Here is a 115343-nt window from a genome sequence, read left to right on the forward strand (position 1 = left end):
CCTTGCTGAGGTAACTCAGGTATTAGCCGGCGCGGCGGCCTGTGTTTCCGTTGATACCGGTTTATCCCATATGGCGGCAGCCCTTGATCGACCTAATGTGATCCTCTTTGGCCCTACCGACCCAGGGCTTGTTGGCGGCTATGGTAAAGATCAAATCTGCCTCGAAGCGTCTCAACAACAGCCGAGCGGTCGAGTGGTTGAACCCGCTGTGTTTGCCGATCTTACGCCTGATATTGTGTGGCAGACGCTGACCTCACACTGTTTTCACCCTGAGGATTAGCCTGTGTCCTGCTCTGTGTATTTCGTCTCTACTCTGTTGCATCTGTTTACCGCGACCGCCATTGCTGGAGAACGTAAACATGAAACAGCGGTTCTGGTGTTCATCGATCAGCCCGAAGGTGCAACGCCGCAAATTGTGACACTAGTTGAACAATGGAAACTCTCTCCTTTTGCCGAACAACACCTGTTTTTTGGCCGTTTGAAAGGGGGGCTGAATAAGCTTAAAAAACGACGTCGTCTTTTTCATAATCTTAAAGGGCTGATTGAACGTTTAGCGCCGGATCATATTTTTGTCGGGAACGATCGTCGTATTGAATTTCAGTACGCCATGCATATCGCCAGTTCAAACGCTAAGACGGTAACTGGTCATTATATGGATGAGGGGACCTTCACCTATGTTGGCCGAGAAGCCTCTAGTGGAGTGGGTGATGTGGTTGTGGATAACTTGCTGAAAAAGCTGTTCTACGGTGCTTGGTGGAAAAACCCTGCAACGGTAGGAGCTTCCGGTTGGATAAACGAGATCCATGTAGCGTTTCCGACGCTCATTGATGCGCGTTTGCGCGCTAAAACAGTTCATTGTCTTTCTGCGGCGAGTTTTCAATCGGCTTCCTTGAAGCAACTTTCGCAGATGATGTTGCAAGTGAATGGTGTTACTAAAGAACAGATTTATGGGCTCGATGTATTAATCACGCTTCCGCATGAGTCGCTGTTTGAAAAAAATCCTGACTATCGTGATAAAATCTTGGCATTGATCGCCGGATTAGAGGGGGCTGTTGCGGTTAAATATCACCCCCGCAATAGCGGTGAAGATGCGCTTAATCTGCAGCCTTTAGGCATCCAGCTGTTACCATCATCGATTAGTTATGAAGCGATTCTGCCTTTATTAAATAGTGATGTGACGGTGGTGGGTGATGTTTCCTCAACCCTGTTGTTAACTAGGTGGTTGAGGCCGGAGGTTAAGACTATTTCTTATCGAAACGGCACAGAAAACAAAAATTTCGAGCAACTGTTTAGTAATCTTGGTATTCAGGTGCTTTAATCCGCGAGGCGGTACTGAGGAAAAACGATGAAGCTGGCTATGAATTATCTTATCAAGAATGAGGCCGGTATTATTCTTGATAATATTAAAGTGCACTCGAAGCTGGGTGCTGATTGCTTTGTTATCATCGATAACGGCTCTACTGATAATACCCGTGAACTGTTAGATTCTGTTAAAGACCAATATGAAATGATAATTATTGACCGGCCATTGCTTGATTACCAGCAGAGTAATTGGAAAACAGAGATGGCTAAAACGGCGGCTAAGCAGCTAGGTGCTGATTGGAGTATTGCCAATGATGCTGATGAGTTCTGGATTCCGAAAGATGGTAATTTGAAAACAGAAATGACTAAAGGTGGGTCGATATTAGCCTGCCCTCGCCACAATATGCTTTATGATCGAGAAGCTTTTGATGCTGAAGCGCCTTACTATACCCAAACGAACCGCGTTCAGTATCCTATTGACTACCCAAAGGGTATTCAATGCTCAGAGCCTCACTTGTCGATAATGATGGGGCAGATCCATGGAAAAGTTGCTGTGCGATCTGCGGGTTTACTGAGAGTTAAAGGTGGAAATCACCGTGCTTGGCATGCCTGGGGGTGGTTGAATGAAAAACAGTCTGAAAATATTAGTGTGTACCATTACCCTATCCGCTCAAAGGCGAAATTCATTCAAAATATTGAAAATCGAAAAGCGTTACTCGAGGCCGGTATAACAAAAATGGGCGATCACTATCGCCGTTGGGTGGCGATAATGACTGATGGTGATTTTGACCAAGAGTTAGAAAGGTTAGTGCTTAATACCGATTATAAGAAGGTTTTGAAGAATATCGGTGTTATAACGGAAGATGTGAAAGCGTGCGAAGTAATTAGTCATATATTAAAAAATTAATATAAATTGAATTATTGTATTAGGATTAATAATGCGATTAGTCATGACCCTGTTAGTAAAAAATGAAGTTGATATTATTGAAAAAAATATCCGATTTCATCACAGCCAAGGTGTTGATGCCTTTTGCATCATGGATAATGGTTCGACTGACGGTACACAGGATATTATCGCTAAGCTGCAAAAGGAATTTGAGATTTTTCTTGAAATTAATCTTGAGAAATATAATCAGGGTCCATGGATGACTTATTTGGCTAAAAAGTCTCGTCAACTATTCAATGCTGATCTTATTATTAGTAATGATGCAGATGAATTCTGGGTTGCATCAACAGGTAATCTTAAAAATCATCTAAGTCCTAGTGACAGTATTGTTACGGTGCCACGGTATAATTTTTTACAATCTATTGACGATATGTCTAGCAAAGTATGCTTCAGCAAAAGTCTTTACAAGGTTGTAAGCCCTATTCTCTACTCTAAAGAGCAACAGGAGAGTAAGGCCGAATTGGCGCTGCTTCTTGCAAAAATAAGTCCTAAAGTGATTGTTAACCCGAACGGGCTTTTGAAAATAAAAGGTGGGAACCATCGTGCAAAGCATCTAAAGTTCTGGGGTCATAGAGAGTGTAATGATATAGAGGTTCATCATTATCCAATTAGAAACTACAGTCAGTTTGAAAACAATATAATTAACCGTAAAAAATTACTTGATAGTAGCTCAAATGTTCGCATGGGGTTTCATTACAAACGATGGGTAAGGTTGTATGAGTCTGGATTACTTGAAGATGAGTTTAAAAAAATGTCATTTGATCAGGCATCTATGTCATTCTTGATTGATCTTGGAGTTGTAGAGCTTGCTTCTGAGTCATTGTATTCTAAATTGCAAAGGATTTAGTTGATTTATGATTTTATTCTTTGTTAATAATCGTGCGTCTGAAAAATATTTTAGTATCTTAAAAGAACATTTGCTGTCAGAGAAAGAGTCGGCGGAGGTGTTTAGGGATAGTTTATTTCGGTGGCCGGACTTACATGCCTTACGTGAGATGCCTTTAAACTTAATAAAAGAAAAAATAAATATTGAGGTTGCGAAAGCACGTCGCTTGAAAACGATATATTTTTGGCTGCTTTTTGTTAAATCATGCTGGCTTTATTTATGCGATGTTCGCACAATTAAGCAGAAGAGCCCTTCGTCGGTTGTTGTTTGGAATGGACTTATGCTCAGAAGGGCTTTGTTTGTTATGGCTGCACAACGGTTTGATATAAAAACGATTTTTATTGAAAATGGGCTGTTACCAGAGACAACGGTTGTTGATGGTCAAGGGATTAACTTTAAGAACTCAGTCCCTCGATCAGTAAGTTTTTATAAAGAGTACCAAGAGAAAATTCCGACGGAGTTACCTAAAAAGCTTGTGCCTAGGGCCGCAAAAACACAAAAAACGGTGTCAGGTCGACCTCTTCCTGATCGTTACGTTTTTGTACCATTTCAGGTTGATACTGATTCGCAGATTCTGCTTTTTTCACCTTGGATTACTTCCATGGAACACCTTTTTAATGTGATTATGTCCATTGGGCGGACTGACGCTAATGTGAAATTTGTGTTCAAAGAACACCCCTCTAGCCCTGTTGATTATCGTTATTTGCATTCTGAAATTGATCCTGAAGTAGGTTTTTTTGCAAATGAATACAGCACTCAGGAATTAATTGAAAAGTCTGACGCTGTTATTACCATAAACTCAACGGTTGGAATTGAAAGTTTGTTATTGAATAAAAAAGTTATCTGTTTAGGAGATGCCTTTTATAATATAGAAGGTATTACCTTAAAGGCAGAATCAGCATCAGAACTTAAGCATATAATCAGTAGTATCGATAATATAGACTTAGATAGAGAAATTGTCTGCAATTTTCTTCGGTATTTAAAAGGAGAGTATCTAGTTAAAGGGAGTTGGAGATCGCCCTCACCGGAACATTTAGATCACATGATGTCAAGAATTCTACAAATTAAACGCAGTACTGACGTTAGTTAGGGGATGTTTGAGAAATTTTGATTTTTTCATCCGAATAAGAATGATTCTGTACCAGTTTTAGAGTTTTTCTTAGCTGCTTAAATTCTGTGCCAGATAAGTTCTAGCTCTATAGGTCTGTGTGCTTATTCAGTGATCATCAAAATGATTTTTTCACCTTCAATATTCATATTAATAATGGTGTGAATCGCTTTGCTGACATGCGGCTTTTAATTTTACTTAGTAATGGATAGTGTCGAGCTAGGCGATAGGATAAATAGCATCTAAATCGCACTTTCGCCAACCTTTAAACTAGAGTAATCGCTTATCCATTACAGGATTTGGTGCTATTGGAAAGAGTTATACCATATATATCTCTCGATCAAGTTTTGTGGGAGGTTAAAGAAATTGTACAGAGTTCTGAAAACTGCCAATTATAATTTTTAAGAATTTTTTTTGTTATTTATTATCGGTTGATATAATTCATCATAATATCTTTTTGATATCTTACTCCATGAGTTTTTTTCTGCAAGTTTTCGGCCATAGATAGATAGTTTATTTCGGAGAGCTGGATCGTTAATTATTTTTTCACACAGGTTGTGAAGGCTTTCCTTGTCTCCGTTATTGCTAATCAATGCTGTTTCATTATGAGTGAAAAGGTCTGGAACCATACCTACTGAACTTGTGACGAGAGGGATCCCGCTGGAAGGCGCTTCTAGAGCGGCTTTGGGGCCTCCTTCTATTCTAGAGGCGATGAGGTATAAATCTAATGCATTGTAGAAAGGGGCTACATCATCTGCATAATCTAAATATCCTGTATGATAAAATTTCACCTCAGATTTTAATAATCTATTTTTAACATATCCTCGGGCAGGGCCACTTAAAAGTACGAATATATTATAACTTTCATTAAGCTTTTCTATTACATCGCAGAAAATATCTGGTCCTTTTTCTAGTTTTGGTCTTTCTCCGTCATCCCATCCATAACTATCTTTTTGAAATGAACCAATAACAAAAGCATCATCAGGTATTCCGATTTTTTTACGGAATTTTACTTTTTCTTCATTAGGGATCGGTTTGAAAATATCTATATCAACACCTAAAGGTATTATGTGCATTTTGTCTTTTGATGCTCCATTTCTGATAAGAATTTCTGCAGTGGATGAACACGATGTATGCCAAAATGCTAAGCCTTTGTCTAGTTTTGGCACTAATGCGAGCCTTTTGTCGTTATCTAAAACATGAAACCAGGTAAGTCCACATTGTGCCTCTTTCGATGGCCAGCGAATTTTTTTTCTATATAGAGCATTAGTAACGCCTCCTATATGTAATATTCCATGTTTAATTCCATGATGGCTAGTTGTTATCTTTCCAATCTGGTTAGGCAAGAACTTCATTAAGCACTCTCCATCATGTCTTGTCGACCACACAGTATCATTTACAAGATAACGTACTTTTTTATCTGAAAGTTTGTTTGATTGACCTATTTTTATATCGCGGATGAAATTGTTATATCTATTGATCATGCGCTTTATGATTTTTTTCATTTATATGGCTCTAGTCAGATTTTATTGTGTGGGGAGGTATTAATTTTCATATAGTTTTTTTTGCCGCTTATTTGCGTCTTAAAGCGTTTATGGACCCACATATATTGAGAAGGTGCTTTACGAATCCCCTCTTCGATCGACTGGTTGACGAGAATCGCATCCTGTTCTTCCGATCCAGAGGGGAAACCTTCAACGTTATGACACTCTACAATATAGCCTGAGTTATCTGGTTTTCGTCTGCAATCGAATCTGATTAGCGGTGAATTATTCAAAGCATGCATTTTGGTTGTGGCAATAGTGGTAGCGGCTTGGTGACCAAAAAAGGGGACAAAAACCGCACCTTTACGGCCTAAATCCTGATCCGGGGCATACCAGATGCAGTGATTATTGCGCAAGGCGCGTAGTACTTGGCGGGTTTTTTTTCGTTCGATGGGAAAGCCGAATCGCTGTCTTCCACGGACAAAGAACCACTCCAGCATCGGGTTGTCATGCTTTCTATATAGCGTGCTGCAGGGCTTGCCGTGTAATGAAAATAGCAGACCTGCGAGATCTAAACAGGAGTAGTGCCAACCCAGCAAGATAATCCCATTGCCTTTGGCTAGTTGCTGATCTAACAGATCAAAATTTACAAACTCTGTGCGTTGGCGAAAAAAATTTTCGTCTTTCCAGTACGCCCAGCCGGTCTCGATAAGCCCTATCGCGTTGTTTTCGAAGACCTCTTTTACGCGCTGCTGTTGCTCTTGCGGCGATAGTTCTGGGAAGCAGAGCTGAATATTAACCGTGGTGATATGTCGACGTTGTTTCATTAAACGGTATAGAACTCGGCCTAGGTGCTTGCCGATCGATAAGCCCCAGCGGTAAGGAAGGGCAGAAATCAGGCGCAGTAGTGCGATACCAAGCCATATTGGCCAATATTTAGGTGCAATAAAATCTGCCCAGCATGCTTCTTTGTTGCCCACAATTAATCCAGATACTGTAAAATCCAGCAATTATAATATTCGTGCTCAAGGAACACTAGCATCAAGTCAGATCTACTTTGTTGGTTTGGGGGTTGATGGCTTTTGTTTCGGGGGTGGTAGTGAATCAATAAGAGTTTTCTTCTTTGTGAAAAAAGATAACAGCGTACAGGTTTATCTACGCCTGCTGCAGTATGTCAAAAAGTATTGGGCGCCCTTTCTACTCAGTGTGGTCGGTTTTGCTGTTTATGCTGGCTCTCAAACGGCTGCGGCAAAGTGGCTTGAGGCGTTTGTCGACACCGTTGGTTCAGGACAGTTGGATAACCGCGGAGTACTGGCGTTGGCGGTGTTAGGAATCTTCTTTATTCGGGGCTTAGGCACCTTCTTAGGCAACTATGGCCTGTCCTATGTCGCCCGGTTTGTGGTGCATGATTTACGCACCGATCTGTTCAAACATCTGTTGCTCTTACCCAGTAGTTATTTTCATCAGCACTCCAGCGGTGAGCTGTTGGCTAAGTTGACCTACAACGTTGAGCAGGTGACGGGGGCGGCAACCAATGCGCTTAAAGTGGCGATCCGTGAAGGGTTTACGGTGCTTGGCTTGTTTGGCTATATGCTCTACCTCAATTGGAAATTAACCCTATTGTTTTTGGTGATCGGGCCCGTGGTTGGGGTCGTGGTGGGTTTTGCTGCCCGCCGTATGCGTGGTATTAGCGGACATGTACAGAAGAGCGTGGGGGATATTACCTCGTCGGCGTCCGAAGCGATCAAAGGCTATCAGGTTGTACGGATCTTTGGTGCTACTGATCTCGAAATTGACCGTTTTACGAAAGTCAGTCAGCAGAATCGTCGCCAAGTGATGAAAATGGTGGTGACTCAGTCAGTCACTACGCCGGTAGTGCAGATGATGGTGGCGGGTGTCATTGCGCTAATGACCTTTTTGGCGATGGACCCTGAGTTGATCAAAGAGATGTCCACGGGGCAGTTTATTGCCTTTATCTCCGCGGCCGCATTGATGGCAAAACCGGTGCGTTCATTAACTGAGATCAGCAGTATGGTACAGCAAGGGTTGGCGGCATCTGAAAGTGTTTTTGAAGTCGTCGATACCCCGCCAGAAAAAGATACCGGATTACATGATCCTGATAGTGTTAAGGGTGCACTGGAAATAAGAGGTCTAGGGTTTAGTTACGAAGCCGATGGCCAGAAAGTACTGGACAATATCAACCTGAATATCCAACCGGGTGAAACCATTGCCTTGGTAGGCAAGTCGGGCAGTGGCAAGTCGACTCTGGCGGGTTTATTGCCGCGCTTTTATGATGTTACTGAGGGGGAAATCCTCCTCGATGGGCAAAATATACAAGAGTATAAATTGACCAGTTTACGGCGTCAGATCGCGCTAGTGAATCAGCAGGTGATTTTGTTTAATGGCACCATCGCCGAAAATATTGCTTATGGCAGCATGGCTGGCTGCTCCCGAGAGATGATCGAAGCGGCAGCAGAAGCGGCCCACGTGGCGGAGTTTGTGCAGCACCTGCCGGACGGCTTGGATACCATGGTCGGCGAGAACGGTGTGTTACTCTCCGGTGGTCAGCGACAGCGGATTGCGATTGCCCGAGCGATTCTTAAAGATGCGCCGATTTTAATTCTCGATGAAGCAACTTCAGCGCTGGATACCGAATCTGAACGTCATATTCAGGATGCCTTGGAAAATGTGATGCAGGGGCGGACCACCTTGATGATCGCTCACCGCTTGTCGACTATTGAGAATGCTGACCGTATTTTGGTGATGGAGGCAGGCCGGATTGTCGAGCAAGGCTCGCATGCCGAGTTATTGCAGCAACAAGGTATCTATGCCAATTTACACCGGTTACAGTTTTCTGAAGCCGCCGTTATCACCGATACAGATTTAGAACAATCTTCCGATCAGGAGCCCACACAATGAAACTGGTAATGCCCCCTTTAAATAAAGCACAGGTGTTGGTGGTGGGCGATCTGATGTTGGATCGCTATTGGCACGGGCCAACATCGCGTATCTCTCCAGAAGCGCCGGTCCCTGTGGTGAAAGTCGATCAACGGGAGGATCGTCCCGGTGGCGCGGCCAACGTGGCGTTGAATATCACCGCCCTCGGTGGTGGTGTGTCATTAGTAGGCATTGTGGGTGAGGATGAAGCTGGGCAGGCATTACAGCAGCAGCTAGAGTCGGCGCGGGTGAATTGCCAGTTCTGTCATAGCCAGCAAGAGCCTACGATCACTAAACTGCGGGTGCTGAGTCGCCATCAACAATTGATTCGGCTGGATTTTGAAGAGCGTTTTAGTGCCGATCATGGAGCGCTAGTACAGCAGCAGGTCGAGGCATTGTTAGGGAACGTCGGCGTGTTGGTATTATCCGATTACGATAAGGGCACACTCAGTGATCCTCAAAGCCTGATCCATGCCGCCCGCAAGGCCGGTGTGCCGGTGCTGGTCGATCCTAAGGGAACCGATTTTGAACGCTACCGTGGGGCGACATTGTTGACGCCGAATATGGGAGAGTTCGAAGCCGTGGTTGGTGCCTGTCAATCGGAGCAGGAATTGGTGGAAAAGGCTCAGTTGTTAGTACAACAGCTTGGGCTAGAGGCCATACTGGTGACGCGCAGTGAGAAAGGTATGACCCTGATTAAACCGGGCCAGAATGAAGTCCATTTTCCCGCCCATGCCCGTGAAGTGTTTGATGTTACCGGTGCGGGCGATACGGTGATCTCTACATTGGCGACCGCGCTGGCGGCCGGTGAAAGCCTTGAGATCGCTACCGGTTTGGCCAATATTGCCGCGGCTATTGTAGTGGGTAAGTTGGGAACGGCGGCGATCAGCGGGCCGGAACTGCGGCGGGCTGTAAATCAGGCGCAGGGCTCCGAACGGGGTGTGGTGACCGACGAACAACTATTAATCGCGTTGGAAGATGCCCGAGCGGCCGGTGAAAAGATCGTATTCACCAATGGTTGTTTTGATATCTTGCATGCTGGGCATGTAGGCTATCTTGAGCAGGCAAGGGCTCAGGGCGATCGGCTGGTATTAGCGATTAACGATGATGAGTCGGTGCGACGATTGAAGGGCGAAGGTCGGCCAATTAATCCGGTGGAGCGGCGCAAGGCCGTGTTAGCCGGGCTTGAAGCCGTGGATTGGGTGGTTAGTTTTGCTGAAGATACTCCCGAGCGTTTACTGGAGCAGGTTCGCCCAGAGATCCTGGTGAAGGGCGGCGACTATGGTCTTGATGGAGTGGTCGGTGGCGAGTTTGTGCGCAGCTATGGCGGTGAGGTGAAAGTATTGTCCTTCCTCGATAACTGTTCCACCACGGCGATCGTTGAGAAGATTCAAGGCCACTAAACTAACACTGTGCCCTGTCTTGTTTGCTTAAACTAAACGGTGTGGCGGGCTAGGCAGTCAGCCACGGCGCCGACATTAGCCCGCAGATGATCTGGATTGATAGTGCCGATAATGGCACTGCTTACGCCGGGGTGTCCTAGCACTAAATCAAAGCTGGCGCGCACTGGGTCTGTTGTTAGCCCTTGAGTGATATGCCCTGAGGCCAGTGCTTTTTTGATAAAAATCCCTTTTTGTTGTGCTAAGGCATAGTCGATAACCGGCAACTCTTCTTGCTGATTTAAGTTGTAAGTAATCATCGCGATATCCGACTGTTTTAGGGTTTCAATCCCTCCCTCGACGGTTTTGGTCGACATTCCCCCCGCGCGAATCTTGCCTTCAGCTTTGAGTTGTTCAAGCTGTTGCAGTACGCCGTCCTGCTGAATAAGTTTCAGATCGTTGCCGTCAGAATGCACTAACAGGATATCGATCACATCGGTGTTGAGTCGTTGTAGGCTACGCTCGACGCTGAAACGGATATGTTCGGGGCTAAAGTCAAAGTGTGACTGGCCTGTATGCGGGTCAAATTCCTCCCCCACCTTGCTGCAGATGAGCCAATCATGACGCTGATTTTTTAATAGTTTACCCAGCCGTATCTCGCTATTGCCGTAAGCCGGGGCAGTATCCAGCAGATTGATGCCCAGCGCTTTGCTGATATCCAGCAGATAACGTGCGGCAGTGTCATCGGGAATCGTAAACTGATCTGGATATTTAACGCCTTTATCACGCCCGAGCTTGACCGTGCCAAGGCCGATTGGGCTGACCTGTAAGTCGGTGCCGGCAATCTGTCTAAGGCTTAGCAAAATAGTGTCTCCCAGACCGGTTGTGCGATAGCGGGACGGGGTAGTTGAGCAAGTATGGCTGTATCGGCGCAGTACTGAGGGCTAATCTGTTGCTGGTTCAGCATGGCAAGAATCTGATCGGCAAGATCGGGGGCCAGAGCCAGCTTAGTGGGCCAGCTGATAATGCAGTTTTCTCTTGCTTGGGCAAAAGCAGAGTCGGGCCGAGTGAGGGATGACTGCTTGGGTTCCGCCCGGTTAATATGAAAACTAGCCCAGCGAGGGTTCTTCAACGCTATCCACGGGAGTAGTTCTGCGATCAGCTTCTCGGCTTTTTGAATCTGTTGTGCCGCTGGCAGGTTAACCCCGGTTTCCGCGAGATCTCCTCCGAGATACCATACCTGCTCACCATTGTTTGTCGGGTGTGTGGTGATAGTGACCACTGGCTTACTGCCGCTGCTGATGCAGTGGGCAAAGGTGGGCAGCGGGCTTTGATGACGTACCATCACCATGTGTAACGGTCGGCGCTGCATCTGCGGTTGGTCAAGCTGTAGTTGCTGCAGGAGCGCCTCGGTGCCCTCACCGGCGGTGGTGATATAGCGTTGGGCTTCGATACGTAGCTGTGGCAGTTGGAGTGCTTGGATGCCGCTATCTGTCGAGTCAAACTGAATATCCTCGGCCGCGACTTTGATAATACGTTGCAACAGTGGTTTTGCCAGCGCGTCGATGACCGATGGTACATCCAGCACAATTTCATTTAGCTTATAGAGGTTGCCGCGAAATTTAGGGTTATTGAAGACCAGCGGGCGTTTATCGGCGCTGATGGTTTCCACTCGACCTTTTAGAGCCTTGCTGGCAAAGAAGGTGGTCATTTTTGAACCTAAGGAAGCTTTAGACCACATATAATGGGCTTCGGAGAGAATTTTGGCAGCACTCAGATCCAGTTCTCCTTGTCCTTCAATGCAGGCGCGCCAACGGGAGGGCATATCGGCAATACTGCTGGAGGCTTGGGTCAGCACGCCATTGAGCGCATATTTTGTACCGCCATGAATAATACCTTGAGAGCGAACCGACTGGGCGCCGCCGAGGTCGCCGGTTTCTAGCAATAATGCGTCAAATCCCTGTTGCTGGGCGCGGTTGAGTAGCCACAGGCCAGCGATACCGCCCCCCAAAATGACCAGATCTGTCTTTATCGTTTGCATGAAGTATTCCGCCGGTTAACAGCGGTCATTATACCTTCGGTATCACGGGCTGATAATGCTAAACTGATCTTTTATGTTTGGAATTCGTTTATCTCCATGGCCCGATTGTTATATTCGCTATTATTTTACTGCCTGACGCCGCTTATCTTGCTGAAGCTGTGGCGGCGTGGACGTCAGAGTCCGGCTTATCGTCGTCGCTGGGGTGAACGGTTTGGCTTTGTGCCCCGTTGCATTGGTGAGCGGCCGATCTGGATCCATGCGGTGTCCTTTGGCGAAACCATGGCGATTATTCCGCTGGTTGAAAAACTGCTGGCGGAGAATCCACAGATACCGGTTTTTATCACCAGCATGACGCCCACCGGTAGGGAGTGTGTCACGACTCATTTCGGCGATCGGGTCGGCCATGCATATTGCCCCTATGATCTGCCCGGTGCGCTGAGTCGCTTTCATCGTCGCATCCAACCCCGCAGTTGCGTGATTGTCGAAACCGAACTCTGGCCCAATCTTATCCACAGCTGTGCAAAACGTCATGTGCCGGTGTTGGTGACCAATGCGCGCTTATCGGCGCGTTCGGCGGCGGGTTATCAGCGCTTTAAATGGCTAACTAAGCCGATGCTGCAAGAGGTCAGCGCGATTGCGGTGCAAAATCAGGCCGATAGTGCGCGTTTTATGGCACTGGGCGTTGCCGATAAGGCATTACAGGTGACCGGCAGTATTAAGTTTGATATCGCTGTGCCGGAGCATATGGATGAGGCGGAAACACTACGGGCTGCTTGGGGAGCTGATCGACCGGTAATCATTGGTGCTAGCACCCATGAGGATGAAGAGGCTCAGTTGCTCGAGGTTTTTGCCAACCTACAGTCCCGTTATCATAATCTGTTATTAATTTTGGTGCCCCGACATCCCGAGCGCTTTACGACGATCTATGATCAGAGTGTTAAGGCGGGTTTTCGCACCTGTCGGCGCAGCGTGTCGGCGCCTAGTGCGGATTGCGAGGTCTATTTGGGCGATACCATGGGCGAGTTAATGATGCTCTATAGTGCCGCCGATATCGTATTTGTCGGTGGTAGTTTGATCGAGCGAGGCGGCCATAATCCACTGGAACCTGCCGTGTTAGCTAAGCCGGTGCTGATGGGGCCGCATGTGTATAACTTCCAGCATATCGTTGCGACTATGGAGCAAGAGTTAGCGCTTCAGGTAGTTAACGACGCGCAAGGGTTGCAACAGGTGTTGGCCGAACTGCTGGATCACCCGGAACATGCCCGAGCGATGGGGGTGCGAGGGCGCAACTATATTGATGCTAATCGTGGGGCACTGGATCAGCAATTGGCCTTGCTTAAGCAACAAGCGGGGATTCAGTGAGCGGCCACGTTTAAATCATAGTCCGCTTTCTGCTAGGCTTCGTTTAAGCAGCTTTCGTTTGGCTATGTTGAGCTGATGTCGTGTCAACAAGCTCAGCCTAATCGGTACTGAGTAGTCTATCCATCTCTTCACAGAGCCAGTGGCCGACAAAGATATGGGCTTCCTGAATTCTTGCCGTTTCGCTGCTAGGCGCTTTGATTAGATGATCCGCAATGGTGTCTAATTGGCCACCACTCTCGCCGGTCCAAGCCCAGCAAGTGGCACCGATTTTTTGTGCCGCTTCGATAGCGTTGATCACATTCGCGCTATTGCCGGAGGTGGACAGGCCAATGACCAAGTCCTTGGGTTGACAGAGGGCTTCGATCTGCCGAGTAAACACCGAATCGAAACTGTAGTCATTTGAATGGGCGGTCAGTATTGAACTATCGACCGTGAGCGCGATAGCGGGCAGCGCGCGCCGTTCCGCTTTATAGCGCACCACAAACTCGGCCGCTAGATGCTGACTGTCGGCGGCACTGCCACCGTTACCCATAAACAGTAGTTTACCGCCCGCGGTGAAGGTTGCCGCGACTTGATCAGCGAGGGTTTGCATATCGGCTTGGATTTCCGGCATGCGGTTAAACGTTTGCATATGACGTTGCAGCGCGCTTTCAAATGACATGATTTAGATCCTTACAGGTCGAAGCTGAATTGTTCGCCAGCTTGTTCTGAGAAAATAGCGGTGAGCACATCATTCAGCAGTGCGCCGTCACTGTCGCGGGCCCAGGTTTCACCATTGAAGTCGAAGTGGAAACCACCGCTGCGGGCGGCCAGCCAGAGCTGTTTAACCGGGGTTTGGCGGGTGAAAATGACTTGGGTTTTGTTTTCACAGACAACCGTGAGCACGCCGCCGTTATTCATAAAATCGATATCGGTTTCCGCCGTATCTAAAACCTCTTCAATCTGTTCGAGGGTGTCATCAACTTTCTGGCTAAATTCAGATTCGTTCACAGTGTTGTACTCTTAGGCGAAATTTATCATTAGGACAGAGTATATAGCAGTTCGTTCAGGTACTCATCAAGGCAACAGCGCTGTATAATCGGACGATTAACTTATGATCAGGAATATACACCGTGAAAGCCTGTTGGATAGCCATTTTTTTCAGTGCCCTGTTAATTGCAGGTTGTGGTCAGAAAGGTGATCTTTATCTGCCTGATCAAGCGCCCAAACAGGCGCAACAGTAACGGCAATTACGTTACTTCAGTCACAGTCCCATCATCAGGGAGTTATGACTGCGGTTATAACGCTGTTAAAACAGGCTCAGCACTGCTGAGCAGTAACCCTATTTAATGCAGATAGTAGACAATGGATAATTTTCAATACCTGAACGGCCATCTATGTGCCGAAGAAGTCCTGGTAAGCCGCATTGCCGAACAGTATGGGACACCCACTTACATCTATTCTCGGGATGCGCTGGAACGTGCCTATTTGGATTATGCACAAGCGCTGGAAGGGCGCGATGCATTGGTCTGCTATGCGGTTAAGGCAAACGCGAATATTGGCGTACTCAATGTGCTGGCCCGCCTAGGTGCCGGCTTTGATATTGTTTCGCTCGGTGAATTAGAGCGGGTCATTAAAGCTGGTGGCGATCCTAAAAAAGTCGTTTTTTCGGGGGTCGCGAAACGTGAAGATGAAATGCGTCGTGCATTAGAGCTGGGTATCCACTGCTTTAACGTCGAGTCTGAAGCGGAGTTGGATCGGCTGAATAAGGTCGCTAGCGAGCTGGATAAAGTCGCTGCGATCTCGTTACGGGTTAATCCCGATGTGGATGCCGGTACGCACCCGTATATCTCCACAGGTCTGAAGGATAATAAATTTGGTGTGGCCATCGATGATGCCGCACGGATTTATGCCTATGCCCATAGCCTGAGCCATCTTGATGTGCAGGGTGTTGATTGCCATATCGGCTCACAGCTAACTGAAATTGCGCCGTTCCTCGACGCCTTAGACCGTTTACTGCTGTTGATTGATAACCTTGCCGAGCAAGGCATTACCATTAAACACCTCGATTTGGGTGGCGGCTTGGGTGTTTGCTACACCGATGAAGTGCCACCAACCCCTCAGGCTTATATTGCGGCGGTGATTGATAAGCTGGGTGACCGGCCCCTGAAGTTGATTTTTGAGCCGGGTCGTTCAATTGCGGCCAATGCAGGTATTCTGATCACCCGAGTCGAGTTTTTGAAATGCACCGAGCACAAAAACTTTGCCATTATCGATGGCGCGATGAATGATTTGATCCGCCCAGCGCTTTACAGCGCTTATATGGATATTATTCCCGTTGATGTGCGTGAGGAAGGCGAAGCCCGTCGGTTTGATCTGGTTGGACCGGTCTGCGAATCGGGGGATTTTCTGGGTAAAGATCGCGCCTTAAATATTGAAGCCGGTGATCTGCTGGCGGTTTGCTCCGCCGGTGCGTATGGTTTTGGTATGAGCTCAAACTACAACACCCGTAACCGGGCCGCCGAAGTGATGGTCGATGATAATCAGGTTCACCTGATTCGTAAGCGTGAAACGATTGCTGATCAGCTTCGCGGTGAAGCGGTTTTACCGGGCTAAGACTCAATCTCTTAACCCGCTAATGGGTGAGAGAAGCTGAGTAGCCCAACAGACGAGGCAAAGCACTGTCCGAACAGTGCGCCTGACGAGATGAATATGCTAGTTAGATTTACAAAAATGCATGGCCTGGGCAATGACTTTCTGGTGCTCGATACGGTAACCCAGAAAGTGAAGGTGAACTCAGCGATTGTGAGCCGTTTGGCTGACCGTAACTTTGGCGTGGGTTTTGATCAGCTATTGCTGGTCGAACCGCCCACTAATCCTGATATGGATTTTCGTTACCGCATATTCAATGCCGATGGCAGTGAAGTTGAACATTGCGGCAACGGCGCCCGCTGTTTCGCGAAGTTTGTTCGGGATAAGCGTTTGACGGCCAAAGCAACCGTGGCGGTAGAAACCCAGAAAGGGCCGATCTATCTCACCATTACCGACGATAAGCAGGTGGTTGTGGATATGGGCGTGCCAGTGCTTGAGCCCCAAGATATCCCGTTTAACGCAGATCAGCGGGCGGTAACCTACCCAATCGATGTCGACGGCCAAACCGTGCAGATCAGCGCTGTATCCATGGGCAACCCGCACGGTGTGCTGGTGGTCGATGCGGTGGATAAAGCGCCGGTTGAAGCCTGGGGGCCGTTACTGGAGTCAGATCCACACTTTCCTGCAAAAGCGAATATCGGTTTTATGGAAGTGATTAGCGGCGCCGAGATCCGTTTACGGGTTTATGAACGGGGTGCGGGTGAAACCAAAGCTTGCGGTACGGGTGCCTGTGCAGCGGTGGTTGCAGGCCGTTTGCGTGGTTTGTTAGATGATAAAGTGACCGTCCACCTGCCCGGTGGCACACTTCAGATTGAGTGGGCCGGTGAAGGTGAATCGTTAATGATGACCGGCCCCGCAACAACGGTATATGAAGGACAGATTTTCATATGAGCGACTCTAACTCTGTCGAGCCTAAGCTCGATCAAGCGACCGATGTTAATGCTCCGGCAATCACTGCCGAGCAGGTGGCTGACTACTTAAAGCAACACCCTGACTTTTTTAGCGGTAATGAATACCTGCTCGAAAAACTCTATGTGCCGCATCAACGAGGTACCACGGTGTCATTGGTTGAACGTCAGACCAGCCTGTTGCGGGAGAAAAATCGCGAGTTACACGATTATCTCGGTGATATGCTCGGCGTTGCTCGGGAAAACGATATTCAATTCAGTAAAACCAAAAAGATGATTTTGGCGCTGATGGATGCGGAAACCCTCGATGATGTCGCGGTGGCGATCGATGAAAGCCTCTGTCAGGATTTCAATAGTGATACCACGGCACTGGTGCTATTCAGCGAGCAACGGGAAGAGCAGAACAATTTGCGCCTACTGCCGCGCGCTGAAGCAGCGGCGATCGATGCCCTATTGGATCAATCACAGACCCGCTGTGGCAATCTGACCGAACTGCAAAACCAGTTTCTGTTTCGTGATCAGGCGTTCCGAGTGAAATCAGCGGCGGCGGTTCCTCTGGTGAAAGGTGAAACGCTAGGGATCTTAGCGATCGGTAGTTACGATGCCAGCTATTTCCAGAGTAATCAGGGCACCCTGTTTCTTGATTATATTGGTCAAGCGCTAAATCGTGTCGTCTCGCCGCTGTTGCAAGGACGAAAGGCCTGATCCATGAGTTCAGGTAACGCTGACTTAGATGGGTTTTATACCTATCTGAGCAGCGAGCGGCAGTATTCTCACCATACCCTCAGCAATTATCAGCGTGATTTAGCGCGTCTGCTGGATTACCTGCAACACAGCACCCTGTTTCCCGATGGCCGAGTCGATTGGGCCCGCATTGAAGCCAAACATATTCGCAACTTTGTCGCCTGGGTTCATCGCGAAGGGCTTGGCGGCAAAAGTATTCAGCGGCTACTTTCGGCGATTCGCAGTTTCTATAAATATCTTCATCGGGAAGGGATAGTGCAGCAAAATCCCGCGTTGGGCATCCAAGCCCCGAAAAGTCCGCGCCGATTACCGCAAACCCTGGATGTTGATCAACTGAATCACCTGCTCGAGAGCGATGCGGATCAAAACGATCCGCTGGAAAGTCGTGATCAGGCGATGCTTGAACTGATCTACTCATCGGGACTGCGGTTATCAGAGCTGGTCAGTTTAGACCTTCACAGTATCGATTGGCAGGATGCTAGCCTGCGAGTGCTGGGTAAAGGTGCAAAAGAGCGGATCTTGCCGATTGGAGGGAAAGCGATGCAAGCACTGGATCACTGGCTTGACCTGCGGGATAGCATGGCTCGGCCCGAAGAGATGGCGCTGTTTGTCAGCAAGCGAGGCACCCGTATCAGCACCCGCAGTGTGCAACTGCGTATCGACCGCAGAGCGAAGATGCAACATACTCAAGGTAAGGTTTATCCGCACCGTTTACGCCACTCTTTTGCCAGCCATATGCTGGAATCCAGTGGTGATCTTCGGGCCGTGCAGGAACTATTGGGGCACGCGGATATCTCAACCACACAGATTTACACCCATCTTGATTTTAGACACCTAATGGATGTTTACGATAAGGCCCATCCTCGGGCACATAAACAGTCCACAAAGAAGGCGCAACAAGACGATGATTAAATGCATAACCTTCGATCTGGATGACACCCTATGGGCGGTTGATCCGGTTATCGTGGAAGCCAATAAGACGCTATATCAGTGGTTGGCTGAACACGCCGAACTGTTCGTCAAATGCTACCAATTGAGCGATTTTGACCAGCTAAAACATCGGGCCTTAGCGGTGTTTCCCGACATCAGCCACAGTGTCACCCTGATACGGTTAAAACAGCTTGAGATTGGCTTAATCGAGGCCGGTTATAGCGCTGAACAAGCGGTGGCGCTATCCCATCAGGCCTTTGAAGTCTTTATCGAAGCGCGGAATCAGGTTGAGTTGTTTGAACATGCTCGCACGATGCTAGAGCAGTTAAAAACGAGTGGTTATCTCATCGGCGCACTGAGTAATGGTAATGCCGATGTTAATCGAGTGGGTCTCGGTGATATTTTTGATTTTGCCTTGAATGCCGATGGCGTTGGTAAAGAGAAGCCACACCCTTTAATGTTTGAACAGATGCTGCATCAACAGCAGCTGCGGCCGGAGCAGGTTATCCACATTGGCGATAATCCGCATCATGATATTGTCGGCGCGAAAAACGTGGGACTTTGGACGATCTGGGTTAACCTTAATCAGCGAGCTTGGCCTGAGGCCGATCCGGCGGATGGTGATGTCAGCTGTTTACGGGATATTCCGGAGCGTGTCGCCCAGATAGCGGCTAACGTCCATCATCGGGCAACCTTATAGGAGTCGATATGACCGAACCGAGTGCTTCTAACCCTGCACCGCAGAATCAGATCAATCTAAGCTATAACTCCGTTGAAGATCGGATTCTGATTCGAGCTTATGAAAGCGGTAAAGAGTATCGGGCTTGGTGGACCCGTCGGTTAGCGTTACGTATTTACAAGCTCTTCCACGAGCATACGTTTCCCACTGAAAATAGTGCCAGCCATCTACAACCGGAACAGTTGCAAAGTTTAGGTGACATCGAAAAGCATGGTGCGGTTCAGCAAGCGGACTTTTCCACGCCGTTCCAGTCGGATGCCGCCGATTACCCTCTCGGTGAAAACGGTATTTTGGTGCAGCGTATCGATATTAAAACGGTGGATAAACGGGTGATGTTAGTCATGTTACCGGCTGAAGGGGAGGGTATGACCCTCAGCCTGCCGCCTGGACAACGCTATTCATTCGAGCATATGTTGCAACGGGTCATGGTGGCGGCTGAATGGGTTCAAGCTAAGCCGGTAGATAGTGCGGGCCAGCCAGAAAAACCCATTCAGGCGCATTAATCGTCTGACATCATCGACGAGCGCGGCGATATCCGGCAATCAATGAGCCGATCACGATAGCTAAGCAGGACAGCACTAAGGTGATATCCGCTGGGGCCAGTCCAGCGAGCACTAATAATAGCGCCGAGATCAATGGCGCCGAATAGGCTAACACTCCGAGCAGCTGCAAGTTGCCATGTTTAATACCGTAATCCCACGTAAAGAACGCGATGCCTACCGGGCCGATACCTAGACCAATCACGCCGATCCATTGAGCCATCGAGTCAGGCCAAACAGTGGTTTCCCACAACCAGTGACAGAGCAGTGCCAACAGTGCGGTGGCCGCGCAAAACCAGCCCGCGGCATCGGTGGACACCTGTTTTACTAAGCGGCTGAGTACCGAGTAACCCGACCATATCAGGGCACAGGTGAGGGCCAGCAGATAGCCGCTAAGATACTGCGGGTTAAAGCCGTCAGCGCCCTGTCCGATGAGTAACCAACAGCCGAATAGCGCAATGACGGCACCGACCATATGCCGCTTGAGCAGGTTTTCACCGGGCAATAGCCCTGCCAGTAACACGATCAGTAACGGCCATAGGTAGGCGAGCAGACTCACACTTACCGCCGGTGCTTTGGTCATAGCGAGGAAATAACAAAAGTGATAACCAAAATAGCCGCCCACCCCTAAGATCCACGCCAATACGGGTTGTCGCAGGTGACGAAGCCCCGAATGACCTTGACGCCACCAGTTAACAGACATCAGCAGAAACGCGAGGGTAAAGGTCATCGCCATTAATTGAAAAGGTGGAATTCGGCCTTCGGTTAAACGGGTTAACAGAGCCAGGGTACCCCAGAGAAAGATGGAGATTGAGCCGATGAGGGTCGCGCGTATGGTTTTGTTTTGCATAAAAAATACTCGGAAAAGGATAACACCAGCATAGCGGTATCGTCGGCGAGAGACTTTCTCAAGATGGCGTTTTTATTTGCCGAAACGGCGGAAGTAGCTCGGCGGGATATCGAAATGCTTGCGAAACCGGTCGCTAAAGGCCGCGAGACTGCTATAGCCGGTGGCATCGGCGACCTGTTGGATACTGAGGTTTTGTTGTTCTAGCAGTTGCCAGGCCCGCTGCATCCGTTTTTCGATCAGATATTGCGTCGGCGTCATGCCCAATTGTTGTCGGAACAGTTGGCTTAACTGACGTGGACTAAGGTTCGCAATGCTCGCTAATTGGGCCAAACTGACGGCTTCACAATAGTGTTCATCTAGATAGTGGCGCGCCGTGTTGATGCGTCGGTCAAGATTGAGTGGTTCGTTCTGTTGCTCATGCAATAACTGTATCAATAGGAGCAACATCTGCCGTTGGCTGGTGGCGTTTGATTGCTGTAATTGCAGCTGCAGAAAACCGACATATTGGATTAACGCCGGTGTGAGGTGAATAAAAGCGGGTAAACGTTCCAGCTCAGGAGCCAAGGCCGCCGGAATATCCGCGACCACAAAGCAGTTATCATCCGAGGCGGCAAAGCCATGATCCTCTCCCGCTGCAATAATCGCAGCAGACTGGCACGAAACCTTGCCAGCCCGGTGACCAACGGTCATCTCCAACAACCCCGCAACCGGCAGCACCAACTGATGGTAATCATGCTGGTGGCGGTTAGTCTCGGCGCTGTAACTGCGTAGGTCCAGCGTAAGGTGTTTATTCGACGGTATCATGAGCGAATTGTAACAGCCTTACTGCTGAGCGGAACGCCTTAATTCAGTGGCTTGAGGTTAGCTCATATACTCGCCGCCATTGACCGAGAGGTTCGTCCCAGTGATATAGCCAGCTTCCTCAGCGGTTAAAAATGCTACCGCGCGGGAGATCTCTTCCGGTTGTCCAAGACGACCTACAGGGATGCCAGCGACAATCGACTCTAATACATTCGCCGGTATTTGGCGCACCATCGGGGTGTCGATAAAACCTGGGGAGACAGCATTAACGGTAACGCCTTTGCGGGCTCCCTCTTTGGCAATTGCCTTGGTGAAACCATAGATACCCGCTTTAGCGGCAGAATAGTTTGCTTGACCAAACTGACCCTGTTCACCGTTTAGCGAAGAGATGTTAACGATCCGGCCAAAGCCACGGTTGCACATGGCGTCAAACACCGGCTGACACATGTTGTACATGGAATCGAGATTGGTGCGCAGTACTGCCTGCCACTGCTCTGGCTGCATACGTTTGAGGGGAGCATCACGGGTGATACCGGCGTTGTTCACCAGAATGTCGATCGGTCCAAGTTCGCGTTCGACCTGCGCGACAAAGCTGCAGCAGCTATCGTAATCGGTGACATCCGCGGGATAGATCGTGATGTCATAGCCCGCTGTCTGCATCGCTTGTTGCCAAGCTTGGGCGTCACTATCGGTGCCCGGCAGGTAGCTTCCTACGACTTTATGGCCTTGATCGGACATCGCTTTACACATAGCTTCGCCTAAACCACCGTTGGCTCCGGTGACGACTGCTATACGTTGGGTCATGTTGTTCTCCTATCGATATTATATTTATTGGTTATGGCTGCGTATTGAGGTTATCGCTTGAGTCTTGATTTCAGGTTTTGGGCCAGTGCGATCGAACCTTGCTGGTTGTAATCCTGACTGCGCGATTCAATATGCGGTAATTGGTAGAGATAATTGACCATGATGCCGCCGGATTGCTGTAAGCCTTTTGCTGAGGAGTCAGCCAGCCAGTTCAACTGGGCGATCTGAGCACCATTGGTCAGATGGAAATGGGCCACAGGGTCAGCACTAAAGTGACCTCTTTTTTTGGCTTGGCTAAGGTAATAGCAGGCCAGATTCAATAAGGGCTCGCTGGCTTCAGTGGGTGGTTCATCAACGGTGATATCGAGATCGGTGCTGAGCTGTAGCCATTGTTTACCGCCGGGCAGCTGTTCGAGTTCAGCGCTATCCTGTTTAGCTAGCCAGCGACAGAAGCCGGGCATCGGTGAGAGGGTTGAAAACTGTGTTAACTGAGGATATTCCTGTTGCAGTCTGGCAACCACTCGCTTGATCAGAAAGTTGCCGAAACTGATACCGGCTAATCCCTGTTGAGCATTCGATATCGAATAGAAAATCGCGGTGTCGGCTTGCTGTATATCCTGTAAAGGTGCGCTTTCATCTAATAATGTTTGAATGTTATCGGCTAAGCCTTGCACCAGTGCGACCTCAACGAAGATCAGTGGCTCGTTGGGCATGTTGGGGTGAAAGAATGCAAAGCAGCGACGGTCGGAATCGAGTCGGTTTTTTAGGTCATCCCAGCTTTGAATTTCGTGTACCGCTTCATAGGCGATCAGTTTTTCCAGCCGTTCGGCACTGGATTGCCAAGTAATTTGTTCTAGTTGCAGTAAACCAATATCAAACCAGCCGATCAGTAAACGTTTTAGATCGCCTTCTAATTCGGCGAGCTGTGGATAAGTTCTTTTCAGCGTCAGAAGTTCAGCGCGCATATCCACGAGAAATTTTACCCCCTCAGGCAAGCCGTTAAATTGGGTCAGCAGACGCAATCGAGGTGGGTCTAGGGAGTCTCTTAATTGCTGCACCGCTTCGGCACGTTGTTCCTCCGGTGCGTTTTGCCACTGTTGGAAACAGGCTTCGACCTGTTCGTTGTTGATGCCGTAGTGCTCGGCGAGGAGCAGCAAAAAGCGGCTGCGGCCCTGTTGGTTCAGCCTTAGATAGCTGCGCCCAAGAATGACGGCACGGCTGCGGGCAGTGATCTCATTGCACTCTTGGCGTAGGCAGCTATCCATCCACTGAATGAGCTGTTCAGAGTCGCCTGGCTCTAATGCGGGGCTGAGTTGTAACTCATCGGCGAGGGCGTTGCTTGAGGAGGTTCGCCAAATACGTCGCAGGTGGCCAATAGTGCGTCCGAGTAATGAGGGTGCTTCCTCTGAGGTGAGCGTGGTCTGGGTCATTATCGTTTTCTCCCGGCGCTATTTTGTTAAGGGCGCTGTTTTTTAACGGTGCATCAGGGCAGGTTTCGAGTAAAAGTAGCAGGATTGAATAATAAAACCAAGGGTTTTTACTTGGTTTTATAGGTAAAAACCATTACTGTTGAGCCCAGAGAGCTATCTCATCGCCTGCATTAAGGGCCAGAATAACAATGATTGAGGATGAAACGATGGATGATTTACACGGGTTTTACTTGGAAGATTTAGTCGTAGGACAAACGGCGAGCTATGCCAAAACCGTGACGGAAGCGGATGTGGTGCTATTTGCGGGGGTGTCTGGCGATGATAACCCGGTGCACATTAACGCCGAATATGCTGCCCAAACGATGTTTGGTCAGCGTATTGTCCATGGTATGTTTAGTGCGGCGTTGATCTCTGCAGTACTGGGGACGCGCATGCCAGGGCCGGGTGCGATCTATGTGGATCAGCAGTTAACATTTAAAGCGCCGGTCTATATTGGTGATACGGTGACGGCCACGGCAACGGTAATAGAGATTAATGAGGCGCGTCGCCGAGTGGTTATGGAAACGGTCTGTAGCGTGAAAGGTAAGGTGGTTGCTGAAGGCGTGGCGACTAATATGGTCGATCGTCGTCCAGTTCAAAAAGGATAAACAAGATGCTGATTAATAAAGAAAAATGCGCTCTGCTAGTGATTGATGTTCAGGCTAAACTGTTGCCAGGCGTGCATCAGAGTGAAGCGTTAGTGAAAAACTGCCGTTGGTTAATGGAATTGGCGCAATTGGTTGATGTGCCGGTGTTGGGCACTGAGCAATATCCACGGGGTGTGGGGCCAACCACTGAAGAGTTGAAAGCACTGCTGCCAGCGGATGATTTTATCGCCAAGACTTTTTTCTCCTGTGTGGATTCACCGGAGTGCAGCGCTCGCATCGATGCGATGGATTGCGAAACATTTGTAATCTGCGGTATGGAAGCCCATGCCTGTGTGATGCAGAGCGCACTGCGCTTACGGGAGCTAGGTAAAACCGTCTATGTTGTCGCCGACGCAATCTCCGCCCGTAATCCTGTAGATACTGAATATGCGATTGCTCGGATGCGAGATGAGGGGGTTAAAATTGTCACGCGGGAGATGGTCGGTTTCGAGTGGATGAGACGCTCTGATGTGCCTGAGTTTAAGGATTTTAGCATGAAGTTCTTACGCTAATTCAGTGTATCTGGTATCGCTACTGGGTAAGCCCGAGAGGGTTTGCTCAAGTAGCGATTATATGCCCTAGCAACTATCGGAGCCTGTCGGGATGAAAACCACAGATCGTCATAAGCCTGCGCCGGAGGTCCTGATGTCGCCGGCGGAGGTCGAGCGGAACCGGCTTTTGGCCGAGATGGCCGAACAATCGACCGATATGATCTCGCGGCATAGCCCAGACGACTGGTGTTTTATCGATGTTTCCCCGGCGGTTACCCACTTGCTGGGTTACAGTGTCGATGAAATTGTCGGGATGTCGGCCTATGAGCTATATCACCCCGACGATGTTGAAAACTTTAAACGTCGCGCGCCCAGTGTGAGTTATGAGCGGGGCTTATATACCCATACCTACCGATTTCGCTGTAAAGATGGCCATTATACTTGGCTAGAAAGCACCAGCCGCACGATTCGTGACCCGCACACCGATGAGTTAAAAGAGATCTTAGTGGTCTCGCGGGATGTGAGTCAGCGTATTAATACCGAACAAGCGAACCGCCGTTTGGCGCGAGTGCTGGAACACAGCAGTGATTTAGTCGCCTTCGTGACGCCGGATCATCGGGTCAGCCAATTAAATGAGGCCGCCAGAGATGCTTTAGGATTAGAGGTCGATGGTTCTGATCTGCCCTTAAATCGACTCTTTACTCCCGATAGTTATGCGGTGTTACAGCAGCAAGCTTTGCCGCAAGCGCGGGATCAGGGCAGTTGGCGAGGTGAGGCGCAGATGTTTAGTCGGCGACAGCAGCGGGCGATTCCCGTCATGTTAGAGGTGCTGGCACATCGCACACTGGATAACCAACTGGAATATTTCTCTACCGTCGCGCGCGATATGACGGCAATTAAACAGGCCGAAGCCAAACAGCAGCAGTATCAGCAAGAGATCGATCATGCTGCACGACTGATTACCATGGGTGAGATGGCCACAGGACTGGCTCATGAGATAAACCAGCCCTTAACCGCGGTGGTTAATTACGTGCGCGGGATTCAGCGACGTTTGCAGACGGATCGAGAATCCGCCTTGGAGGCGATTGCACAACCACTGGAGAAAATCGCCAATACTGCGCTGAGGGCCGGTGAGATTGTCCGGCAGATGATGGACTTTACCCGCAAAAGCGAACCTGAGCGGGAGTTACTGTCGCTTACTACCTTAGTGAATGATCTGATTGGTTTTTGCGCCAGCGCGGCGAAACGGCACCATGTGCTGCTGGAAAATAACCTATCGGTGGTGCTCCCCGAGGTCTATGCCGATCGGATCCAGTTGGAACAGATACTGCTTAATCTGCTGCTCAATGGTATCGAAGCCTGCCACCGTGAAGATCATCAGTCACCGCTGAAGGTGTGGTTGGAGGCTTCAACGGATCAAGCGGGTCAGGTTATAATCTCGGTGCTGGATCAGGGGCCGGGTTTACCCGCCGATCCAGAACAGTTATTTGAGCAGTTTTTTACCACCAAAGCGGATGGGCTCGGTATGGGGCTAGCGATCAGCCGAACCCTGATCGAGCGTCATGGTGGCCAGCTACAAGCGGAAAACCGTCCGGCGGGTGGCGCTAAATTTAGTTTTACACTGCCTACCGCCGAGTAGAATCCCGTCACAATATGATTAATTGATGATAAGAGCAATATGGTTAAACAGACGGTATATGTAGTAGATGATGATGTCGATGTGCGAGATTCACTGCAATGGTTACTCGAATCTGTCGGGCTGACGGTCGCCGCGTTTGATAATGCCCAAGCGTTTTTAGATAGCTTTGTGCCCGGCACCAGTGGTTGTATTGTCATGGATGTGCGGATGCCGGGCTTGAGCGGTATCAGTGCGCAGAAGCAACTGCCTGATTATCAGGTCGATCTTCCCCTCATTATGATCTCGGGTCACGGCAGCGTGAATATGGCTGTTACCGCCATGACCCAAGGGGCCCGCACCTTTATCGAAAAACCCTTTAATGATCAGTTATTACTCGATCATGTGCAGCAAGCCTTGGCGCAGGATCTCGCCCAGCGCAGCAGCCAACAGAAACGCCAAGCGGTACAGCAGCATTATGCGGCGTTGACCAAGCGTGAGCGGCAGGTGTTCGAACAGGTCGCTCAAGGGTTGGGTAATCAGGATATTGCCGATGTGTTAGGTATTAGCCGTAAAACCGTTGAGGGTCATCGGGCAAACCTGATGAGTAAGATGGCAGCACAATCACTGTCGGAACTCATTCAGATGGCGATCAGTCTTGGTTTGATGAGTGGCTATGCCGATCAGTAACCCTTACCTCTAAAGTTTAGAACTAAAGGCTTAACGTTAGCGGCTGATGGTTAGGTCGCTACAATTAAACACGAGTTATTAAGGGCGAGGCATTTCGTCATCTTCTGACTCTCGCATCGCTTGAGCATATTCCCAGCCATGTATCGCTTGCTTACGTTCAGCTCCCCAGCGGTAGTGACCGCTTTCGCCACTTTCACGGATGACCCGATGGCAAGGGATGAGATAACCGATATTGTTTGCCCCCACCGCACTGCCAACGGCCCGTTGTGCTTTCGGCGATCCGGTCGCAGCAGCCAATTGCGAGTATGAATAAAACTGCCCGGAACGGGTATTTAATAATGCTTCCCATACCTTAATTTGAAAGTTAGTACCCCGTAACAGCAGATGCAGTTTTTGCGGTTGTGGGCGGGAGGGAAAGATCCTCTTTAATAGCGCTTCAGCGCCCGGGTTGTCCTGCAGCATAACGGCGTTGGGCCATTGTTGACAGAGCTCGGCATGGCGCTCGGTGTCATCATCGAGAAATGCTAGATAGCATAAGCCTCGCTGGGTCCAGCCGAGCAGTGCCAACCCAAAAGGCGAATGAGCCACACCGTAACGCAGCTCAACCCCGGCACCACCGGCTTTAATCTCACCGGGAGTTAGCGCTTCGCAGCTGATCATCAGGTCATGCAAGCGGCTACCGCCGGATAAGCCCGCGGCGTAAGCGGCGGTCAGGCTATCGGCGGAGTTTTTCAGTGATTGCAGGGCGTGCTCTTTGGTCAGGTATTGCAGAAAGCGTTTGGGGGAGATGCCCGCCCACGCACTGAACACCCGCTGTAGGTGATATTCGCTTAAGTCCACCGCTGCTGCGACCTCGGCCAATGATGGCTGATGCTTGGCATGCTGGCGGATATAGCGAATGGCCGCCGCAATGGTCTCATAGGTGTGGCTATTATCTGTAGACTCGGGATTAGACATCGGCAAGTCGCCTCTTGCGCAGTAGTGTCAGTGGATTAAAGTGAGTTACCAAGGCAACGCCACTGAGCACAATCATAGCCCCAATAATGGTGTGCCAACCGATCTGTTCATCGAGAAACAGGTGGCCCCACAAAACACCGAACACCGGCACTAGAAAGATAACGGTGATAGCCGACGATGCGCCGATATCGGTGATCAGCCTGAAGTACAACAGGTAAGCGCAGCCGGTGCAGAAAATCCCTAATAGTAACACCGAGCCGATAACCGTTGGATTATCGGTTGTTTGCGCCGGAAAAAAAGGTAACAGAGGGATTAAAAGCAAGCTGGCGGCCCACATACTGCCGTGAGCATTGGTAAAAGGCTCAACATGATCAGCCCCCTGTGCATAACAGCTAGCGATGCCATAACTCAACGCAGCAACCAGTCCGGCGATGACTGCTACGCCTGAGCCGGGTTGAAGCAGTATGGGATCGAAGCCTAACAAGATGGCGACGCCTATAATACCGGCGAGTAATCCGATCAGGGTTGTGAGCGTTATCGGTTTACGAAAGCGTAATGCGATCAATAGGTTGCCCCAGATTGGCGCGGTGGCGTTGAGTATCGACAATAACGAGGCCGACAGTGTTTGAGCGGCAAACCCGAGTAGCAGAAAAGGCATGGCGGTGTTAAACCAGCCAAGCATGGCAAAATGTTTCCAGTGTTGTCGTAATGGCAAACGGCGGCGTAATAATAAGGCAATGCCTAAGAGAAACAGCGCCGCCAGTAGCAACCGCAGTTCAATCATGATTGCTGGCCCGATCACCGGTGATGCAATCCGCATAAATAGAAAAGATCCGCCCCAGAGAGCAGCTAGCAGCAGAAGCTGTATTAGGTTTTTAAACTTCATCGGCTTTATCCATGTAAACCAATAACGGTGTTGATCGCTAGCAGCGTATGACGCTGAATGTGGCTGAAGTAGGTGTTTTATTAATGTCTTTATAGCCCGTTATGCCTGTAGCGATGAGCTTAGCCAGGACAGTGTCGGCGATTTATCTGTTTAACGCTACCCGATTGTTGCGATGAGTAGCTTGCTTTAGGTTGGCCGTTAGTCGTCGAGAAAAAGCTCAAGCAGATCATTCAAAAACAGCCGTCCTTGAGGAGAGGGCGCCAGCCGTTCCGTTTCGTTTAGTAGCAAGCTTCGCTGGTGTGCTTGTTGCAGCATGGGGGCGATGGTGTCCAGCGTTAGGCCGGTGCGCTGGTTAAACAGAGCGGTTTCAACGCCATCGGTTAGCCGTAACGCATTCATCATAAACTCGAAGGGCCGCTCTTCAAGGCTGATATCCTGCTCGCCGGAGAGCGGGTTCAAGGCATTCATATAAGCTTTCGGCTGGCGTTGCTTCCAACGGCGAGTAATGCGGTTTTGTGCCGACCAGCTGATTTTGCCATGGGCGCCAGCACCGATGCCGAGGTAATCACCAAATTGCCAGTAATTCATATTATGGCGCGACTGTCGGTTCGGCTGACTGTAAGCGGAGATCTCGTATTGGTGGTAACCGTGTAGCTGTAGCAGCGCTTGGCCCTGTTCCTGTATGGCCCAGAGGGCTTCATCTTCAGGCAGATTTGGTGGCTTGCTGAAAAACTCGGTATTGGGCTCGATCGTCAGTTGATACCAAGAGAGATGGGTTGGCTGTAGATCGATCGCCTGCTGTAGGTCGGCCAGTGCCGCTTCGGGTGTTTGCTGTGGCAAACCATGCATCAGATCGAGATTGAAATTATCAAAGCCGATCTCCCGAGCTTTGCTGGCGGCGAGAATGGCATCTTGGCTGTTATGGATGCGCCCTAGCTGTTGCAAGCGAGCGCTATCAAAGCTCTGTACACCGATGGATAAGCGGTTGACGCCAGCGGCTCGAAAGCCAGCAAAACGTTCCTGCTCGAAGGTGCCGGGGTTGGCTTCCATCGTGATTTCGGCATTGGCCGCGAGGGGCGTGCGTGCAGCAATGCCGCTAAGGATCTGTTGAATCCCAGCAGCATTAAATAGGCTGGGGGTGCCGCCGCCGATAAAGATGGTTTCGATCTCTCGCCCTTGCACACCAGGGAGTTCTTGATCGAGATCCCGCATCAATGCATCGATGTAGCGTTGCTGCGGGATTTCGCCGGTTACCGCGTGGGAGTTGAAGTCACAATAGGGACATTTGCGCACACACCAAGGAATATGGATGTAGAGCGATAGCGGCGGCAGGCTGAGCATCTTAAAGGTAGGCCGGGATTAACTGGATAAGCTGTTGTACGGCTTGTCCTCGGTGACTAATTTTATTTTTCTGCTCAGGGGGCAACTGAGCCGAAGCGATATCCAGCCCAGGGACTAAAAATAGAGGGTCGTAGCCGAAGCCATTATCACCCTGAGGCAGCGGCAGGATTTGCCCCTCCCAGCTTCCCTGGCAGATGAGCGGAGTGGGGTCTTCCGCATGGCGCATAAACACGAGGACACAGCGAAACCGGGCGCTACGCTGCTCGGGTGAAGTGCCCTCTAATAGCTGTAATAGCTTTTGATTATTCTTGGCATCGGTTGCGCCAGCACCGGCGAAGCGGGCGGAATAGATGCCCGGTGCGCCGTTTAATGCATCGACTTCGAGCCCCGAATCGTCAGCTAGTGCCGGTAGTCCGGTTAGCTGACAGGCGTGACGGGCTTTAATAATGGCGTTTTCAACAAAGCTGAGGCCGGTTTCGTCGGCATCCGGCACATTGAACTGTGACTGAGGGACGACTTCAACCCCCAGATCGCCCAATACCTGATTAAACTCTTTCAGTTTGCCTTTATTGCCACTGGCAAGAACGATTTGACGGGTCATGGAAAACCTTTTATTTAGACGCGTTAAGTGAGCCGACGGCTTAGTCGATATAAAAGCGTTGCTCAAATTTGATGCTGTAAGCGGGCAGATTAGGATCTGGCTGCACTTTCAGGTCAAATCGCAGTACCTGATCATCAGTAAAGACAAACTCACCGATATAGTACAGCGCGCCGGTTTCTTTGATCGTTTGAAAATTCAGTGTCTGCTTTTGTGAGGTCAGACTGATCACATCGCCAGCGACTACCGCTGTTACCGGCTTGGTGCTGCCATCCGCTTGTTTTTGCAGCACAGAGATATTCAATAAGCCCTTGGTTTTACTGCGCTGGATACCATAGGACGCAGCGACATCAGGCTGGATAAAGCTGCTGTTAAAGGCGTTATAGTGAATCATATAGTCGCCATGGGTGACCATCTGCTCGGCACTGGCGGTGCTGCTCATCGTGGTGCTTAATAGCGCCGCCATCATAATCAGAGCGGCTGATAGCTTGGTAAAAATTCTGTGATTGAAGCGTTGTTGCATTGTCATTCTCCCTAGCGGGTGATCCGGTAAATGGCGACTTCGCCCAGCATGTTGGGCCAGAGGCGGATCGACCAGTGATGTTTATGTTGATTATCCACAACGGTGCGGTCAAGGATATGGACGTTTCGTTCGACGCACAGTTGTTCAAAATCTTTAAAGGTACAGAAATGGATATTGGGCGTGTTGTACCAAGTATAGGGCAGGAACTTCGAAACCGGCATTCTGCCGCGAAATGCCAGATAGCCCCGGGCGCGCCAATGGCCAAAGTTAGGAAAGGTGACGATGCACTCTTTACCGATTCGGAGCATTTCATCGACAATCTGATCCGGACGGGTCATCACCTGTAGCGCTTGGGTCATAATGACGGTGTCAAAGCTATGGTCATCGATACTGGCAAGGCCGTCATCGATATTGATCTCGATAACATTGACCCCTTTTTCGAGGCAGGCGGTGATGTTGTCGTGGTCCACTTCCACGCCATAGCCGCGCGTTTGTTTCTGCTGGTGCAGATAGGACAGCAGTTCACCGTCACCACAGCCAAGATCGAGCACTTTACTGCCGGGTTTTACCCACTCTTGAATAATTTCCAGATCAGCGCGCATTAGTTGTTCTCCTTAGCGGTGCTGGGAATATCGTTTGCGACCTGTTTCATATAGGCGGCGTAAATATCCATATAGCGAGGGGTTGGAATCAAAAATGCATCGTGGCCGTGATCGGAGTCTACTTCGGCATAACTTACCTGTTTTTCGGCGGCTACCAGTGCATCGACAATTTCGCGCGAGCGTTGAGGAGCAAAGCGCCAGTCGGAGGTAAAGGCAATGAGCATAAATTTACACCGAGCGTTGTGGACGGCTGCGGCCAGATCATCACCATAATCAGCGGCGGGATCGAAGTAATCCAGCGCCTTAGTCATGAGCAGATAAGTATTAGCGTCAAACGCGGTGGAGAAACGCTCACCCTGATAATGCAGATAGGTTTCCACTTCAAACTGAGGGTTAAAATCGTAGCTGAGTTTACCCTCTCTCAGTTCCCGGCCAAATTTTTCTCGCATGCCATCATCGGACAGATAGGTGATGTGTCCGAGCATGCGCGCCAGCATTAGGCCGGTTTTAGGTACCTTGCCGTTTTCGTAGAAGTGCCCGTTATTAAAATCGGGATCACGGGTGATCGCTTGTCGGGCGACTTCATTAAAGGCGATATTCTGGGCGCTGAGCTTTGGTGCTGCGGCAATAATCAGGCAGTGGCGCAACCGTTCTGGGTAGTCGATTGCCCATTGGAGTGCCTGCATACCGCCGAGACTGCCGCCGACAACGGCGGCCCATTGCTGAATACCGAAGTGATTGGCGAGGCGCGCTTGGCTCTCGACCCAATCAGGAACCGTCATAATGGGAAAATCAGGGCCGAAGGGTTTGCCGGTTTCTGGGTTGATACTCTGTGGCCCAGTGGAGCCATGACAGCCGCCCAGGTTATTCAGGCCGATAACAAAAAAGGTGTTGGTATCGATCGGTTTGCCCGGTCCAATCGCCGAATCCCACCAGCCGGGCTTGGTTTCATCAGCACTGTTGTAACCGGCTAGATGTTGATTACCGGATAGCGCATGACAGACCAAAATAGCGTTGGAGGCATCCGCATTGAGGCTGCCGTAGGTTTCGATGATGAGTTCATAGCGGTCGAGTTGGCGACCACAGGCCAGTGGTAACGGTTGGTCAAAACAGATTGTTTGCGGTGTGACGATACCGACAGAATCTTCAGGAAATGATTGAGGCATAATGTTCTCTTAACGCAGATAACTGAAAAAATGTTGCTGACAGACCCGGTCGAGCTTCACATTTCGTATAACAGCGCCTTGCTATCTAAGATCAGATAGCCTGTCGGGCGGTCATTATGCAGAGATATCAGTATCACTTCAGTGGTGCTCAATCGTTAGTGTTTCAGGGAATTTTTTAGGTTGTTCGATCTTTACTCGTTTCTGCCGGCCCAGCTCACCTTTGAGGATGGTGACAGAACTCTTTGCCACGCCAAACTGTTTCGCGAGAAATTTTATCAGATGGGCATTGGCTTTGCCTTCTATCGGCGGTGCCGTGATGCGTATTTTAACACTATCATCGTGTAGGCCAACAATCGCATCATTGCTGGCTTTCGGTTGCAGGTGACAGCGAAGAATCAAGCTATCATCCTGCCAGCTATAAAAGTCTGCCATGACCAACCTCAGAGTAGGAAGTGGGTCAGGCTACTGAGCTGTGAACGGGCGATCTGGATCACGAAAAAGATCAAAATGGGTGATAGATCGAGGCCGCCCAGCGAGGGGATAACCCTACGGGCTAGGCCAAATACCGGCTCGGTCAGTTGGGTAATCAGTTGTGGTCCTGGATGGTAACTCCCCGGTGCAACCCAGCTGATAATCACGGAACCGATTACCGCATAAAAATAGATGGTTAAGATGGTGTCTAGCACGCCAACACCTGACAGCACCAACATAGCGGTGAAGTTATCGCCAATACTCTGGCCCTTAAATAGCAGGATAGCGACCCAAGTGGCAATGTTGATAACAAATGCCAGCACCAGCGGTGACATGTCGATATTCGCTGGGCGTGGCAAGATACGATGCAACGGCGCTAATGGCACTGCCGTAATTTTAACGACAGCCTGACAAATCGGGTTGTAATAGTCGGCTTTCGCGACCTGTAGTAAAAAGCGTAGCACTACAATAAACGCATATAGCTGGCCGAACAGCTGAATGATTGAACTGAGCGGATCGGATCCCATTGTCTCTGTTCCTGTTACCTGTATCTGGTTGAATTTTTATGGGCTCTGGGCCGTCATAAGACTGACCCAGAGTATAGAGCCTTTCCCGGTGACTATGAACCGAAGAAAGGCTTTTTATATCATCTGGTTATTTACCCAGCTCTTCAGCCATCGCTTGTGCTCTATTGCTACAGGCTTGCATGCCGTTATCGATGATCTCAGGCAGTCCTTGCGCGATGAAGGTTTTAATCGCTTGTTCGGTAGTACCGTTCGGCGAACAGACTCGGCGACGCAATTCGGCGGGTTCAACATCGCTTTGACGGGCCATCTCTGCGGCACCTAAGGCCGTCTGAATCGTTAGCTGTTGCGCTATTTCGTGGCTCAGTCCGAGTTTTTCACCGGCAGCGACCATCGCTTCCATGATTAAGAAGTAGTAAGCCGGGCCACTACCGGAAACTGCTGTCACGGCATCGAGTTGCGGTTCGTTATCAACCCATAGGGCCAGCCCAGTCGCTTGCATCACCTGTTCTGTCTGTTGACGCTGGGTATCTGAAACCTGTGGATTAGCATAAAGACCACAGGCGCCTTTTTGTACCAGCGACGGCGTATTTGGCATACAGCGTACCAGTGCAATATTGCCGCCGAGCCATTGTTCTAAGCTGTTGCAAAGTACGCCTGCGGCCACTGACACGATCAGCGGCTGATGTTGCTGTACCGCTTCGGCCATCGACTGAGCAACGGTTTTTAATATCTGCGGCTTAACGGCGAGAATGACAATGTCTGCGGCTGCGACGGCGGCGTTGTTATCGGTTGTGGTATGCATCCCTTGTTGCTTAAGGTCAGCCAGTTTTTCTAACTGAGTGCCGGTGGTCCAGATGTTAGCGGCTGGGTAGCCGTTGCTGAGCAGTCCGCCGATGATCGCCCGAGCCATGTTGCCGGCGCCGATAAATGCCAGTGTTGGTTGTGTACTCACGTTAAATTCCTGATCTTAAAATTATCTGTAAAGTTAACTCTGCTTTAAGGCTCAGAGAGTCTATTGACTATAATCCCGAGGGCCAAACAGTGCCGTACCGATGCGTACTATTGTTGCGCCTTCCAAAATAGCCGCTTCCATGTCACTCGACATACCCATTGAGAGTGTATCGAGCGGGGCGTTGGGCAACAACTGTTGTAGGGTTGTTAATAATTCACGCATCTGCGCAAAGGGCGCTCGCTGACGTTGCGGATCATTGCTGCTAGCAGGAATCGCCATTAGCCCACGTAATCGGATATTCTCTAAGGTGGCGACCTCGGTGGCCAGCGCGGTTAACTCAGCGGGAAGGACGCCGGACTTACTCGCTTCTTCGCTAATATTGACCTGAAGGCAGATATTTAATGGCGACATGCCTGCAGGGCGTTGATCATTGAGTCGTTGAGCGACCTTAAAACGGTCAACACTGTGTACCCAGCTAAAATTCTCAGCAATTGGCCGAGTTTTGTTGGACTGTATTGGGCCGATAAAGTGCCAGCAAATATCCAGATCGCTGAGGGCATCCATCTTGTCCAGCGCTTCTTGGAGATAGTTTTCACCAAAATCCCGTTGTCCATCGGACCACGCTTGACGTAACTCATCAGCCGGACGTGTTTTGCTGACCGCCAGCAGTTTTATACTCTGTGGTTGCCGTTGTGCTTGTGTTGCTGCGGCAGAGATTTGTGCGCGAAGCTGGTCGAGACGATCTGTTATCTGTGTCATATTGTAAAAACTAGCGATTGGCTATGATGAGTGATTCTGATAAAACGGACATACAGTACTTATATTATACGCTGCAACCCGTTAGGGTTAAGGCAGTATCATACCAGAGAACCCGAATTAACCCGTGAATATTTGCCGTTGGGTAAAGGGAGATTCGATAGATGCTAGGATGTTTTTCCACTGTTTACGGTAAATCATCCCTAAAGCTGACCCAAATAGGGGTTAAGGCCTTTATAAGCAGGGTGACTGCTTTTATTATGGGAAGGGTCATGCGCGATTTATTAATCCTTTTTGGTTAAGGCTGTGACGCTTACAGATAATCAACGGAGCTGCTGGTCGGCTCCCTAAACACCAGAGAAGCCATGGATATTACAGAACTTTTATCTTTTACCGTTCAGCAAGGAGCATCCGACCTCCATATCACCGCGGGCATGCCTCCGGTTATTCGGGTTGATGGTGAGGTCCGCAGGATTAAACTGCCTTCTCTGGAGCATAAGCAGGTTCATACGCTGATTTACGACATCATGAACGATCGGCAGCGTAAGGATTATGAAGAGCGGTTTGAAACCGACTTCTCATTCGAAGTGCCGGGCTTGGCACGTTTTCGTGTTAACGCATTTAACCAAAACCGCGGTGCTGCTGCTGTTTTCCGGACCATCCCTAGTCGTGTATTGACCATGGATGATCTAGGAATGGGACAAGTGTTTCGTAACCTAGCGGAAAACCCCAGAGGCTTGGTGCTGGTGACCGGCCCTACGGGTTCGGGTAAAAGTACCACGTTGGCGGCGATGGTGGATTACATCAACGATACCCGTAATGAGCATATTCTGACCATTGAAGATCCTATCGAATTTGTCCATCAGAGTAAGAAGTGCCTAGTTAACCAGCGTGAGGTTCACCGAGATACACTTGGGTTTGATGAAGCCCTCCGCTCGGCGTTACGTGAAGACCCGGATATCATCCTTGTAGGTGAGATGCGAGATCTTGAGACTATCCGTCTGGCGCTTACGGCAGCTGAAACCGGCCACTTGGTGTTTGGCACCTTGCACACCACCTCCGCGGCTAAAACCATTGACCGTATTATCGATGTATTCCCCGCTGCCGAGAAATCGATGGTGCGTTCTATGTTATCGGAGTCTCTGCAAGGGGTTATCTCTCAGACATTGTTGAAAAAACCGAAAGGTGGTCGAGTGGCGGCCCATGAGATTATGGTCGGCACACCGGCGATACGTAACCTGATTCGTGAAGATAAAGTGGCACAGATGTACTCAGCGATTCAAACCGGTGCCAGTTTCGGTATGGTTACGCTGGATCAGTCACTGGCTGATTTGGTGAAAAAAGGTGTCATTACCCGTGAAGCTGCACGTGCTAAAGCCATGAATTCTACGAATTTCTAATACGGAGCGGTGTTTGTGGATATTACCCAATTACTTAAAGTGATGGCGGACCGTGAGGCCTCGGATCTGTTTATAACCGCTGGCGCGCGTCCTAGTATTAAGGTCGACGGCACCATCAAGGCGTTAACCAAGGAATCATTGAAGCCGGCCCTAGCGCGTGAACTAACCTATAGTACGATGAATGATAAGCAGTTAGCGGAATTTGAAGGCACCCATGAGTGTAATTTCGCTATCAGTGCCCACGGAATCGGCCGTTTTCGTGTGAGTGCTTTCTTTCAACGTAACTCGCCTGGCATGGTGTTACGACGCATCAATACCTATATTCCAACGATGGAAGAGCTAAACCTACCCCCCGTTTTAAAAGATCTAGCAATGACCAAGCGAGGGTTGATACTGTTTGTCGGCGGTACCAGTACCGGTAAATCAACCTCGTTAGCTTCGATGATCGATTATCGGAATACGAATAGCGCGGGTCATATCATCACCATTGAAGATCCTATTGAGTATGTTCACGAACATAAGCAAAGCGTCATTACCCAACGGGAAGTCGGGTTGGATACCGAGTCATTTGAAATTGCCTTAAAGAATACGTTACGGCAGGCGCCTGATGTTATTTTGATGGGTGAGATTCGTAGTTCGGATACCATGGGGTACGGTTTAACCTTCGCCGAGACCGGCCATCTATGTATGGCAACGCTGCACGCGAATAATGCTAACCAAGCGTTAGATCGTATTATTAGTTTCTTCCCGCCGGCACATCATGCACAGATCTGGATGGACCTTTCTCTGAACCTTAAGGCGATTGTGGCGCAGCAACTACTGCCAACCAAAGATGGTAAGGGGCGTCGGGCGGTGGTTGAAGTGATGATTAATACGCCACTGATGCAAGACCTGATTCGTAAAGGTGAGGTGCATGAGCTGAAAGAGGTGATGAGCAAATCCACTAACCTAGGCATGCAGACTTTTGATCAGGCACTCTTTCAAGAGTATAAAGATGGCACTATTAGTTATGATGTAGCGCTGGCACATGCGGATTCACCGAATGATCTGCGCTTGATGATTAAGTTAAATGCATCGACTAATCCTAGTCTTGATGGAGGCACTGAGGATGCAGGCTTCTTCCTGCAGGATGATGCCGATTTCTTGCAGAATGATGGCGTTATCGATGTTAAAGGGATGTAGTTGGGCGCTATAGCCACGCTATCTCGGGCTTTATCTTCTGAAACCCCGCCACGATGGCGGGGTTTGTCGTTAGGGTTGCGTCATTAGTTGTTCATTACCTCATTAGCCCGCGAGTTAGCTTAGGCATCTAATTGAGCCTTCCAGATGCGTATCACTTCTTGGCGGTACTCTTCTAGTTCATTGGCACTAACGCTGTTAGTGCGCCCTTGTAGTACCTGTCGATGTCCCACTGAACGATAATCTTTATAGGCCTCTCGGAGTGTCTGGGCATCGCCTTCAGTGATTACGCCGGTTTTCTCCATGGCATCTAGAATGCGAATGTTATCGGTATATTCGATCAATTCTGGATATTGATGTGCAAAGGCTAAAGCGCTGTATTGCACAATAAATTCAATATCGACAATACCACCGCGATCCTGCTTTAAGTTGAAGAGTGTATCGCTATCTTTTTCTGACGTGCCGAGATGATCGCGCATTTTTTCACGCATCTGGATTACCTCTGAGGCTAGCAGCGTCAGATCTCGTGGTCGGCTGAGGACATCACTGCGAACCTGTTCAAACTTAGCCTTTAAGGAGGCTGAACCGGTAATTACCCGGGCTCGCACCAGTGCTTGATGTTCCCAAGTCCAAGCTTCTTTCTCTTGGTATTCCGAAAAAGCTTTCAGGGAGCTGACCAGTAAGCCTGATTTACCGGATGGACGTAGACGCATATCCACTTCATAGAGGTCACCACCGGTGGTAAAGGTGTTGAGGATATGAATGATTTTCTGACCTAAACGGGTGAAGAATACCGAGTTGGCAATCGGCTTTTTCCCTTCGGTGTATAAGCTGGCATCGGCATCATGAATAAATACTAGATCGAGATCTGATCCATAGGACAGCTCAATGCCTCCTAGCTTGCCGTAGCCGACAATAATAAAGTCGGGATCACAGGGAACACTGGGAGATTTCATCGGTACGCCATGTTTGTCCGACAGTTGTCGCCAAGCGATGTCGAGGACGACATCCAGAATCACCTCTGCCAACCAAGTGAGATAATCACTGACCTTCATGAGTGGCAGGGCACCGGTAATATCCGATGCTGCCACGCTTAACACATGGGCACTCTTGAAATAACGCAGGGTATCCATCAGTTGCTCTTCATCCTCTTCAGGAATACGCAGCAGCTGTTGCCTGAGATCAGATTGCAGCGTGTCTTTCGAAGGTGGCGAGTAGAGGCTGCGCTGATCGATTAACTCATCCAGCAGTACCGGTTGTTTGGTCAGTGTCTCACTAAACCAAGCACTGGCGGAACAGAGCCGTACCAGTTGCTTCATGGCATCGGGGTTTTCCGCGAGTAACACCAAATAGGATGAGCGGCGGATGATCGCTTGAATCAGCAACAGTACCCGTTCGAGGGTTTCGCTGGCGTTATCCACCGCGGATATTTCGGTCATCAGCTTGGGGAGTACCGCCAGCAAGCGTTCATGCCCAATCGCTTGCATTACCTGAACTGAGCGACTGGATTTCAGGTGGTTAAAGGCTTGCCACGCCTGCTGGGGATTATCTAACCCGTGTTGGGCAAAAAAGGCTTCTCCCTCTTCGGTTTCAAATTCACTGTTCCACAACAGCAGCCAGTCACTGTTGTGATCGTCCTGTTGCGGGTTTGTCTCTGCGGGGGCAATGACATCGGCAAAGTGTTCAGTGACTCGACTCCGCTGGTGGACTAGCGCTGTTATAAAGCTATCCCAATCGTCAAAGCCCATACTAAAGGCCATGCGTGCTTGGCCGATCGCATCCATGGGGAGTTCTTGTGTTTGTCGGTCGGCAACCGCCTGAATCACATGTTCCGCATTACGTAAAAAGGTATAGGCTTCAGTCAGCTCGTTGATCGCTGCAGCAGGGATACCCATGGTTTCGGGTAGTAGCGGTAAAATATTTAATAGTTCTCGTTGTTGTAACCGTGGGTCACGCCCACCGCGGATCAGTTGGAACGCTTGGGCGATAAATTCGACCTCGCGGATTCCGCCGGCTCCTAGTTTGACATTACCTTGTAGGCCTTTACGGCGAACCTCTTTGTTGATCATCTCCTTCATCGAGCGGAGGGAATCAAAGGCGCTGAAGTCAATATATTTGCGGTAGACGAAGGGCCGTAACATCTCCAGTAGTTCGGCACCGGCCTGTTGATTACCCGCGACCACCCGGGCTTTGATCATGGCGTAGCGTTCCCAATCCCGGCCTTGGGTTTGATAATAATCCTCCATCGCGGAAAAACTACAGACCAGTGGGCCGCTGGCACCGTAGGGGCGTAGACGCATATCGGTACGAAAAACAAAACCATCAGCGGTGATGTTATCCAGCGCTTGGATCAGTTTTTGGCCTAAACGGCTAAAGAAATCCTGATTGGCCAATACTCGGCGGCCACCTTCGGTCATACCTTTTTCGGGATAGGCGAAAATGAGGTCAATGTCCGAAGACAGGTTGAGCTCATGAGCCCCTAGCTTACCCATGCCTAACACCACAAGTTGTTGAGGTTGTGAGGGCTGGCCTTCTGATGGGGAAGAGTGTGGCGTGCCCCACTTGCTGCAACAGTCGTTATACAGCCATTGCAGGGCTTCATCGATACAGGCATCCGCTAAAGCGGATAGATCAGCAGTTGTTGCTCTCATATCCACCGTGCGAGTGAGATCTCGCCAGATAATGCGGACCATCTCACGTTGTCTATACTGTCTTAAGTGATGATGGAGTTGCTCTTCATTTTCGGCTGTTTTTAATCGCTGAGATAGCTGTTGTTGATATTCATCGGCCGGATAAGCGCGGTAAAGGTCGTTATGTTGCTGGAGTTCAGCGAGTAGCATCGGCGAACGGCTTAGTTGGTCTGCAACATAGTCGCTACCGGCCAGTACTCGGATCAGGTCGCTATAAACCGTATCGCTCTGATCCGGACAATGGCTCAGAGCTTCTGAGACCTTGTCGAGGTTGAGTGTGACACTGGGTTGGATGAGAGCCGGAAGGGTCTGAATTAACTGGCTGAGCATAATCGAGGTACTCTGTTCGGTGGCCGATTGATTCTTTCAGCTTAACAAAAAGCACTTTTTGTCTCGATAGATTTAATCATGATAAGTACGTCATAAAAAATTAATAATCAGAATGGTGTATGATAAAAAACTGATAAAACAGATAGTTATATATAAATAGCAGTGAGAAGGCTGGGATGTCTTTTTGTCTTCGAGTCAATATGATTACACTAATGTTTCATTTTGACTACAAATAGATGTAAAGCCCACGTATACTCGCGCAAAATTTGCACTAACGCCGGTGATTTTATGGTGACTAATAACCCGATTTTGCAGATGTTTGCACGATCTCCATTTCAGCCTATGCAAGAACATATTGCTAAGGCTCATTCCTGTGCAATTCAGTTGATCCCTTTTTTCGATGCGGTGATGGCTGAAGACTGGGATAAAGCGGCTGAAGTTCAGCACAGCATAGCTGTGCTTGAAGGTGAAGCAGACTCAATGAAAAAAGAGATTCGCATGAATCTCCCTAATAGTTTATTTCTTCCTGTTCCTCGAACCGATCTGTTAGAACTACTGCGTATGCAGGATAAGATCGCCAATCGTTCAAAAGATATTGCTGGCCTGATGCTAGGTCGGAAAATGTCGATTCCCACTCAAATACAACCGGCCATTGCTGAGTATATTCGCTCATCTCTCAGAACATCAGGGCAGGCGTTAATCGCGCTGAATGAACTGGATGAACTGATCACGGCGGGTTTTCGTGGCCATGAAGTCGATGTCGTCGAAAAAATGATCCACGATCTCGATGATATGGAACACGATGCTGATGAGATGGAACGTGAAGTTCGCTCCTCCCTGTTTGATGTAGAGAAAGACTTGCATCCGATCGACGCCATGTTCCTGTATCAGATTATTACTTGGATCGGTGATCTTGCCGATAAAGCACAACAGGTAGGCAGTCGTCTGCAGTTGTTGCTGGCTAAGTAATTGTTGCGAACAAACTTTCTCTGAATCTTTAAATTAGGTAGTTATCATGAGCATCATTGCGGACTATGGCACTATTCTGGTCATTATGGCATGTGTGTTTGGATTCTTTATGGCCTGGGGTGTGGGCGCTAACGATGTGGCTAATGCGATGGGGACCTCTGTTGGTTCAAAAGCATTAACCCTGAAACAAGCGATTATTATCGCTATTATCTTCGAATTTGCCGGTGCTTATCTGGCGGGTGGTGCGGTGACCGCAACCATTCGTAAAGGGATTATTGATCCGGCTATCTTATCAGGCTCTCCGGAACTACTGGTATATGGCATGCTCTCGGCATTGCTAGCCGCCGGGATCTGGCTGTTAATTGCTACCGCGATGGGCTGGCCGGTCTCAACCACACACTCTATCGTTGGCGCGATCGTTGGTTTTGCCGCAGTGGGTATCTCGGTTGATGCGGTACATTGGGACAAGGTGGGTAAAATAGTTGCCAGTTGGGTGGTCTCCCCATTGACGGCAGGAGTGATCGCCTTCTTCCTGTTTCGTAGCGTACAAAAGCTTATTCTTGATACCGAACATCCATTTCGAAATGCAAAAAAATATGTGCCGATGTACATCTTCGTGGTCGGATTTATGATCTCGATGGTGACCTTTACGAAGGGGCTTAAGCATGTGGGGCTGAATCCGGGCTTCGGTATGAGCGCGTTGATCTCGGTCGGCATTGGTTTGATTACGATGGGGCTGGGTGCTTTGATGCTGCGAAAAATTCATGTTCGGGCGGAAGATAACGTGGATTATCACTTCACCAGTGTGGAAAAGGTATTTGGTGTCTTGATGATGTTCACCGCCTGCGCAATGGCCTTTGCTCATGGTTCCAACGATGTTGCTAATGCGGTGGGTCCGCTGGCGGCAGTCGTAGGGGTTGTCGCCTCTGCCGGTGAAGTGGCACAGGAGTCATCCATGCCGGTCTGGATCCTGTTACTCGGTGGTAGTGGTATCGTTGCTGGGCTGGTGATGTATGGCCATAAGGTGATCGCCACCGTGGGTAATAATATTACTGAACTGACCCCCAGCCGAGGTTTTGCCGCGACACTAGCGGCCGCTTCGACCGTGGTATTTGCTTCGGGTACCGGCTTGCCTATTTCGACAACGCATACTTTAGTGGGGGCGGTATTAGGTGTAGGTATGGCCCGAGGCCTTTCAGCACTGAACCTGCAGGTTGTTGGTACGATCTTTGTCTCTTGGATTGTGACGCTACCGGCCGGTGCATTGCTCTCTATCGTGATCTTCTTTAGCCTGAAAGGTATCTTCGGCTAAGGTTAACCATGCGCTAAGGCATTGAATACAAAAAAGGCGATCATCTAATGATCGCCTTTTTTATGTCTGGCATTTGCCGAGTTATCCTATCGAGCTATCCGCTGCGGCTAGGCCAGTTGTTATCGTGAAGTGATTATTGAAACGACTGTTGAAACACCAGCGCACCATCCAATAGGGTGTAGCGTACGACGCCTTTCAGTGGAAAATTCATAAACGGCGTATTCGCCCCCGCTGAGCGGCGGTTTTCATCGGTCAGCATCCATTCCTGTTGTGGATCGAAGATGCAGATATCCGCAGTGCTACCGATTGAGAGTGTCCCTAGATCCACATCCAGCACGCTGGCGGGGCCTGAGGTTAGCTTAGCCAGCATTTGTGGCAGAGAGATGAGCTCTTGCTCTACCAGCATCAACGACAGCGACAGTAGCGTCTCAAGCCCTGTCATGCCAGGTTCGGTTGCGGCAAAAGGCGCTTGCTTGGCGGCTAATTCATGGGGCTGGTGATCGGAACAGATCGCCTGAAAACCATCGGTGACCAGTGCATGGCGCAAACCGGCGCGGTCGAGTTGGCTGCGAAGCGGTGGAATCAGGTGGAAGTTCGGATCGAATCCGCTGACATTCTCATCGGTCAGTAGCAAATTTTGGATGGCGATATCGGCGGTTACCCGTAGTCCTCTCTTGCGGGCATCCATGACCATTTTGACGGAACGTTCGCAGGAGAGTTGGCCAAAGTGCGCCTTCACGCCGGTTTGTTCAACCAATAACAGGCAGCGGGCTACTTCGATCGTTTCTGCGCTTTCAGGGATACCGCTCAGGCCGAGTCGGGTGCAGGTGATATCGTCATGCATGGTGCCGCCTGCGGCGAGATCGGCATCCATGGGTTGGAAAATCACCAACAGGTCGTGGGTGGCCGCATATTCCAAGCAGCGCACCAGTGTCAGCGAGCTACGGATCGGCTGACGGGCGTTGGTAAAGCCGATACAGCCGGACTTGCTTAGGCCATACATAGGGCTGAGTTGTTCGCCTTTCAGTTCCTGAGTCAGGGCGCCCATCGGCAGTACTCGGGCATTACCGGCTTGTTTGGCCAGATCTTCGATCAAATCGATCACGGCGGAGTTATCCGCGATCGGTTTGGTCAGTGGCGGCATACAGAGGGTGGTAATCCCACCAGCGGCGGCGGCTGCGGTTTCGCTAGCGATCGTGCCTTTACGGCTGTAGCCGGGTTCGCGCAGGTTCGCGCAGAGATCGATCAACCCAGGGCTGACGACCAGATTACTGGCGTCGATCTGTTGCTCTGCGACAAAGCCGTCTGGGGCTTGGCCTAAGGCGGCGATCTTGCCATCGCTGATAAACAGGTCGGTGATCGTATCGATCTTGTTGGCAGGGTCGATGACCCGACCATTCTTGATTGCAATATTGATACTCATAATGTTACTCACTCTCCCGCCGGGCCTGATGTTCAGTCATCTGTCCGCCCATCGCCATCGACATAACCGCCATGCGCACGGCAATACCATTGGTTACCTGTTTCAAAATCATCGATTTAGGGCCATCCGCGACAGAGGTTTCGATCTCCACGCCACGGTTAATAGGCCCTGGATGCATGACAATTGAATCGGGATGGGTGAGCTTTAGCTTCTCTTCGGTGAGGCCATAAAGGGTGTAGAATTCTGATTCGCTGGGCAGCAGGGCGCTTTGCATGCGCTCTTTCTGCAGCCGCAGCATCATTACCACATCGACATCCTTGAGGCCCTGTTTCATATCGGTAAACACGGTGACGCCGAGGGCTTCGATATGCCGTGGGAGCAGGGTGGTCGGTGCAATCACGCGAATTTCTGCCGCACCTAGGGTGCGTAAAGCATGAATTTGTGACCGGGCCACGCGAGAGTGGAGAATATCACCGACGATCGCTACTTTAAGCGGCTCAAAAGCGCCTTTGTGCTGGCGAATAGTCAGCATGTCCAGCATCGCTTGGGTCGGGTGGGCGTGACGGCCATCGCCGGCATTAATCACCGCCACATGGGGGGTCACATTGCTGGCGATATAGTGGGCTGCGCCACTGTCAGAGTGACGCACGACAAACATATCGGAGTGCATCGCTTCCATCGTCATCAGGGTGTCTTTGAGCGTTTCACCCTTAGAGGTTGATGACGTTTTAATATTCAGGTTAAGCACATCGGCAGATAGACGCTTAGCCGCCAGTTCAAAGGTACTGGCGGTGCGGGTGCTGGCCTCGAAAAACAGGTTAACAACGGTTTTGCCTCGCAGCAACGGCACTTTTTTAACCTGCTGCGCGTTCATATCCACAAAGGAGTCGGCGGTATCGAGGATCTCCGTTAGCATCTCTCGGCTTAGCCCTTCGGTGGTCAGAAAGTGTTTCAGCTGACCGGCGCTGTTAAGCTGGATCAGATTGGGATCTTGTTGTACAAACATGGCAGATTCCGACGATGGGTTATAAGTTAGCTTTCTTACGGATTTCCAGTGCCAACGGCTCCGGCCCGGTGAGTTTGACCTGCTCATCATCGGCTAATAGCAGCGTGTCGCCGGTGACATCCGCCTGAATCGGTAGTTCGCGCCGATTTAGATCGAGTAGGGTGACCAGTGTGATGGATGCCGGTCGGCCATAATCAAACAGCTCATTCATGGCAGCACGAATGGTTCGACCGCTCATAATGACATCATCAACCAGGATAATGTGACGGTCTTCGGTCGCACTCGGCAGAGCTGAGGGCTGTACTTTGGGGTTCAAGCCGACGCGGGTAAAATCATCTCGGTAGAATGAGATATCCAAGGTGCCCAGCGGGCTGTCGAGGTTGAGTTGCTGATGTAGGTGCTCCGCTAGCCAAACGCCGCCGGTGCGGATGCCGATCATCATCGGATCGTCAAGCTGTCGTACCTTGATGAGGGTGATCAACTCGGCCGCCATTTTAGTTAACAGATGATCGACTTTAATTACGCCCGATACCATAGAGGTCCTCCAGTCGGGTTTCACTGGATATCAGCTGGTCTGATTCAAACCAACTTTCCAGAATCAGTTGAGCGGCAATGCCGTCAACGGAATTTTCTTTAAAATTAGTGCTGCCGCCCCGAGACAGACTGATCTGTTTGGCTTCACGAGTCGTGAGCCGCTCATCGATCAGATAGCAGGGGAGTTGGCAGCGTTCTTTGAGACGGTTGGCGAATTTTCGTGCCCGGCGAGACATATCGCTGATACTACCATCCATATTCAGAGGGATGCCGACAACGATGGCAGCAGCCTGCCACTCGGTGATCAGTGCTTCAATCACATGCCAGTCGGGGATACCATCGCGGGCGCTGATCGGCGCTAAGGGGGTGGCTGTACCGGTGATCGCCTGACCGGCAGCAATGCCAATCCGGGTGGTGCCGAAATCAAAGCCTATTACTGGACCTGAGAGTGTGATCATTCCGCTTCTTTGAGTGGGTGAGTGGCAAGGACGCTGATTAGGCATGGCCGCTTTGAGAGGTTAACAGATTAAGATTAATCCCCATCGTCGCGGCTGCCGCCTTAAGTCGTTCCTCGGCCGGAGTGCGGAACATTATATCTAAATTAGCTGGGCAACTTAACCAAACATTATCAGACAGTTCTTGTTCGAGCTGTCCAGCGCTCCAACCGGCATAACCAAGGGCGACCAAAAAATCCTCTGGGCCGTGGCTTTCGCTGATCGCCTGCAGAATATCCGTTGAGGTGGTTAGGGTTGTTTGGTCGCTGATGACGTAGCTAGAGTCCCACTTGGTCAGGGTTGGGCCATGAAGAATGAAGCCTCGATCGTTTTGTACCGGTCCGCCGGAATACACCACTATGCTGGAGTGGTCATCGTGATGCTTGAGCTCGAGAAGTTGTAGCAGCTCGTCGAGGTGCATCTCAGTTGGGTGGTTGATCACAATACCCATCGCACCGGATTCATTATGTTCACAAATATAGATGAGACTCTGAGCAAAGCTCGGGTCGTCTAAGTGAGGCATTGAAAAAAGGAAGTGACCCTGAAGACTGCCGGGCAGGTAGGGTGAAGAAGCCTGTGTTGTCATAGTGAATTCTGCCCTTGGGTCGTATAGAAACGGGATGATTCAGGCGCTGTCTCTGTGATGCTCAGTTCCATAAGGTTTAGTATATCCGTGCCGATTTCTCAAATTTCCAAGTACGGATAATCTCCAATTCATCGGTGTCCTTGCGCATCTCAATAGGAAATCGTTGAAAAGGTGCTGCAAGTTGTACAATCCTGACGGCGGCATCATCGAGCACCTTATTGCCTGAGGAATGCAAAATACGAATATCCTTCACATGGCCATTAGGCAAGATGATAACCATCATCCGTAGGCTACCGTATAGCTGATTTTGCTGTGCTTCTTTCGGGTAGTTCAGATTACCGACCGATTCAATCTTGCGCCGCCAATTAGCCAGATAGACCGCGTCATTGTGACTTTTGGTTGCTGCAGAGGTAAGCCGTTTGACCCGTGGCCGTTTGGCATACGCCTGCCGCTGGAAATCAAGCTGAGCTTCAAGGCTAGCGATCTCAAGACTGCGGGAGAGCAGTGATTGAGAGCTCCCCGGTGGCGGGGGCGGTGGCGCCGATTGTTGATGTTTTTCTTTTATGGTGCTGTGTTTTTTCTCTTGCTTGGCCTGAGTGACAACCACCTGCTGCGCGGGGACATTGTTAACCGTTTTCTCTACGCTTTCAGCGATATCTGCCGGTGCAGCGGTTTTTGCTGGGGTTGGTTGTGGCGCAATATTGACCGGTTGCGTCTGAGGTTGCAGCGCGGCGGTTTCCTGAATATCTTGATGCTGGAAATCAGCCTGTTCGCGGGTGGCGGGTAAGGCTTTCTCTTCTAATTGACCACTGCCCTGCTGATCGGCTTGGGCGATGAAGTCCGCCTCTTCCGGTGGTTTGTCGCTCTTGAACTGCGCCAGGGTAATTTCCAGCGTCTGAGCGGGAGGCGCTTTAGGCGTGATGGCAAAGCCGATACCAAGAATGGCGGCGGCATGAACCGCCACGGCCAAAAACAGAGTAAAACCGAGGCGATCAGCTGCGGATACAGCGGCGACGGTTTTACTCATCTGGCATTCCTGAGAGACAGTGGTTGATCATCGTGGTTATGCATGCCGCTGGTTAAGTTTCTCTTCAATAACATCCATCAGCTGCATACCGATATCTAAACCAAACTGATTGTCCAGTTCGCGGATGCAGGTTGGGCTGGTGACATTGACTTCGGTGAGGTAATCACCGATGACATCCAAGCCGGCAAACAAAATGCCCTGTGCTTTCAGTGTAGGCCCTACCTGAGCAGCGATCCACAGCTCACGTTCGGTTAGCGGACGGCCTTCGCCTCTGCCACCGGCGGCGAGATTGCCTCGGGTTTCACCATTGGTTGGGATGCGTGACAGGCCATAGGGTACTGGCTCACCATCGATCATCAGAATGCGCTTATCACCATCGACAATTTCCGGCAGATATTGCTGTGCCATAATGGTTTCGGTGCCAAACTTCGTCAGCGTCTCGATGATAACCCCTAGGTTAACGCCCTCTTTCTGAATGCGGAAAATAGAGGTGCCACCCATACCATCGAGTGGTTTAAAGATGACATCTTTGAATTCAGCATGGAATTCGCGCAGCAGATCATCACGACGGGTGACCAACACTGGTGGGCAGCATTGTGGAAAATGGGTAGCAAAGATCTTCTCGTTATAGTCCCGCAGCGCCTGAGGTCGGTTGACCATCAGGGTATTGCCCTGCATAGCTGCCATTTCGAGGAGGTGGGTCGAATAGATAAACTCATTATCGAAGGGCGGATCTTTACGCATCAGAACGGCATCGAGGGTGCTCACTTCCTGTACTTGATATTCACCACGCTCGAACCATTTGTCTGGGTTCATATCGACGGTCATCGGTGCCATCTTCGCCAGTACCTTGCCATCACGCAGATAAAGATCTTTCTGCTCCATATACCAGATCTCCCAGCCTTTGCTTTGAGCGGCCCAAAGCATGGCGAGAGAACTGTCTTTTTTGAAGCTGATGGACTCGATGGGATCCATCACAATGCCGATTTTAACTGTCATTGATGCGCCTTGTTTATCTGTGAAGTTGATCTATACATTAGCGATATTTCGTTTAGAGGGATTCTACCCGCCTGATTCGGTCATCACCAGTCTTACTATAGTGGGTTCTGCTTAGCCTAGGTCGCCCCAGAGGTATTGTAATACCGAAAGCGCCGCTACGGGTGCGGTTTCGGTGCGAAATACTCGTGGACCGAAGGCTACCGGTTTGAACCCCTTTGCTAGCGCGAGTTCCACTTCTGTTTCGCTTAATCCGCCTTCAGGCCCAATGAGTAGGGCGATGGAATCCGGTTTGGCAAAGTCACCTAGGGGTTGTTCGGTATGATGATGGAGCACCAGTTTTAAATCCGCTTCAACAGTATTGACCCAGTCGCTCAGGGATTGTGGTTCGCCGATCTCAGGCAGATCACAGCGAAGGCTCTGTTCGCAGGCGCTAACGGCCACCTGTTGCCAGTGTTGGCGACGCTTATCCTGACGGTCATTATTCAAACGGACTTCGCAGCGTTCGGTAAACAGCGGCACCATCTGGTTCATGCCGAGTTCGGTGGCTTTTTGCACCGCATAGTCCATCCGTTCACCGCGGGAGATTGATTGGCCGAGGGTTACTTTTAAGGGTGAAACCCGCTGAGGTGTGAGCACTTGAGTAATCTGTACAGTGGCGCTGCGTTTAGCTACTTCTATCAGCTCGGCGGTATATTCGCAGCCATCACCATTAAATAGAATGAGTGAGTCGCCCGGTCGCATACGGAGTGCGCGGCAGACATGCTGAACGACGCTATCGCTAAGGCTCAGTTGCTGGCCTTCGATAATGGGTTGAGGCTCATAAAAACGTGGAATTCTCATGGTGTATATCAATCAGATCTGCGATTTAAGGGCGCTATTATGCCACGGTAAAAAGAGATCAGTTAGCCGGATGTTGTTGCTTAGGGGTTGCGGCGGAATTGGAAGGAAGCGACGGGTGGCATTTCGTTGGCGCATAAAAAAGGGCAGAGTGAATGCTCTGCCCTTGTTTGTCGTTTACCTGAAGTTAGCCGAGCGCTGACTAGCGGCTCGCTAACCGAAGGTCAATGAAGCTTAGATGCCTGCTGCTGCACGCAGTTCATCGGCTTTATCGGTTTTTTCCCAAGAGTAAGCGGTAAAGGTTTCGTTACCGGATGTCATCTCATAAGGGTCATGGCCGAAGTGACCGTAAGCCGCGGTTGGACGATACATTGGGTGCAACAGATCTAGCATTCGAGTGATCGCATGTGGCCGCAGATCGAAGTGGTTGTTCACCAGTTCGATGATTTTCGCGTCAGAAACCTTACCGGTACCGAAGGTGTTGATCGATACAGAGGTCGGCTCTGCCACACCGATAGCATAAGACACTTGGATCTCACACTTGTCAGCCAAGCCTGCGGCAACGATGTTTTTCGCCACATAACGCCCCGCGTAAGCCGCTGAACGGTCAACCTTGGATGGGTCTTTGCCGGAGAACGCGCCGCCACCGTGACGGGCCATGCCGCCGTAAGTATCAACAATAATCTTACGACCGGTTAAGCCGCAGTCGCCCACAGGACCACCGATGACAAAGTTACCGGTTGGGTTGATGTGGAACTTAGTGCTCTTGTCGATCCACTCAGCCGGGAGGGTGTGCTTGATGATCAGTTCCATCACGGCTTCTTGCAGATCCGCCATGGAAACTTCCGGGTTGTGTTGTGTGGATAGCACAACCGCATCGATACCGACCGGCTGGCCGTTTTCATAACGAAAGGTCACCTGACTCTTGGCATCTGGACGCAACCATGGCAATAGGCCTGATTTACGCGCTTCGGCTTGACGTTCAACCAAACGGTGAGCGTAGCAGATTGGCGCAGGCATCAGCACATCGGTTTCGTTGCTGGCATAACCAAACATCAAACCTTGGTCGCCGGCGCCTTGGTCTTCAAGGTTGGCACGGTCTACACCCTGATTAATATCAGGTGACTGTTTACCGATGATGTTGAGAACACCACAGGTCGCGCCGTCATAGCCAACGTCGGATGAGGTGTAACCGATATCACAGATAACGCCGCGTACCAGTGCTTCAAGATCGACCCATGCGGAAGTCGTGATCTCACCAGAGACAATTGCGACACCGGTTTTAACCATGGTTTCACATGCCACACGGGCGTATTTGTCTTCAGCAATAATTGCATCAAGAACCGCATCAGAGATCTGATCGGCGATCTTGTCAGGATGACCTTCGGAAACCGATTCCGAGGTAAACAGGCTGTATTCGCTCATTACGCGTCTTCAATCCTAGCTTATGAGAATGATGTATGGCATCGGACCGATAGCCCGAGTACAAGAATGAGCGCTATTTTAATCGTGTTAGGCCTTGATTGCATGGGCGGCGTTCCTGTTTTAGATGATTTTTTTACTTTTTTAGATGAAAACGGCTCATTTTCATTAAATTTCTCTGAAATAGGTTTGAAGCTGGCGGACGGTTACGAGAAAATAGCGGCCTATTTTTATATCGGTGCTCAACCCATCAAATCTGTAGATAGAGATGATGATGCCGCATCAACATACTTTTTAATCTCAACTTGGGCTTCTTCGGCCCTGGAGTGAATGAATGTCCTCGCGTAGAGAACTTGCCAATGCAATTCGTGCCCTCAGTATGGATGCTGTCCAAAAGGCTAAATCCGGTCACCCTGGTGCGCCGATGGGAATGGCTGATATCGCTGAAGTACTATGGAATGATTTCCTGAAACACAACCCGGCGAATCCGCATTGGCTGGACCGCGATCGTTTTGTTCTGTCGAACGGTCATGGCTCTATGTTGATCTACAGCCTGTTACATCTGACCGGTTATGATCTGTCCATCGATGATCTGAAAAACTTCCGTCAACTGCATTCAAAAACCGCCGGTCACCCGGAATACGGTTATGCACCAGGCGTTGAAACCACGACGGGTCCTCTGGGTCAGGGTATTACCAATGCGGTCGGTTTTGCGATTGCTGAAAAATCTTTGGCGGCGCAGTTTAACCGTGAAGGTCATGAGATTATCGATCACCACACCTATGCCTTCCTTGGCGATGGCTGTTTGATGGAAGGTATCTCCCACGAATCTTGCTCACTGGCGGGTACCTTAGGTCTAGGTAAGTTGATCGCCTTCTATGATGACAACGGTATCTCCATCGATGGTGAGGTCGAAGGTTGGTTTACCGATGATACGCCGAAGCGTTTTGAAGCTTACGGCTGGCATGTGATCCCGAATGTTGATGGTCACGACGCTGAACAGATTAAAGCAGCGATTGAAGCGGCACAGGATAATGAAGACCAGCCTACGTTGATCTGTTGCAAAACTATTATCGGTTTTGGTTCACCGAACAAACAGGGCAAAGAAGATTGCCACGGCGCGCCTTTGGGTGATGATGAGATCGCCTTGGCTCGCAAACAGCTGGGTTGGGAATACGAACCGTTTGTTATTCCTGAAGATATTGCTGAGCAGTGGAACGGCCTAGAAAGCGGCGCGGTGTTAGAAAATGATTGGGAAGAGCGCTTTGCCGAATACAGCAAAGAGTACCCCGCCGAAGCCCGTGAGCTGATCCGTCGTTATACTGGCGAATTACCCGCTGACTTCTCTGAGAAAGCCGATACCTATATCGAAGAGCTGCAAGCGAAAGGCGAAACCATCGCTTCTCGTAAAGCGTCTCAGAATGCGCTGAATGCTTATGGCCCACTGTTGCCTGAGTTGCTGGGCGGCTCTGCTGATTTGGCGGGTTCTAACCTGACACTGTGGGCTGGTTGCAAGGGGATCACGAAAGATGATGCTTCCGGCAACTACATGTTCTACGGCGTGCGTGAATTCGGTATGTCGGCGATCATGAACGGTATCGCGTTACACGGTGGCTTTATCCCTTATGGCGCAACTTTCTTAGTGTTTATGGATTATGCCCGTAATGCACTGCGGATGGCGGCGTTGATGAAGATCCGCGCTATTCATGTGTATACCCATGACTCTATTGGTCTGGGTGAAGATGGCCCGACCCATCAGCCGATCGAACAGATCGCTAACCTGCGTCATACACCTAACATGAGCACTTGGCGTCCAGCGGATGCGGTTGAGTCTGCCGTTGCTTGGAAATCAGCGCTAGAGCGTGCCGATGGCCCGACCGCGATGATCTTCTCCCGTCAAAACTTGCCACATCAGGCGCGTGACGCTGAACAGCTGGCGAATATCGCTCGCGGTGGCTACATTCTGCGTGATACCGCAGGCACACCCGATGCGATTCTGATCGCAACCGGTTCTGAAGTAGGCTTGGCGATGGATTCAGCCGCCGCGTTGGAAGCGGAAGGTAAGCAGGTTCGGGTGGTTTCAATGCCATCGACTGATCTGTTTGATAAGCAAGATGCGGCCTACCGTGAGTCTGTTCTACCGGCTGCCGTGAAAGCGCGGGTCGCCGTTGAAGCAGCTCAAGCGGATTACTGGTATAAGTATGTAGGTCTAGATGGTGCGATTGTTGGTATGACAACGTTCGGTGAGTCGGCTCCGGCCAGCGATCTGTTTAAGCTATTTGGCTTTACCATCGAGAATGTTGTCGAAAAAGTGAAGTCTGTTCTGTAAGGCAGACGGTTCGAAAGGCCAACTGATTCAGTTGGCTTTTTTTGTTTAACGAGGTGATATGGCTTTCCGGGTTGCAATAAACGGCTATGGCCGGATTGGGCAGAGCGTCCTGCGGGCGGTCTATGAGTGCGGCTATCGTGATCAGCTGCAAGTGGTGGCGATCAATGAACTATCGGATATTGAGACGGTCACTTATCTGACCCGCTATGACACGACACATGGGCGCTTTCCTTTACCGGTGGCGCATAATGGTCGTGATCTATTGATCGATGGTGATGAAATCCGAGTGCTGAATCAGGCGGAAGCCGGATCTATGCCGTGGCAGGAGATGGACGTTGATCTGGTACTCGAATGTTCGGGTTCCTTCAGTGACCGTTTAACCGCCCAGAAACATCTCGATAGTGGCGCACGGCGGTTGTTGTTTTCTCAGCCGGCGGAAGCCGATGTTGATGCCACCATTATCTATGGCTTTAATCAGCAGCTGTTAGCGGCCGATCAAACCATTGTGGCGGCGGGCTCCTGTTCCACCAACTGTATTGTGCCAATATTGAATCTGTTGCACCGTGAACTGAATATTATCAGCGGTGTGACCACGACGATTCATTCGGCGATGAACGATCAGCCGGTGATTGATAGTTATAACCAGACCGATCTGCGTCTGACCCGTAGCGCTATGCAATCTATTATCCCGGTAAATACCGGCCTGAATCGCGGTATCGACCGTCTGCTGCCAGAACTGGCGGGACGCTTTGAGTCCCTGCATGTACGGGTGCCGACCATCAATGTGTCGTTGCTGGATATCTCCTTAAACGTGAGCGAGTCGACCTCGGCGGCACAGGTCAATGAGATACTGCGGATGGCGGCCGAAGGTCCTTTACGCGGATTGCTGGGGTATACCGAAGAGGCCCATGCATCGGTGGATTTCAATCGTGATGCCCGTTCCGGCATTGTCGATGGCACGCAGACTCGCGTTAGCGGTGGCAAGATGATCAAGCTGATGTGCTGGTTCGATAACGAGTGGGGCTTTGCCAACCGGATGCTCGATGTGGCACAGGGCTGGTTAAACATTAAGTGATTGAAGACGATAGGCCACAGGCTGTTGTTGTAATTTTTAGTAAATAAGAAGCAGGAATAAATATGAGCGTATTGAAAATGACCGAGCTGGATCTAAAGGGCAAACGTGTCCTGATCCGTGAAGATCTCAATGTGCCAGTCAAGGATGGCCAAGTGACCAGTGATGCTCGCATTCGTGCTTCGCTGCCCACCATTAAGCTTGCGCTCGAAGCGGGTGCCAAGGTGATGCTGATGTCGCATCTGGGTCGTCCGACGGAAGGTGTTTATGATGAAGCAAGTTCGCTAGCGCCGGTAGCTCGTCATCTGGGAGGCCTGTTAGGTCGCGATGTTCCACTGATTAAAGAGTGGCTCGAAGGCGATTTTGACGTGGTTGAAGGCGATGTCGTATTGCTGGAAAACGTCCGCTTCAATGTCGGCGAAAAGAAAGATGATGAAACATTGTCTAAAAAAATGGCCGCTCTGTGTGATATCTATGTCATGGATGCCTTTGGTACGGCTCATCGGGCGCAAGCTTCAACCCATGGGGTTGCTCAGTTTGCGGCAGTTGCCTGTGCGGGGCCATTATTGGCCGGTGAACTGGAAGCCTTAGCGAAAGCGCTAGGTAATCCAGCACGACCTATGGCCGCGATTGTTGGTGGTTCTAAAGTTTCGACTAAACTAACGGTGCTTGAGTCACTGTCTGAGAAAGTTGATCAGTTGATTGTGGGTGGTGGTATCGCCAATACCTTCCTTGCTGCCGCCGGTAAGCCGGTCGGTAAGTCACTGTGTGAACATGATCTCGTGCCAACCGCTAAAGCGCTGATGGAAAAAGTCAATATTCCACTGCCGGTCGATGTTGTTGTGGCCACTGAGTTTGCTGAAACCGCTACCGCCACCGTGAAGCTGGTGGATGATGTGGCTGAAGATGACATGATTTTGGATATCGGCCCTCAGTCGGCGGCTAATCTGGCTGAACTGCTGAAAAATGCCGGCACCATTATCTGGAATGGCCCTGTGGGCGTGTTCGAGTTTGATCAGTTTGGCGAAGGCACTAAAACCCTCGCGCTAGCAATTGCTGAGAACAAAGGGTTCTCTATTGCTGGTGGTGGCGACACGTTAGCTGCTGTGGATAAGTACAATATCGCTGATCAAGTGTCTTATATCTCGACCGGCGGTGGTGCTTTCCTTGAGTTTGTTGAAGGCAAAGTTTTACCGGCCGTGGCAATGCTGGAATCCCGCGCATAATTAAAGCCGAGCGCTTTAATCGTTGTGCAAAGGGATTTAAACAGTTGCAATATATAGTTGAGTAGCTGGCTTTATAGCTGCTTAAAATAGAATTTATAGCCGCACAGGCTTAATTTAAAAAGGTGAACATATGGCTCTTATCAGTATGCGTCAGTTGCTGGATCACGCAGCAGAAAACGACTACGGTATCCCAGCGTTTAACGTCAACAACCTGGAACAGATGCGCGCTATTATGGAAGCGGCGGACAAAACCAACTCTCCGGTTATTGTTCAGGCATCTGCCGGCGCACGTAAATACGCAGGGTCTAATTTCCTGCGCCATATGATTCTGGCGGCGATCGCTGAATTCCCACATATCCCGGTTTGTATGCATCAGGATCACGGCACCACGCCTGCGATCTGTCAGCGTTCTATTGCGATGGGCTTCTCCTCTGTCATGATGGATGGTTCATTGATGGCGGATGGTAAAACACCGTCTGATTATGAATATAACGTTGATGTAACCCGTCGTACTGTTGAAATGGCGCACGCTTGCGGTGTTTCTGTAGAGGGTGAGTTGGGTTGCTTGGGTTCTCTTGAAACGGGACAAGCCGGTGAAGAGGATGGTGTTGGCGCTTCGGGCACCCTGTCCCACGATCAGATGTTGACCGATCCTGATGAAGCGGCTGACTTTGTGGCGAAGACTGGCGTTGATGCGCTGGCGATTGCTTGTGGTACTTCTCACGGTGCTTATAAGTTCACCCGCCCACCGACCGGCGATATCCTGGCAATCGATCGTATTAAGGCGATCCATGACCGTATTCCAGGTACTCATTTGGTAATGCACGGTTCCTCTTCTGTTCCGCAGGAATGGCTGGCGATTATCAATGAGTTCGGCGGTGAGATCCCTGAGACTTACGGTGTGCCGGTTGAGCAGATCGTTGAAGGTATTAAGCACGGTGTTCGTAAAGTGAATATCGATACTGACCTGCGTCTGGCGTCTACCGGTGCTGTTCGTCGTTTCTTGGCTGAGAACCCATCGGAATTTGATCCACGTAAATTCCTCAAGGTAACGATGGATGCGATGAGTGAAATCTGTATCGCCCGTTATGAAGCGTTCGGTACTGCGGGCCACGCGGATAAGATCGTGCCTGTTTCTCTGGAAGGTATGGCGGATAAATACGGTTTGTAATAACCGTATTTAGCGAGAAAAACGCTCCCCGGCTTTGGCCGCGGAGCGTTTTTTTATAACAGTCGTTGTTTAAACCTCCTCCGCGTCAATCACTTCGCTTTCCTGTTGTGCCAGAGTCAGCCATTCTTGGCAGGCGGGTAGGGCGAGTATGCGATCGCAGTAGGCTTGCAGTTGTCTGGGCAGCTTCACGCCATAGCCGGTCAGGCGGAAAACGACCGGTGCATAAAACGCATCCGCGATGGAAAAATCCCCGTATAAAAACCGCTCTGAATCACTTTGGCTTAGGGCTTCGCTCCATAAAGTACTGATACGTTGGATATCCTGTTGAACGTCAGCCGCAATAGTAAAGTTATCCACATGGCGGCGACAGTTCATCGGCATAGCGTGGCGCAGCGCCATAAAGCCTGTGTGCATTTCAGCACAGCTGCTTCGGGCGTGGGCGCGTCGTGTATGATCGCTTGGCCAGCCTTTATGTTGCAGGTGTCGCTCGCTGATATATTCACAGATTGAGAGAGAATCCCAGATGGTTGTTCCATTATCTAATAGCACTGGCACTTTGCCTGCTGGATTGTAGGCTTTGATCTGCTCAGCGGAACCGGGGGTAAAGAGAGCGATGCGGGTGGTATCAAACGCTAGATCAAACTGACGAAGTAACAGCCAAGCGCGTAGTGACCAGCTTGAATAGTTATGATTACCGATAATCAGTTGCATCTCTAGATTCCTTTTCTCTGTTAAGTCGATTAGTTTAGAGACCAGTCTGGCGTTTAATGTGTGCGCTCTCAAACGAATAAATCTGATAACAGGTATCAATACCCTTGATGTTAGACAATGAACTGCTTCGCAGCTTTATCGCGGTGGTCGATAGTGGCAGCTTCACTCGGGCTGCAGCTCAACTGTTTCGTACCCAGTCGGCGGTGAGTATGCAGATGAAACGGTTGGAGGAGCAACTGGATAAAAAGCTGTTCCTAAAAGATGGCCGCGAACTACAACTGAGCGATGATGGCTTAAAACTGTTGAGTTATGCGCGGCGCATTATGAAGCTGCATGATGAAGCGTTAGGCGTTATGTCATCAACATCCGACTCTTGTCCGCTGATGCTCGGTTGCCCAGATGATTATGTCACCGGCGTATTGCCACAGTTGTTGTCGGAAATTCAGCGACAGATTCCCGGTTTGCAGGTACAGGTGCGCACCGGCACATCGGCGCAACTAAGGGCATTGATTGATAAGGGGGAGTTGGATCTGACAATTCTTACCCGTCGTCCTGAAACCGAGGAAGGTTATCTGTTGCTCCAGGATCAAGGCGTTTGGGTCGCACCCACGGCGGACTTCATTAAACCGGAGCAGCCGCTTCGGCTCGCGTTGGTGGATGCGGATTGTAAATTTCACAGCACCGCCGTGGATGGTTTGAGCAAGCAGGGGCGTAATTTTGACGTGATCTGTATTAGTGGCAGTTGTGCATTGTTGATTGAGTTGGTCAGACGGGGTGAAGCGATAACCACGCTGGCGTCTTGTTGTGTCCCCGCGGATCTGTATCGCCTGCCGGCAGAATTGGGGTTGCCGGAACTGGCAACGGTAGCGGTGGTATTGCAATCGGCCGCTCGGCCACATAAGGCGTTAGGCGCTGACCGTATTGTCTCACTGGTGGAGCAAACGGCGTTGCGGTTGAGCGTATGATTCACTGTACCTTGCAAACGCCTAGACTAGCAGCCCGGTGGGCGCGTTTGAATCCGATCGAGCCGGATGCGTAACTGCTTACCGTTATGATCAGCCGCAATAAGGCACTCTTCGCCTCCGCGGATATCGATGGTAATAAAGCGAAGTTTATCCCGTTGCAAGCGACCGTTGTCATCCTGCCAGACCACCTGATCGACCAGTCTGCGCATACAGGCCATTTCAAAGCCATCATGCAGATCGCATTGAATCGGTTTGTAATCAGTCATAGCACCACTCTTATTGTTTCTCTTGTTTTTATAAGGCGGTACACCATAGCAGATAACGCTGGGTAGTTAACACTCTCTGCGCACTGTTTTGTGGCAATGGGGCCATGATGGTGGCCCTCATTAGGTGACTTTTGCACTATTGAGCGAGTTGTAGGTCGATTGGCTAGTTAAGCAGGGCTTCGTAGCGCTTATCGGTGAGGGTTTTCATAAAGGCAACCAGTGCGTCGATCCGCTGATCGGTCAGTGCAGGGCCACTTTCGAGTTCCTTAAGGGATATATTCTGGTCAACTTCGGGGGCTTGCCACGTTTCTCCGGTTTCGGGGTTGATCTGTCGGGCGCGGCTACGGCTATTGTACTTGTTGTAAAACAGCACCACGGTACGCAGATCTTTAAACACGCCGTTATGCATATAGGGGCCCGTGACGGCCACATTGCGCAGGGTTGGCACTTTAAATTTACCCGCTTGGGCGGGGTCTGAAACTGCAGGGTTGTCTAATAAACCGCGGTCGATGTATTCGGGGCTGACGCCATTGACTGCTCTAGCAACGCTGTTAACCGGTACACCGATATTGTGATATTCATAATTACTGAAGGTTTCGCCTTTGGCCCGTGGGCTGGCTTTTAGCTGATGGCACTGATTACAGTTCGTAAACTGCTGCGAGAAGAACAGGGTACGGCCTAGCTCCTCCTCTGGGCTGAGTTGGTATTCGCCGCGTAAGAAACGATCATATTTAGAATCGAATGGGGCAAACTCTTCGGTGCGTTCAAACGCCGCAATACTGTCGGTCATCGCCTTGTAAGCTTGATCCGGCTGGGCAAAGATATCAGCGCCATAAAGTGCTGTGAAATTCTTCCGGTAGAGTGGCATTTCCTGTAATCGCGCCATCAATGCTGCGGTTGACGGCATACCCATCTCAATGGGGTTGGTGGGCGGACCGCCCGCTTGCTCTTGTAGATCTTTGGCGCGGCCATCATGAAATTGCCCACCCTTATAAACCCCTTCGTCGGTGAGCTGAAAGTCGGGGCTGAACATTGCATAACTTGCAGTGGGTGCGTTTCGATCACCTAATGAATGACCATCATCACCTAAGGAGACAGCACCCTGAGCAGCATTGTTTCGGGGATCAGCAAAGCCTGCTTGGGGGGCGTGACAGCTGGCACAGCTTTCGCTGCGGTTGGCCGACAAACGGGTATCAAAAAAAAGTTGTTGGCCAAGCTGAGCTTTATTTAACAGCGGTTGCTCAGTGTCGGCAGCTATAAAACCTGTGCTTAGCAAGGCCGTTAGGCTAAGAAGGTAGACAAAATATTTCATATTAAATGCAAATGATAGTGAATCGTATTTGCAATATTATCAGAATCGAGAGGTGTTACGGGAACTTTTTCAGCCGGATCATCCCATTAATTGATCTGAGCCGGCCTAATGCTGTTGCTTGAGCCCTTTAGTTATTCACTAGCTCGCCGGATAGCTGAAGCGGAGCAGAAGGTTCACTGACAATTTTCATGGTGGGCCATTCGAGTAACTGCAGTTTACCGCTGTCGGTTTCGACCAGTGCGGTGCAGTGCTCAACCCAGTCACCATCGTTGCAATACAGCGCCCCTTTACGGTGGCTAAATCCCGCTTGATGAATATGGCCGCCAATATAACCATCCAGCGATTGCCGTCGGGCTTCGGTGCAGGCGGCATCCTGGAAGTGTTCGATATAGCGTTGGGCGCTGCTAAAGCGCTGTTTAATCATCGCCGCCAGCGAACGGTAGGGCATCTTCAGCCATTGACGTACTCGGTTATAGCTGCGGTTTAACCAGAGCAGCAACTGATGTCCATGATCACCCAGCAGTAGCATCAATGGATGAATACGTACATGACCATCAAACTCATCCCCATGGGAAACTAAAAATCGGCGGCCATCGCGGGTTTTATGAATCGCTTTACGGCGGATCTGCAGTTTACCCAGCTTTAAACCACATATTTTACGCAAGGGTGCATCATGGTTGCCGGGGATATAGATAATCTCACAGCCCTCTCTGGCCATCTGCCAGAACTGCCCAATCAGCAACTGCTGATCCTGCGGTAGAACGGCTTTGTGGCGCATAGCGGCTAAATCAATAATATCCCCTACAAGATAGAGTTTTTTCGGGGCAAGTTTGGTTAAGGCTTCACTTAATAGTTTAGCCTGGCAGTCCGGTGTTCCCAGATGAATATCTGAGATAAACATGGTGTGGATATTCTGCATATCACTGTCCATCAATCAGTTTGGGGGCAGTATGGCGGCTAAAAATGACAATGTGCCTTACAAAAGATGAACAGATGGTGACAGTGGCGAGCGATGGTTGTCGCGAATCGAGTCATTGTCGGCTATGTGGCTAAGCGATTTTTTGTTATTGCTAGGCTTCAAAAAATATGGCGCCGCCTGTGATGAGCTTCAAAGGCGGCGGTAAAGCGCTAATGACTTGCTAGGTTAGCTGCGAGGGACGCGGGCAAGGGTATAAAATTCGTTGTTTGCCTGCATGTTGGTGACAATCGCTATCCGGTTTGAAAGGCCGAAAAAGGCGGTGATGCCGGCGATGTCGAGAATATCGTCATCATCATAGCCATGGGTTTTTAGCTGTGCGTAATCATCTTCTGCTACATCTTCCGGTGTGCGTGAGAGTTTAATGGCAAAGGCGAGCATCGCTTTCTGTTTATCGGTTAGTGGCGCATGCCGATAATTGATCGCTATCTGGTCGGCCAGTAGTGGCTCTTTGGAAAACACGCGCAGCAGTGCACCGTGGGCAATAACGCAATATTGGCACCCATTGAGTGCGCTGGTGGCAACGATAATCATCTCTTTTTCCGCCGCGCTGAGGGTGCTGCCTTCCCGAGCCATCACGGCATCATGGTAGGCAAAAAACGCGCGAAACTCATCAGGCCGATACGTTAGCGTCAGGAATACGTTAGGGATAAAGCCCGCTTTTTCTTGTACGGCCAAAATTCTGTCGCGGATATCGGCAGGTAGATCGGGCAGCGTTTTAATAGGGTAGCGACTGATCGGTTGTTGATTCATTATTTTTATATCTCTCTATCTGGTGCAAATGATAGATCTAGGTTACGCTGGAAAAACGATCAAATTAAGACACTAGTTCGCCAATTAACGAGCAAATCAGGTCATTATGTATAAAGTCATTGGATTAGCCTTCGATGGTTGTCAAGCCACCGGGCTGACCTCACCGTTCGATGTGTTTAACGTCGTTAACTCTATCTGGAAGCAGACTCGGGGCGAAGATGTCAGTCTATATGAGTGTCAATTGGCTTCGCGTGATGGTGGCTGGGTGACCTGCTCCAATGGTATGCGCATCATGGCCGATGTGGCATTCACGCAGATGCCCGAGGCTGATCTTATTGTGATTCCCGGTATTCATCATCTTGATGTGCGCTCGTTACTCAAGCGTCTAGCTCAGCTCGATGAAGAGTGTCGATGGCTCAGTCAGTATATTCAGCGGGGAATCCCAGTGGCGGCGAACTGTAGTGGCGTATTTTTACTGGGTGATGCTGGAGGTTTGGCCGGTAAGCGGGCGACCACGGCTTGGTGGTTAGGGAAGGCTTTTCGCGACCGCTATCCAGCGGTTGAACATTGCGCCGACACCATGTTGGTTAACGATCAGGGAGCGTATACCTCCGGTTCAATGACCGCCAACTTAGGGGCCATGTTAGCGCTGGTGGAACAACAGGTTGGCCGGCACCTAGCACAAAGTGCTGCCCGTAATATGTTGATCGATGCGGCCCAAAGCACGGCATCTCCCTATGTTTTTATGCAGGCAAACAGCGATCATCAAGACAGCTTAGTGTTGGCTGTCGAGAGCCAGCTACAGCGGGATGTATCACATAAACTCTGTCTGCAAACGTTGGCGAATAATCATGCGGTTAGCGTGCGTACCCTCGCGCGCCGGTTTAAAGCGGCGAACGGTATCAGCGTTGCCGATTATCAACAGCAGCTACGTTTTGAACAGACTAAATTATTACTAGAAACCACCAGTCTAAGCTTGGAGAAGATCGTTGAGCGGGTCGGTTATGCCAGCCAAAGCTCGCTGCGGCGACTGTTTCAGAAAGCATTGGGTGAATCGCCCAGTCGCTTTCGCAAGCGGGTACAACAAAAAGGCGCCCATTAAGATTATCTGCTCAGAACTGACGCAATTGGAGGAGCTATTGGCTCAGCCAGCATTGAGGCAGTACACTGTTTAGCTTGTTTGTCTGCTTAGAGATCGAAATATGGTTATGTTGACGGGAGGGCGTTAGTGGAATCTGATCAGCAGTTGATTGCTCGGGTGAAAGCCTGTGATATCTGTGCCCCCTATCTACCCGATGGGGTGCGGCCGGTGATTCAGTTTGATTCGGCCGCTCGCATTCTAATCGCCGCCCAAGCGCCGGGTCGGCGAGTGCATGAAACCGGCATTCCGTTTAATGACCCCAGTGGGGAACGTTTACGCGCGTGGATGGGCATCACCGCCGAGACTTTCTACGATGCCAAGCAGTTAGCTATTTTACCGATGGGGTTTTGTTACCCCGGTACGGGTAAATCCGGTGATCTACCGCCTCGCAAAGAGTGCGCTCCGCAATGGAGGCAACTGTTGCTAGACCGTCTGCCTAATCTACAACTGATATTGGTGATTGGTCAGTATGCTCAGGCTTGGCATCTGCATAAGAAGGGAACGGTAACGGATATTGTGTCGCATTGGCGCGATTATAGTGGCCCAGACCAAACGCCGATGATATTTCCCATGCCTCACCCTAGCCCCCGTAACAATATCTGGTTACGCAAGAATCCTTGGTTTGAAGCGGAATTGATACCCGTGTTGCAACAGCAGGTTCAAGCGGTGCTGACCGGTGAATAACATACCCGAAGGGCTAGTAAAGGTGGTGATCGTGGTGTTGCTACCGATGGTGATGTGCTTCGGATATTACTCTGTTAGCGCCCAAGCCGCTTCAGGCTGGGTGGTGTTTTTGGCAATGTTAGCGTTGCCGCTGTTGCTGTTAGGTATTGGTGGCCTTGTTTGGAGTCATTCCGGTGGTATTCAGCGGCTAAAAGCTGTTTGGTGGAGTTGTATCATTGTTGCTGTTGCCAGCTTAGGCTGGATTTGGGGATAAAACCACTGGTAACGCGACTGCATCGATGGCGGCTGTTTTGGTTATACTAGACGTTATTAAGTTGTTAGCGTGAAAGATGGATTCAGGATGAACGAGATAAAGCAAAAGATAGCCCTGTTTATTGATGCGGATAACGCACCTGCCAGTAAATTTGAAGATGTTCTCAGTGAAGTGGCTAAGTATGGCGTGGTGACCATCCGTAAGGCCTACGGTAACTGGAAGTCACCGACCCTGAAGTCTTGGGAAGACTTGTTGCATGAGTACGCGATTCAGCCGGTACAGCAGTATGATTTAACCAAAGGTAAAAACGCCTCTGATATCGCTTTGGTAATCGATGCGATGGATGTGATGTATACCAAAGATATCGATGTGATGTGTTTTGTTTCATCGGATAGCGATTTTACTCCGATGGTGACCCGAGCCTTAGCCGAAGGCAAGATGGTGCTCGGGTTTGGCGAACGTAAAACCCCATCACCCTTTGTGAATGCTTGCTCTAAATTTCTCTTTCTGGATCAGCCTGAAACAGTCGAAAGCACTCAGAATACGAAGCCTAAAAATATCAAATCGGATACTAAGCTCATCAACCTCTTACGTCAGGCGATCGAAGCCAACGAAGATGAAGATGGCTGGGCGCCGCTGGGGCCAGTGGGGTCGAATATCTCTAACCGCACCTCATTCGATTGCCGCAACTATGGCTTTAAGAATTTAAGTAGCCTGTTTAAAGCCGTTGATCTGTTTGAGCTGAAGCGGGGGCCGGGGCGATCTTTTCTGGTGCGGGATGTGCGTAAGAGTAAAAAGGGGTAAAGGTTCGCCAATGAGGTCGCTATGAATAGGTGGATACTGGCGTAGGTTTCGTATTGTTATTCGCCAAAACTGACATGCACTGTTTAATGCACATGTTCATCATTCCTGCCTATACTGTACGTTAAGTTGAACATGTGAGGTGTCATATGAGAATAGTTTCTTTTACCGAGGCTAGAAATAGCTTGAAAGCGGTTTTAGACCGAGTCATCAATGATGCGGACACGACTGTGATTACTCGTCGTGATTCTGAAGATGCTGTGGTTATGTCTTTGGATTACTACAATAGTTTAATGGAAACCGTCCACTTACTCCGTTCGCCAGCCAATGCTGAGCATCTAAATAGGTCGATTGCACAATATCGTGAGGGGGAAACCACGCAACGGGAATTAGTCGATGAGTAACAAGCTGTTATCATGAACTGATGAAGCTTGGAGCGATTATGTATACTGGCAAACCCAGGATAAAAAAACGCTTAAACGTATTAATAAATTAATTGCCGATGTAACCCGTTCGCCGTTTGAGGGTATTGGTAAACCCGAACCATTAAAAGAGAGTTTGTCGGGTTTCTGGTCGCGAAGAATCGATGATACCAATAGGCTGGTTTATGCGGTTGATGAGCGTGTGATTACCATTATTTCCTGTCGCTATCATTACTGATCAAGTTGTCAGCTAGTAAACACTTTAGTCGGCGTTATATAAAACTAAAAAAAGAGCCTTTCGGCTCTTTTTTGCTTTTTTGATCTTATGCTTTTTGAGCAGCGACGTCTCCGCTCTTAATGCACTTCCGCATATTTGCGCTGTATCGCCACCAGCGCCGGCTGGGCTTCCAGTGGGGCATAGGCGATGGCTTGATCGAACAACTCTTTGTTCTCTTCGGAGAGGCGCTCTTCTTCGTTCATCGCAGAGAGTTTCTGCATAGCTTCAACAAACTTGGGGTGTTGTTTCTGTTTTTTGGCCGGTTTCATAGGAACTACCTCTTTAAGTTGGTGACTTTTATCACAGGCTTATCATTAGCTGCGATAGAGGGTCTGAATAAGATGAAAACCAAATTTTGTTTTCACCGGTCCGTGGATCTCCAGTAATTTCTTACGGAATACCACAGCGTCGAATGCTTTAACCATGGTGCCAGGCCGAAATTCACCTAGATCACCACCCCGTTTGGCAGAGTTACACAGAGAGTGTCGTTTTGCCAGACGGGCAAAGTCCTCCCCTTTCTCCAGTTGTTGCTTCAGCTTTTCAGCCTCGGCCTTTGTTTTTACCAGAATATGCCGCGCTGATGCTACCGCCATATTAAAATACCTTTGTTAACACAGTAAAACGTTTTATAGCATTCTTACTTTAAAACGACGGCCTTTGATCTTGCCTTCGAGTAAGCGGCTATGGGCTTTACGGGCTTCTTCACGCTTGACGGCGACATAGGCGGCATAATCGTAAATGTTGATTTTACCCACCGCACTGCCGTCAATACCGGCTTCACCGGTGAGCGCGCCAAGGATATCGCCTGGACGTATCTTATCCTTTCGACCACCGGCGATGCAGAGAGTTCGCATGACCGGCTTAACGGGTTCTTCAGAACTGGTTTTTTTCAGGCTGCTGAGGGATTTAGTCTCGAGGGTCTGTGAGAGGTATTCGCTGATGATATCCATCTTGTACTGTTCAGAATCTCGGAAGAGGCTGATGGCCATTCCCTCTTTACCTGCTCGACCGGTACGACCGATACGGTGAACGTAGATCTCTGGGTCGCGGGGTAGGTCGTAGTTAATGACCAATGATAGATCGCTGATATCCAGTCCGCGAGCGGCAACATCGGTGGCGATAAGAATGGTGTTACTACGGTTGGAAAACTGCACCAGCACCTGATCTCGGTCGCGCTGATCCAGATCACCGTGAAGAGCGGCAGCAAAATAGCCCAGATTGCGCAGATGTTCGGACACTTCGCGGCACTGATCTTTGGTGTTACAGAAGATCACCGTGGACTCAGGGTTGAAATGGCTAAGAATGCGCGCCAATGCTTCGGGCTTTTTGGTTTGCTCGAGGGCATAGAAGGATTGTTCGATCTGACTGGTGCTGTGTACCGCTTCGACGGTGACTTCCACCGGATCACGCTGTAGGTCGGCACTGAGCTTTTTAATTCCCTCGGGATAGGTGGCCGAAAAGAGCAGGGTTTGACGCTGTTTCGGCGTGTTATTGATCACCCCTTCAATCTGTTCATAAAAACCCATGTCGAGCATGCGGTCGGCTTCATCTAATACCACGGTGCCGCAACGGGACAGATCTAACTTACCTTTGCGGATCAGGTCCTGAATCCGGCCGGGTGTGCCGACGATAATATGTGCACCGTGTTCCAGAGAGCCGATCTGTGGGCCGACCGATTGACCGCCGCAGAGAATCACCAGTTTAAGGTTGTCTTTGAAGCGCGCTAGCCGACGAATTTCCTGTGCGACCTGGGTACTAAGCTCCCGAGTAGGACAGATAACCAGTGCCTGAGTGCCGAAATCCCGCTGATTAATATTTAACAGCAAGCCGATAGCAAAGGCGGCGGTTTTACCACTGCCGGTTTTTGCTTTGGCGATCAGATCTTTGCCGTCTAGCACATGTGGCAGACTGCGGGCTTGGATCGGGGTCATCTCGTTATAACCAAGATCTGCTAGGTTGCTGAGCATTGCTGGAGGAAGGTTGAGGGCGGAAAATGAGGTATCAGACACAGGTGTACTCGGGATAAAAATTCAATTGGCCGATAGTATACCTGATACACATGGGGATCGCTGCTTTGTTAACCCCATTGTTTACTTAATGAACAGTAAACGACGGCTCTAAAGTTGCGGCTCTAACGCGCTCACGCAGGGCGCTAGAAAGGCACTGATATCGCCATCGAGCTTCAAACTAAGCAGTTCATCGGCGCGGGTTTTACCGTGGGTGATGGCGGCCATGGGGATGTTTTGTTTCGCGGCTTGTTTACAGAAGCGAAAGCCGGAATACACCATCAGTGAGGAGCCGATAACCAGTAAAGCATCGGCTTTTTCTAAACTGTCGAGAGCACTAAATACTCGCTCTTTAGGTACATTATCGCCGAAGAACACCACATTCGGTTTGAGCATACCGCCACAGGCCACGCAACCGGTAACTTTAAAACGGCTGAAGTCGACGCCTTCTAAGTCAGCATCGCCATCCGGTGCGGCACTGGCGGTATAGTGAGCGAAAGCTGGATTTTCAGCGGCCATCTGTTGGTGTATCTGGTTGCGATCATGTAGTTGCTGACAATCCATACAGATGACTTGGTCAGAACGGCCGTGAAGATCAATGACCTGTTGCTGGCCTGCTTGTTGATGGAGACGATCGACATTTTGCGTCACCAGTTGTTGGCAATAACCTTTTTGTTCCAACTGCTGCAGGCTGTTATGCACACTATTGGGCCGAGCATTGGCCATTAATGGCCAGCCAATCAGGCTGCGAGCCCAAAAGCGCTGGCGAGTCGCATGGCTGGTGAGGAAGTCGCGATGTTGCACTGGCGGTTGGCGTTTCCACTGACCATTGCTATCGCGATAATCGGGAATGCCCGATTGGGTACTGCAGCCGGCGCCGGTAAGGATAAACAGGCGTGGGTGCTGGTGGATAAAATCGGTTAATGGTTGTGCGTTTGGCTGTGATGTCATGGGTCTAGTGTAGTCGTTAGATCCACTGAGACCAATAAAAAGCTTGGTAATTACTTCGCTTTTTCTTTAGCTGTGGACAGCTTGGCGAGCGCGAAAAAAAACCGCGTCGGGCGCGGTTTTTTTCGTCAGAGAGGGGCTAGAGCTTACGCGCTCTGCTTAGCCTTCGCTTCGAGGCGGCGACGATGCAGAACGGGCTCGGTATAACCATTTGGCTGAATGCGGCCTTGGATGACGAGTTCTAACGCTGCTTGGAAGGCAATGCTGTCATCGAAGTTAGGGGCCATTGGATGATACAGTGGATCAGCTTCATTTTGACGATCCACCACGGCCGCCATACGCTGCATGGTTTCCATGACCTGCGCTTCGGTGCAGATATTATGATGTAGCCAGTTAGCAATATGCTGGCTGGAGATCCGCAGGGTGGCGCGGTCTTCCATCAGGCCTACATCGTTGATGTCTGGCACTTTCGAGCAACCCACGCCTTGATCGATCCAACGTACCACATAGCCGAGGATACCCTGAGCATTGTTGTCCAGTTCGTTCTGAATCTCTTCAGCCGACCAGTTAGTGTCGGTTGCTACTGGGATAGTCAGAATATCATCTAAGCTGGCACGAGGGCGGCTTTTCAGCTCTTCCTGACGGGCGAAAACATCTACCTTATGGTAGTGCAATGCGTGCAGTGCAGCAGCCGTTGGTGATGGTACCCAAGCGGTATTGGCACCGGACATCGGGTGGGCAATTTTAGCGGTCAGCATGTTAGCCATCTGATCGGGGATGGCCCACATCCCTTTACCAATCTGTGCGCGCCCTTGCAGGCCGCAAGCTAAGCCATTATCGACGTTCCAGTCTTCATAAGCGCCGATCCATGCCGCAGCTTTCATTTCACCTTTGCGGATCATGGGGCCGGCTTCCATTGAGGTATGAATCTCGTCACCGGTACGGTCGAGGAAGCCAGTGTTAATAAAGACCACACGGTCTTTGGCCGCGCGGATACACTCTTTCAAGTTAACCGTAGTGCGGCGCTCCTCATCCATGATGCCCATTTTGATGGTGAAGTTTGGTAGTCCTAGAGCGGTTTCGATACGGCCGAACAGTGTATCGGCAAAGGCGACTTCTTCTGGGCCGTGCATCTTCGGTTTTACGATATAGATGGAGCCGGTGGTGGTGTTGCTGAACTGACCGGTGCCCTTAACATCGTGAATTGAGATCAGGCTAGTCAGCATACCATCGAGGATGCCTTCAGGGATCTCGTTGCCGTCTTTGTCGAGAATCGCATTGTTGGTCATCAGATGGCCAACGTTACGCACAAACATCAGGCTGCGGCCTTTGACGCTCACTTGTGAGCCATCTACGCCGGTATATTGGCGATCGGGATTCATGCGACGGGTGAAGGTTTTACCGCCTTTAGTGACGTCCTCGGTGAGGTCACCTTTCATCAGGCCTAACCAGTTTTTATAGGCGACGACTTTGTCTTCCGCATCAACGGCGGCAACGGAGTCTTCGCAATCCATAATGGCGGTTAATGCCGCTTCGACGATAATATCGCTCACGCCAGCGGCATCGGTGGCACCGGTTTGGCTATTGCGGTCGATTTTGATATCGAGGTGCAGGCCGTTGTGTTTTAGAAGAATGGAGTCCGGCGCAGTGGTTTCGCCGTTGTAGCCGATCAACTGGGATTCATCTTGTAAGCCGGTTTCGCTACCGTTGGTTAGGGTGACGATCAGTTTGCCGTTGTCGATGCTATAACGGACAGCATCTTTATGGCAGCCATTGGCCAGCGGAGCTACTTCATTCAAAACATTGCGGGCAAATTCGATCACTTTAGCGCCGCGCACTGGGTTGTAGCTAGCGGTGATCTCTGCGCCATCATCTTCGGCGATCGCATCGGTACCGTAGAGGGCGTCGTATAGGCTTCCCCAGCGGGCATTCGCCGCATTCAGAGCGAAACGGGCATTCATCACGGGTACGACCAGCTGTGGGCCGGCCATGGTGGCCATTTCTGGGTCAACATTGCTGGTGGTGGCGCTGAAGTCTTCGCCTTCCGGTAGCAGATAGCCGATTTCCTGCAGAAACGCTTTATAGGTGGCCAGGTCAAAACCGTTGGCGCGGTTTTCGCGGTGCCAGTTGTCGATCTGTTCTTGAATGGCATCTCGTTTTGCCAGCAGGGCGCGGTTTTCGGGGGCTAGGTCGTGGACGATGGCGTCCAGTCCAGACCAGAACTGCTCTTCGGTCACGCCGGTGCCCGGAATAACCTGCTGATTAACAAAGTTGTAGAGAACTTCAGCAACCTGCAGGCCGCCTGTTTGTATCCGTTGACTCATAATGTACTGCCTCATTTGTAATCGTCCAGCTTCCGGTGCGAGGCAACCGGAACAGGTGATTTTTTGTATGCCGCAATCCAGTGGCTCCTATCAACGCAACTGGTGTTTCGGCTTGTGCGTCGCAACAATATCGCACTTTGCAAAGCCTGTCCCCTATAGCAATGCTAAAGTATGAAGCTCAGGCGAGGTATTCATTTCACATCGTGGGAAAGGCCGTCGCTGAACTTAAAATCATAAGGCTAGATAAGCAAAAAGCCGCCATCGGCAGCTTTAGAGAACAGTGAGGTTATCGCGATATCAGAACAACCAACTACTTGGTTGTGGTAGTGGTTGCTGTTTTTCCAACGCACTCAGGCCTTTGATACAGCGAATAATAAACCAGATCACATTTAAGATTAGAATCAGAAAGCCAATCAGTATCGAGGTGGTAATGAGGCCAATGACCGCAAAGAGCAAACCTATCCAAAAGGTGCGAATCTGCCATTGATAATGGCTTTTTAGCCATTCAGGGGCATCGTCTTTGTAAACATAGGCCATGACTAATCCCACCAAACCCGTGATACCGAATATGAGACTGGTTAAATAGAGAATATAGACAATCTTTGCGTTAGTGCCTTTGTCTGTAGATGGATTGCTCACTTGATTCATGTCGTCGCCTGTATAATTGAATATTAAGAGATTTTTTCTCGAATGATGTCCGGCAGAGGCACAGAACGACCGGTATTATGATCCATCCACACCACTTTCGAATAGCCTTCGGTACAGATTAGTTCGGGTTCATCGGTGGTACTGAGTTCGTACCACGTCATAAAGCTACTGCGGCCGATTTCGCCAACGTAGATTTTTACGATGACCGTGGCTGGGTAGCTGACGGGACGAAGAAAGGTGCAGCCCACATTGATAATCACCGGATCGGTGCCGTTACCGTTCACTGAGGCTCCAATGTCGGCGAGAAATTGAACACGCGCCTCTTCTAAATAGCGCATATAGAGTGCGTTGTTAACATGGCCATAGGCATCCATATCACCCCAACGAACGGCTATTTGTGATTGATGTAATAATCGGCGATTCAGGTTGTCACTCATTGAAAGTTCCCTTTGTTTTCATTGTTATATAGCCGATATTAACTTATTTTGGCGCACCGTTGCCGCTATTTTTATCGTTACCCTTGTCGGTGTCATTACTTCTTAGGTGAAGATCCAGTTGTGGGAAGGCTATTTCAATCCCGTGTTCACTGAACAGTTGATCAATGGTTCGATGCAGATCATGGGTGGCCTGATTACGTTTATCCATCGAGCTAATATAGGCTCGTAGTTCGAAATCCAGAGTGCTATTTCCGAAGGCGAGAAAGTAAGCCAGTGGCGCGGGTTCTGACAGTACATTCTTGTTAACCGCAGCTGCTTTCAACAATAGTTCGGTTACCAGCCCAGTATCGGAGCCGTAAGCAACGCCTACCGGCACAATAATACGGGTGATGGGGTCTGTTAGTGACCAGTTGATGAGTTGGTCGGTGATAAAGGTTTTGTTTGGAATAATGACTTCTTTGCGATCCCAATCGGTAATGGTGGTCGCACGGATATGAATGCGACTGACATTACCGGTGACCCCACCGATGGTGATGGTATCACCAATACGGATCGGCTTTTCAAACAGAATAATGAGGCCTGAAACAAAGTTTGCCACGATCTCCTGTAGGCCAAAACCAAGGCCTACCCCCATTGCCGCGACGAGCCACTGCAGTTTGCCCCATTCTAACCCAAGGAAGTTCAGAAAGCTGATGAGACCGATAATATACAGCGTATATTTCAGCAGGGTGGAGATGGCAAAGCCGGTGCCGGGGGCCAGTGGTAGGTAGTTTAGTACTAATAATTCAAACAACCCCGGTAGGTTACGGGCCGCGACAAACGTGATGTAGAGCACCGCCAGGGCAAAAATAATTTGTTTTAGGGTGATAAAGCTGAGAACTTCATTATCACCGCTGCCGGTTGACCATAGGGTGACGGAATCTAGTACATCGAGCGCCGGTAGAGTCCAGCCGAGGGTAAGCCATGACAAGGTGATAAAGATCAGTACGGTCGCTGTTTTGAGCAGCATGTGGCCCTGCTCTGAGATGGTTTGAATATCAATAAAGTTTTCTTGCACCGGTGGTGAATCGGTTGGCTCATCTCGGGAGGATAGCATCTCAGCTCTGCGTGCTAGGGTGCGTCTAAAGGAGAGTTTACGTTCCTCTATCAAGAGCCAGCGACGGCCAAGATTAAAGATCAGATAGGAGAGAATAGCGATACACACCAGCAGGAACATCAGCCCAGTCAGGATGCCTGCAGAAAGTATATAACCCCATAGAATCAAGCCTGCCATCGCGATATTAAAGGTGGTGATCACACCTATCCAAAGCCCCGTATTACTCCATAACCGGAATTGCTCTTGGTTGTACTGAGGGATAGCGCGCCACAAACTGATCCAGAAGAGGGTAAAGCTCAGGATGGTACCGAGTAGGATTAACCGTGTTGGGCCGGCAATAATCAGTTCATGGCTACTGGCGTCGAGTATAAACAGCAGGGCAATCAATGGGGCATTGATCCAGAACAGTCCCCGTAGCCGCTTCCTGAGTGCGCCAGTGATGTTCTCCGATAGACCAAATTGTCCCTGTAGTAAGCCGTAGGGTTGTTGCAACCAACGCATGAAGGTCATGTAAAGCCAGCTAATGAACGCAATAATGTAGAGCAGGTTGCTAATTGAGGTAGCGCCGCCAAATTGGCGTCCGAGGATGTATAGGAAGAGAGGGATGGGTAGGGCCACTAAGGGGCCATACAGTAAGGGGCGCAGCGTATGTCGAATATGATCCTCAGTGACATTGCCAATCTGTTTACACCACAGCGACTGACGCTGATTTAGATAGCGACGACAGAAGAGTGCCAGTGGTAGCGTGATTATCAGCGAGCCTAAAGGCCAGCCTATTTTACTGCTTAATTGGCTAAGATAGGGGCGCAGCAATAGGGGGAGCTCATCAACCAATGCGATAAAACCCTGTGCGATCTGTCCGGGCCACTGAAGAGAGATAGGGTCGATGCTGGGCAACCAGAGGAGATGTTTATTAAACAGGGCGCGGTTGTTGATGAGTTGGGCGTTGAATTGATCTTGAATCAGCAGTAACTGTGACAACTCACTGATGAGCTTCTGCTGGAGTGAGCGTTGCTCCGAAATAAGCTCGGCGAGGCTTTGGCTGAGTTGTTGGAGTTTGTTTTGCTGTGTGGGCGATAAAGTCTCGAGATCGGCTTGTTGGAGTATGGGCTGACTAAGGGTTAGCTGACTCAAACGCAGCTCTTTGAGGCGGTTTTTAGTGTTTTCTGATTTTAGAGGCTTGGGCAGTTGTTGGATGTGTTTGCGAATCTCTGAACCGGTATAGCCTATACCTAGTTCAAGCTGAGATTGAATCGCCTGATAGGTTTGCCGGATAATCTGTAGTTGTTGTTCTAGTTGTTTACGTCGTTGAGCGGTTTGCTCGGCTTCTGCTAACTCCTGTCGGATGATATCCGCAATTTCACTATTACGGGTGATCGCTTGCTGTAATACGGGGTTGCTGTCGGAGTCCGATGTGGCTACTTGACTGAGTGTTTTTTCAGCGGCGGCACGGTTTTTCTGCTGCAGGTGTTTCTCTGCGTTATTGATCCAGCTATTGTAATACTGAATCTCTGTTTGTAGGTTTATGAGCTTAAGGCGGGCGAGTTCTGTTCGCCCAGGTAGCACGAGGATCTCCAGCTCGGTCACTTCGAGGGTTAACTCAAGTGCCATCTGTTGATAGTCGCGTATCTGTGCCCGCAGTTGCTGTAGATCGCTGGTGGCCGCTGTCTCAGGGGTTGTAACAACATTGTTTAATTGTTGTTGCAAGGCTGCCTTTTGGGTTCGCTTGCTAAGTAGTAAGCGGTCACTATCGCGAATGATCTGCTGTAGATCATCTTGATCTTTTTCCAAGTCGAGCAGTCGAGCTTTTGTTTTTACTAATAAGAGTTGGAGATCATCTTCTGGCAGCGTATCAGGCAGCGTTAAATTCGAGGGTGTTGATTGACGAGCCTGTTCGAGTTGTTTTGGCTGTGCCTCAATTTCGGCGCGTAGACTCTGGGCTTGTTGTTCTAGGGCGATAACATCCTGTAGTTGTTGGATAGCCTGCTGATAGATGTTTTTCTGGGGAGCGTCTGGGTTGCCGTCATACTGTTGCAACTGAGCCTGAAGACGGCTTAACTCTGCATCGAAATCAGGGGTTTCAGCGAACCCTTTAAGGCTGAATAGTAGGAAAAAAAGTATGAGCAGTCGCATAGGTCATGCCTTCAGATGGTGAAGTTTACTATATACAGCAATTGTCTTTGCACAAGGAATAAGTTTTGAGTATGGCCTAGATTATAGGTTAGCAGCGCTTTTTTATGCGCTGGGCCACTGGCTCAGTTTAAGGAAACGTATTATGCAGATGTTGGATGCTAACGACTTACGCAGCAAATTACCCTTCTATAATCAAGAAGAGGGGGTTAATAGTAGTGAACTACTGGAAGAGTATCTTAACTGTTATCGGTTAAATTCGATTATTCATGCAGGGCATAAGTTATTTGCTAGCCGTCAAACGGTGTTGGGCTGCACGTTATTTGTGCAGCATTACTGTTGCCGTGATGATAGTCGTGGAACGGTGGTCGTGGTTCATGGCTATTTTGATCATGCAGGGTTGTATCGTCACCTGATTGCCTATCTATTAGAGATCGGTTGGGATGTGCTGATCTATGATCTGCCTGGACACGGCTTGTCCCAAGGGCGACCGCTGTTTATTGATAGTTTTACCACCTATGCCCAGCAGTTGACGGAGTTGCTTAATAGCCGCAAAGAACGTCTTAAAGGGCCTTGGGCATTGTTAGGTCAGAGTACGGGTGCGTCTATTTTGATGCAGCAGCAGTTAAAATTTGGTCACGATGATTGGCCGATTCAAGCTCAGATATTATTAGCGCCGTTAGTACGTCCCTGCGGTTGGGAGCATATTGTTAGGCAGTATCGTTGGTTGCGATTTTTTAAGCGTTCTATCCCGCGTAGCTACGGTATCAGTTCGGGAGATCCTGCGTTTCTCAAATTTGTGCGCAAAGGAGATCCTCTGCAGCATCGGCGTATTCCGGTAGGCTGGGTTGGGGCTATGTTGCATTGGATTAACGAGATCGAACAGGCAGGTAGCTTGACGACTCAGCCTCTGTGTATTCAGGGGGTTGAGGATGAAACCGTCGAGTGGCGGCATAATCTCGGGGTGATTGGGCGGCTTTATCCGGGATTGGAGATCAAGTTGTTACAGCAAGCACGGCACCATCTGGTCAATGAAGAGGCGTCAATCCGATTGCAGGTGTTTAATCTGATAAAGCAGCGGTTAAACCCTAAAAAAATACAATAAAAAGGCAGCCGAAGCTGCCTTTTAGTCAGTACTTATCAAGCTTCTTAATCAAAATAGGCGACGGCAGCGAATGGTGCCTTTAACCTGCTTCAATTTGCTCAGCGCGACCTTAGAGGTCTCAGCATTGACGTCGATAACCACGTAGCCAACTTTTTCGTTGGTTTGTAGGTACTGGCCGCTAATGTTGAGATCGTTTTCAGAAAATACGTTGTTAATCGCGCTCATGACGCCGGGAATATTTTCATGAACATGCAACAAACGGTGAACGTTTGGATACTCTGGCAGTGCCACTTCAGGGAAGTTAACTGAAGAGATAGAAGAGCCGTTATCACTGTATTTGATCAGTTTTTCCGACACTTCATAACCGATGTTTTCCTGAGCTTCCAAGGTTGATCCGCCCACATGAGGGGTGAGGATAACATTGTCGAATTCGCGCAGAGGAGAGATAAACTCATCTTCATTCGAGCGAGGCTCAACGGGGAATACATCAACCGCCGCACCTAACAGGCGTTTTTCCGCCAGTGCAGTGCAAAGATCGTCGATCACAACAACGGTGCCGCGCGCCGCATTGATGAAGATTGAATCCTGTTTCATCTCTGCAAACTGTGCTGCGCCCATCATATCTTTGGTTGATGGTGTTTCTGGCACGTGTAGGGTGACAATATCACAGGTCGCTAACAGCTCTTTCATCGTGCCTAGTTGAGTGGCATTACCCAGGGGCAGTTTGGTGATGATATCGTAGAAATAAACATGCATCCCCATGGATTCAGCGATAACGCTCAATTGAGAACCGATGCTGCCGTAACCAATGATACCCAGCTTTTTACCGCGAATCTCGTAGGAGTTCTTGGCTGATTTCTGCCATTCACCACGGTGTGCTTTAGCGTTCTTTTCAGCAACGCCGCGCAGTAGGATAATGGCTTCGGCGATCACCAGCTCAGCAACTGAACGGGTGTTAGAGAAAGGTGCGTTAAACACTGCCACGCCGCGCATGGTTGCTGCGGTTAGGTTAACCTGGTTGGTACCGATACAGAAACAACCGACCGCGACCAGTTTTTTAGCCGCATCGAATACTTTGTCGGTCAATTGGGTGCGAGAGCGGATACCGATAAAATGAACATCTTTTACGCGTTCGATCAGTTCATTTTCTGGCAGGGAGCCAGTTAGGTATTCGATATTAGTGTAGCCGTGCGCATTCAGGGTATCCAATGCTGACTGGTGCACGCCCTCCAGCAGCAGAATCTTGATCTTGCTTTTTTCCAGAGAGGTTTTTGGACTCATGATATGGATCTCTTTTTAAGTGGGATGATCCTGTGTGTGGCAGGTATCCTCGGATTAGCCGATAAAAGAAAAGGGGCGCTATGTTAACACAGTGTTATCGCAAAAGGGTGAGGGTGAGGGCGGGTGTATGGTGAATTTTTATTCAGCCAAACATGAACCTAAATCACTTAGCAGAAAAAATAGTGATTCGGATTCATGTTTTTTCGTCTAATTCAGGCGAAATTAGCTATAGAGGCAGAGGTAAGCGGTCGGTTGTGCCACTTTTAGTTGGAACGTCTGATTAGCTGCTACACGGAACTCAGTGCCGCTTGGGAAAGACTGCCACTCATCGCTGTTAGGCAGCTTTACGACGAGCTCGCCACTAATCACTTTCATCAGTTCGTTTTCTGAGGTGCCAAATTCATATTCGCCTACAGCCATTACACCGGAAGTGACTTTGCCTTCCGTATTTTCAAAGCCGATAGATTTTACCGCACCATCAAAGTATTCGTTCACGGTCAGCATGTTATTACTCCTATAAATGGGAGCGCTATAGTAGATTTCTTTGGCGATATTGTCATCTATTTGAGGTAGTTGAATGCTTAAGTAGGTAATCAACAAAGGCTTGATTGGCTTTGGATAGGTAGCTCTGCTTACGCCAAGCGATGCTGAGATCAAAGAGTATCGGTTGCTCAAAGGGAAGACCTACTAAATCGCGAGCATCGTCGATGGCGGGGCGGAGCAGGGCGGAGATCGCAAACCCATGACGGACAACGGACTGGATGAGCGGTATCAGGTTGGTCTCAAAGGCTATTTTTGGCGGTATATGGTAACGTTTTGCTAACTGTTCGGTGACTTGGCGATGAAAAAAGCCCTCTTTGAATAGCACTAGTTCTTCATTGAGAAAGTCGGTGTAGCTGACACTGGACTGTTGGGCTAGCGGGTGGTCTGGACTGACGCACACGAGAATTTCTTCCTGCAGTAAGTGGGTTTTATCCAACTCATCCGGTTTACCATCATCAACCACGATGCCAATATCTAGTTCACCCTGCTCAATCAGTCTGCGGATATGGGTGGTACCACCTTCAACTACCGAAAGTTGAATATCAGGGTAGCTGTGACGAAAACCCATCAGCAGTTCCGGTAGATAGTAAGAGCCGAGCATACTGGGAATGCCAATCCGAACCTGTCCTCGAGATAAACCTGTGAGTTCCTGCATTTCGAGTTCGGCATCGGTAACGGCTTGGAGTATTTTATCGGCATGTAATAACAGCCGCTCCCCTTCATCTGTGAGGGTAATACGCCGTTCAGTGCGGTGGAAGAGTTTCAGGCTCAGTTGTTCTTCCAGTCGTTTAATCGACATGCTAACCGCCGGTTGGGCGAGGTGTAGTTTTTCAGCTGCACGGGTGAAGTTTGCTTCCCGAGCAACCATTTGAAAGCAGCGCAGCGCACGAATATCCACAGGGTTATCTCAACAATAGCGATTGAACGTTAAACTATCACAATAGTTTATCAATATTATCATTTTTATATATTTCTGTGATTTTAGAGAGGCTGCTAAGCTGACGCTATCTTTTTTTGCGAGCACTGACATGATCGAATCAGGTAGTAAACAGTTCTGGCGGGCGACAATCGCTTTATGCATTGGCTCGTTTATGATTTTTTCCAATGTTTATGTGACGCAACCTATTTTGCCTGAGTTGCAGCAGGAGTTTGCACTCACTACGCTAGAAGTCGGCTGGTCATTCACCATCACGACTTTGACGTTAGGGTTGTCGCTGTTGTTTTATGGGCCATTGTCGGATGCATTAGGACGACGTTCATTAATGTTGCTAAGCATGGCGGGTGCCTGTGTCTGTACCTTGCTGTTATCGCAAGCTGATAGTTTTACCTCATTGGTGGTGCTGCGCGGCTTACAAGGACTTTTCCTCGGTGGGCTGCCAGCGATTGCGATTGCCTATATGGGGGATGAATATTCACGTAAAGCACTGCTATTAGCGGTGGGTTTGTATATCAGTGGTAACTCTATTGGCGGCATTTCTGGACGCTTGATCGGTGGTTTTATCGGTGAGTGGCTTGGCTGGGCTGACCTGTTTTTGGTAATGGGGGTCGTCAGTGTTATCTGCTGGTTGCTGTTTTGGTGGCTGTTGCCCGCCTCTAAGCAATTTTCTCCTCAACCCTTACATCTACCGACCATGCTTTCGCAGCTGAAGGGGCATTTGACGAATCCATTACTATTACTGGTTTATCTGATTGGAGGGCTGAATTTTTTTATCTTTATAAATCAATATAGCTATATCACTTTTGTGCTATCTGATGCGCCCTATCACCTCAGTCCTGTGTGGATTGGATTGTTATTTTTGACCTATTTGACCGGTACCGTCGGTTCAACGCTATCTGGCCGAGTGGCGCTGCGGGTTGGTCAGTTAAACTGTATTAAAGCTGGGATTGTGATTTTGATGGTGGGCAGTTTGTTGACCCTGAGTAGTAACTTACTGTTGATTATTCTCGGCTTTTTTATTAACAGCTTTGGTTTCTTTTTTGCCCATTCCAGTGCGAGCAGTTGGGTAAGCCGACAAGCGACGTCTGCTCGCGCCAGTGCTTCATCGCTGTATCTGGTGTTTTATTATCTGGGGGCCAGTAGTGGCGGATTTTATTTGGACCCCTTCTGGCGATGGCTCGGTTGGGAAGGCGTGGTGCTTGGCTCGATTATTATCTTGTCGGTGACCTTATCGCTAACCTTAGCATTGAGCTCACTGAGTGCCAGAGGTATGATCAAAGCCCATTGAAACACTCGGTTCTGAGTGCTTCGATATGGCTTTTTTGACGGCGGTGCCGAATTTATTGATAGATATCCTAAGGGGATGAGGCAGTGATTATGCAGTATAAGCATCAGTATGTAGATGGCGTTGAAGCCGATCTGCCGGTAGGCAAAGTCGTATGTGTTGGGCGTAATTACGCCGATCATGCGGCTGAGTTGAATAATCCGATCCCAACAACACCGATGTTGTTTATCAAACCCTCAACGGCGGTCGTGCCGATGGCCGAGCCCTTTACCGTGCCGGTGGATTTTGGATCGGTGCATTTTGAGACCGAAATGGCGATATTGATCGGCCAGCCACTAAAAAATGCAACCCATGATGAGATTGAAGCGGCGGTTGCCGGTGTTGGGCTTGGGCTCGACCTAACATTGCGGGATGTGCAAAGTAAGTTGAAAGAACAACGCCACCCTTGGGAAAAGTCCAAAGGTTTTGATGGTTCATGCCCGCTGTCTGCTTTTCTTGAGCTATCGGCGGTGGGGGATCTTCAGGATCAGCAGATTCGTTTAACGGTTAATGGCGAGTTGCGACAGAATGGTAATAGCAGTCATATGCTGAATAAGGTTTATCCACTGATTGCCTATATGAGCCATTACTTTACGCTGTTACCGGGTGATGTAGTGCTCACAGGGACACCCGCCGGTGTTGGCGAAGTTAACCCTGGGGATAAGTTACTGGTTGAGCTGGGTGAGCGGCTACGCATTGAAACTCAGGCAATCTGAATAACGACCTAAATAGGGCTGAATAAGCCCTTATCGATGCTTTCTAATAAGCACTGACATAAGAGGAATCTAACAGATGCTATGGGTCAAAGTGTTCCATATTCTGGCAATGACTAGCTGGATGGCGGGTATTTTCTATCTGCCCCGCATTTTTGTGCATTATGTCGAGGGACGTGAAGCGGGGCAGGATGTTGCACGGTTAGCCATTATGGCCGGTAAGCTGTTCGGCTTTATGTCGATCATGGCACTGTTTACGTTGGGGTTCGGCCTGTGGCTTTGGTTAGGTTATGGTATTTCCGGTGGCTGGTTACACGCGAAGCTGCTGTTTGTAGGCTTACTGATCGGCTATCACTTCTGGTGTCTTGCTTATCTTAAGAAGGTACGGGCGGGTACGTTGGATAATACCGGTCGCTATTTTCGGTTTTTTAATGAGGTGCCACTGCTGATCTTTATACCTATTTTGGTCTTTGTCGTGGTTAAACCGTTCTGAACCGAGCGCTATTTGTTAGCCTTCTATTTTTTGCCGTAGCCGTTCGATTCGAGCGGCTGCTCGATCGGTTTCTTGGCGCAGGCTATCGGTCGCCGTGGTGAAGTGATTAATTTCGGCGCGGCTAGGCAATAACCGTAGCTCTTCTTTCAAGTATTCCTCAAAATTACGCATCAGGCTGCTACCGGTATTCAGGTAGAACCCTGCTTTCCACTTCAGATAACGAGCGAGTTCATGGGCCGGCAGGTCGCCTAGTATCTGCGCTAGAATACCTTCCCAGTCCAGCGCCGCATCGATCAGGATTTGGCTGAAGCGGTTGGCCAGCGCATTATCACCACTCAGGTGAATGGTTTTACCAAACATCGCGTCACTACTATCAGCGGCATTCAGCAAGCGTAAGAAATCTGCGGCACTGCCCGTAAGCGTGACGTCGGCGTCATCCCGTTCGATCATATCGATTTGGATGCCTGCAGAACTTGGCTGTAATGATAGAGCTATGGCGGGTGCGGTGAGCTGAATAGCAATCACACGGCCATTCAGTTGGCCGAGCTGATCAACGGTCTCAGGATTGAGCAATAGCAGCCGGTTGATGGCTGCCTCCGCTAGCGTTAACAGTGTCGCGTTGATCGTATCAATAGTCATAACAATTACGGTTTGATACCTGTATGCAGGGCGACAATGCCGCCGGTCATATTCTGGTATTTACACTGCGTCAGGCCCGCTTCTTCCATCATCCCTTTAAGCGTTTCTTGGTCAGGGTGCATGCGGATTGATTCAGCTAGGTAGCGGTAACTTTCTTCATCACCTGCGATCAGCTTGCCAATTTTAGGCAGCAGGTTGAATGAATAGATATCATAAGCTTTGGTGAGCAGAGGGTTGTTGGTTTTGGAAAACTCCAGCACCATCACTTTACCACCGGGCTTTAGCACCCGCGCCATTGAGGCCAGCGCTTTTTCTTTGAAGGTCACATTGCGCAGACCAAACGCAATAGTGATGCAATCAAAGGTGTTGTCGGGGAACGGCAGTGCTTCAGCATTGGCTTGGACAAACTCAACGTTACCGGTGATGCCGCGATCCATCAGTCGATCACGACCCACTTTCAACATGGAGTCGTTGATGTCGGCGAGAACAACCTGCCCTTCAGCGCCAACGAGACGAGAGAAACGCATAGTGAGGTCGCCTGTGCCACCGGCAATATCCAGTACTTTGTGACCACGACGCACACCACTTTGCTCTATTGTCAGACGCTTCCAGATTCGGTGAATCCCGCCTGACATCAGATCGTTCATGATGTCGTATTTGCTGGCGACAGAGTGAAAAACGTCAGCAACCTTGTCCTGTTTTTCGTCGACTTTAACCTGTTCGAAGCCGAAGTGGGTTTTGTCCTGAGATTCTTTCTGGTCAGTCATGGGAAACCTGTAATCTGCATAATTCGCGTTGCCGCATTCTACCTTTGCAGCAGGCAATTGTCTTTACTCTTGCATCATCAACTGACTTAGCTTAACAAAAAGCGGCTGATCGACCCTGTCTTATCGGTTGATTTTGGCTTGATGGCACGATTTATCCTCTGGCAATCATATTGCCGTGCCGCGTTTTTCCTGCTTCAGCAAGATTAGCAAGGTAGCGATCCCAATAGGTATCATAATGTTGGCACAGGTCGTAGAGGTATTCCCAAGTATACAGACCGCTATCATGGCCATCATCAAAGATGATTTTCAGGGCATAGTTGCCGACAGCTTCGACCCCTTTAATGCCGACCAGCTGTTTGCCTGTCTGCAGAGTGCCGTTACCGACCCCGTGACCACGCACCTCGGCAGAGGGGGAATGCACTCGTAGGTATTCAGCACTCAGCTCAAATTGTTCCTGATCACTGTAGATCAATTCAAGGGTTTTTGATTTCGCGTGTAACTTGATGTCTTTAGGCAGTGGTGCACTCATGAATAGACTCCGGTAACGGAGCACGGTGCTCCGTTACCTTGGGGTGGATTATAGAATATAGTGACTCAGGTCTTCGTCCTGACTCAGTTCGGCGAGATACTGGTCAACAAATTCACGGTTGACGTTAATCGTTGTGCCGGCGTTGTCAGAGGCGGTAAAAGAGATCTCTTCCAATAACCGCTCCATCATGGTGTGCAGACGACGTGCGCCAATGTTTTCGGTTTTCTCATTGACCTGATAAGCCAGTTCGGCGATCCGGTCGATACCGTCCTGCGTATATTCCACTGTTACACCTTCGGTGGCCAGCAGCGCGCGATATTGCTCCGTGAGCGACGCATTAGGCTCGGTCAGAATGCGACGGAAGTCCTCTGGTGTGAGTGCTTGCAGTTCCACTCGAATAGGCAGTCGACCCTGTAGTTCGGGGATAAGGTCGGAAGGTTTAGACAGGTGGAAGGCGCCAGACGCAATAAACAGGATATGGTCTGTTTTGATAGTGCCATATTTGGTGGTGACGTTGCTGCCTTCGATTAGCGGTAATAGATCCCGTTGTACGCCTTCGCGGGAAACATCGGCACCGGTGCCTTCGCGTTTACAGACCTTATCAATCTCATCGAGGAAGACGATACCGTTTTGCTCAACGGCGTCGATTGCCATCTGTTTCAGGTCGTCATCGTTAACCATTTTGGCGGCTTCTTCGTCGATCACCTGTTTTAGCGCATCTTTAACCTTAATGCGTTTGCTCTTGGTTTTGTTGTTCCCCATGTTGGAGAACATGCTTTGCAGCTGACTGGTCATCTCTTCCATGCCTGGAGGCGCCATGATTTCGACGCCAACCGGCGCTTGGCTTAGGTCGATATCGATCTCTTTATCATCAAGCTTGCCTTCCCGTAGCTGTTTGCGCAGCAACTGACGGGTGGCGCTATCGGGTTTCTGCTCGGGTTGTTCATCAAAACCGGTTGGGCGAGCGGGTGGCAATAGTGCATCGAGAATTCGCTCTTCGGCGGAATCTTCGGCACGGAACTTGACCTTATCCATCTCCTGCTCACGCAGCATTTTGATCGCCATATCGATCAGATCACGGATGATGGTTTCAACATCACGGCCAACATAGCCGACTTCGGTAAACTTGGTCGCTTCAACCTTAATAAAAGGCGCATTGGCTAGTTTTGCTAAACGGCGAGCGATTTCGGTTTTACCGACACCGGTAGGGCCGATCATCAGAATGTTTTTGGGTGAGACTTCGGCGCGCAGCTCAGGATCAAGCTGCATTCGACGCCAGCGGTTACGCAGTGCGATAGCGACTGAGCGTTTGGCGTCAGACTGACCGACAATGTGTCGATCCAGTTCGGAAACAATTTCACGGGGTGTCATATTGGACATCAGTCAGTTCTCTCTGTTCAGGCTTGGGCTGCGGTGGATTGCAGCTGCTCAATCGTTAAATTGGCATTGGTGAATACGCAGATCTCGGAAGCGATCTGGAGGCTTTTTTCGACAATGTCTCTAGCATTCAGGTCTGTATTAGCGACGAGGGCACGGGCAGCGGCCAAGGCGTAGTTGCCGCCGGAGCCAATGGCGATGACGCCGTCTTCCGGTTCGATAATGTCGCCACTGCCTGAAATAAGGTAGGTTTTATCTTTGTTGGCTACGAGCATCAGAGCTTCGAGTTTGCGTAACACTCGGTCACCACGCCATTCCCGCGCTAAGCTGACCACTGCATTGAATATATTGCCCTGATGTTTTTCCAGTTGCTGTTCAAACAGGTCCAGCAGGGTGATGGCGTCAGCGGTGCTACCAGCAAAACCGGTAATTACATCGTGTTTTGCTAGTCGGCGGACTTTGCGGGCGGTGCCTTTCATTACGGTGTTGCCGAGGGATACTTGGCCGTCACCGCCAACAACGACCTGGTCGTCGCGACGTACAGAAACAATTGTGGTCATGGGTGCGTTTTCCCGAATAGGTGTACTCAATTTGCAATGAGTATAGATATGGGAGCGCGGACCGTTATTTCAAGGTTATCAACAGTCGATGATAAAAGGATTTAGTCGATTTGCCGGACGAGCGGCTGAATATTCATTCTTACTAACCGGTCTTCTGCCTTACTTAACATAGAGCGGTTTTCGAATGGCCCTGCAAGCACTTGATACCAGATGCTGCCATTGCTGTTGGTGACGCGCTTTGTTCGGACGCTCGGTAGGCCTTCAAGGATCAAGCGGGCGCGTAGTTGATCGGCATCTTTACTGCTTTGGAACGAGCCGGCTTGCAGTACATAGGTATGCTTAGATTTAGCGCTCTTAGGCGTCGATTTATACGGTTTTACATTTGCCGTATCCACTTCGCTATCGGGTAGGATTTCATAGAAACCGAACCGCTCCGATTGTTCCTCAACAGGAGTCGTGGGTGTCGCTGTGTTTTGATTGCTGGTTTTGCTATTTGTTTTAGCTTGAGCCGCAGGTTTTGGTTTTGTGGTTTTGGCGATCGGTTTTGTGACAGTGCTCGATGGTTGCGAGGCTGGTTTAGCTGAGGCGTTGGTTGGTGTGGCTGCACTGCTGTCAGGTTTAACTGAGGTTAATTGCCACAGCACATAAACAAAGCCGACAAGAAAGGCGAGGCTGATAACGGTTCGCACCAAGGGGAACGGTTTTTTGACGGGCGCGCTCTTACTTTTAGCATTACTGCGAGTGGTTCGGCTAGCTGCCGAACCACTGTTACGTTTTTTTGCGAAGTCTTTGCGCGCCATAAGTCTGCCTTCTTACATCTTATCCGGCGCGGTAACGCCGAGTAGGTCGAGGCCGTTGGCCAATACATGGCGAATTGCCACCGCCAGTGTTAGACGTGCGTTACGTAGATCGGCATCGTCAACGAGGGTCTTCTCAGAGTTGTAATAGGTGTGGAAATCGCTGGCCAACTCATAAAGATAGGTGGCGACTAGGTGAGGTTCGCGGATGTCCGCTGCGCGCTTAATCACTTCAGGATAACGACCGAGTTTGATCGCTAGACGTTTTTCTGATTCCAGTTCCAGTCGATCCAATGCTTGCAGGCCAGTGGCTTCATCCCATTGCTGTTTGTTCTCTGCCAGTTTACGGAAGATTGAGCAGACGCGGGCGTGGGCGTACTGAATGTAATAGACCGGGTTGTCGGCGGATTCAGAACGGGCCAGATCGATATCAAAGTTTAGATGGCTATCGGACTTACGGGCTGCAAGAAAGAAGCGGGTTGCATCGCGGCCAACCTCTTCAATCAGGTCGCGCAGCGTCAGATAGCTACCCGCCCGTTTAGATATTTTCACCTCTTCGCCACCGCGCATAACGGTCGCCATCTGGTGCAATACATAATCGGGCCAGCCTTTTGGAATGCCGGCATTAAGTGCTTGTAAGCCTGCACGAACACGGGTGATGGTGCTGTGGTGATCCGCGCCCTGTTCGTTGATGACAGTGTCGAAACCCCGTTGCCATTTGTTCATATGGTAAGCGACATCGGGTACAAAGTAGGTGTAACCGCCATCGGTTTTACGCATCACGCGATCTTTATCATCGCCAAAGTCGGTGGTGCGCAACCAAAGAGCGCCGCCTTCTTCATAGGTGAAGCCATTTTTGATCAGGGTTTGTACGGTTTCTTCTACTTTGCCTTCGTTATATAGAGAAGACTCTAAGAAGTAGACATCGAAATCGACGCCAAAGGCTTTCAGATCGAGATCCTGTTCGTGGCGCAGGTAAGCGACGGCAAAGTGACGAATGCCTTCGAGGTCATTCGCATCTTTTGTGCCGGTGAAACTTTGATCGGCCGATTCGACGGTATCGCCGCGCATAAAACTGTCGGCTAGCTCGGTAATGTAATCACCGCGGTAACCATTTTCAGGCCAGCTAGGATCTTCCGGCGTCAGGCCTTTGCAGCGTGCTTGCACAGAAAGAGCGAGGTTGTTGATCTGCTGGCCAGCATCGTTGTAATAAAATTCGCGGGTAACATCCCAGCCTGTGGCTTCCATTAGGCGGCTCAGGCAGTCGCCGACGGCTGCTCCACGTCCATGACCGATATGCAGCGGCCCAGTTGGATTGGCAGAAACAAACTCAATCTGCACTTTTTTACCCGCGCCATCGTTATTGCGGCCGTAGTGGCTGTTTTGTTGCAGAATGGTTTTGATCAGGTTGCCGGTGGAGGCGTCACTGACAAAGAAATTAATAAAACCGGGGCCGGCGATCTCTGTTTTTTCCACATTCTCAGAGTCAGGCAGTGCTGCACATATCTTTTGGGATAGTTCGCGAGGATTGCTTCGGGCTGCTTTAGCCAGTGTGAGCGCAATGTTTGAGGCGAAATCTCCGTGAGACTTGTCGCGGGTGTTTTCCACCATGATTTTAGGCTGAGTGTCGGCTGGCAGTGTGCCATCTTCAATCAGCGAGGTCAGGGCAGTACTAATCAGGTCCGCAATGTGTTGTTTCATGCTCAAAAGATACCGGGTTATATTCTGGAGTCAGATGCAAAGGCGCAGCTTGAAAAGGTCGTATTAAAAACCGACTCAGGGCTTATTAAGCCCGAACTGCGCAGTTGTCTGTAAAAAAGACCGCGTATTATCCCTTTTCAGCTGCCTTTTGTTAACCCCCGGCGGGTTTATTTGTGGCTAAAACATATCCACCGGGTCCACATCGATCGACCAGCGCACTTTGCGTGCCTCTGGATCACTATCAACTTGGCAAATAATATTGTGCAGTTGTTGGTGCAGCGCTTTGCGGTCGTGGCTTTGTAACACTAGCTGAGCACGATATTGGCCGGCGCGCTTCTCCATCGGTGAGGGAAGCGGGCCAAGCCACTGAATACCTTGGGGTTGGAGGATGTCGTCCGCTAATAACTGGCGCAGCCTGCCGAGAAAGCGCTCTGCCTGACCCTGGTGGTTGGCTTCGGCGCGGAACATGGCGCAATAGATCGAGGGTGGCAACTGGGCTGACACCCGTTGACTGAGTTCCTGTTCGGCAAAGGCCTGATAGCCTTCGGTGACTAAACTCATAATAATGGGGTGGTCGGCATGGTGTGTCTGCATCACGACTTTGCCGGGATGATCGGCTCGTCCGGCGCGGCCTGCGACTTGTAGAATAAGTTGGGCAGTGCGCTCCATGCCCCGAAAATCGGCACTGAATAAGCCGCTGTCGGCATTCAGAATAGCCACTAGGGTGACTTTCGGAAAATGGTGGCCTTTGGCAAGCATCTGAGTACCGATCAGGATGCAGGGATGACCCTGATGCACTCGGTCCATGATGTGTTGCATCGCATTTTTACGCTGAGTGGTGTCTCGATCAACCCGAATGACAGGATAGTCGGGAAACAGTGTTTGTAATAACTCTTCGGTACGCTCGGTGCCGGCCCCGACCGGTTTAAGATCGGTGCTGCCGCAGTTGTCACAAACCGTAGGAACTGGACGTTGACTGTCACAGTGGTGGCAGTGTAGATGGAACGGTTTACGGTGCAACGTCATATGCGCATCGCAGCGGCGGCAGTCGGCTAGCCAACCGCAGTCATGACACATCAGGGTGGGGGCGAAGCCGCGGCGATTCAGGAAGATCAACACCTGAGTCCCCTGTTGTAGATGAGCTTTAATCTGCTGGATAAGCGGCTGAGATAGGCCGTCTTGTAGCGGAAGTTGGCGAATATCCAAGAGTTCAAATTTTGGGGGTAGTGCATCACCGGCGCGTTTATTCAGTTTTAACCACTGATAACGCCCCTGTTTGGCGTTGTAGAGGCTTTCGATGGCTGGTGTTGCAGTGCCTAACACTACCGGAATCTGCTCGAAATGGCCGCGCATGACGGCGAGATCTCGGGCGTTGTAACGAAACCCCTCCTGCTGTTTAAAGGAGGTGTCATGCTCTTCATCAATAAAGATAACGCCGGGGTTACGCAGCGGTGTAAAAATCGCTGAGCGAGTGCCGATGATAATGCGGGCGACACCTTCCCGCGCCTGCAGCCAAACATCGAGCCGTTGGTTGTCAGTTAGATTTGAATGTAACACCACGACGGGCAGGTTAAAGCGCGCCTTAAAGCGGGCAACGGTTTGTGGTGTTAGGCCAATTTCGGGCACTAGAATCAACGCCTGTTTGCCTTGGCGGATATAGTGTTCGATCGCCTGTAGGTACACTTCGGTTTTGCCAGAACCCGTTACACCCTGTAATAGATAGGTTTTAAAGCCTTCGGTGGCGGTAATCTGCTGGACCGCCTGCTGCTGTTCTGCATTGAGCGTCAGCGGGGCTTCATGCAGCGGCTGATCATTATGCTCGGTATGGTTCGGTTTGTGGATAAAGGATTCGGCTAGGCATTTATCCAGCAGTTTTTTTAATAGGCCGGTTTGGCCGCCTTCTGTGCGAATGGCGCCCTCGCTGATGCCATTGGGGTGCTCCATTAATAGTAATAGCAGCTCCCGTTGGCGTGCAGCTGTTTTGCCTAGCTGAGATATATCGGCATCGGCAGTGGCGCGCCATAGGTGTTGGTGAGTATATTCACAGGGCTCGCCTTTACGTAGCAATACTGGCAGTGCCTGACTTAAGGCATCACCCAGAGGGTGTTGATAATAGTTACCGGCCCAACGTGCTAGTTTTAATATAGTCTCGGGCATCGGTGGCGCTTCATCGAGAATGGCGATGGCGGGCTTTAGTTTATTGAGCGGAACCTCGGTGGTCTCACTGATCTCGATAAGCACGCCGGTGACTTCTCGGCGACCAAAGGGAACCTTGACCCGTACGCCGGGCTGCAGTGCAGCCGTTTCACAGTCCTGTGGCGGCAGATAGTCGAATAGCCGACGCAGTGGTGAGGGTATGGCTAGTCGCAGGTAAGGCATAAAAAGGACGGCTCGTATCAGAGGAGAATGGCACAGTGTATGTCTTTTTGTTTTCGCTGTTAACCTGTGTATTTGTTAACTGAAGGTAAATGCTTGCTGGGCTAGAAGGCTGTATGTATAATGCTCGCCCTTAATCCTATAAGGCTTAACTTCCGTATCGAAGTCGAAGCCTGCATGCGGTGCCTGGCAAAAGATCAGGTGGCGGCATACAAAACAACTGAGGTTCCAATGAAAAAAGATATTCATCCAGAATACGTAGAGATCAATGCTACCTGTTCTTGTGGTAACGTTGTTAAAACACGTTCAACGGTTGGTAAAGACATTAACATCGATGTTTGTAGCCAATGCCACCCTTTCTATACCGGTAAGCAGAAAGATGCGACTACCGGTGGTCGTGTTGATCGCTTTAACAAGCGTTTCGGCGGACGTGGCCTTAAGAAGTAAGACCTACTTTGTAATTAAAAAAGGCATCCTTTGGGATGCCTTTTTTGTTCCTGATCAATTTAGGCTGATTTTTACTAATCTAAAGAATAACTGGTTATATCCCCTGATTAAGTCGTCTAGGGCTTCTATAATTTCTGTTTACTCCCGCAAAAGTAGTAGTAAATACACTGAATATCGATAAATATTCAGGGATATGAGCTATTTTGTCAGTTGAGAGACAGAGATCTTTTCTATATGATCCCAAGTCCGAATTTCTATAACATAAGTTGGAACCGCGACCATGTCTGAAGATATGAAACAAGCTGCACTCGATTATCACGAGTTCCCTCGCCCAGGTAAGATCAGTGTAGAACTGACTACACCGGCCGAGTCTGCCCGTGATCTAGCCCTGGCTTACAGCCCTGGTGTTGCTGAGCCTGTGCGCGCTATTGCAGAGAACCCTGATAACGCATACCGCTATACAGCTAAAGGTAATCTGGTAGCTGTTATTACTAACGGTACTGCAATTCTGGGCCTTGGCGATCTGGGACCTCTGGCATCCAAGCCGGTTATGGAAGGTAAATCGCTGTTGTTCAAGCGTTTTGCTGGAATCGATTCTGTTGACATTGAAGTCGATTCTGAGAGCCCTCAGGCGTTGATTGATACGGTTGCGCGCATTGCTGATACCTTTGGTGGTATCAACTTGGAAGATATTAAAGCGCCAGAATGTTTTGAAGTTGAACGTGCGTTGATCGAACGTTGCAGCATTCCTGTTTTCCATGATGATCAGCACGGTACTGCTATCGTAACAGCTGCCGGTATGATCAATGCACTGGAAATCGCTGGTAAGAAGCTGGAAGAAGCACAAATTGTTTGCCTAGGTGCCGGTGCTGCTGCGAATGCTTGCATGACGCTGCTCGTTAACATGGGTGCTAAGGTCGAAAACATCTACATGATCGACCGTACCGGTGTAATTCACTCGGGTCGTGAAAACCTGACACCGCAAAAAGCGGCTTTCGCATCTGAAACAGATAAGCGTACGCTGGATGATGCGATTGACGGTGCTGATGTATTTGTCGGTCTGTCTGGGCCTAACCTGTTAAGCGGTGAGCAGTTAGCTAAGATGGCGCCAACTCCGGTTGTCTTTGCCTGTGCTAACCCTGATCCGGAAATCACACCTGAACTGGCTCACTCTGTTCGTGATGATGTGATCATGGCGACAGGTCGTTCCGATTATCCTAACCAAGTTAATAACGTGCTAGGCTTCCCGTTCATCTTCCGTGGCGCGCTGGATGTTCGTGCTTCCGCGATTAACGAAGAGATGAAAGCTGCAGCCGTGCTTGCTCTTGCTGGTCTGACAAAAGAGCCTGTGCCACAAGACGTGCTGGATGCCTACGAATTGGATTCTCTAGAATTTGGCCCTCAGTACATCATTCCTAAGCCGACTGATACTCGTCTGTTAGGTGTTGTCTCTGAAGCGGTTGCACAGGCTGCGATCGACTCCGGTGTTGCTCGTCTGCCGTTGCCTGCGCATTACCCACTTACAACTGTTGATGCACTGCTTAATCGTTAATCGATGGTGGTCATAAAAAAACCGGCTAAGGCCGGTTTTTTTGTATCTGCAGGAAAGTGTCTAATGCATCTCAGAAGATATCTTCTGTCCGAGTAGTCCCTTCTGTACTAGGCAGTAACGGGTTTCTGGCCGTTTCGGTGGGAACGCTTGCTGCTGGGAATATTTCAAAAATAGCATTCTCTTGTCCTGGGTAGGCAAGCAGGCTTGTTTTGGGATCGATTCTGATACTCACGAGGCCGTTCGGCTTAGGAATGGGTAAGTCTGGAACCCCTTCTAGCGCTGTTTGCATAAAGTCTATCCAGATAGGAAGTGCGGCAGTGCCACCGAATTCGCTGCGGCCAAGGGTGGTTGGTTGATCAAAACCAACCCAGGCAGTAGCTACCACATCTTTGTTAAAGCCCGAGAACCAAGCGTCTTTCTGGTCATTGGTTGTACCTGTTTTGCCCGCGAGGTCAGAGCGCTCAAGAACTCTTGCGCGTCGGCCAGTACCGCGGGTAATCACGTCCTGCATGATGTTATAAATCATGTAAGCCGTTTGTGGTTTCATGATGCGTGTAGCAACGGGTAGGTTGGTGATTTGTTGTCCAGTGAGCGGTGTTGATGACACGGCTGTCTGTATCTGATTGCTGTCTAGTGTGTCTGCTTCTGTATCAGTGGGCGTGTCGTTGTTTTGGGCCGCATCGATGATCGTGGCAGGTTTTTGCGGGATTAGGCTGAAATCTGCAGGAATTGCTGAGTTATCCGCGATGTAGGTGCAGTCAGCGCAGACCGTTGTGGGTTGTGCCTGATAAAGAATATTACCTTCGGTATCTTCAATTCTGTCAATAAAGTAAGGAGTAACTTTGAAGCCCTGATTGGCTAGGCCTGCGTAACCGGTGACCAGCTCTAGAGGGGTGATGTCTGCGGTGCCTAGGGACAGTGAAAGGTTGTTGGGTAGGCGGTCTTTGTCAAAGCCAAAACGAGTTAAAAATTCAATGGCGGTATCGATGCCAATGGATCTCAGTATGCGAATAGAAACTAGGTTTCTGGATTTATATAGCGCTTCCCTCAGGCGGGTGGGACCATAAAACTTCTTACTGTAGTTTTGTGGTCTCCAATTTGATTCTAGGTTGCCGTCATGGAGTACCACCGGAGCATCATTAATGAGCGTGGCGGGGGTGTAACCCTGTTCCAGTGCTGATGCGTAGATGAACGGTTTAATGTTGGAGCCTGGCTGGCGTTTCGCTTGCGTCGCCCGGTTAAACTTGTTGTGGTTGAAGTTGAAGCCGCCAACCAAAGCACGTAGCGCGCCGTTTTTTGGGGATAATGCAGCAAAGGCGCCCTCTACTCGGGGGATCTGCGTTAAGTGCCAGTTGCTCTCGTTGTCGGCGCGGACTCTGATTAGGTCGCCTGTGGTGAGAATATCGGCGGCGAGTTTAGGTTTTCTCCCTAAACGGTTTGGGCCTTTGTATTCTCGAGCCCATTGCATGCCATCCCATGTAAGCGTCGCGTGGCCATGGTCTTTGATGAATACTTCCGCCTGCTGTTGGTCAGTGCTGATGACGATGGCTGGCTGTAAAGAGCCGAAGGTGCGCTGCTTGTTCAGGGCGGCGATTATATTTGCGTCGGTGAGTTGTTCAACGGCGGCCGTTTTCTCAGCGCCGAAATAGCCGTGCCTTTCGGTATAGGCTAATAAACCGTTCTCAACTGCTAGGTTAGCAGCGGCCTGCATTTCGCTATTGAGTGTGGTGTAAACGCGAAATCCGTTGGTGTATAAACTCTCGTCAAAGTATTGATATAGCTCATTGCGAACCATTTCTGCAACAAAAGGGGCATACAGTTCAATCTGTGTACCATGATATTCTGCCGTCACTGGTTCATTTTTAGCCGTGTTATATTCTTCATCATTGATAAAGCTGAGGCTATGCATTCGCTTAAGAATCCAGTTGCGTCGCTCGATCGCCCGACTTGGGTTGGTGATTGGATTGTATGCTGAGGGCGCTTTAGGCAGGCCAGCAATCATGGCGACTTGAGCTAGACTAAGTTCATCAATGTTTTTGCCATAGTAGATGTTGGCGGCTGCTTGAATGCCGTAAGAGCGGTGGCCAAGGTAAATTTTGTTGACGTAAAGCTCGAAAATTTCCTCTTTGGTTAGCTCTTGTTCAATCCGTAAAGAGAGTAGTATCTCATTGAATTTACGGACAAAAGAGCGTTCTCTGGTGAGGAAGTAGTTTTTCGCTACCTGCATCGTGATGGTGCTGCCGCCACTTTGAATGCGGCCACTGCTGGCTAATTGATAGACCGCACGGAAAAGGCCTTTGATGTCGATGCCCATGTGGTTGAAAAAGTTACGGTCTTCCGCCGCAAGCAGGGCATTGATGTAATTTTGAGGGATCTGCTTATAGCTGATAGGCCAGCGACGTTTTTCGCCAAACTCTGAAATTAGTTTGTTATCTTCAGAGTATATTCTTAATGGCGTTTGCAACTGAACGTCACGAAGCGTTTCGACATCCGGAAGCTTTGGAGCGTAGTAATAATACGCCGCGGCCAAGGCTAGGCAGCCAATAAAAGCGCCCAGGATGGTGAGTTTTAGGCCGAGCTTAAGTAACAATGTCAATAATTTCATGTATAAGCTATTTAAAGTTAATGTTTTTGTTGCCGAGTTATTATATCTGTAAGAAAGTGTTGTCCACTAGCAAAACAGTGGTTTAATTTTGAATGAAACCGCGCTAGAGTCAGTGTAGGTCGGTTTATGCGGGATTTTTTAAGGATAATTTACTGTGCTTAGCTTTCTTAGCAAACAGGAAAAAGGATGGGTCGGCATAGATATCGGCTCCTCTTCAATAAAAATGGTGGCACTTTCTAGGCGAGGTAAGGGGCTACGTCTCGACTCCTATGCTATTGTGCCTTTGCCGGCATCAGCCGTTATTGAGAGTAGTATTCAAGACGCCGCTCAGGTGGCTGAAGCCATTGAAGCAGGTATAAAAATTTGTGGCGGAGGTCTTTCAACCTGTGTTGCTGCGGTTCCCTCCTCTGCGGTCATTACCAAAACGATTCAGTTGAGTAATGCTTTTACTGATTTTGAACTTGAAGAACAGGTCAAACTCGAAGCTGATCGTTTTATTCCCTACCCTTTAAATGAAATTGCCTTGGACTTTGAAGTGCTAGGGCCGGCAGAAGATAGTCCAGAGCTTAATGATATTCTCTTGGTTGCATGCCGTCGTGATGATGTCGAAATACGTGAAGATGCGATCAATAGCAGTGGTTTGAAATGTGAAGTGGTTGATGTCGACCGTTTTGCCACCGAGCGAGTGGTGTCACTATTAGAAAACCAAGGCGATCAAGAGGATCGTTTGGTTGGGCTTGTTGATATTGGTGCATCGACACTGACACTTAATGTGTTTAAAAACGGCAAGATCGTTTATGACCGAGAGCAAGCGTTTGGTGGCAACGATCTGAGTAATTTGATTCACCAGCAATCTGGGCTGGAAGCCGGCGAAGTGGAACACTTGCTGCGAGCTGGAGAGCTATCGGATGAATTGAAACAAAATGTTGTGTTGCCGTTCCGTAGTACCGTGACGCAACAAGTTTCCCGTTCGCTGCAGTTTTTCTATTCTTCCGGTCCGCATAATGAGTTGAATAAGCTCTATCTACTGGGAGGCACCGCTGCTATTGAAGGTTTGGCAGAGCAGATGCAGAGCGAAATTGGAGTTGAGGTTGAGGTTGCTAATCCATTTGCAGGAATGGATTTGGCTTCAAAAATAAATGCAGGTCGGCTCAATCAGGATGCTCCTACCCTGGTAAAAGCATGCGGCCTTGCGTTACGAAGTTTTGAAGGGTAGCGACTATGGCAAAGATTAATTTAAGGGCCTGGCGCGAAGAACTAGCTGCTGAAAGGCAAAAGCAGTTTGTTGTGAATCTGGTCGCTGCTGCATTTTTAGCCGCTGTTGTGGTGTTTCTTATCGGTTTTTATATTGATATGCAAACCGATAGGCAGAAAGCGCGGAATAACTTTTTACGCCAAGAAATTGGTCAGTTAGATAAACAGTTGGCCGATATTAAAGCGTTAAAAACACAGCGAACCCGTTTGATCGATCGTTTGAATGCAATCCAAGAGTTGCAGGGAACGCGTCCTCTGATTGTGCGTAGCTTTGATGAAATGGTTAAAGTGTTGCCTGATGGGGTGTACTACCAGTCGTTGAAGCGTAGTGGTGATACGATTAGTCTGGCAGGTTTGGCTGAGAAAAGTGATGATGTGTCGAACCTTATGCGGCATATTTATGCCAGTATCTGGTTTGGCGAGCCTAATCTTTCCACGGTTGCTAATGCTGACGGCATGAAAAAATTCAATCTGAGTGTTCCTGTGTTGAAGCCCTCGCTGGAAGAGGTGAACTGATTATGTCAATGGATGCACTGAAAAACAGTTTCAAAGGGTTTGATGCCGATAACCTTGACCTGAATACGGCGGGAAGTTGGCCAATTGGGGTTAAAGTGATTGCTTACCTTTTGGTCTTCTCGTTGGTGGTGGGGGCTGGTTTTTACTTCTATATTACCGATAAAGAGAAGAGCCTAGGGCGAGAGGTTAGTCAGGAAGCTGGCTTGAAACAACAGATATCTATAAAAACCACACAGGTGGCGAGTCTTGATCAGCTCCGTGAGCAGATGAAAGATGTGCAAGGGCGCTTTGCCGAGTTGCTGAAGCAACTACCCACTGAGAAAGAAGTGCCTGGTCTGTTAGAGGATATTACTGAGATCGGTCGTTCCAGTGGCTTGGATATTCAATCTATCTCATTGGGCGGCGAGAAACGAAATGAGATTTTTATTGAGCTGCCGATTAATATCAAAGTGAGTGGTACTTACCACCAGATGGGGCAGTTTGTCAGTGGCGTTGCCGCAATTCCGAGGATTGTGACACTGCATGACTACAGTATAAATCCTGCTGGAGGCCAGTTGAATATGACAATTAGTGCAAAGACTTATCGTTATGATGATACCAAGTAAATTTTTGCGTGTTTTGATTCTAGCTCCTTTTTTTCTCGGCGGTTGCGTCTGGATTGAAGATGTCAGTGATCTGCGTAGCTTTGTCGCGCAGGAGAAGCAGAAAAAAGTGATAAAGGTGGAGCCGCTACCCGAGTTTAAGGCCTATCATAGTTTTGTCTATGAAGGGGCGAGTATGCGCAGCCCATTTAAACCATTAGTTTCAATCATAACCGTCGACACCGAAGAGGGTGTTGCCGATGAGGGCAATACAGGCATTAAACCTGATGTTGACCGTGAAAAATCTTACCTTGAAACATTTTCGCTGGATAATCTTGCCATGGTTGGCAGCATCAATATGAGTGCAAAGGGTTCTCGCTGGGCACTTATCAAGGACAATAAGGGAGAAGTGCACCGGGTATCCGTCGGTGATTATATGGGGCTGGATTACGGCAAAGTGGTTGCTGTTAACAGCGATAATGTTGAGCTGGTTGAGATTGTTACAAACGGCCGGGGTGGTTGGATGCGACGCCCTCGTAGCGTGGTGATGGATTGATGACGATGGTGGTGAATACTGTGAATAAAAATATTCAGGCGGGTAAATTGACGTACTCCGCTCTCGCTAAGATGGCGGGAATGGTCATCGGGTTGTGGATGCTAGCTTTCAATGCGATGGCTGTGGATGCAAAACTAATGGAATCGTCCTTTGTTGCGCTTCCGGACAATAAACTGGAGATACGTTTCGATTTTGATGTGCCTCCTACGCTGCCGAAATCCTATATGACCAATAGCCCAGCTAGGGTGGTTTTGGATATGTGGGGCGTTGAAAATGCTCAAGATAGCCGTATGTTGAGTATTGAAAATGGTAACGTTGATAAAATTAATTTTGCTCAGGTCGCCGGTCGTTTAAGAGTGGTTGTGGATCTGTTTGAAGTCTCAGCTTTTGAAACACGAACCGATGGTAATAGTCTGTTCTTGACCGTGGGTGATCGCGGGATGGTCAAGCAAGAGGCCGCTATCGTTAGTAACAGCGTTGCCTCTGGCTCTAAGGCTCAGCCGGTATTGTCTGATAAAACCCATGTCAGTGGGGTTGATTTTGAACGTACTTCTGATGGCGCTGGCCGGGTGGTTGTGTCTTTAAGTGATGACCGCGCAGGCGTCGATGTGATTGAAGAGGGCAATAATGTTGTTATCAATCTGTTAGGTGTCGATCTCTCTGCGAGTATGCAAAATCGAATCGATGTACAGGATTTTGCCACGCCGGTGATGTTTATTGATTCGATGGCTACCGGTGAAAATGTGTCAATTTTGATCAAACCGTCCGCTGAACCGTATGACTATATGGTGTACCAGACAAATAATCAGCTGTTTGTAGATCTGAAGCCCATTACTCAGGCGGAACAAGATCGCATCGAAGAGGAGCGTTTCCCTTACAGTGGCGAGCGTATTGATCTAGATTTCCAAAATGTTGAGGTGCGTTCAGTACTGCAAATTCTCGCAGAAGTGGCCGAAATGAACTTGGTAGTCAGCGAGCAGGTCGGCGGTAATATCACCCTGAGATTGAAAAATGTACCTTGGGATCAGGCATTAGATCTGATTCTAAATACCAATAAACTCGATAAGCGCGAAATGGGTAATGTACTGCTGATCGGTACCGCAGAAGAGATTTCTGAACGAGAGCGAGTTGAAATGGAAAGCAGTAAACAGGTGGAGGAGCTATCACCACTGCGTACTGAATTTATCCAAGTCGATTTCCGCAAAGCCTCTGATATGGTCTCTCGGTTAAATGAAGCTAAGTTGGTTTCTGAGCGAGGTCTTATTCTGGCGGATGATGAAACCAATGTCTTGATGGTGCGCGAAACCGCTAACCGAATGGAAGAGATTCGTTCAACCTTGCGCCGCTTCGATACCGAGGTTGCGCAGGTGTTGATTGAAGCGCGTCTGGTGACAGCAAATACCACAGTCTCCAAAGATCTCGGTGTTAAGTGGGGCTTAGGATACGGTGATACTGACTCTTCGGGTAACGGCATCTCAATCGGTAGCAGCATTTCTGATGTGTCCTCTCCGGGTTCTATCTCTGATGGTTTAATGGTTGACCTTGGTGCTAACGCAACATCGCCGGCCTCTGTAGCGGTTGGTTTAGCAACGAATAGTGCGCTTCTGCAGCTTGAACTGTCTGCATTGGAGTCTGATGGCCGCATTGAAGTTATCTCCCAACCTAAAGTCGTTACCACCAATGGTAAGGTGGCGCTGATTGAGTCGGGTAGTGAAGTGCCTTATGTCACAACTGATGATGACGGTAACACCGACACTGAATTTAAAGATGTCGTGTTATCCTTAGAAGTGACGCCGCGAATTAACCCCGGTGATCGGATTGCAATGGATCTGGTGATCAAGAAAGATTCGATCGGCGAAACGCTATCAAACGGTGAGATCAGTATCATTAAAAACTTGCTGGAAACATCCGTTGTGGTGGCCGATGGGCAAACCGTTGTATTAGGCGGGGTGTTTGAAAATGAAACACAGAACACCGTTAATAAAACGCCTCTGCTCGGTGATATTCCGATTCTTGGGGCGCTTTTCCGAAATAAGTCGACGTCGAATAGTAAGGCGGAACTACTTATTTTCATCACACCTAAATTGATAAAAGAATCTCTGTCATCTCAGTAAGGTTGTAGTATTGAATATATTTCTAATTGGCCCTATGGGAGCTGGAAAAAGCACTATAGGACGTCTTCTTTCTCAAGAGTTAAAACTGAGATTTGTTGATTCCGATAAAGTGATTGAGGAATTGGCGGGGGCTGATATTCCTTGGATCTTCGACGTTGAAGGTGAGGAAGGTTTCCGTGATCGAGAAGCAAAAATTATTGATCAGTTAAGTGCTGAGGATGGTCTGGTGCTGGCGACGGGCGGGGGCGCAGTATTGCGTGCTGAAAATCGCTCAAACTTACAAGGGCGCGGCACTGTTGTTTATTTACAAGCATCGGTTGCCCAGCAACTGGAGCGTACGGCGCGGGATAAAAACCGACCCTTGTTACAAACTCCAGACCCTGAAACCGTCCTCAATACATTGATGGAGCAGCGTCACCCTCTTTATCTTCAGGTGGCTGATGTGGTGGTGGATACCGAACGTCGTAACCCTAAAGCAGTGGTTACTGATATAATGGCGGAGCTTCGTGCACAGCAAATTATCAAATAGAGATAAGCCCCTCCATGCAAACGTTAAATGTAGATCTTGCTGATCGCTCATACCCTATTTTTATTGGCACCGATCTGTTTCGCCCTGAGCATCTGACGCCTTATATCAAAGGTAATCAGGTGCTGATTGTTAGTAATGAAACCGTGGCCCCGCTTTATCTCGATCAATTAAAATTAGCACTGCCTTCGGTGCAGGTCGATGAGGTGATTCTGCCGGACGGTGAGCAGTACAAGACATTGGATCAACTGAGTGTCGTGTATGATCGTTTGCTGGAGTGTCGACATAATCGCACCACAACGTTGATTGCTCTAGGCGGCGGCGTTGTTGGCGATATGACAGGCTTTGCCGCGGCATGCTATCAGCGCGGTGTTAATTTCATTCAGATACCGACCACCTTGCTCTCTCAGGTGGATTCCTCTGTCGGTGGTAAAACCGGTGTCAATCACCCCTTGGGTAAAAATATGATCGGCGCCTTTCATCAGCCACAGGTGGTTCTTGCCAGTGTTGATGTGTTGCGCACCCTGCCTGACCGTGAGCTATCGGCAGGACTGGCTGAGGTGATCAAATATGGACTTGTCTATGACAAGGCCTTTCTCGATTGGCTCGAAGAGAATATGTCCGGCTTGATCGGTCGGGATACCGCGTTATTAAGTCACGCCATCTATCGCTCTTGTGAATTGAAGGCTGAAGTGGTGGCGCAGGATGAAAAAGAGTCGGGTGTCCGCGCATTATTGAATTTAGGGCATACTTTTGGTCACGCGATTGAATCTTGCCAAGGTTATGGTAATTGGTTGCATGGTGAAGCGGTTGCGGTAGGCACGGTCATGGCGGCAGACCTCTCTGAGCGTATAGGTTGGCTTAGCAGGAATGATGTCCAACGGGTTGTACGGGTCATGCAAGCGGCTAATCTGCCAGTTGAAGCCCCGCAAGGAATGACGGCGGATGAGTTTATGACACTAATGGCGGTAGACAAAAAAGTGATTGATGGGCAGTTACGGTTAATTCTACTACGTGAGCTAGGTAGCGCGGTGGTAACCGATCAGTTTGATCCGCAATTATTACAGCAAACGCTAACCCACTTTACTGCTTAAGAGGGCGTTTAGATGGCTGATCTTAAAGGCAATAGTGTTGATTCGCTGGCCGATGCATTTGCGCAAGCAGAGCAACGTAAAGATTTCTTTTATGAGCCATCTTCTCGACTCCAGATGTTGGAAAAACTTGAACATCTAAGTCGCTTCAGTGATTTTTTATTATTGGTCACCGGTCCGGTCGGATCGGGCAAAACGGTACTCATTCGACAGCTGCAAGCGGCGCCAAGCGATCGTACATTGAGACTTTGTGCTGTCGATGGACGACAAACACCGAGTCTAAACGGATTACTGATTGCCTTAAGTAAACAGCTTAGCCCTGAGCTTGATACTCAGGCAGATAATCAAGCGATGCTCAATGCTATTTACAGCTTCGCTCAGGTGATGGCTGCGGAGCATATCCAATGGGTTATCATTATTGATAACGCGGATGAACTGGAAAAAGCGGCGATTAAATTGTTGCTGCAAATGCTGAGTGAGGCGCAGGGCTTGCCGATCAAGCCGCATCTGCTGTTGGCGGCTGGAGAAAACTTTCAAGCACAGTTGCAGACCTATGATGAGTATGAGCTGTTAGATGCTCAGGTACATCAATTGAGATTGGAACCCTTTACCTTTACCGAAGCGCGTAGCTATTTACTGCAACGTTACAGTGCAGCTGCATCCCTTAGTGAAAAGCAGTTGCAGGCGGTTTATGCCGCCGCCGGAGGTTATCCTGGTGGGCTTAATCGACAAGTAGAGCAGTTGCTTCGGTCGGGTAGCGTGCAGAAAACCACAAAACCCGCAACGCTGACCCGCGTTCACTTTGTTGGCATCGCTGTTGTCCTGCTGGCTGTACTGCTAGGCAGTTTATGGCAGTATTGGCCTGAGAGCGATGTGGGAACGACCCGTACCCAAGTCGAGATTCAGGTGCCTATTGAAGCAGAGGCGGTGATTGCTCAGGCTGATGAGACATCGCCGGTGACCGTGCTTGAAACAGATCATCTGGTTTATAATGAGCCGCAATCTACGGATAGTATTTCGGTGCCAATAACCGATGTAAAACCGGGTTTGCAGTCTGAGGTGCTACAGCAAGAGACTAAGTTGGCTAGCACGCTTTCAACGGCGATTGAGGTTGATGACAAGCCGGAGATGATTGTCTCTGGAGATACGTCCAAACCTGTTGTTCAGGCTCAGCCTTCTGTGCCCGTGGCTATACCTCAGTCTGTCATTCAGCCGGTTGAACTCTCGAAGCTTGAGCCTGCAAAGATTGAACCTCAGCCCGAGGCAAAACCGACGCCTGTTAAGCCCGTGGTAAAGCCAGTACAAGTGGTGTCCAAGCCGGCCGCGGTTGTATCGAAACCGGTTAAAACGGCTTCTGTTGCTAAGCCTGCTGCTACCGTTGTGGCGAGTTCTGCGTTGACTGAAGCGGAACAAACATTGTTGCAGTGGCCGGCTTCGGGGTACACGTTACAGATGCTCGGCGCAGGAAAGCGTTCCAGTGCGGAGCAGTTTATTCAGGCTCAGGCTGAGCCGCAGAAGTTTTATATGTTTCAGACCCGTTACAAAAACAAACCTTGGTTTGTGGTAGTCTATGGGCAGTATAAGGATCGTAATGCCGCGCATGCGGCGGCGACAGCACTCCCTTCAGCGTTAACTAAGCTGAAGCCTTGGGCGAGGACTATTCAGGGGATTCAGGCGGATATAACGACCAGAAAATAGTATTTTTTTGTCTTGCTGCGGCAAACAAAAATATCATCTGTCTTGCTTATAATTTGTCCTTCCTACCCTCGCTGTGTAAAATACCTGTCCCTTTTTCCCTGCATTTACATCTGTAGCTGGAATATAGCGGATGCAATATATTGATAATTAAGAACTTTTTGGTGGGATTCGTTTATGAGCATTGGTCTGTATCGCCCTGGTGAGTTCAAAGACAACTGTGGTTTTGGCCTGATGGCCCACATGCAAGGTGAACCAAGCCACAACGTATTGTTGAAGGCGATTGAAGCGCTTGCATGTATGACCCACCGTGGTGGGATCGCGGCTGACGGCAAAACCGGAGATGGCTGTGGGTTGCTGATGCAGAAGCCGGATACGTTTCTGCGCGCTGCTGCGAAGAGTGATCTTGGGGTTGAGTTAGGGGAAAACTATGCGGTTGGTATGGTTTTCTTATCACAAGAGCCCGCCCTCGCGGCGGCTGCGCGGGAAGTATTGAATAATCAACTGACAGCGCAGGGGCTGACGGTTGTTGGGTGGCGTGTGGTGCCGACGGATCCTAGCTGTTTGGGCCCGATTGCAAAAGATACGCTGCCTCAGATTGAGCAGGTTTTTGTAACGACGGATAAAGCAGAGCGTGAATTTGCGGTCAGTCTTTATACGGCTCGGCGCAAGAGTGAGATCGCCCTGAGTACCGATAGCGATTTCTATATCTGTAGTCTGTCGGATAAAGTGATCTCCTATAAAGGACTGACCATGCCGGTCGATCTGCCCGTCTTTTATCAGGACTTGAGTGACGAACGTCTGGAAACCGCTATCTGTACTTATCACCAGCGCTTTTCGACTAACACGGCTCCCCGTTGGCCGCTGGCTCAGCCATTTCGGTTGTTGGCTCACAATGGTGAGATTAATACCATTGAAGGGAACCGTAATTGGTCTCGCGCTCGTTCAAGTAAGTTTGCTACCGAGATGCTGCCGAATGTTGATGAGTTGCAGCCGATCGTTAATACCACCGGTTCGGACTCTTCCAGCATGGATAATATGCTGGAATTCCTGATGGTCGGTGGCATGAACCTTTACCGTGCTGCACGGATGATCGTGCCTCCTGCTTGGCAGAATATGGATACTATGGATGCCGAACTGCGGGCATTCTATGATTACAACTCCATGCATATGGAACCTTGGGATGGCCCCGCCGGTATGGTTATGACCGATGGCCGTTTCGCCGTTTGTATGCTGGACCGTAATGGCCTGCGCCCATCCCGTTGGGTAATGACCAATGATGGTCTGATCTGTACCGCGTCAGAAATCGGCGTGTTTGACTATAAGCCTGAGGATGTCGTCTCTCAGGGACGTGTTGGTCCAGGTCAAATTCTCTCTATCGATACACAAACCGGTGAAGTGTTACATACCGCCGATGTTGATGAGCGATTGAAGAAGGCTCAGCCTTATAAAAAGTGGATGCGTGAGAATGCATTGCCGCTTGAACAAACCATGAACCTGACTGAAGAGTCGAAGTCTTTCTGTGAGATGACCCCAGAAGCGGTTAAAGCACACATGAAGATGTTCCAGGTGACCTACGAAGAGCGGGATCAAATTCTGCGTCCGCTGGGTGAAACCGGTATGGAAGCCGTGGGTTCCATGGGTGACGATAAGCCAATGGCGGTATTGTCTTCTAAAGTTCGCTCTGTTTACGACTACTTCCGCCAGCAGTTTGCGCAAGTAACCAATCCGCCTATCGATCCGCTGCGTGAAGCGATCGTTATGTCGCTGGAAACCTGTATCGGTGCCGAACGCAATGTGTTCGAAGAAACTCCGGGGCATGCGCGTCGGGTTATTCTGACCACGCCGGTTTTATCTGCGAGTAAGTTTCTGCGTCTGAAAAACAATACCGTTGAAGGTTTTGGTGTTGCTCAGGTAGATCTGAACTACGATCCGGCTGAGATGGACCTTAAAGCGGCGATTGAATCGGTTGCTGATCAAGCCGAAGCGCTGGTGCGTTCCGGTAAGGTTATTATTATCCTGTCTGATTTCGCGATTGCTGAGGGTCGGTTGCCGGTCCATGCAGCGATGGCGACTGGTGCCGTGCATCACCGTTTGATCAACTCGGGCCTGCGGGCTGACGCTAATATTTTGGTCGAAACCGGTACAGTTCGCGACCCACATCACTTTGCCGTATTGTTTGGTTTTGGTGCGACGGCGGTTTATCCATACCTTGCGTATCGTGTCTTGACTGATCTGTGTGCCACCGGCGAGATGCAGATGAACTGGCTCGATAGCCATGAAAACTATCGTAAAGGCATCAAGAAAGGCCTGATGAAGATCCTATCGAAGATGGGGATCTCGACGGTTGCATCTTATCGTGGTGCTCAGCTGTTCGAAGCGGTGGGTATTAGTTCAGAAGTGATTGATCTGTGCTTTTCTGGGGTTGCAAGTCGCATTGAAGGTGCCGACTTTAGTGACTTCCAGAAAGACCATCAGGCACTCGCGAGCGAGGCTTGGGTTGCTCGTAAGAAAATCCAGCAGGGTGGTTTGCTGAAATACGTCCACGGTGGTGAATATCATGCCTACAACCCAGATGTGGTGCGTTCCATCCACACAGCCGTTCGTAGTGGCGACAGTGCTGATTATCAGGCCTATGCCGATCTAGTTAATAAGCGTGGTGTGGCGACGCTACGTGATCTGCTTGGTTTGAAAAAAGATGTTAAATCGATTCCATTGAGTGAAGTGGAACCGGTCGAAAACCTGTTTAAACGCTTTGACTCCGCGGCGATGTCACTCGGAGCCCTGTCTCCAGAAGCACATGAGTGTCTGGCGATGGCGATGAACGAGTTGGGTGGTCGCTCGAACTCCGGTGAGGGCGGTGAAGACCCAGCGCGTCATGGCACCAATAAACGTTCTAAGATCAAACAGGTGGCCTCTGGTCGCTTTGGTGTTACGCCTGAATACCTGATCAATGCCGATGTGATGCAGATTAAGGTGGCTCAGGGTGCTAAGCCCGGTGAAGGTGGGCAGCTACCCGGGGGTAAAGTGAATGAGCTGATTGCACGGTTGCGCTATTCAGTGCCGGGTGTGACGCTTATTTCGCCGCCACCGCATCATGATATCTACTCGATTGAAGATTTGGCTCAGCTGATTTTCGATCTGAAACAGGTTAACCCCGAAGGTCTGGTATCGGTCAAACTCGTGTCTCGTCCTGGGGTTGGCACCATCGCCTGTGGTGTGGCCAAGGCGTATGCCGATCTGATTACTATCTCAGGTTATGATGGTGGTACCGCCGCTAGCCCACTGACCTCGGTTCATTATGCTGGGTCACCATGGGAACTCGGTCTGGCTGATGCCCATCAATCACTGCGTGGTAACCATCTGCGTGGCAAGATTCGTTTGCAAACAGATGGCGGTTTAAAAACGGGCCTAGATGTGGTTAAAGCGGCAATTCTTGGCGCTGAAAGCTTTGGCTTCGGTACGATGCCGATGGTTGCCGTGGGTTGTAAATACCTGCGTATTTGCCATCTGAATAACTGTGCTACCGGTGTGGCGACCCAGAACGAAGAGCTGCGGGATAAGCATTACCGTGGCACCGTTGATATGGTCAAGAACTACTTCCGCTTTGTCGCTGAAGAGACCCGTCAATGGATGGCTTCTGTGGGTGTCCGTACTTTGGAAGAGCTGGTGGGTCGGGTTGATCTGCTGGAACTGCTGGAAGGTACAACGGTTAAACATGGTAAGTTGGATCTTTCTCCGCTGATCTCGGATGCGGGTATTCCGGCTGAATACCCACAAACTTGTCAGGTTGAGCACAACGATCCTTATGATACCGGTGCCTTGAATAGCAAGATGCTAGCACTGTCGGAACAAGCGATTAAAGACAAGTCCGGAGCCGAGTTTGAGTTAACGATTACTAACTGTGACCGTTCGGTCGGTGCTCGGACTTCCGGTGCTATCGCTAAGGTGCATGGGAATCTAGGTATGTCATCCACGCCGATCCGCTTTAACTTTACCGGTCATGCGGGTCAAAGTTTTGGTGTTTGGAACGCCGGGGGCCAAGAGTTATACCTCAAGGGTGATGCCAATGACTATGTTGGTAAAGGCATGGCGGGCGGTAAGATCGTCATCAGTCAGCCGGATGTGGTTACCTATGCGAGTAATGAAACCGCAATTATCGGTAATACCTGTCTGTACGGGGCTACTGGCGGTACTCTGTATGCAGCGGGTAGTGCTGGCGAGCGTTTTGCGGTGCGTAACTCCGGTTGCCATGCCGTTATCGAAGGTGCCGGTGATCACTGTTGTGAATACATGACGGGTGGTCTGATCACGGTGCTGGGTCAAACGGGCTACAACTTCGGTGCAGGTATGACCGGTGGCTTCGCTTATGTACTGGATATGGATAACACCTTTGTTGATAAGTACAACCATGAGTTGGTGGACATCCATCGGGTCGCGCCACAGCACATGGAAGAGTACAAAAACCATCTGCGCTCTGTGATTATCGGCTTTGTTAAAGCAACCGGTAGCCAGTGGGGTCAGGAGATGATTGATAACTTCGATGACTATATTGGTCGTTTCTGGCTGGTTAAGCCAAAAGCCGCTAGTCTGGGAGAGCTGCTGACTGATATGCGCTCTCGTCCGGAGTGATGGGTTCATCGAACAGGTGTTTAGTTATAGCTGTGTCTGCCTGCGGGCAGACATTATTAGGCGGGGTGAAGAATGTCTGAGCGTCTGAAGAATGATTTTCAGTTTCTGGAAGTAGAGCGTGAGGGACCAAGTAAGATCGCAGCCGATGTCCGTAAGAAGGAGTTTGCTGAGATCTATGAGCCGTTCAAATCAGAGGATGCGTCTGAGCAGGCGCATCGTTGTCTGGAATGCGGTAATCCGTATTGTGAATGGAAATGTCCGGTACACAACTATATTCCTAACTGGCTCAAGCTGGTGTCAGAAGGCAATATTATTGAAGCGGCTGAGCTGAGTCATCAGACCAATTCGTTACCGGAGGTCTGTGGTCGTGTTTGTCCACAGGATCGTCTGTGTGAAGGCGCCTGTACATTGAATGATGAGTTTGGTGCCGTGACTATCGGATCGGTAGAAAAACATATCACCGATACCGCGTTTGCCATGGGCTGGCGTCCAGATATGAGCAAAGTGCCGGTCACCGATAAAAAAGTGGCTGTCATCGGTGCAGGCCCTGCGGGTCTAGCGGCGGCGGATGTACTGGTACGTAACGGTGTTAAACCGGTCGTCTTTGATCGTCATCCAGAAATTGGTGGCCTGCTGACCTTTGGTATCCCAGAATTCAAGCTGGACAAAGATATCATGGTGCGCCGTCGTGAAGTCTTCACCGACATGGGTGTTGAGTTTCGACTGAACACTGAAATCGGTAAAGACGTGCAGATGCAGACGTTGATCGATGAATATGATGCGGTCTTCTTGGGTATGGGAACCTACACCTACATGAAGGGTGGTTTCCCCGGCGAAGATTTGGACGGTGTATATGATGCCTTGCCGTTCCTGATCTCTAACGTCAACCGTTGCCTTGGCTTTGAAAAAGATGTGGCCGATTATATCGGTGTGAAGGGTAAGAATGTGGTTGTGCTGGGTGGTGGTGACACCGCGATGGACTGTAACCGTACCTCTATTCGTCAAGAAGCCAACAGCGTTACCTGTGTTTATCGTCGTGACGAAGCCAATATGCCGGGTTCTAAACGTGAAGTGGTAAACGCTCGTGAAGAGGGTGTGCAGTTCATGTTTAACCGTCAGCCGGTAGAGGTTGTCGGTGATGGCACTAAAGTGACCGGTATTAAAGTGGTGACTACCCAGATGGGCGAGCCGGATGAAAACGGTCGTCGTCGTCCTGAAGTGGTCGAAGGCAGTGAAGAAGTCTTGCCAGCGGATGCGGTCTTGGTTGCCTTTGGTTTCCGTCCAAGCCCAGCGCCATGGTTTGCCGACTTTGGTATTGATCTGCAACAGGATGGTCGTATTAAAACGTCGGTTGATGAAACGTTTGCCTTCCAAACCAGTAATGAAAAAGTATTTGCTGGTGGTGATATGGTGCGTGGCTCTGATCTCGTGGTTACCGCCATCGATGAAGGTCGTAAAGCGGCTGAGGGCATGTTGGATTACCTGAAAGTGTAATGCTTTGCCTGTTTGAAAAGGGTCGCTTCGGCGGCCTTTTTTTATCTTTATGTTACAGATCAGCAAACAGGAGAGTTGTTCGCGCCTGTGTGGAAAAACCTGTAAAATCCCCCCAGTTTTGAATCTGAATCGAGAAAAAGCAATGGCTGAATTGAAGAATGACCGTTTTCTGCGTGCGTTGATGCGTGAGCCTGTCGATGTAACACCGGTATGGATGATGCGTCAGGCGGGGCGTTATCTGCCAGAGTATCGTGCCACCCGCGCTCAGGCCGGTGATTTCATGAGCCTGTGCAAAAACAAAGAGCTGGCTTGCGAAGTGACCATTCAGCCGTTGGAGCGTTACGATCTTGATGCGGCGATTCTGTTTTCCGATATTCTGACTATTCCTGATGCGATGGGTTTAGGTTTGTACTTCGAAGCAGGCGAAGGGCCTAAGTTTAAAAAGATTATTCGTACTGAAGCCGATGTTGATGCGCTACCAGTGCCGGATTCAGCCAGCGATTTAGGTTATGTAATGGATGCGGTGAAAACCATCCGTTCTGAGCTGAATGGTCGGGTACCATTGATCGGCTTTTCTGGCAGTCCTTGGACGTTGGCAACCTATATGGTTGAGGGCGGTTCGAGTAAAGACTTTCGGCATATTAAACAGATGATGTATGCGACCCCTGAGGTGCTGCATCAGCTGTTAGACAAGTTAGCCCAATCTGTGACTGACTACCTTAACCAACAGATCCTCAGTGGCGCTCAGGCGGTACAGATCTTTGATACCTGGGGTGGTGTCTTAAGCGGACCGATGTATCAACTGTTCTCGCTGAACTATATGAAGAAAATCGCCAATGGTCTGATCCGTGAACATGAAGGCCGTACCGTACCGGTGATTATGTTTACTAAGAACGGTGGTCAGTGGCTTGAAGCGATGACTGAAACCGGTGCCGATGCGTTAGGGCTAGATTGGACCATTAATATCGATGATGCCCGTGCGAGGGTCGGCGATAAAGTGGCGTTACAGGGGAATATGGATCCGTCTGTGCTGTATGGTTCAGCCGACGTTATTCGTACCGAAGTAGCCGACATTCTGGCCCGTTACGGTAGTGGCCCCGGTCATGTGTTCAACCTAGGACATGGTATCCATCAGTTTGTGGACCCTGATCAGCCGAAGATCTTTGTTGATGCGGTGCATGAACTCAGTGCTAAGTATCACGTTTAACAGACATCATGTTAAATAAGGGGGCGCTAAGCCCTCTTTTGTTATCCAGCGGAAAATCATGAAACGACTGACTCAACTTTTAGACAGTAACCGGCAGTGGGCCGAACAGATTAATCAAGATGATCCGCACTTTTTTGAAACCCTCGCTCAACAGCAGGCGCCGGAATATCTTTGGATCGGTTGTTCCGATAGCCGAGTACCGGCCAATGAGATTGTGGGTATGTTGCCGGGCGAGCTGTTTGTGCATCGTAATGTATCAAACCTAGTTATCCACACGGATATGAACTGCCTCTCTGTGATTCAGTATGCGGTTCAGGTGCTCAAGGTTAAACATATTATGGTGGTGGGGCATTACGGCTGTGGTGGTGTTAAGGCGGCGTTAGAGAGCACGCCCCATGGCTTGATCGATAACTGGCTGAGGCAGATTCGCAAGGTGAATCAAAAGCATCGTGATCTGCTATCCGCATGGGATCATTCTCATCAGCGATTAGACCGGCTTTGCGAACTTAATGTGATTGAGCAGGCGTTTAATGTCTGTGAAACCACCATTGTTCAAGATGCTTGGGTCAAGGGGCAGGATCTGACCGTGCATGGTTGGATCTACGGACTGAATGATGGATTAGTCAATGATCTTGAATTCAATGCTTCCGAAGATGCGGAGGTTGAAACGCAATACAACTTAGCGATCAGTAAGATTGAAGCTTTGCGGCAGTTGGCGCTCGCATCGGAAAAGGGTCACAACGCCCGTACCTTATGGGACCGAGTGCGTAAGCTTTTTGATTGATTGCTGCTTTTCTGCGTCTAGCTCTAATAACAAAAAGCCCCGCAGTAGCGGGGCTTTTTTCGTTCAGCGAGTGTTACTTAGCCGCTTGAAGGGACTGCTCTAAATCAGCCACTAGGTCATCGATATGCTCGATACCGATCGATAGGCGAACCATATCTTCGGTGACGCCTGCAGATTTCAGCTCTTCATCGTTCAACTGGCGGTGAGTGGTTTCAGCGGGGATAGATGCCAGTGATTTACAGTCGCCGATATTCACAAGGCGAGTGAAAATATTCAGCGCATCATAGAACTTGCGGGTCGCTTCACGGCCACCAGCGATACCGAAGCTAAGAATGCCCGATGCTTGACCGTTCATATACTTCTTGGCCAAGGCATTATCTTTATGGCTTTCCAGACCGGCATAGCTTACCCATTTAACCTGATCATGACCTTCTAGGTATTTAGCTACCTTGAGGGTGTTTTCACAGACTCGCTCCATTCTCAGCGATAGTGTTTCAACACCTTGTAATAGTAAGAAGGCATTCATGGGAGACAGTGCCGCACCCATGTTGCGCAGTGGTACGACGCGGCAGCGGCCGATAAAGGCAGCAGGACCGAAGGCTTCGGTGTAGACCACGCCGTGGTAAGAGACATCAGGGGTGTTCAGCAGCGGGAAGCGGTCGGCGTGCTCAGCCCAAGGGAAATTACCGGAATCGATAATGACACCACCAATCGAGTTGCCGTGGCCGCCAATGTACTTAGTGGCCGATTGTACGACGATATCGGCACCGTGCTCGATAGGACGCCACAATGCTGGGCTAGCCACTGTGCTGTCGACGATCAGTGGTATGCCGTGTTTATGGGCCAGTTCAGCCAGTGTTTCAATATCGGCAATACCGCCGGATGGGTTGCCGATCGATTCGCAATAGATGGCACGGGTGCGATCATCGATCAGGGCTTCCATTGCACTGAAGTCATCTTTGTTGGCAAAACGGGTTTCAATACCCTGACGCGGCAGTGTGTGGGCAAATAGGTTATAAGTGCCGCCGTACAGTTCACTGGTAGCGATGATGTTGTCGCCAACTTCCGCAATGGTTTGAATCGCGTAGGTGATCGCTGCCATGCCAGAAGCAACGGCCAGTGCCGCAACGCCGCCTTCCATCGCAGCAACCCGTTGCTCTAGTACATCATTGGTTGGGTTCATGATGCGGGTGTAGATATTGCCTGGGACTTTCAGATCAAACAGATCGGCGCCGTGCTGGGCATTGTCAAAAGCGTAAGAAGTGGTTTGATAGATCGGCACGGCGGCCGCTTTAGTCGTTTCTTCTGGGCTGTAACCACCATGGACGGCAATTGTTTCTAGTTTCATCTGATGCTCCTCATGAACAATGTGATACGTATATTTTCGTTTTAGGTCTATTCTTGTGGGCTAGATTGTAGCCCTTCAGCGGCATAAATAAAGTTCTCTTTTGTACAAGCTGCCGCTGCTTCCGCTAGAATGCGCTGACTGATTTGAGAGGAGAGCCTGATGGCTAAGGCAAAGAGTGCGTATGTCTGTAATGACTGCGGTGCAGATTATTCTAAATGGCAGGGGCAATGTAGCGCCTGCCATGCGTGGAATACCCTGACTGAAGTGCGCCTCGGTAGTGCCAAACCCAGTGCCGCTCGAGGCGCTCGGTTTGAGGGGTATGCGGGTGCTGGCGGCTTGGCGAAAGTGCAGGATCTTTCGGAGGTTAACTTAGCTGATATGCCACGGTTTGCCTCGGGCTCTGGCGAATTAGATCGGGTGTTGGGTGGTGGGTTGGTGCCCGGCTCAGCGATTTTGATCGGTGGCCATCCGGGGGCGGGCAAGAGTACGCTGCTATTACAGACCATGTGTCATTTGGCGCAGCAGATGCCCGCGTTATATGTCACCGGTGAGGAGTCGTTGCAGCAGGTTGCTCTGCGAGCGCAACGCCTAGGCTTAACGACGGCCAATCTGAAAATGTTATCGGAAACCAGCGTTGAGCAGATCTGTATTATCGCTGAGCAGCTCAAACCGAAAGTGCTGGTGGTGGATTCGATTCAGGTGATGCATGTCGATGATGTGCAATCGGCACCGGGTAGCGTCTCACAGGTACGTGAAGCGGCAGCCTATCTGACTCGGTTTGCCAAACAGACTGGCACGGTGCTGTTTCTGGTGGGTCATGTGACTAAAGATGGTTCACTCGCTGGACCAAAAGTGCTGGAACACATGATCGATTGTTCGTTGCAGCTCGAGGGGGATAGTGATGGCCGTTTTCGCACCCTGCGCAGTCATAAAAATCGCTTTGGCGCGGTGAATGAACTGGGCGTGTTCGCGATGTTGGAACAGGGCCTAAAAGAGGTAAAAAACCCCAGTTCGATCTTTTTGAGTCGCGGCGATAAGCCGAGCCCCGGCAGCTTGGTCATGGTGGTTTGGGAGGGGACTCGACCGTTGTTGGTCGAGGTGCAGGCACTGGTCGATCAGAGTCATGTGAATAACCCACGCCGCATAGCAGTGGGGCTTGAGCAAAATCGTCTAGCGATGCTGCTGGCGGTATTGAATCGTCATGGTGGGCTACAAACCGGTGATCAGGATGTTTTCGTTAACGTGGTCGGGGGTGTCAAAGTATTAGAGACCAGCGCCGACTTAGCATTATTACTGTCGGTGGTGTCGAGCTTTCGTGATCGAGCTTTGCCGCAGGATCTCATTGCCTTTGGTGAAGTCGGCTTGTCCGGCGAAATACGGCCAGTACCCAATGGGCAGGAACGGATTAAAGAAGCGGCTAAGCATGGTTTTCGTCGTGCGATTGTGCCCAAGGCTAATGTGCCGAAACGGGCGCCGGAAGGGATGACGGTGGTAGGTGTGAGTCAGCTATCGGAAGCGTTGGATGCGCTTTGAGTTTATTTTTTAGCTGTTGGTTGTGAGT

At 49.7% G+C, this 115343-nt stretch carries 111 protein-coding genes and 1 pseudogene (1 of these 112 running past the window's edge); 54 read left to right on the forward strand and 58 right to left on the reverse strand.

Features of this window, described 5'->3' with window-relative positions:
* The 5 genes from KO512_RS09165 to KO512_RS09185 all read left to right on the forward strand — a co-directional run.
* The coding region (locus tag KO512_RS09165; RefSeq protein ID WP_289847226.1) for a glycosyltransferase family 9 protein at positions 1-280 on the forward strand (280 nt) is incomplete at its 5' end.
* Between the two features lie 3 nt (positions 281-283).
* On the forward strand, positions 284-1318 hold the full coding sequence (locus tag KO512_RS09170) for an alpha-2,8-polysialyltransferase family protein (RefSeq protein ID WP_215952045.1): 1035 nt from the start codon (positions 284-286) through the stop codon (positions 1316-1318).
* A gap of 27 nt (positions 1319-1345) precedes the next feature.
* Positions 1346-2209 carry a glycosyltransferase family 2 protein gene (locus tag KO512_RS09175; protein WP_215952046.1) on the forward strand — a complete coding sequence of 288 codons (864 nt, stop codon included), beginning with the start codon at positions 1346-1348 and terminating at the stop codon, positions 2207-2209.
* A gap of 31 nt (positions 2210-2240) precedes the next feature.
* Entirely contained in the window at positions 2241-3095 is an 855-nt protein-coding gene (locus KO512_RS09180) for a glycosyltransferase family 2 protein (RefSeq protein WP_215952047.1), read from the forward strand.
* Positions 3096-3102: 7 nt separating this feature from the next.
* Complete coding sequence (locus KO512_RS09185) at positions 3103-4224, forward strand: capsular polysaccharide export protein, LipB/KpsS family (protein ID WP_215952048.1); 1122 nt, start codon at positions 3103-3105, stop codon at positions 4222-4224.
* Between the two features lie 419 nt (positions 4225-4643).
* Here KO512_RS09185 and KO512_RS09190 read toward each other — a convergent pair whose 3' ends face one another.
* Positions 4644-5747, reverse strand: coding sequence for a glycosyltransferase family 4 protein (locus KO512_RS09190; RefSeq protein WP_215952049.1), 1104 nt, complete (start codon positions 5745-5747; stop codon positions 4644-4646).
* A 14-nt stretch (positions 5748-5761) separates the two neighbouring features.
* On the reverse strand, positions 5762-6706 hold the full coding sequence (gene lpxL / locus KO512_RS09195; protein WP_215952050.1) for an LpxL/LpxP family Kdo(2)-lipid IV(A) lauroyl/palmitoleoyl acyltransferase: 945 nt from the start codon (positions 6704-6706) through the stop codon (positions 5762-5764).
* Positions 6707-6851: 145 nt separating this feature from the next.
* Between lpxL and msbA the strand changes: the two genes are divergently transcribed.
* Positions 6852-8645 (forward strand): lipid A export permease/ATP-binding protein MsbA, encoded by a 1794-nt coding sequence (msbA, locus tag KO512_RS09200; protein ID WP_215952051.1) that lies wholly within the window; start codon positions 6852-6854, stop codon positions 8643-8645.
* Positions 8642-10066, forward strand: a complete 1425-nt coding sequence (gene hldE, locus KO512_RS09205; RefSeq protein WP_215952052.1) for a bifunctional D-glycero-beta-D-manno-heptose-7-phosphate kinase/D-glycero-beta-D-manno-heptose 1-phosphate adenylyltransferase HldE — start codon at positions 8642-8644, stop codon at positions 10064-10066. The genes msbA and hldE overlap by 4 nt, the downstream gene beginning before the upstream one ends.
* A 32-nt stretch (positions 10067-10098) precedes the next feature.
* Here hldE and KO512_RS09210 read toward each other — a convergent pair whose 3' ends face one another.
* Both KO512_RS09210 and KO512_RS09215 read right to left on the reverse strand, forming a co-directional pair.
* Positions 10099-10905, reverse strand: coding sequence for an aldo/keto reductase (locus KO512_RS09210; RefSeq protein ID WP_215952053.1), 807 nt, complete (start codon positions 10903-10905; stop codon positions 10099-10101).
* Positions 10899-12083 (reverse strand): FAD-dependent oxidoreductase, encoded by a 1185-nt coding sequence (locus KO512_RS09215; protein ID WP_215952054.1) that lies wholly within the window; start codon positions 12081-12083, stop codon positions 10899-10901. The genes KO512_RS09210 and KO512_RS09215 overlap by 7 nt, the downstream gene beginning before the upstream one ends.
* A gap of 96 nt (positions 12084-12179) precedes the next feature.
* Here KO512_RS09215 and waaA point away from each other — a divergent pair, with 96 nt between their 5' ends.
* Positions 12180-13445 carry a lipid IV(A) 3-deoxy-D-manno-octulosonic acid transferase gene (waaA, locus tag KO512_RS09220; RefSeq protein WP_215952055.1) on the forward strand — a complete coding sequence of 422 codons (1266 nt, stop codon included), beginning with the start codon at positions 12180-12182 and terminating at the stop codon, positions 13443-13445.
* A gap of 97 nt (positions 13446-13542) precedes the next feature.
* Here the strand turns inward: waaA and KO512_RS09225 are convergent, their stop codons facing one another.
* Together KO512_RS09225 and cyaY are read right to left on the reverse strand one after the other, a co-directional pair.
* Positions 13543-14106, reverse strand: a complete 564-nt coding sequence (locus KO512_RS09225; protein ID WP_215952056.1) for a D-sedoheptulose-7-phosphate isomerase — start codon at positions 14104-14106, stop codon at positions 13543-13545.
* A gap of 11 nt (positions 14107-14117) precedes the next feature.
* Entirely contained in the window at positions 14118-14435 is a 318-nt protein-coding gene (cyaY, locus tag KO512_RS09230) for an iron donor protein CyaY (protein ID WP_215952057.1), read from the reverse strand.
* A gap of 122 nt (positions 14436-14557) precedes the next feature.
* Between cyaY and lptM the strand changes: the two genes are divergently transcribed.
* The 7 genes from lptM to KO512_RS09265 all read left to right on the forward strand — a co-directional run bounded on the left by lptM (position 14558) and on the right by KO512_RS09265 (position 19900).
* A complete protein-coding gene (gene lptM / locus KO512_RS09235) occupies positions 14558-14668 on the forward strand; it encodes an LPS translocon maturation chaperone LptM (RefSeq protein ID WP_215952058.1) in 111 nt (36 codons plus the stop codon).
* Positions 14669-14789: 121 nt separating this feature from the next.
* Complete coding sequence (gene lysA / locus KO512_RS09240) at positions 14790-16040, forward strand: diaminopimelate decarboxylase (RefSeq protein ID WP_215952059.1); 1251 nt, start codon at positions 14790-14792, stop codon at positions 16038-16040.
* A 96-nt stretch (positions 16041-16136) separates the two neighbouring features.
* A complete protein-coding gene (gene dapF / locus KO512_RS09245) occupies positions 16137-16967 on the forward strand; it encodes a diaminopimelate epimerase (protein WP_215952060.1) in 831 nt (276 codons plus the stop codon).
* On the forward strand, positions 16964-17689 hold the full coding sequence (locus KO512_RS09250) for a DUF484 family protein (protein WP_215952061.1): 726 nt from the start codon (positions 16964-16966) through the stop codon (positions 17687-17689). The genes dapF and KO512_RS09250 overlap by 4 nt, the downstream gene beginning before the upstream one ends.
* Positions 17690-17692: 3 nt before the next feature.
* A complete protein-coding gene (gene xerC / locus KO512_RS09255; RefSeq protein WP_215952062.1) occupies positions 17693-18640 on the forward strand; it encodes a tyrosine recombinase XerC in 948 nt (315 codons plus the stop codon).
* Positions 18633-19358, forward strand: coding sequence for an HAD family hydrolase (locus KO512_RS09260; protein WP_215952063.1), 726 nt, complete (start codon positions 18633-18635; stop codon positions 19356-19358). Before xerC ends, KO512_RS09260 begins: the two co-directional genes overlap by 8 nt.
* A gap of 8 nt (positions 19359-19366) precedes the next feature.
* On the forward strand, positions 19367-19900 hold the full coding sequence (locus tag KO512_RS09265) for a hypothetical protein (RefSeq protein ID WP_215952064.1): 534 nt from the start codon (positions 19367-19369) through the stop codon (positions 19898-19900).
* A gap of 10 nt (positions 19901-19910) precedes the next feature.
* Here KO512_RS09265 and yddG read toward each other — a convergent pair whose 3' ends face one another.
* The 4 genes from yddG to KO512_RS09285 form a co-directional block, all read right to left on the reverse strand.
* Entirely contained in the window at positions 19911-20786 is an 876-nt protein-coding gene (gene yddG, locus KO512_RS09270) for an aromatic amino acid exporter YddG (protein WP_215952065.1), read from the reverse strand.
* Between the two features lie 72 nt (positions 20787-20858).
* On the reverse strand, positions 20859-21590 hold the full coding sequence (locus tag KO512_RS09275; protein WP_215952066.1) for an AraC family transcriptional regulator: 732 nt from the start codon (positions 21588-21590) through the stop codon (positions 20859-20861).
* 57 nt (positions 21591-21647) lie between these two features.
* Complete coding sequence (gene phbB / locus KO512_RS09280; RefSeq protein WP_215952067.1) at positions 21648-22391, reverse strand: acetoacetyl-CoA reductase; 744 nt, start codon at positions 22389-22391, stop codon at positions 21648-21650.
* A 50-nt stretch (positions 22392-22441) separates the two neighbouring features.
* Positions 22442-23821, reverse strand: coding sequence for a malonyl-CoA decarboxylase (locus KO512_RS09285; RefSeq protein WP_215952068.1), 1380 nt, complete (start codon positions 23819-23821; stop codon positions 22442-22444).
* A 206-nt stretch (positions 23822-24027) separates the two neighbouring features.
* Between KO512_RS09285 and KO512_RS09290 the strand changes: the two genes are divergently transcribed.
* From KO512_RS09290 to KO512_RS09305, 4 genes are all read left to right on the forward strand, one after another.
* Positions 24028-24468, forward strand: a complete 441-nt coding sequence (locus tag KO512_RS09290; protein ID WP_215952069.1) for a MaoC family dehydratase — start codon at positions 24028-24030, stop codon at positions 24466-24468.
* A 5-nt stretch (positions 24469-24473) separates the two neighbouring features.
* On the forward strand, positions 24474-25019 hold the full coding sequence (locus tag KO512_RS09295) for a hydrolase (protein WP_215952070.1): 546 nt from the start codon (positions 24474-24476) through the stop codon (positions 25017-25019).
* A gap of 91 nt (positions 25020-25110) precedes the next feature.
* Positions 25111-26637, forward strand: coding sequence for a PAS domain S-box protein (locus KO512_RS09300; protein ID WP_215952071.1), 1527 nt, complete (start codon positions 25111-25113; stop codon positions 26635-26637).
* 39 nt (positions 26638-26676) lie between these two features.
* Positions 26677-27303 (forward strand): response regulator transcription factor, encoded by a 627-nt coding sequence (locus tag KO512_RS09305; RefSeq protein ID WP_215952072.1) that lies wholly within the window; start codon positions 26677-26679, stop codon positions 27301-27303.
* Positions 27304-27381: 78 nt separating this feature from the next.
* Here the strand turns inward: KO512_RS09305 and KO512_RS09310 are convergent, their stop codons facing one another.
* From KO512_RS09310 to KO512_RS09360, 11 genes are all read right to left on the reverse strand, one after another.
* On the reverse strand, positions 27382-28260 hold the full coding sequence (locus tag KO512_RS09310; protein WP_215952073.1) for a methylated-DNA--[protein]-cysteine S-methyltransferase: 879 nt from the start codon (positions 28258-28260) through the stop codon (positions 27382-27384).
* Positions 28253-29146 carry a DMT family transporter gene (locus tag KO512_RS09315; protein WP_215952074.1) on the reverse strand — a complete coding sequence of 298 codons (894 nt, stop codon included), beginning with the start codon at positions 29144-29146 and terminating at the stop codon, positions 28253-28255. The genes KO512_RS09310 and KO512_RS09315 overlap by 8 nt, the downstream gene beginning before the upstream one ends.
* Positions 29147-29344: 198 nt before the next feature.
* Positions 29345-30487: a radical SAM family heme chaperone HemW gene (gene hemW, locus KO512_RS09320; protein WP_215952075.1), complete on the reverse strand. Its 1143-nt coding sequence runs from the start codon at positions 30485-30487 to the stop codon at positions 29345-29347.
* Position 30488: 1 nt separating this feature from the next.
* Positions 30489-31088: an RdgB/HAM1 family non-canonical purine NTP pyrophosphatase gene (gene rdgB, locus KO512_RS09325; RefSeq protein ID WP_215952076.1), complete on the reverse strand. Its 600-nt coding sequence runs from the start codon at positions 31086-31088 to the stop codon at positions 30489-30491.
* Between the two features lie 40 nt (positions 31089-31128).
* The gene (locus KO512_RS09330; RefSeq protein WP_252734948.1) at positions 31129-31608 is read right to left on the reverse strand and encodes a DUF4426 domain-containing protein; all 480 of its coding nucleotides are present in this window, start codon (positions 31606-31608) and stop codon (positions 31129-31131) included.
* A gap of 11 nt (positions 31609-31619) precedes the next feature.
* Positions 31620-32210, reverse strand: coding sequence for a methionine biosynthesis protein MetW (gene metW, locus KO512_RS09335; protein ID WP_215952078.1), 591 nt, complete (start codon positions 32208-32210; stop codon positions 31620-31622).
* Positions 32210-33376: a homoserine O-succinyltransferase MetX gene (gene metX / locus KO512_RS09340; protein ID WP_215952079.1), complete on the reverse strand. Its 1167-nt coding sequence runs from the start codon at positions 33374-33376 to the stop codon at positions 32210-32212. The genes metW and metX overlap by 1 nt, the downstream gene beginning before the upstream one ends.
* Before the next feature lie 138 nt (positions 33377-33514).
* Positions 33515-33808, reverse strand: a complete 294-nt coding sequence (locus KO512_RS09345; protein ID WP_215952080.1) for a DUF167 domain-containing protein — start codon at positions 33806-33808, stop codon at positions 33515-33517.
* 8 nt (positions 33809-33816) lie between these two features.
* Positions 33817-34374: a YggT family protein gene (locus KO512_RS09350; RefSeq protein ID WP_215952081.1), complete on the reverse strand. Its 558-nt coding sequence runs from the start codon at positions 34372-34374 to the stop codon at positions 33817-33819.
* A 127-nt stretch (positions 34375-34501) separates the two neighbouring features.
* Positions 34502-35326 (reverse strand): pyrroline-5-carboxylate reductase, encoded by an 825-nt coding sequence (gene proC, locus KO512_RS09355; protein WP_215952082.1) that lies wholly within the window; start codon positions 35324-35326, stop codon positions 34502-34504.
* A 60-nt stretch (positions 35327-35386) separates the two neighbouring features.
* Positions 35387-36085, reverse strand: a complete 699-nt coding sequence (locus KO512_RS09360; protein WP_215952083.1) for a YggS family pyridoxal phosphate-dependent enzyme — start codon at positions 36083-36085, stop codon at positions 35387-35389.
* Positions 36086-36447: 362 nt separating this feature from the next.
* Here KO512_RS09360 and KO512_RS09365 point away from each other — a divergent pair, with 362 nt between their 5' ends.
* Both KO512_RS09365 and KO512_RS09370 read left to right on the forward strand, forming a co-directional pair.
* Positions 36448-37482: a type IV pilus twitching motility protein PilT gene (locus KO512_RS09365; RefSeq protein ID WP_215952084.1), complete on the forward strand. Its 1035-nt coding sequence runs from the start codon at positions 36448-36450 to the stop codon at positions 37480-37482.
* A gap of 15 nt (positions 37483-37497) precedes the next feature.
* Positions 37498-38664 carry a PilT/PilU family type 4a pilus ATPase gene (locus KO512_RS09370; protein WP_215952085.1) on the forward strand — a complete coding sequence of 389 codons (1167 nt, stop codon included), beginning with the start codon at positions 37498-37500 and terminating at the stop codon, positions 38662-38664.
* Between the two features lie 119 nt (positions 38665-38783).
* Here KO512_RS09370 and glnE read toward each other — a convergent pair whose 3' ends face one another.
* A complete protein-coding gene (gene glnE / locus KO512_RS09375) occupies positions 38784-41681 on the reverse strand; it encodes a bifunctional [glutamate--ammonia ligase]-adenylyl-L-tyrosine phosphorylase/[glutamate--ammonia-ligase] adenylyltransferase (protein ID WP_215952086.1) in 2898 nt (965 codons plus the stop codon).
* A 288-nt stretch (positions 41682-41969) separates the two neighbouring features.
* Between glnE and KO512_RS09380 the strand changes: the two genes are divergently transcribed.
* The gene (locus tag KO512_RS09380; RefSeq protein ID WP_215952087.1) at positions 41970-42650 is read left to right on the forward strand and encodes a TIGR00153 family protein; all 681 of its coding nucleotides are present in this window, start codon (positions 41970-41972) and stop codon (positions 42648-42650) included.
* 46 nt (positions 42651-42696) lie between these two features.
* Positions 42697-43962 (forward strand): inorganic phosphate transporter, encoded by a 1266-nt coding sequence (locus tag KO512_RS09385; protein WP_215952088.1) that lies wholly within the window; start codon positions 42697-42699, stop codon positions 43960-43962.
* A gap of 133 nt (positions 43963-44095) precedes the next feature.
* On the opposite strand, the gene KO512_RS09390 is transcribed toward KO512_RS09385, so the two are convergent.
* From KO512_RS09390 to metK, 9 genes are all read right to left on the reverse strand, one after another.
* Complete coding sequence (locus KO512_RS09390) at positions 44096-45385, reverse strand: dihydroorotase (RefSeq protein WP_215952089.1); 1290 nt, start codon at positions 45383-45385, stop codon at positions 44096-44098.
* A 4-nt stretch (positions 45386-45389) separates the two neighbouring features.
* Positions 45390-46391: an aspartate carbamoyltransferase catalytic subunit gene (locus KO512_RS09395; protein WP_215952090.1), complete on the reverse strand. Its 1002-nt coding sequence runs from the start codon at positions 46389-46391 to the stop codon at positions 45390-45392.
* Between the two features lie 19 nt (positions 46392-46410).
* Entirely contained in the window at positions 46411-46926 is a 516-nt protein-coding gene (gene pyrR / locus KO512_RS09400; protein WP_215952091.1) for a bifunctional pyr operon transcriptional regulator/uracil phosphoribosyltransferase PyrR, read from the reverse strand.
* On the reverse strand, positions 46907-47383 hold the full coding sequence (gene ruvX / locus KO512_RS09405) for a Holliday junction resolvase RuvX (RefSeq protein WP_215952092.1): 477 nt from the start codon (positions 47381-47383) through the stop codon (positions 46907-46909). The genes pyrR and ruvX overlap by 20 nt, the downstream gene beginning before the upstream one ends.
* A 37-nt stretch (positions 47384-47420) precedes the next feature.
* Positions 47421-48005, reverse strand: coding sequence for a YqgE/AlgH family protein (locus KO512_RS09410; RefSeq protein ID WP_215952093.1), 585 nt, complete (start codon positions 48003-48005; stop codon positions 47421-47423).
* 76 nt (positions 48006-48081) lie between these two features.
* Entirely contained in the window at positions 48082-49032 is a 951-nt protein-coding gene (locus KO512_RS09415) for an energy transducer TonB (RefSeq protein WP_215952094.1), read from the reverse strand.
* Positions 49033-49068: 36 nt separating this feature from the next.
* Positions 49069-50031, reverse strand: coding sequence for a glutathione synthase (gshB, locus tag KO512_RS09420; RefSeq protein WP_215952095.1), 963 nt, complete (start codon positions 50029-50031; stop codon positions 49069-49071).
* Between the two features lie 111 nt (positions 50032-50142).
* Positions 50143-50871, reverse strand: coding sequence for a 16S rRNA (uracil(1498)-N(3))-methyltransferase (locus KO512_RS09425; protein WP_215952096.1), 729 nt, complete (start codon positions 50869-50871; stop codon positions 50143-50145).
* A gap of 231 nt (positions 50872-51102) precedes the next feature.
* Positions 51103-52293 (reverse strand): methionine adenosyltransferase, encoded by a 1191-nt coding sequence (gene metK / locus KO512_RS09430; protein WP_215952097.1) that lies wholly within the window; start codon positions 52291-52293, stop codon positions 51103-51105.
* A 66-nt stretch (positions 52294-52359) separates the two neighbouring features.
* Here metK and KO512_RS09435 point away from each other — a divergent pair, with 66 nt between their 5' ends.
* The 5 genes from KO512_RS09435 to fba all read left to right on the forward strand — a co-directional run bounded on the left by KO512_RS09435 (position 52360) and on the right by fba (position 58088).
* Positions 52360-52620 (forward strand): hypothetical protein, encoded by a 261-nt coding sequence (locus KO512_RS09435; protein WP_215952098.1) that lies wholly within the window; start codon positions 52360-52362, stop codon positions 52618-52620.
* 4 nt (positions 52621-52624) lie between these two features.
* Entirely contained in the window at positions 52625-54619 is a 1995-nt protein-coding gene (gene tkt / locus KO512_RS09440; protein WP_215952099.1) for a transketolase, read from the forward strand.
* 58 nt (positions 54620-54677) lie between these two features.
* Positions 54678-55694, forward strand: a complete 1017-nt coding sequence (locus tag KO512_RS09445; RefSeq protein WP_215952100.1) for a glyceraldehyde 3-phosphate dehydrogenase NAD-binding domain-containing protein — start codon at positions 54678-54680, stop codon at positions 55692-55694.
* 62 nt (positions 55695-55756) lie between these two features.
* Positions 55757-56917, forward strand: coding sequence for a phosphoglycerate kinase (locus KO512_RS09450; RefSeq protein ID WP_215952101.1), 1161 nt, complete (start codon positions 55757-55759; stop codon positions 56915-56917).
* 130 nt (positions 56918-57047) lie between these two features.
* Positions 57048-58088 (forward strand): class II fructose-bisphosphate aldolase, encoded by a 1041-nt coding sequence (gene fba / locus KO512_RS09455; RefSeq protein ID WP_215952102.1) that lies wholly within the window; start codon positions 57048-57050, stop codon positions 58086-58088.
* Between the two features lie 69 nt (positions 58089-58157).
* Here fba and KO512_RS09460 read toward each other — a convergent pair whose 3' ends face one another.
* A complete protein-coding gene (locus KO512_RS09460; protein ID WP_215952103.1) occupies positions 58158-58799 on the reverse strand; it encodes a glutathione S-transferase family protein in 642 nt (213 codons plus the stop codon).
* A gap of 107 nt (positions 58800-58906) precedes the next feature.
* On the opposite strand from KO512_RS09460, the gene KO512_RS09465 reads away from it, so the two are divergent.
* Entirely contained in the window at positions 58907-59764 is an 858-nt protein-coding gene (locus KO512_RS09465) for a LysR family transcriptional regulator (protein ID WP_215952104.1), read from the forward strand.
* A gap of 26 nt (positions 59765-59790) precedes the next feature.
* Here the strand turns inward: KO512_RS09465 and KO512_RS09470 are convergent, their stop codons facing one another.
* From KO512_RS09470 to KO512_RS09485, 4 genes are all read right to left on the reverse strand, one after another.
* Complete coding sequence (locus KO512_RS09470; protein ID WP_215952105.1) at positions 59791-60030, reverse strand: Rho-binding antiterminator; 240 nt, start codon at positions 60028-60030, stop codon at positions 59791-59793.
* A 163-nt stretch (positions 60031-60193) separates the two neighbouring features.
* Positions 60194-61342 (reverse strand): cytochrome-c peroxidase, encoded by a 1149-nt coding sequence (locus KO512_RS09475; RefSeq protein ID WP_215952106.1) that lies wholly within the window; start codon positions 61340-61342, stop codon positions 60194-60196.
* A gap of 127 nt (positions 61343-61469) precedes the next feature.
* Positions 61470-62261 carry a UDP-2,3-diacylglucosamine diphosphatase gene (locus KO512_RS09480; RefSeq protein ID WP_215952107.1) on the reverse strand — a complete coding sequence of 264 codons (792 nt, stop codon included), beginning with the start codon at positions 62259-62261 and terminating at the stop codon, positions 61470-61472.
* Between the two features lie 225 nt (positions 62262-62486).
* A complete protein-coding gene (locus KO512_RS09485) occupies positions 62487-63071 on the reverse strand; it encodes a peroxidase-related enzyme (protein ID WP_215952108.1) in 585 nt (194 codons plus the stop codon).
* A gap of 106 nt (positions 63072-63177) precedes the next feature.
* Here KO512_RS09485 and KO512_RS09490 point away from each other — a divergent pair, with 106 nt between their 5' ends.
* The 6 genes and pseudogenes from KO512_RS09490 to KO512_RS09515 all read left to right on the forward strand — a co-directional run bounded on the left by KO512_RS09490 (position 63178) and on the right by KO512_RS09515 (position 66610).
* On the forward strand, positions 63178-64173 hold the full coding sequence (locus tag KO512_RS09490) for a GlxA family transcriptional regulator (protein ID WP_215952109.1): 996 nt from the start codon (positions 63178-63180) through the stop codon (positions 64171-64173).
* A 126-nt stretch (positions 64174-64299) separates the two neighbouring features.
* Positions 64300-64896, forward strand: coding sequence for a uracil-DNA glycosylase family protein (locus KO512_RS09495; RefSeq protein ID WP_215952110.1), 597 nt, complete (start codon positions 64300-64302; stop codon positions 64894-64896).
* The gene (locus KO512_RS09500; RefSeq protein WP_215952111.1) at positions 64889-65149 is read left to right on the forward strand and encodes a hypothetical protein; all 261 of its coding nucleotides are present in this window, start codon (positions 64889-64891) and stop codon (positions 65147-65149) included. Before KO512_RS09495 ends, KO512_RS09500 begins: the two co-directional genes overlap by 8 nt.
* 87 nt (positions 65150-65236) lie before the next feature.
* Entirely contained in the window at positions 65237-65953 is a 717-nt protein-coding gene (locus KO512_RS09505; protein ID WP_215952112.1) for an NYN domain-containing protein, read from the forward strand.
* 146 nt (positions 65954-66099) lie between these two features.
* Positions 66100-66354 carry a type II toxin-antitoxin system Phd/YefM family antitoxin gene (locus KO512_RS09510; RefSeq protein ID WP_215952113.1) on the forward strand — a complete coding sequence of 85 codons (255 nt, stop codon included), beginning with the start codon at positions 66100-66102 and terminating at the stop codon, positions 66352-66354.
* Positions 66347-66610, forward strand: a pseudogene (locus KO512_RS09515) (Txe/YoeB family addiction module toxin). The gene KO512_RS09510 and the pseudogene KO512_RS09515 overlap by 8 nt, the downstream one beginning before the upstream one ends.
* A gap of 116 nt (positions 66611-66726) precedes the next feature.
* On the opposite strand, the gene KO512_RS09520 reads toward KO512_RS09515, so the two are convergent.
* The 8 genes from KO512_RS09520 to KO512_RS09555 all read right to left on the reverse strand — a co-directional run bounded on the left by KO512_RS09520 (position 66727) and on the right by KO512_RS09555 (position 76241).
* The gene (locus tag KO512_RS09520) at positions 66727-66918 is read right to left on the reverse strand and encodes a hypothetical protein (RefSeq protein ID WP_126157184.1); all 192 of its coding nucleotides are present in this window, start codon (positions 66916-66918) and stop codon (positions 66727-66729) included.
* A 45-nt stretch (positions 66919-66963) separates the two neighbouring features.
* Complete coding sequence (locus KO512_RS09525; protein WP_215952114.1) at positions 66964-67242, reverse strand: peptidylprolyl isomerase; 279 nt, start codon at positions 67240-67242, stop codon at positions 66964-66966.
* Between the two features lie 33 nt (positions 67243-67275).
* The gene (dbpA, locus tag KO512_RS09530) at positions 67276-68658 is read right to left on the reverse strand and encodes an ATP-dependent RNA helicase DbpA (RefSeq protein WP_215952115.1); all 1383 of its coding nucleotides are present in this window, start codon (positions 68656-68658) and stop codon (positions 67276-67278) included.
* Positions 68659-68766: 108 nt separating this feature from the next.
* Entirely contained in the window at positions 68767-69606 is an 840-nt protein-coding gene (locus tag KO512_RS09535) for an NAD-dependent protein deacetylase (RefSeq protein ID WP_215952116.1), read from the reverse strand.
* Positions 69607-69749: 143 nt separating this feature from the next.
* Complete coding sequence (locus KO512_RS09540; protein WP_215952117.1) at positions 69750-71927, reverse strand: malate synthase G; 2178 nt, start codon at positions 71925-71927, stop codon at positions 69750-69752.
* Positions 71928-72224: 297 nt separating this feature from the next.
* Entirely contained in the window at positions 72225-72575 is a 351-nt protein-coding gene (locus tag KO512_RS09545; RefSeq protein ID WP_215952118.1) for a DUF4870 family protein, read from the reverse strand.
* 23 nt (positions 72576-72598) lie between these two features.
* Positions 72599-73012 carry an acyl-CoA thioesterase gene (locus tag KO512_RS09550; protein WP_215952119.1) on the reverse strand — a complete coding sequence of 138 codons (414 nt, stop codon included), beginning with the start codon at positions 73010-73012 and terminating at the stop codon, positions 72599-72601.
* 43 nt (positions 73013-73055) lie between these two features.
* Complete coding sequence (locus KO512_RS09555) at positions 73056-76241, reverse strand: mechanosensitive ion channel domain-containing protein (protein WP_215952120.1); 3186 nt, start codon at positions 76239-76241, stop codon at positions 73056-73058.
* Positions 76242-76383: 142 nt separating this feature from the next.
* Between KO512_RS09555 and KO512_RS09560 the strand changes: the two genes are divergently transcribed.
* Positions 76384-77343: an alpha/beta hydrolase gene (locus KO512_RS09560; RefSeq protein ID WP_215952121.1), complete on the forward strand. Its 960-nt coding sequence runs from the start codon at positions 76384-76386 to the stop codon at positions 77341-77343.
* A 48-nt stretch (positions 77344-77391) separates the two neighbouring features.
* Here KO512_RS09560 and serA read toward each other — a convergent pair whose 3' ends face one another.
* The 3 genes from serA to KO512_RS09575 all read right to left on the reverse strand — a co-directional run bounded on the left by serA (position 77392) and on the right by KO512_RS09575 (position 80065).
* Positions 77392-78624, reverse strand: coding sequence for a phosphoglycerate dehydrogenase (gene serA, locus KO512_RS09565; protein WP_215952122.1), 1233 nt, complete (start codon positions 78622-78624; stop codon positions 77392-77394).
* A 222-nt stretch (positions 78625-78846) separates the two neighbouring features.
* Entirely contained in the window at positions 78847-79128 is a 282-nt protein-coding gene (locus KO512_RS09570; protein ID WP_215952123.1) for a pyrimidine/purine nucleoside phosphorylase, read from the reverse strand.
* 52 nt (positions 79129-79180) lie between these two features.
* Positions 79181-80065, reverse strand: a complete 885-nt coding sequence (locus KO512_RS09575; protein ID WP_215952124.1) for a LysR family transcriptional regulator — start codon at positions 80063-80065, stop codon at positions 79181-79183.
* A 130-nt stretch (positions 80066-80195) separates the two neighbouring features.
* Between KO512_RS09575 and KO512_RS09580 the strand changes: the two genes are divergently transcribed.
* The 3 genes from KO512_RS09580 (at position 80196) to KO512_RS09590 (ending at position 82634) form a co-directional block, all read left to right on the forward strand.
* Positions 80196-81392: an MFS transporter gene (locus KO512_RS09580; RefSeq protein ID WP_215952125.1), complete on the forward strand. Its 1197-nt coding sequence runs from the start codon at positions 80196-80198 to the stop codon at positions 81390-81392.
* An 89-nt stretch (positions 81393-81481) separates the two neighbouring features.
* Positions 81482-82144: a fumarylacetoacetate hydrolase family protein gene (locus tag KO512_RS09585; protein WP_215952126.1), complete on the forward strand. Its 663-nt coding sequence runs from the start codon at positions 81482-81484 to the stop codon at positions 82142-82144.
* 76 nt (positions 82145-82220) lie between these two features.
* Positions 82221-82634: a CopD family protein gene (locus tag KO512_RS09590; protein ID WP_215952127.1), complete on the forward strand. Its 414-nt coding sequence runs from the start codon at positions 82221-82223 to the stop codon at positions 82632-82634.
* A 15-nt stretch (positions 82635-82649) separates the two neighbouring features.
* Here the strand turns inward: KO512_RS09590 and KO512_RS09595 are convergent, their stop codons facing one another.
* The 8 genes from KO512_RS09595 to KO512_RS09630 form a co-directional block, all read right to left on the reverse strand.
* The gene (locus KO512_RS09595; protein ID WP_215952128.1) at positions 82650-83273 is read right to left on the reverse strand and encodes a ubiquinone biosynthesis accessory factor UbiJ; all 624 of its coding nucleotides are present in this window, start codon (positions 83271-83273) and stop codon (positions 82650-82652) included.
* 5 nt (positions 83274-83278) lie between these two features.
* On the reverse strand, positions 83279-84040 hold the full coding sequence (gene ubiE / locus KO512_RS09600; protein WP_215952129.1) for a bifunctional demethylmenaquinone methyltransferase/2-methoxy-6-polyprenyl-1,4-benzoquinol methylase UbiE: 762 nt from the start codon (positions 84038-84040) through the stop codon (positions 83279-83281).
* A gap of 151 nt (positions 84041-84191) precedes the next feature.
* Positions 84192-84569, reverse strand: a complete 378-nt coding sequence (locus tag KO512_RS09605) for a gamma-butyrobetaine hydroxylase-like domain-containing protein (RefSeq protein ID WP_215952130.1) — start codon at positions 84567-84569, stop codon at positions 84192-84194.
* Positions 84570-84617: 48 nt separating this feature from the next.
* The gene (gene hslU / locus KO512_RS09610; protein ID WP_215952131.1) at positions 84618-85949 is read right to left on the reverse strand and encodes an ATP-dependent protease ATPase subunit HslU; all 1332 of its coding nucleotides are present in this window, start codon (positions 85947-85949) and stop codon (positions 84618-84620) included.
* 17 nt (positions 85950-85966) lie between these two features.
* Positions 85967-86506: an ATP-dependent protease subunit HslV gene (gene hslV / locus KO512_RS09615; protein ID WP_215952132.1), complete on the reverse strand. Its 540-nt coding sequence runs from the start codon at positions 86504-86506 to the stop codon at positions 85967-85969.
* Positions 86507-86607: 101 nt separating this feature from the next.
* Positions 86608-87306, reverse strand: a complete 699-nt coding sequence (locus tag KO512_RS09620; protein ID WP_215952133.1) for an SPOR domain-containing protein — start codon at positions 87304-87306, stop codon at positions 86608-86610.
* A 12-nt stretch (positions 87307-87318) separates the two neighbouring features.
* Entirely contained in the window at positions 87319-89004 is a 1686-nt protein-coding gene (argS, locus tag KO512_RS09625; protein ID WP_215952134.1) for an arginine--tRNA ligase, read from the reverse strand.
* A gap of 177 nt (positions 89005-89181) precedes the next feature.
* On the reverse strand, positions 89182-91383 hold the full coding sequence (locus tag KO512_RS09630) for a primosomal protein N' (protein ID WP_215952135.1): 2202 nt from the start codon (positions 91381-91383) through the stop codon (positions 89182-89184).
* A 228-nt stretch (positions 91384-91611) separates the two neighbouring features.
* Between KO512_RS09630 and rpmE the strand changes: the two genes are divergently transcribed.
* Positions 91612-91827, forward strand: coding sequence for a 50S ribosomal protein L31 (rpmE, locus tag KO512_RS09635; protein ID WP_126157207.1), 216 nt, complete (start codon positions 91612-91614; stop codon positions 91825-91827).
* A gap of 280 nt (positions 91828-92107) precedes the next feature.
* Positions 92108-93379 (forward strand): malic enzyme-like NAD(P)-binding protein, encoded by a 1272-nt coding sequence (locus KO512_RS09640; protein ID WP_215952136.1) that lies wholly within the window; start codon positions 92108-92110, stop codon positions 93377-93379.
* A 70-nt stretch (positions 93380-93449) separates the two neighbouring features.
* On the opposite strand, the gene KO512_RS09645 is transcribed toward KO512_RS09640, so the two are convergent.
* Positions 93450-95984 (reverse strand): penicillin-binding protein 1A, encoded by a 2535-nt coding sequence (locus KO512_RS09645; protein WP_215952137.1) that lies wholly within the window; start codon positions 95982-95984, stop codon positions 93450-93452.
* A gap of 154 nt (positions 95985-96138) precedes the next feature.
* Here KO512_RS09645 and pilM point away from each other — a divergent pair, with 154 nt between their 5' ends.
* The 12 genes from pilM (at position 96139) to can (ending at position 112434) form a co-directional block, all read left to right on the forward strand.
* A complete protein-coding gene (gene pilM, locus KO512_RS09650) occupies positions 96139-97200 on the forward strand; it encodes a type IV pilus assembly protein PilM (protein ID WP_215952138.1) in 1062 nt (353 codons plus the stop codon).
* Between the two features lie 5 nt (positions 97201-97205).
* Positions 97206-97754: a PilN domain-containing protein gene (locus KO512_RS09655; RefSeq protein ID WP_215952139.1), complete on the forward strand. Its 549-nt coding sequence runs from the start codon at positions 97206-97208 to the stop codon at positions 97752-97754.
* A 2-nt stretch (positions 97755-97756) separates the two neighbouring features.
* On the forward strand, positions 97757-98359 hold the full coding sequence (locus tag KO512_RS09660) for a type 4a pilus biogenesis protein PilO (RefSeq protein ID WP_215952140.1): 603 nt from the start codon (positions 97757-97759) through the stop codon (positions 98357-98359).
* Complete coding sequence (locus tag KO512_RS09665; protein WP_215952141.1) at positions 98343-98891, forward strand: pilus assembly protein PilP; 549 nt, start codon at positions 98343-98345, stop codon at positions 98889-98891. The genes KO512_RS09660 and KO512_RS09665 overlap by 17 nt, the downstream gene beginning before the upstream one ends.
* Before the next feature lie 20 nt (positions 98892-98911).
* A complete protein-coding gene (gene pilQ, locus KO512_RS09670) occupies positions 98912-101005 on the forward strand; it encodes a type IV pilus secretin PilQ (RefSeq protein ID WP_303492090.1) in 2094 nt (697 codons plus the stop codon).
* 10 nt (positions 101006-101015) lie between these two features.
* Positions 101016-101534, forward strand: a complete 519-nt coding sequence (gene aroK / locus KO512_RS09675; protein WP_289847227.1) for a shikimate kinase AroK — start codon at positions 101016-101018, stop codon at positions 101532-101534.
* Between the two features lie 14 nt (positions 101535-101548).
* Positions 101549-102625 (forward strand): 3-dehydroquinate synthase, encoded by a 1077-nt coding sequence (gene aroB / locus KO512_RS09680; RefSeq protein WP_215952142.1) that lies wholly within the window; start codon positions 101549-101551, stop codon positions 102623-102625.
* A 12-nt stretch (positions 102626-102637) separates the two neighbouring features.
* Complete coding sequence (locus tag KO512_RS09685; RefSeq protein WP_215952143.1) at positions 102638-104320, forward strand: SPOR domain-containing protein; 1683 nt, start codon at positions 102638-102640, stop codon at positions 104318-104320.
* 174 nt (positions 104321-104494) lie between these two features.
* Complete coding sequence (gene gltB, locus KO512_RS09690) at positions 104495-108949, forward strand: glutamate synthase large subunit (protein ID WP_215952144.1); 4455 nt, start codon at positions 104495-104497, stop codon at positions 108947-108949.
* A 72-nt stretch (positions 108950-109021) separates the two neighbouring features.
* Entirely contained in the window at positions 109022-110443 is a 1422-nt protein-coding gene (locus tag KO512_RS09695; protein WP_215952145.1) for an FAD-dependent oxidoreductase, read from the forward strand.
* Between the two features lie 142 nt (positions 110444-110585).
* The gene (hemE, locus tag KO512_RS09700) at positions 110586-111650 is read left to right on the forward strand and encodes a uroporphyrinogen decarboxylase (protein ID WP_215952146.1); all 1065 of its coding nucleotides are present in this window, start codon (positions 110586-110588) and stop codon (positions 111648-111650) included.
* Between the two features lie 58 nt (positions 111651-111708).
* On the forward strand, positions 111709-112434 hold the full coding sequence (gene can, locus KO512_RS09705; protein ID WP_215952147.1) for a carbonate dehydratase: 726 nt from the start codon (positions 111709-111711) through the stop codon (positions 112432-112434).
* 73 nt (positions 112435-112507) lie between these two features.
* Here can and KO512_RS09710 read toward each other — a convergent pair whose 3' ends face one another.
* Positions 112508-113782, reverse strand: coding sequence for an O-acetylhomoserine aminocarboxypropyltransferase/cysteine synthase family protein (locus KO512_RS09710; protein ID WP_215952148.1), 1275 nt, complete (start codon positions 113780-113782; stop codon positions 112508-112510).
* A gap of 159 nt (positions 113783-113941) precedes the next feature.
* On the opposite strand from KO512_RS09710, the gene radA reads away from it, so the two are divergent.
* A complete protein-coding gene (radA, locus tag KO512_RS09715) occupies positions 113942-115315 on the forward strand; it encodes a DNA repair protein RadA (RefSeq protein WP_215952149.1) in 1374 nt (457 codons plus the stop codon).
* A gap of 9 nt (positions 115316-115324) precedes the next feature.
* Here radA and KO512_RS09720 read toward each other — a convergent pair whose 3' ends face one another.
* Positions 115325-115343, reverse strand: partial view of a PilZ domain-containing protein gene (locus KO512_RS09720; protein ID WP_215952150.1) — the 3' portion only. Its footprint extends 344 nt past the window's final position; only the last 19 of its 363 coding nucleotides appear in the window; the start codon falls outside the window, past its right edge — the gene reads right to left on this strand; it ends in the stop codon at positions 115325-115327.

The sequence above is a fragment of the Amphritea atlantica genome, assembly GCF_018860855.1.
Lineage (GTDB): Bacteria > Pseudomonadota > Gammaproteobacteria > Pseudomonadales > Balneatricaceae > Amphritea > Amphritea atlantica_A.

Bases quoted from the DNA above. Each gene is read 5' to 3' on its own strand.
- KO512_RS09470 (WP_215952105.1), bottom strand. From the start codon at position 60,030: ATGACTGATTACAAACCGATTCAATGCGATCTGCATGATGGCTTTGAA.
- KO512_RS09390 (WP_215952089.1), bottom strand. From the start codon at position 45,385: ATGAGTATCAATATTGCAATCAAGAATGGTCGGGTCATCGACCCTGCC.
- KO512_RS09250 (WP_215952061.1), top strand. From the start codon at position 16,964: ATGAGCGACTCTAACTCTGTCGAGCCTAAGCTCGATCAAGCGACCGAT.
- KO512_RS09585 (WP_215952126.1), top strand. From the start codon at position 81,482: ATGCAGTATAAGCATCAGTATGTAGATGGCGTTGAAGCCGATCTGCCG.
- rdgB (WP_215952076.1), bottom strand. From the start codon at position 31,088: ATGACCCGTCAAATCGTTCTTGCCAGTGGCAATAAAGGCAAACTGAAA.
- KO512_RS09710 (WP_215952148.1), bottom strand. From the start codon at position 113,782: ATGAAACTAGAAACAATTGCCGTCCATGGTGGTTACAGCCCAGAAGAA.
- KO512_RS09595 (WP_215952128.1), bottom strand. From the start codon at position 83,273: ATGACTATTGATACGATCAACGCGACACTGTTAACGCTAGCGGAGGCA.
- KO512_RS09385 (WP_215952088.1), top strand. From the start codon at position 42,697: ATGAGCATCATTGCGGACTATGGCACTATTCTGGTCATTATGGCATGT.
- gltB (WP_215952144.1), top strand. From the start codon at position 104,495: ATGAGCATTGGTCTGTATCGCCCTGGTGAGTTCAAAGACAACTGTGGT.
- KO512_RS09345 (WP_215952080.1), bottom strand. From the start codon at position 33,808: ATGGCAGACTTTTATAGCTGGCAGGATGATAGCTTGATTCTTCGCTGT.
- can (WP_215952147.1), top strand. From the start codon at position 111,709: ATGAAACGACTGACTCAACTTTTAGACAGTAACCGGCAGTGGGCCGAA.
- KO512_RS09425 (WP_215952096.1), bottom strand. From the start codon at position 50,871: ATGAGAATTCCACGTTTTTATGAGCCTCAACCCATTATCGAAGGCCAG.
- KO512_RS09175 (WP_215952046.1), top strand. From the start codon at position 1,346: ATGAAGCTGGCTATGAATTATCTTATCAAGAATGAGGCCGGTATTATT.
- KO512_RS09665 (WP_215952141.1), top strand. From the start codon at position 98,343: ATGATGATACCAAGTAAATTTTTGCGTGTTTTGATTCTAGCTCCTTTT.
- gshB (WP_215952095.1), bottom strand. From the start codon at position 50,031: ATGACAGTTAAAATCGGCATTGTGATGGATCCCATCGAGTCCATCAGC.
- KO512_RS09490 (WP_215952109.1), top strand. From the start codon at position 63,178: ATGTATAAAGTCATTGGATTAGCCTTCGATGGTTGTCAAGCCACCGGG.
- aroB (WP_215952142.1), top strand. From the start codon at position 101,549: ATGCAAACGTTAAATGTAGATCTTGCTGATCGCTCATACCCTATTTTT.
- dapF (WP_215952060.1), top strand. From the start codon at position 16,137: ATGCTAGTTAGATTTACAAAAATGCATGGCCTGGGCAATGACTTTCTG.
- hslV (WP_215952132.1), bottom strand. From the start codon at position 86,506: ATGACCACAATTGTTTCTGTACGTCGCGACGACCAGGTCGTTGTTGGC.
- hslU (WP_215952131.1), bottom strand. From the start codon at position 85,949: ATGTCCAATATGACACCCCGTGAAATTGTTTCCGAACTGGATCGACAC.
- KO512_RS09485 (WP_215952108.1), bottom strand. From the start codon at position 63,071: ATGAATCAACAACCGATCAGTCGCTACCCTATTAAAACGCTGCCCGAT.
- KO512_RS09380 (WP_215952087.1), top strand. From the start codon at position 41,970: ATGGTGACTAATAACCCGATTTTGCAGATGTTTGCACGATCTCCATTT.
- KO512_RS09605 (WP_215952130.1), bottom strand. From the start codon at position 84,569: ATGAGTGCACCACTGCCTAAAGACATCAAGTTACACGCGAAATCAAAA.
- hemE (WP_215952146.1), top strand. From the start codon at position 110,586: ATGGCTGAATTGAAGAATGACCGTTTTCTGCGTGCGTTGATGCGTGAG.
- KO512_RS09655 (WP_215952139.1), top strand. From the start codon at position 97,206: ATGGCAAAGATTAATTTAAGGGCCTGGCGCGAAGAACTAGCTGCTGAA.
- xerC (WP_215952062.1), top strand. From the start codon at position 17,693: ATGAGTTCAGGTAACGCTGACTTAGATGGGTTTTATACCTATCTGAGC.
- KO512_RS09445 (WP_215952100.1), top strand. From the start codon at position 54,678: ATGGCTTTCCGGGTTGCAATAAACGGCTATGGCCGGATTGGGCAGAGC.
- pyrR (WP_215952091.1), bottom strand. From the start codon at position 46,926: ATGGTATCGGGCGTAATTAAAGTCGATCATCTGTTAACTAAAATGGCG.
- KO512_RS09285 (WP_215952068.1), bottom strand. From the start codon at position 23,821: ATGACCCAGACCACGCTCACCTCAGAGGAAGCACCCTCATTACTCGGA.
- KO512_RS09460 (WP_215952103.1), bottom strand. From the start codon at position 58,799: ATGCAACTGATTATCGGTAATCATAACTATTCAAGCTGGTCACTACGC.
- metX (WP_215952079.1), bottom strand. From the start codon at position 33,376: ATGCCTCAATCATTTCCTGAAGATTCTGTCGGTATCGTCACACCGCAA.
- KO512_RS09305 (WP_215952072.1), top strand. From the start codon at position 26,677: ATGGTTAAACAGACGGTATATGTAGTAGATGATGATGTCGATGTGCGA.
- KO512_RS09550 (WP_215952119.1), bottom strand. From the start codon at position 73,012: ATGAGTGACAACCTGAATCGCCGATTATTACATCAATCACAAATAGCC.
- radA (WP_215952149.1), top strand. From the start codon at position 113,942: ATGGCTAAGGCAAAGAGTGCGTATGTCTGTAATGACTGCGGTGCAGAT.
- KO512_RS09290 (WP_215952069.1), top strand. From the start codon at position 24,028: ATGGATGATTTACACGGGTTTTACTTGGAAGATTTAGTCGTAGGACAA.
- fba (WP_215952102.1), top strand. From the start codon at position 57,048: ATGGCTCTTATCAGTATGCGTCAGTTGCTGGATCACGCAGCAGAAAAC.
- KO512_RS09475 (WP_215952106.1), bottom strand. From the start codon at position 61,342: ATGAAATATTTTGTCTACCTTCTTAGCCTAACGGCCTTGCTAAGCACA.
- KO512_RS09300 (WP_215952071.1), top strand. From the start codon at position 25,111: ATGAAAACCACAGATCGTCATAAGCCTGCGCCGGAGGTCCTGATGTCG.
- KO512_RS09435 (WP_215952098.1), top strand. From the start codon at position 52,360: ATGAGCGCTATTTTAATCGTGTTAGGCCTTGATTGCATGGGCGGCGTT.
- lysA (WP_215952059.1), top strand. From the start codon at position 14,790: ATGGATAATTTTCAATACCTGAACGGCCATCTATGTGCCGAAGAAGTC.
- glnE (WP_215952086.1), bottom strand. From the start codon at position 41,681: ATGCTCAGCCAGTTAATTCAGACCCTTCCGGCTCTCATCCAACCCAGT.
- KO512_RS09480 (WP_215952107.1), bottom strand. From the start codon at position 62,261: ATGCAGAATATCCACACCATGTTTATCTCAGATATTCATCTGGGAACA.
- KO512_RS09275 (WP_215952066.1), bottom strand. From the start codon at position 21,590: ATGATACCGTCGAATAAACACCTTACGCTGGACCTACGCAGTTACAGC.
- KO512_RS09510 (WP_215952113.1), top strand. From the start codon at position 66,100: ATGAGAATAGTTTCTTTTACCGAGGCTAGAAATAGCTTGAAAGCGGTT.
- KO512_RS09590 (WP_215952127.1), top strand. From the start codon at position 82,221: ATGCTATGGGTCAAAGTGTTCCATATTCTGGCAATGACTAGCTGGATG.
- KO512_RS09570 (WP_215952123.1), bottom strand. From the start codon at position 79,128: ATGCTGACCGTGAACGAATACTTTGATGGTGCGGTAAAATCTATCGGC.
- KO512_RS09180 (WP_215952047.1), top strand. From the start codon at position 2,241: ATGCGATTAGTCATGACCCTGTTAGTAAAAAATGAAGTTGATATTATT.
- KO512_RS09415 (WP_215952094.1), bottom strand. From the start codon at position 49,032: ATGAGTAAAACCGTCGCCGCTGTATCCGCAGCTGATCGCCTCGGTTTT.
- hemW (WP_215952075.1), bottom strand. From the start codon at position 30,487: ATGCTCAGCCTGCCGCCGCTATCGCTCTACATCCATATTCCTTGGTGT.
- KO512_RS09540 (WP_215952117.1), bottom strand. From the start codon at position 71,927: ATGAGTCAACGGATACAAACAGGCGGCCTGCAGGTTGCTGAAGTTCTC.
- KO512_RS09260 (WP_215952063.1), top strand. From the start codon at position 18,633: ATGATTAAATGCATAACCTTCGATCTGGATGACACCCTATGGGCGGTT.
- KO512_RS09365 (WP_215952084.1), top strand. From the start codon at position 36,448: ATGGATATTACAGAACTTTTATCTTTTACCGTTCAGCAAGGAGCATCC.
- KO512_RS09560 (WP_215952121.1), top strand. From the start codon at position 76,384: ATGCAGATGTTGGATGCTAACGACTTACGCAGCAAATTACCCTTCTAT.
- KO512_RS09265 (WP_215952064.1), top strand. From the start codon at position 19,367: ATGACCGAACCGAGTGCTTCTAACCCTGCACCGCAGAATCAGATCAAT.
- KO512_RS09555 (WP_215952120.1), bottom strand. From the start codon at position 76,241: ATGCGACTGCTCATACTTTTTTTCCTACTATTCAGCCTTAAAGGGTTC.
- KO512_RS09620 (WP_215952133.1), bottom strand. From the start codon at position 87,306: ATGGCGCGCAAAGACTTCGCAAAAAAACGTAACAGTGGTTCGGCAGCT.
- KO512_RS09660 (WP_215952140.1), top strand. From the start codon at position 97,757: ATGTCAATGGATGCACTGAAAAACAGTTTCAAAGGGTTTGATGCCGAT.
- KO512_RS09580 (WP_215952125.1), top strand. From the start codon at position 80,196: ATGATCGAATCAGGTAGTAAACAGTTCTGGCGGGCGACAATCGCTTTA.
- KO512_RS09225 (WP_215952056.1), bottom strand. From the start codon at position 14,106: ATGTCATTTGAAAGCGCGCTGCAACGTCATATGCAAACGTTTAACCGC.
- waaA (WP_215952055.1), top strand. From the start codon at position 12,180: ATGGCCCGATTGTTATATTCGCTATTATTTTACTGCCTGACGCCGCTT.
- ruvX (WP_215952092.1), bottom strand. From the start codon at position 47,383: ATGATCACACTCTCAGGTCCAGTAATAGGCTTTGATTTCGGCACCACC.
- argS (WP_215952134.1), bottom strand. From the start codon at position 89,004: ATGAAACAACACATTGCGGACCTGATTAGTACTGCCCTGACCTCGCTG.
- KO512_RS09330 (WP_252734948.1), bottom strand. From the start codon at position 31,608: ATGCAACAACGCTTCAATCACAGAATTTTTACCAAGCTATCAGCCGCT.
- KO512_RS09350 (WP_215952081.1), bottom strand. From the start codon at position 34,374: ATGGGATCCGATCCGCTCAGTTCAATCATTCAGCTGTTCGGCCAGCTA.
- serA (WP_215952122.1), bottom strand. From the start codon at position 78,624: ATGAGTCCAAAAACCTCTCTGGAAAAAAGCAAGATCAAGATTCTGCTG.
- KO512_RS09310 (WP_215952073.1), bottom strand. From the start codon at position 28,260: ATGTCTAATCCCGAGTCTACAGATAATAGCCACACCTATGAGACCATT.
- phbB (WP_215952067.1), bottom strand. From the start codon at position 22,391: ATGACCCAACGTATAGCAGTCGTCACCGGAGCCAACGGTGGTTTAGGC.
- KO512_RS09695 (WP_215952145.1), top strand. From the start codon at position 109,022: ATGTCTGAGCGTCTGAAGAATGATTTTCAGTTTCTGGAAGTAGAGCGT.
- KO512_RS09685 (WP_215952143.1), top strand. From the start codon at position 102,638: ATGGCTGATCTTAAAGGCAATAGTGTTGATTCGCTGGCCGATGCATTT.
- KO512_RS09640 (WP_215952136.1), top strand. From the start codon at position 92,108: ATGTCTGAAGATATGAAACAAGCTGCACTCGATTATCACGAGTTCCCT.
- KO512_RS09450 (WP_215952101.1), top strand. From the start codon at position 55,757: ATGAGCGTATTGAAAATGACCGAGCTGGATCTAAAGGGCAAACGTGTC.
- KO512_RS09215 (WP_215952054.1), bottom strand. From the start codon at position 12,083: ATGCAAACGATAAAGACAGATCTGGTCATTTTGGGGGGCGGTATCGCT.
- KO512_RS09395 (WP_215952090.1), bottom strand. From the start codon at position 46,391: ATGTTTGTACAACAAGATCCCAATCTGATCCAGCTTAACAGCGCCGGT.
- yddG (WP_215952065.1), bottom strand. From the start codon at position 20,786: ATGCAAAACAAAACCATACGCGCGACCCTCATCGGCTCAATCTCCATC.
- hldE (WP_215952052.1), top strand. From the start codon at position 8,642: ATGAAACTGGTAATGCCCCCTTTAAATAAAGCACAGGTGTTGGTGGTG.
- KO512_RS09360 (WP_215952083.1), bottom strand. From the start codon at position 36,085: ATGACACAGATAACAGATCGTCTCGACCAGCTTCGCGCACAAATCTCT.
- KO512_RS09190 (WP_215952049.1), bottom strand. From the start codon at position 5,747: ATGAAAAAAATCATAAAGCGCATGATCAATAGATATAACAATTTCATC.
- KO512_RS09185 (WP_215952048.1), top strand. From the start codon at position 3,103: ATGATTTTATTCTTTGTTAATAATCGTGCGTCTGAAAAATATTTTAGT.
- KO512_RS09465 (WP_215952104.1), top strand. From the start codon at position 58,907: ATGTTAGACAATGAACTGCTTCGCAGCTTTATCGCGGTGGTCGATAGT.
- KO512_RS09525 (WP_215952114.1), bottom strand. From the start codon at position 67,242: ATGGCGGTAGCATCAGCGCGGCATATTCTGGTAAAAACAAAGGCCGAG.
- ubiE (WP_215952129.1), bottom strand. From the start codon at position 84,040: ATGACTGACCAGAAAGAATCTCAGGACAAAACCCACTTCGGCTTCGAA.
- KO512_RS09630 (WP_215952135.1), bottom strand. From the start codon at position 91,383: ATGCCTTACCTGCGACTAGCCATACCCTCACCACTGCGTCGGCTATTC.
- KO512_RS09535 (WP_215952116.1), bottom strand. From the start codon at position 69,606: ATGACATCACAGCCAAACGCACAACCATTAACCGATTTTATCCACCAG.
- KO512_RS09410 (WP_215952093.1), bottom strand. From the start codon at position 48,005: ATGACAACACAGGCTTCTTCACCCTACCTGCCCGGCAGTCTTCAGGGT.
- metK (WP_215952097.1), bottom strand. From the start codon at position 52,293: ATGAGCGAATACAGCCTGTTTACCTCGGAATCGGTTTCCGAAGGTCAT.
- KO512_RS09520 (WP_126157184.1), bottom strand. From the start codon at position 66,918: ATGAAACCGGCCAAAAAACAGAAACAACACCCCAAGTTTGTTGAAGCT.
- KO512_RS09545 (WP_215952118.1), bottom strand. From the start codon at position 72,575: ATGAATCAAGTGAGCAATCCATCTACAGACAAAGGCACTAACGCAAAG.
- tkt (WP_215952099.1), top strand. From the start codon at position 52,625: ATGTCCTCGCGTAGAGAACTTGCCAATGCAATTCGTGCCCTCAGTATG.
- KO512_RS09505 (WP_215952112.1), top strand. From the start codon at position 65,237: ATGAACGAGATAAAGCAAAAGATAGCCCTGTTTATTGATGCGGATAAC.
- rpmE (WP_126157207.1), top strand. From the start codon at position 91,612: ATGAAAAAAGATATTCATCCAGAATACGTAGAGATCAATGCTACCTGT.
- KO512_RS09295 (WP_215952070.1), top strand. From the start codon at position 24,474: ATGCTGATTAATAAAGAAAAATGCGCTCTGCTAGTGATTGATGTTCAG.
- KO512_RS09315 (WP_215952074.1), bottom strand. From the start codon at position 29,146: ATGAAGTTTAAAAACCTAATACAGCTTCTGCTGCTAGCTGCTCTCTGG.
- KO512_RS09645 (WP_215952137.1), bottom strand. From the start codon at position 95,984: ATGAAATTATTGACATTGTTACTTAAGCTCGGCCTAAAACTCACCATC.
- metW (WP_215952078.1), bottom strand. From the start codon at position 32,210: ATGCGCGCTGATCTGGAAATTATTCAAGAGTGGGTAAAACCCGGCAGT.